Source organism: Nocardioides pymetrozini, assembly GCF_046058985.1.
Classification (GTDB): domain Bacteria; phylum Actinomycetota; class Actinomycetes; order Propionibacteriales; family Nocardioidaceae; genus Nocardioides.
The window spans coordinates 3,967,464-4,078,500 of the sequence record NZ_CP175556.1 but is presented as its reverse complement, the minus strand read 5'-3'; the positions used below and the strand labels follow the sequence as shown (position 1 = coordinate 4,078,500).

Genomic DNA, 111,037 nt, shown 5'->3' with positions numbered 1-111,037 from the left:
GCGGGTCGGCGATGCGTCCGACCACGGCGTGGAAGGTCGCGGCGAACCCGGTGAGCCGGCCGAGCGCCTCGACGATGGCCGCCCGGCCGCGCACCTCGACCGACGGGTCGAGCGCCGCCGGCGGGTCGGGCAGGTGCAGGAGAGCGTCCGCGGTGAACAGCGCGCCGACGGCGGCGAAGTCCCGGCCGTCGACGAGCAGTGCGTAGCGGTGGACCAGGTCGTCGAGGGCGATCCGGTCGTCGTTCGTCAGCGTCACGGCGCGAGCCTCGCACAGGCCTCCCGCCAACGGCCGAATTTGCCCTAGCGTTTGCTTGGTCAGTGGCCTACTATGACGATTCGGAATAGCCCGGAAGGTCATAGCGAGAGGCTCGGGTCCTCGTGTCGCTTCGACGCCGCGGGTCCCTGGGCCCGCCCACAGCCATCGATAGGAAATCTGGGATGAAGACACGTCTGTTCAAGGTGGTCGGGGGCCTCGCGGCCCTCGCGCTCGTCGCGACCGGATGCGCCGGCGAGGACGGCGGCAGCGGGAGCGACGACGAGTACCGGGTCCTCGTGCTCGGCGGCGTCTCCGCCGAGGGAGTGCTCGCCGACAACGCGTCGACGTCGGTGCTCTCGGCCAAGGCCGGCGCCGAGCTCGTCAACGAGTCCGGCGGCATCGACGGCCGCGAGGTCGTCCTCGAGGTCGTCGACGACCAGGCCGACCCGACCGTCGCCGTCACCAAGCTGCGCGAGGCGATCGCCAAGGACAAGCCCGACCTGGTCCTCAACTCCGGGCCCTCGACCGTCGCCGACGCCACCCTGCCGATCCTCAAGCAGAACAACATCCTGTCCTTCAACATCGGCCCCACCGAGACCTCCGCCGACCCGAAGGCCTTCCCGCTCAACTTCGACCTCTCGGCCAGCGCGCAGAACCAGCTCGACGCGTTCCCGCCGTACTTCGAGGAGAAGGGCTACGCGAAGGTCGGCATCCTGCACGGCTCCAGCTCCTACGGCGAGGTCTACGGTGCGGCCGCCGAGAAGACCTTCGACGACGCCGGCGTGGACGTCGTCGCCAACGAGGAGTACGACGTCGCGGCGCTCGACATGACCGCCCAGCTCGAGGCGATCCGTTCCAAGAGCCCCGATGCCCTCGTCCTCGACGCCTACGGCGCCCCGCTCGGCTATGTCCTCAAGGGCGTGGAGAAGCTCGGCTGGGACATCCCGATCATCGGCAACACCTCGGTCGCGGCCACCGGCCTGATCTCGACCGAGCCCCCGTCCGGCGTGCTCGGCACCCCGGCGGTGAAGAACCTCGTGATGCAGGTCTACACCAGCACGGCGCACGACCCCGACGCCACCGACGTCAACGACCTCGTCTCCCGGATGAAGGCCATCGACGAGATCAAGGCGACCCTGATCGTGGCCTACAACAACGACGCCCTGGCGCTGGTCCAGGCGGCGGCGGAGGAGGCCGGGTCGACCGACCCGAAGAAGATCGCCGACGCGCTCCTCGACCCCGAGGTCCTCGAGGCCGCCACCACCGCGGTCATCGGCACCTACCGGTTCTCGGAGGACTCGCACGCCGCCAACCCGGCGCCCGAGGAGTTCGCCTTCATCGCCCCGGGGCCGCTGCAGGACGGCCAGTTCCGCTAGGCAGCCGAGCTTCCGGCGGGGCGGGTCCTCCCGCCCCGCCGGTCCTCGACCTCCGACGAACCGAGGGAGCACCGTGACTCTGATCTGGGGTGGCCTCGCCCTGGGCGCGATCTACGCGATCGTGGCCATCGGCTACAACATCGTCTTCATCTCCTCGAAGACCTTCAACTTCGCCCACGCGCAGCTGACGATGGTGGGTGCCTTCGTCGCCTACACGGGGCTGGTGACCTGGGACCTCCCGACGCCGCTCGTGCTGGTCATGGCGGCTGCCGCCGTGGCCCTGATCGCCGCCGTCGAGGAGCGGATCGCGATCCGGCCCGTCGGCGACATGCACAACATCCTGGTCACGACGCTGGGTGCGTCGATCCTGCTCGACGGCGTCGCCCAGCTGACCTGGGGCAGCCAGCCGCTGACCGTCCCCTTCTTCGCCGGGGACGAGGCGATCACCCTCCTCGGCGGACGCGCCTACCCGGTCGAGCTCTTCCTGGTCGCGATCGCCGTCCTGCTGGTCGTGGGGCTGGGGATCTACGGGCGCCGCTCGCTCACCGGCCTCGCCCTGCTCGGCATGGCCGAGGACCGCGAGGCGGCGCTCCTGCGTGGTGTCAACGTGCGCCGCCTCGCGTTCTCCGCCTTCGTGGCCGCGGGTGCCCTCGCCGGCTTCGTGGGCCTGTTCGTCGGCTCCAAGACCTTCGCGGTCTCCACTCTCGGCGCGGCACTGGCCCTGAAGGGCTTCGTCGTGCTGGCCATCGGCGGCTTCGGCTCGATGCCCGGAACCCTCGTCGGCGGCGCGATGGTCGGCCTCGCCGAGGCGTACGCCTCGCGCTATCTCGGCGGCGAGTACGCGAACCTCGCGGTCTTCCTCATCCTGGTCACCATCTTGATGGTGCGTCCCGCCGGCCTCTTCGTCCGCACGAGGGAAAGGGTGGTCTGATGCCGCTCGCCACCGGGGCCGGCAGCCTCGCCGCCCGTCTCAACCGGGGACCGCTCTGGCTCGTCCCGCTCGCGCTGGGGATCGTGCTGATCCTCGTCCCGTTCTTCGACCTCGAGTACTCCATCGTCCGCCAGCTCCAGCTGGCGATGATCCTCTCGCTGCTGGTCAGCGGCCTCAACCTCAGCCTGGGCTACGCCGGCGAGCTGGCCCTGGGCCAGGTGGCGATGTACGCCGCCGGTGCCTACACCGCCGGCATGCTGTCCCAGCGCGGGCACACCGACATCCTGCTCCAGCTCGCCGCCGCCGGGTGCGCGGCGCTGCTGGTCGGCATCGTGACCGGCATCCCGGGTCTGCGCCTGGGCAGCTGGTCGCTGGCGATGACCTCCTTCTTCCTGGTGCTGCTGCTGCCCGACGTGCTCGCGATCTTCCGCGAGGACACCGGCGGCCGCAACGGCCTGACCGGCATCCTCTCGCCGACCCTCTTCGGCCGGATGCTGACGCCGGAGGACTACTTCATGGTGATCGCGGTCGTGACCGTCGCCTGGTTCGCCGTGATGCGCAACATCGCCGTGTCCCGGCACGGCACGGCCCTCCGGGTGCTCAAGAAGAGCCCGGTGCTGGCGGCCTCCATGGGCATCAACGTGTTCCGGCTGAAGCTGCTGGCCTACGCCCTGGGCGCGGTGCCCGCCGGCCTCGCCGGCGCGCTCTTCGCCAGTCTGGACCTCTACATCTCGCCCGAGGCGTTCTCCTTCACCGTCGCCACGACGATCCTGGCTTCCTCGGTGCTCGGCGGCTCGGCGAGCGTGTACGGCGCCGTGTTCGGCGCCTTCATCCTCCAGTTCGGCCTCAACCAGTCCACCGACTTCCAGAAGTACTCCCTCGTCGTCACCGGGGCCTTCCTCATCCTGGGCGGCGTGCTGCTGACCGGTGGTCTCTCCGGGCTGGCGCGCACGCTCTGGCGGCGGCTGACCGTCGCGGACCGGGTGGACGCCGCGGCCGACCGTCCGGGTGTTCCCGACGCGCTGTCCGAGGCGGTGCCCGCCGTGCCCGGCAAGGTGCTGCGGGTCGAGGGCGTCGCGAAGTCCTTCGGTGGCAACCAGGCCCTCAAGGGCGTCGACCTCACCGCGCAGCCCGGACGGGTCACGGCCCTGATCGGCCCCAACGGCTCCGGCAAGACCACGCTGCTCAACATGATCTGCGGCTTCTACCGCACCGACGCCGGCGTGATCGCACTCGACGACCAGCAGCTGCAGCGCAAGGGTCCCGACCGGGTCGCGCGCACCGGCGTCGCCCGCACCTTCCAGACGCCCAACATTCCCGAGGGCATCACGGTCCGCGAGGCCGTCATGGCCGGCCGGTACGCCGGGCACCGCGCCACCGTCCTCGAGGCCGTGCTGCGGCTGCCGCGCTACCGCCGGGTGCGGCGCGCCGACCTCGCCGAGGCCGACCGGGTGCTCGACCTCGTCGGCATCCGCCACCTCGAGGACGCCGAGGCCACCGCGCTTCCCCTCGGCCAGCGCCGCCTGCTCGAGGTCGCCCGCTGCCTGATCAGCAACCCCGGCGTGCTGTTGCTCGACGAGACCGCCTCCGGTCTCGACGAGGACGAGGTCGAGCGCCTCGCCGCGGTCATCCGGCGGGTGCGCGACGCCGGCGGGACCGTCGTACTGGTGGAGCACAACTTCCAGCTCGTGCTCTCCCTCGCCGATGAGATCGTCGCCCTCGCCCACGGCGAGCTAATGGCTCGGGGCACCCCCGAGGAGATCCAGAACGACGAGCGGGTGATGAGCGAGTATCTCGGCATCGACCCCGACGCTCCCTCGTCCCCGCATGTCGTGCTGGCCGATGTCGCGCCCGCGCAGGAAGGGATGGACCGATGAGCACCGACAGCCAGGGGAGCGCGCCGCTGCTCGAGGTCCGCGGACTCGGCACCGGCTACGGCGACCTGCGGGTCGTATGGGACGTGTCCTTCGACGTGCGAGCCGGTGAGATCACGGTCCTGCTGGGCCGCAACGGCGCGGGCAAGACCACGACGCTGCGTGCGATCAGCGGTCTGAACAAGGTCGTCGCGGGCGAGGTGCGCTACCAGGGTGCGTCGCTCGCGAAGGTGCCCGCCCACCAGCGGGTGCGGGACGGCATCGCCTACGTGCAGGAGGGCAAGCGGGTCTTCCACTCCCAGACGATCGAGCAGAACCTCCTGCTCGGCGGCTACACGCGCAGGCTGAAGCGGGCTGAGCTGCGCCGTGAGGCCGAGCGGATCTACGAGCTCTTCCCGATCCTGGCCGAGAAGCGGGCGCTGCCGGCGGCGAGCATGTCCGGAGGCCAGCAGCAGATGCTGGCGATCGGCCAGGCCCTGATGGCGCAGCCGCGGCTGCTCATGCTCGACGAGCCGTCCGGCGGCCTCGCCCCGGTCATCGTCAACGAGGTCATGGAGCGGGTGCACCAGCTCAAGGAGACCGGGATCGGGATCCTGCTGGTGGAGCAGGCCGTCGAGGCGTCCTTCGCCATCGCCGACCACGTGACCGTGCTCGACATGGGCCGGACCATGCTCTCCTCGCCCGCCAGCGAGGTCAGCGACATGACCCTGCTGCAGGACGCGTACTTCGGCCGCAGCTCGGGCTGAGTCCGGCGGACGGTGGGTGGGCGGGCAGCGCGCCGGGCTGGGTGGGTGGTCCGTCCGGGCGCCTCCGGTGCCTCCCGAGACGGCCCTCGCGGGTCGAAGCGAGGACCCCGCCGTCGGCGCCCCTCAGGCAGGCAACGCTGGTGTCGCACACCCGTCGACGGCACCCCGACATCGCCGCGAGGGCCGTCTCGTCCGGCGCCTGCGACGCCCGGACGGACCGCTCGTGCCGCGGCCCGGCGCGCTCCCCGCTGGGGTGCGGGGCAGATGCGCGGCATCGGTCAGGCCAGCCGGAGGACCGCACCTCGCTGGGGCGGCACCCACTGCGGGTAGAGGGTGCGGCTGGTGGTCCGGGCGGCGGCGAGCAGGAGGGGGCCGACGACGGGCAGGGGCAGGTGGCCCCGGCGGGCGACCGAGATCGCGGCCAGCGGCCGGTGGCCCCGCGGGCCCGGGACGGCCGTCGCCATCGACGTGATGCCGGTGCCGGGGAGCCCGTCGAGGATCGCGATCCCCTTGCGGCGGCGCACGGCGGCGAGCTCGTGGTGCAGGGGCGCGAGGCCGTCCGCGGTGCGGTCCGGACGGCCGACGAGGGTGTCGACCTGCTCGGGCGCGAGAACTGCGAGCATGGCGAGCCCGCTGACCGAGTCGGTGGCGATGATCCGGCCGCCGACCCGCGAGGGGATGGTGGTGGCGCGGGCGCCGCCCACCTTGTCGAGATAGTGCACGACCGGCCCGTCCAGCACCGAGAGGTGCACGACGGCGTCGGTGGCCAGCTGCAGGTCGTTGAGCGTGACCGAGGCGGCGGCGCGGAGGTCGAGATGCTCGGCGTCCGGGGTCGGGGCGCTGAGCCGCCGGCCGGGGGCGTAGCCGCGCCGGTCGTGGTGCACCCAGCCGAGGTCGCGCAGCGTCGTGAGCAGCCGGAAGACCGTCGTCCGTGGGAGCTCGGTGATCTCGGCGATGTCGTCGAGCCCGAGCGGGCCGGGTGCGTCGGCGAAGGCGTCGAGGATCAGGGTCGCCCGCTCGAGCACCCCCAGGCGGGTCGGTCGCTCGCTCATGCGCGGTGCTGCCGCAGCTCCTCGGGCGTGCGCCGCTCCGCGGCCGCCGCCGAGGTACTCCACGTCCGGGCCGCCTCGTCGAGCTCGGCCAGCATCAGGTCGGCGCGGTCGCGCTCGTCGGCGTAGTAGCGCTCGGACCAGCGCAGCACGAGCTCGGGGAAGGCCCAGCCCGGCTCGGCGCGCGCACCCTCGCGGTCGGCCTCGGCGCGCACCCGCATCCGCTCCGACTGGTCGCGGTGCTCCGTCAGCACCTCCCGCAGCCGCTCGGGGTCCGAGAGGTGGCCGAGCCACAGGCGCATCATCACGCCGTGCTTGAGCACGACCGGGTCGACGTGGTCGTCGGCGGCCCAGGCGCCCAGGGCGGCCCGGCCGGCGTCGCTGATCCGGTACATGCGCTTGCCGCGGACGTCGTCGCGGGTCTCGATCCGCGAGCTGGCGAGCCCGAGACTCTCCAGCCGGCGCAGCTCGCTGTAGATCTGGGAGAACGACGGTGCCCAGTAGAAGAAGCGCAGGCTCCAGTCGGCCCAGCGCTTCAGGTCGTAGCCCGAGAGCTCCTCGCCGAAGGAGAGCAGGCCCAGGACCGCCCAGCCCGTCGGTGGGAGCGAGGGCAGCTGGTCATCCGACGGCAGGTCGGTTCCCGGACGCGGCACCTCTCCATCCTAGCGCTTTCATGACGGATCGAACTATGTCGACTAGGCATAAACGAACCGATCGAGCGCTTGGTGGGCCACGGACTGATATGGCGCGTGACCTACCAACGAGTCACCGGCAGGGTGGGACACGTGCCCGCGACCCTCGCCGACCTCTGGTACGAACGCGCCCGCGTGCACGCGCGCGACCTGGCCGTCGACGACGGGACCGTGCGGCTGTCCTGGCAGGGGCTGCTGGAGGCCGCCGGCGCCGCAGCCGAGCGCCTGCGCGCCGTCGGCGCCGGACCGGGGGACGTCGTCGTCCTCCAGGCGCGGAACACGACGGCCTGGGTCGTGGTGGCCGGTGGTGTGCAGCTGCTCGGTGCGACCCTCGCGCCGCTCGGAGCCGAGGAGCCGGCGCCCGCCCGACGGGAGTACGCCGAGCGGCTCGGCGCCCGCGTCGTCGTCAGCGAGGCGCCCGCCGTCGGCGAGCTCCGCCTCGCGGCGGTGTGGGAGCCCGCGGACGACCGCGCCAGGAGTGCTCCGCCTCCGCCGCCCGCGCCGCGCCGCGGCCCGGCGGTGGTGCTCGGGACGTCGGGGACCGCGGGCCACCGGAGCACGGTCGCGATGGAGCACGGCGTCCTGCTCCGGCTGTACGCCGACGTCGCGGGCATGCTCGACGTCGACCACCGGGACCGGCTGCTGGGCGTGGTGCCGCTCGCGCACTCGTTCGGGTTCAACGGGCTGCTGGTGATCGCACTGCTCACGGGGGCGTCGCTGCGCCTGGTGCCGGACCGCGACCACCGCGCCCTGGCCGGCGTCGTCCGCGAGTCCGCCGCGACGATCGTGGCGGGGCCGCCCGCGCTCCTGCACGACCTCGTCGCCTCGGTCCGCGCCGGCGGTGACCTCGGCCCCCAGGTGCGCCTGTTCATGACCGGCGCGACCGAGATCCGGCCGGGGGCGCTGCTCCCGCTCGCGGCGGAGGCAGGCATCCCCCGGGTGTCCGCGGGCTACGGCCTCACCCAGACGTGCGGCACGGTCGCGATCTGCCCGGACATCGGGCGGACCCCCGACGGTGTGCACGGGCCGATGACCGTGGTGCCGGGTGTCGAGGTGCTCGTGACGGACGCCCTGGGCCGTCCCGCTCCGACCGGCGAGCGGGGAAGGGTGCTGACCCGCGGCTACCACGTCGCCGTACCGACGGACCGGGACGGCTGGCTGGCCACGGGCGACGAGGGGCACCTCCATCCGGACGGGAGCCTGTGCGTGACCGGTCGGGTCGACGACCAGCTCGTGGTGTCGGGCTTCAACGTCGACCCGGCGCGCGTCGAGCTGGCCCTGGAGCGCTCGGCGCAGGTCGCCCGCGCGGCCGTCGTCGGCGTACCGGACGAGCGTCGCGGGCACCGGCTGGTGGGCGTCGTGGTGCCGCGGGCCGAGCTCGAGGGGGCCGGTCGCGACGACGCCGCGGTGCTGGCCGAGGCCCGGGCCGTCCTGGCGGGCTACGAGGTGCCGGACAGCCTGGTCTGGGTGGACGCGCTCCCGCACACCACCACCGGCAAGCTCTCGCGCGCGGGGGTCCGGGCGTTGCTGGCCCGCCTGTCCACCGAGGCGCAGCGGTGAGGGACGCTACTGGGTGACGGTCCAGCCTCCGTCGACGGGCAGGAAGGTGCCGTTGACGTAGGACGCGCGGGGCGAGAGCAGGAACAGGATCGGCCAGGCCATCTCCTCCGGCCGGCCCATCCGCCCCAGCGGCACCCGCGCGAGGATGCGGTGGCCCATCTCCGACTCGGCGAAGCCGGCGAGCCGGGGGGTGTCGGTCATGCCGGGGCCGATCGCGTTGGCGCGCAGGCGGTCCGCGTGGTGGGCCGCCAGGTGCCGGACGTAGCCGACCACGGCTGCCTTGGACGCCGAGTACCAGTCGCTCTCGGTGCCGACCAGGTTGCCCGCGACCGAGGCGGTCGCGACCATCGCCGCCTCCGAGGGGGGACCGGCGTCGAGCCAGTCCTGGGTGAGCCCGCGGATGCTTCCGACACTGATCCGCACCGCCTCGTCGAAGGCGAGCGGGACCTGCGAGGACGGCCCGGCGTTGTTGACGAGATAGCGCGGGACGCCGCCGGTCGCGCGGCCCGTGTCGGCCAGAGCGGCCGCACGAGCGTCGGCGTCGGCCACGTCGCAGACGGCGGTGTGCAGGCGCTCGCGGCGGTCCGCCGGCACCTGCGCGGCGAGCTCCTCGAGGCCGGCCGGCTGGAGGTCCCAGGCGCTGACCCGCAGTCCGGCGCCGAGCGCGCCGAGGGCGACTGCCCGGCCGATGCCGCTGCCGGCGCCCGTGACGATCACGGCCTCGCCCTCGGTGAACCCCCAGGTGGTGTCTCCGGTCATCTGCTGTCCTCCTCAGACTCCGTAGCCGCCGTCGACGTCGAGCTTCTGGCCGGTGATGAACCCGGCCCGGTCGCTCGCGAGGAAGGCGACCGCCTCCGCGATGTCAGCCGCCGTGCCGAAGCGGCGGAGCGGGATGTTGGCGCGGGCGACGTCGAGTGCGCGGTCGTCGAGGTCGCCACTGGCGATCAGCCGCTCCGCCATCCCGTCGGTCAGCATCCCGGGGCCGACGCAGTTGACCCGCACGCCATAGCGGCCCTCCTCGGCGGCCAGGCCCCGCGCGAGCGCCTCCACCGCGGCCTTGGGCCCCGAGGAGAGGCCGTCGCGCACGGGGAAGCGAGCGGTGGCCGCGGTGGTGACGCACGTCAGTGAGCCGCCCGTCTCCCGGAGCGACGGCAGGACGGCATGGGCGAGGCTGAAGAAGGCGAGCACGTCCTGCTCGAGCTGACCGGCGAGCTGCTGGGGAGAGACGCGGGAGAGGTGGACCATCGGGACATGGGGCCCGGCGGCGTGGACCACCGTCCGCACCCGGCCGTGCTCGGACTCGAGGTCGGCGACCGCCGCGCGGACGGCGTCGCCGTCGGCCAGCTCGCAGGGCCGTGTGGCGAGGACGCCCGCTCCGAGCTCCTCGACGAGCGCGTCGGGGGGCGTACGGCGGTGCAGCAGGAGCAGGCGGGCGCCGTCCGCCGCCAGCCGGCGGCAGATCGCCGCGCCGAGGCCGCCGGTCGCGCCGGTGACGAGGGTGATGCCGTAGTCGCTCATCGGGCGGCCTCCGTGGGAGTGAGTCGGGCGCCGCGTGACCAGGCGTCGAGGTGCTGGCGCAGGAGCGGAGGGATCTCGACGGAGCCGAGCTCGGGGGAGACGGCGACGATCCGGATCCGGGCGCGGGCGACCACCCGCTCGTCGGCGGTGCGGACCATCCGGTGCCGCATCTCGAACGAGCGCCGCCCGACCGTGCCGAGCCGCAGCTCGATCCTGATCTCGTCGAAGAGGCCGACGGCCTCCAGGTAGTCGCACGCCGTGTGCGCCGTCACCGTCCAGAAGCCGTGGCGCTGCTGGAGCTGGTCCTGGCGCAGGTCGTTGAGCCAGAACCACTCGCTCTGCATGCGCTCCATCCAGGGAAACCATGCGCCGTAGTAGAGGATCCCGGCGGGATCCGTGTCGGCGTAGCCCAGCCGGAAGGTCGTCGCATGGAGCGCGGGACCCGGCCCGCCGTCCGCGACGCGTTCGTCGGTCGCCATGAAGTCAACCTAGCACTTGCTTGGTTGCGAGAACAGGGAGATGCCCAGGCGTGCTGCCGCGGACGGACCAGGTCTCAGCCGCGCCGGAGGTCGGTCTTCAGCACCTTGCCGCTGGCGTTGCGGGGCAGCGACTCCTCGAGCACGACATCGCGAGGCACCTTGAAGTTGGCGAGCCGCTCGCGCACCCAGGCGATGAGCTCGTCGGGGGTGGCCGACGAGCCGGGTCGCAGGACGACGTGCGCGGCCCCGACCGAGCCCATCCGGTCGTCCGGTACGCCGATCACCGCGCTCTCCATCACCGCCGGGTGGGTGGCCAGCACGTTCTCGACCTCGGCCGGATAGACGTTGAAGCCGCCGACGATGAACATGTCCTTGATCCGGTCGGTGATCTTCACGCAGCCGTGCTCGTCGAGCCGCCCGATGTCACCGGTGTGGAACCAGCCGTCGGCGTCGATCGCCTGCGCGGTGGCCTCGGGGTCCTCGAAGTAGCCGAGCATGACGTTCGCGCCGCGCAGCCAGATCTCCCCGTCGGTGCCGACCGGCACGTCCTCGCCGTCCTCGCCGACGATCCTGGCCTCGATGCCCGGCACCGGGGGTCCGGTGGTCTCCGCGATGTGCCGCGGGTCCTCCCCGTGCCGCGACGTCGTCGCGACGACGCACTCGGTGAGCCCGTAGGCCTGGTAGACCGTCTCGAAGCCGAGGACGTCGCGCATCTGCTCGAAGAGCGTCTCGGGGACCGATGCGGCGCCTGCGATCGAGAAGCGCAGGGAGGACAGGTCGAACTCGGTGCGGCGCGGGTGGTTGATGAGCGTGATGAAGATCGTGGGGGCGCCCGGGAGCACCGTGATCCGTGCGTCCTGCACGAGCTGCATGAGCGCCACCGGGTCGAAGGTGAGGACCGGGTAGATCGTCGTGCCGGCGGTCAGGGCGGCCAGCACGCCCGCCTTGTAGCCGAACCCGTGGAAGAAGGGGTTGACGATGGCGTACCGGTCGGCGGGGGAGAGCGACGCCCCGTCGGCCCACACGTCGGCGACGCCGATCGTCTGCGCGTGCGTGCTCATCACGCCCTTGGGGATGCCCGTCGTGCCGGAGGTGAAGAGGATGTCGCACACCGTGTCGGGGGTGACCTCTGCCGCGAGCCTCTCCACGTCGGCGGCCGGCACCCGCTCGCCGAGGGCGAGGAACTCGCCCCAGGGCAGCGTCCCCGGCCGTCCGGCCGAGCTCATGTCGACGAGCGTGCGCAGGTGCGGCAGTCCGGGTACGGCGGGTCCGGGCGCGCCCTCGCCGGCCTGCCGAAGCATCGTCGAGTAGTCCTGCGTCAGGAAGCCGTCGGAGAGCACGAGGACGACGGCGCGTGAGCGCTCCAGCACGACGCGGGCCTCGGCGCCGCGGTAGCGGGTGTTGAGCGGGACGACCGAGGCGCCGACGTACTGCGCTCCCAGCAGGGCGACGATGAACTCCGCGCGGTTGGGCGCCCAGATGGCGACCCGGTCGCCGGGCTCGACGCCGAGCGCCCGGTACGAGCGTGCCGCGGCGACCACGAGCTCACGCAGGCCGGCATAGGTGATGGTGCTGCTCCCGTCGACGATCGCCGGGTGGTCCCCGTGCGTCGCCGCCCCGTGGGCCAGGAGGGCGGGAATGGTCCGTGCTGCCATCAGACGAGACTCCTCGTGAGCAAGTGCTTGTTAGGTACTGTAGCCCTGGCCGGCGCTCGCGGAACGAGCGTGCGGAGGGGGGCTGCGGCTCGGTGCCGCACGTGGGAAAGGATCAGGTCATGGCGAGCAACAACGAGGCTACGGCGCGGGGCGCCCGTCGGCGAGGCAACGGCGCGGGCTCGACGCGCAGGGCCCAGCTGCTGGCGATCGCGGCGGAGATGTTCGCGACCCGCGGCTACTCGCAGACCACCGTGCGTGACATCGCCGACGAGGCGGGCATCCTCTCGGGCAGTCTCTACCACCACTTCGACTCCAAGGAGGCCATGCTCACCGAGATCCTCGGGGAGTTCATGGGCAACCTGCTGAGCGAGATCCGCGCGATCGCCCAGGCCGAGGAGAGCGCCCGGGCCGCGCTCGACGGCCTGGTCTACAACTCCTTCGAGACCATCCACAAGGTGCCCTACGCCGTGGCGCTCTACCAGAACGAGTCCGCCCTGCTGACCTCCACGCCGGAGTTCGCGTTCGTCACCAAGGCCAGCCTGGACGTCGAGAAGGTCTGGCTGGGCGTCCTCAAGGCCGGTGCCAAGGCCGGCGACTTCCGCCCGGACCTCGACCCCGGACTGACCTACCGCTTCATCCGTGACGCGATCTGGTCCACCGTGCGCTGGTACAACCCGCGCGGCCGGCTCCAGCACCGCACGGTGGCCGACCAGTATCTCGAGATGCTGCACGGCGGCCTGCTCGCCTGAGCCGGCCAGGCGCGTGCGGGCCGACGGGTCGCCGTTCAGCGCCGGACCTCCTTGTCGCGCAGTCCCGACGGGTCGAGGACCGTGCGGATCAGCTCGAGCTCGGGCTCGGTGGGCAGGCGGGTCGTGCCCGCGCCGCTGACGTCGATCGCGAACCCGGTGCTCGCGGCGAGCTCCTCGGGCGTCACGCCCGGGTGCAGGGAGCGGACCTTGAGCCGACCCGCGTCGTCGTAGTCCAGCACCGCCAGGTCGGTGACCACGACGCCGAGGTCGTGGAAGCGCAGCGCGCTGCCCTCGTGGGCGCGGGCGCGGTCGTTGCCCACCCCGGACACGACGTCGACCGACTCCACGAAGACACGGGCGCTGTGCCTGCTCACCCAGTAGTCGGTGCGGTGGTTGACCGTGTTGCCGGGCGCACCGCGGACGCCGATGAGCTGGCGGGTGGGGCGGCGCCAGTCGCCGATGGAGGAGATGTTCTGGTTGCCGAAGCGGTCGAGCTGGCTGGCGCCCATCATGCTGTGTCGGCGGCCGGTGGCGAGGATGTCGAAGACCCTCCGGAAGGGCGCCCAGGACTCGATCGTGCCGCCGGCGGAGGCGTTGCGGCCCAGCGGTGGCGGCTCGCTCATCAAGAAGCAGTCGCCGTCGGTGAGCACCAGGTCGGGCTCGAAGGTGAGCTTCGCCAGCCGCGCGCCGATGGTGGGCACGATGCCCACGGCGTGGGCCAGGACCTCGCCGGACCCGCGCCAGGCCTCGGCGCAGGCGACCACGCACACCTCCGCGCGGGTGACCTCGGCGCCGATGGGGGAGTCGGTGGCGCTCATCGGCCGTCCTCCTCGAGATAGCGCTGCTCGAAGGCCGCCCAGGCCTCGGGATCGCGGGCCGCCTCGGCGTACTCCCTCTGGAAGTCCTCGTCGCGCCCGTAGTCCGGCTCGCAGCTGGTGAAGTGCGCACCCCGCGGCGCCTCGACGACGCCGGAGACGAACATCCGGCTGACGAGCAGTGACTGCGCCGGTGCCTGCGCGGTGAGCTCCGCGGTCGGCACGATCCGCTCGACGCTCATGATGCAGCGGTCGGCGGCCATCGCATAGAGGTCGTCGAAGTACGGGTCCGGGCCGAGATACTGGCCGTTGCCGGCCGCGTCGCCGCGGTTGAGGTGGATCAGGGCGAGGTCCATCCGCACGCCCGGCACGGCGACGTAGACCTCGTCGTCGTACGGCGATGCGACCGTCCTGAGCTCCGGGTTCATGGTCAGGACGTCCGAGGCCAGGCCGGCACGGGTGGGCAGGAAGCTCAGCCGGCTGGCGCCCGCCCGCAGGGCCGCGACGAACATGCCCTCGTCGTACTCGGTGGTCGCCACGGCGCCGGCCTCCCGAGCGGCGCGGAAATGGGGGTCGAGAGGGATGCTGTCGAGTGAGACGAACCCGTAGACCAGGCGCTTGACCTTGCCGGCAGCACACAACAGGCCGACGTCCGGACCGCCGAAGGTGACGACGGTGAGGTCCGTCGCGTCACTGCGCAGCAGCTCGCGCACCAGGGCCATCGGCTTGCGCCGCGACCCCCAGCCGCCGATGCCGATGGTCATGCCCGACCGCACGTGACTCGCCACGTCGGACAGCGCCATGGTCTTGTCCGCCACCACATCCTCCATACCTAGCGCTTGCTTGGGAGCGACTGTACCCCGCGCGCTCCGCCGGTGCCACTGGGAGGGACTGCGCTTGCGGCCCGACGCGCCCGATGGTTGCATCGCGACAAGCAAACGCTTGGTCAAGGAGTGGCGATGGCAGGGCACGTGGCGGTGACGGGGGGCTCGAGCGGGATCGGAGCCGCGGTGGTCGACCGGCTCCGCGAGCGCGGCCACCCGGTGACGGTCTGGGACCTGGAGCCTCCGGCTCGCGCCGACGTCGGCCACGACCTGCTCGACGTGACGGATGCCGACGCTGTCGCGACGGCACTGAGCGAGGCCGAGGCGCGCGGCGGGGCGGTCCGCCACCTCGTGGCCAGCCACGGGATCCGCGGCGCCTTCGTCCCAGCCCTCGACCTCGACGTCGCCGGCGTCCGCCGGGTGCTCGACGTGCACGTCGTCGGCACCCTGCTCGTGGCCTCGGCGCTCACCCGCCGCCTGGTCGAGCTCGGTGACACCGACGGTGCCTCCGTGGTGACACTCGCCTCGACGACGGCGTACCGCGGCTGGTCCCACCAGTCCGACTACGGCGTCGCAAAGGCGGCCGTCCGCCAGCTGACCGAGAACCTCGCGGTGGAGTGGGCCCGGCTGGGCATCCGTGTCAACGCCGTCGCTCCGGGGCACACGCTCACGCCGATGGTGCGGGACATGGTCGACCACGGGTACGACGTCGGGCCGGTCGAGGCGCGCACACCGCTGGGCCGCCTCTGCACGCCGGAGGAGATGGCGCGCGAGATCGTGCACCTGCTGCTCGACGCCTCGTTCGTCACGGGTGTCTGCCTGCCCGTGGACGGCGGGTGGACGGCGGTCGGCAAGTGAGCATCCCGACGCGCCGTCTCGGCGACCGGGAGGTCTCGGCGATCGGCTTCGGCGCGATGACCCTCACGCAGACGCCCGACAGCGACCCCGAGCGCGGCCTCCGTGCGGTGCACGCTGCCCTCGACGCGGGCATCACCCTGTTCGACACCGCCGACGTCTACGGGCCCACCGGCTTCGACACCCCCGGGGGCTACGGAGTCAACGAGCGAGCGCTGATGGCGGCGCTGCGGTCGTGGGGCGGCCCGCTCGACGACGTCGTCGTGGCGACCAAGGGCGGTCACACCCGCGACGGGCTCACCTGGTGGATCGACGGCAGCCGCGACCACCTGCGGGCCGCCGCCCTGGCCTCCCGCGAGCGGCTCGGTCTCGACGCGATCCCCCTCTACCAGCACCACCGGCCCGACCCGCGCCGCCCCTATCGCGAGTCGATCGAGGCGTTGGGCGCCCTGGTGGAGGAGGGGATCGCGGCCCGGGTCGGCATCTCGAACGCCGACGTCGGCCAGATCCGGCTGGCCGCGTCGATCCTCGGCGACGCGCTGGTGTCGGTGCAGAACGAGTACTCCCCGATGAGGCGCGCCGCGGAGCCCGAGATCGACCTGTGCGCCGAGCTCGGACTCGCCTTCCTGTCGTGGGGTCCGCTGGGCGGCATGCGGGAGGCCAAGGCGCTGGGCGTCGCGGCCGGCGCCTTCGCCGAGGTGGCCGAGGAGCGCGGCGTCAGTCCGCAGCAGGTGGCGCTGGCCTGGCAGCTCGCCCGCTCGCCGTCGATCGTGCCCCTTCCCGGTGCGAGCCGCCCGGAGTCGGTCCTCGACTCCGTCCGCGCGGCGTCCCTGGTCCTGACGCCCGAGGAGCTCGTGCGCCTGTCGGGCACGGCGGGGCCTCAGTCGTGAGCCGGCGGCTCCACCAGCTCGACCCGGACCCGGTCGGGGTCGAGCACGTAGACGACGCGGTGACCGGCCATCGGCGCGCTCGACACGATCGGCTCCGACAGCGCGGTGACGCCCTGGGAACGGAGCCGTGCCAGCGTCGCGTCGAGGTCGGCGACCGTCACGGCGACATGCGCGGCCCCGACGTGGCCGTTGTCCGGTTCGAGCACCACGTCCGAGCCGCCGACGTACTGCAGCAGCTCGACCAGGGTGCCGGCGTCGCGGGCGCGTACGAACGCCTGGCGGACGACGATGCCCGGGTAGCCCGTGACCGCGTCGACGCGGGGGCCGCTGCGCTCGTACGGACCGAGGGTCTCGCCGCCGAGCAGGTCGGCGTAGAAGGCGAGGGACCGCTCCAGGTCGCTGACCGTGATGCCTACATGGTGGATCGACGTCACGCCGTTAACCTAGCAAGCGCTTGTTATCAAAGGAAGCACGAGGAGAACCGATGACCGACATCGCCGCCCGCCCGCTCGTCGACCTCACGGACAGGGTGGTCGTGGTCACCGGGGCCGGTCGCGGCCTCGGCGAGGCGCACGCCCGCACCCTCGCCCGAGCCGGAGCCACGGTCGTGCTGACCGACCTCGACGACACCGAGGTGTGCCGGATCGCCGCGGAGCTCGGTGAGGAGCACGCTGCCGCGGCGCTCGACGTGACCTCGGCAGACGCCTGGGCCCGGCTCGCAGCGCACGTCGTCGAGCGCTACGGCCGGGTCGACGGGCTCGTCAACAACGCCGGAAGGTGTGAGTACGCCTCCTTCCTCGAGACCTCCCCCGCTCTGTTCGAGGGCCACTTCCAGGTCAACGTCATGGGAGCCGTGCACGGCATGCAGGCGCTCGCACCGCACATGCCGCGGGGCAGTGCGATCGTCAACATCGCCTCCGTCGCGGGCCTCGGCGCGTGGCCCGGATCCAGCGCGTACGGCGCCTCCAAGTTCGCGCTGCGAGGGATGAGCCGCGCCGCGGCGCTCGACCTCGGGGCGCAGGGCATCCGGGTCAACTGCGTCCTTCCCGGGGCCGCCGACACCGCGATGCTCTCCGACGCCTCGCGCCAGGGAGGCGGCGTCGTCGGGAGCCTGCCCATCCCCCGGGCGGGACGACCGGAGGAGATCAGCGCGATGGTCGCCTTCTTGCTCAGCGACGCCGCCAGCTACTGCACGGCCCAGGACTTCGTGGTCGACGGCGGCATGAAGGCCTGAGCCGGTGCCCTTCTACGAGATCGACGGAGTCGTCCCGGTCTGCGACCCGACGAGCTACGTGCACCCGTCCGCCGACGTGATCGGCGACGTGATCATCGGGCCGGACTGCTACATCGGTCCCTCGGCGAGCCTGCGCGCCGACTTCGGCAGGATCCGGGTGGAGCGGGGCTCCAACGTCCAGGACTCCTGCACGGTGCACGTCTACCCCGGAGCCGACTGCGTCCTCGGCGAGGGCAGCCACGTGGGTCACGGTGCGATCCTGCACGGCTGCGTGCTGGAGCCGCGGGTGCTGGTCGGGATGGGCGCCGTCGTCATGGACGGCGCCCTCATCGGCACCGAATCCCTGGTCGGCGCCGGCAGCGTGGTGCGGGCGGGCTTCGTCGCGCCGCCGCGCTCCCTCGTGCTCGGCAGCCCGGCGCGCGTCGTACGCGAGCTCGACGCGGACCAGCTCGCCTGGAAGTCCAACGGGCCGGAGGTCTACCAGCAGCTGGCGCGGCGCAGCCTCGCGACCCTGCGCGAGGTGACGCCGCTGGCCGCCGAGGAGGAGGGACGGAGCCGGGTCAGCACCGACGCCTCCGTGAGCAGGCCGCTGCACGAGCTGCGTGCCGAGCGGAGGGCGCCGTGACGCCACGGCGCGAGCTCGCCCGAGCGGTGCGGCAGCTCGTCGCGGCCATGGCGCTGACCGATGTCGCTGATCCGGTGATGGAGCGAGCCGCGGCATCCGTGCGCGCGCTGAGCACCGCCCTGGGGGAGCGTCGGCTCGACGACATCCCGCGCACGCCGTACGACGAGGCAGTCGGCGCCACTCACTACGGCTGGCACCTCGACAACCCCGCTCTCCCCGGCCTGACGATGGTCTTCGAGGACGGACGGGCGAGCGCGGAGATCCCCGAGGGACTGGGGGCGGTGTACGCCGGTCCGCCCCACAAGCTGCACGGCGGGGTCGGCGCCCTGCTGCTCGACGTGGTGCTCTCCAGCCTGGTGCAGCACCACGGCATCCGGGCCGTCACCGCCTCGCTGACCCTCGACTACCGCGCGGCGACCGCCCTCGACGCGCCGCTGCGGATCACCGGCGAGATCGTCGCGCGGCGCGGCCGCAAGGTCGAGACCGCCGGCGCTCTGTGGTGCGGCGGCGTCGCGACGGTCGAGGCGCGGGGGCTCTTCGTCCAGGTCGGCTGAACCTCCTGCCGCGGCTGCGCTCCGGGAGCGGGGTGGGTGCGGGGCAGCTCGACCTCAGCTGTAACTAACTGTTCTTGCTACTACCGCACCCGTCTACGGGTCAGGGAGCGGCAAGAACAGTTAGTTACACGTGCCGCCGGCCCGCCGCACCCGCGCGCCGCCCTACTCCTCGCCCGCGTCGCGCTTGTTGGACGCGGCCATCGCGGCGGCGTCCAGGCCGGCGAGGGAGTCGACGGTGACCTCCGCGTTGTGGGCGTGCGCCGCGTGGTGGAGGCCGAAGACGGAGTCCATGCCGGCGCGCTGGCCCATCAGGTCCTCGGCCTGGTTGACCGCCTTCTTGGCCAGCGCGAGGCCGAGACGGGGCATCGCCGCGATCCGCCGAGCCATCGCGTCGACGGCGGCGTCGAGCTCGGGGCGCGGGACCACGTGGTTGACCATGCCGAGCTCGCGGGCGCGGTGGGCGTCGAAGCGGCCGGCGGTGAACAGCAGCTCCTTGGCGGCGCGGGGGTTCGTCACCCATGGATGCGCGAAGTACTCGACACCGGGGATGCCCATCTTGACCACGGGATCCTGGAAGAACGCGTCGTCGGCGGCGATGATGAAGTCGCACACCCAGGCGAGCATCAGCCCGCCGGCGACGCAGGCGCCCTGCACCTTCGCGATGAGCGGCTTCGGGATCTCGCGCCACCGCCGGCACATGCCGAGATAGACCTCGGACTCCCGGGCGAAGCGGGCGTCGACGCCCTCCGCCCCGACGTGGTCCCACCAGATCACGGCGCGGCGCTCGAAGGAGCGGTCGATGTCGCGCCCGGGTGTCCCGATGTCGTGGCCGCCGCAGAAGTGCGGGCCGTTGCCGCCGAGCACGATCACCTTGACCGCGTCGTCGTTCACCGCGTCGGTGAAGGCACGGTCGAGCGCATAGGTGACCTGCGAGTTCTGGGCGTTGGCGTACTCCGGCCGGTTGAGGGTCACGTATGCGACGCCCTCGCGGACGTCGTACGTCACGACGGGCTCGGAGCGGTCGATGTGGTCGGTCATGGTGCTCCCGGTGGTCGGCGTACAAACCTAGCGTTTGCTTGGTACGGTAGCAGGGTGACGACGCGAACGGACCCGGATCTGCCGACGACGAACGACGCCTCAGCCTGGGCCGGACGGTCTCTCGGCGAGCGCGAGGTCGGCTGGGACGAACGCGACGCGATCCTGTTCGCCCTCGCCGTCGGCGCTCGCCCCGACCAGCTCGAGCTGGTCTTCGAGCGCGACCTGCGGGTGCTGCCGACCTTCGCGCTGACGCTGGCCCAGTGGGCGCCGGACGTGCTGGGCTCCGCCGGCGCCTTCGACGTCGGCACGGCCCTGCACGGCTCACAGCGGCTCGAGGTGCTCGCGCCGCTCCCCGCGGCGGGGTCGACCGTTCTGGCCGCACGGGTCGGCGAGGTCTGGGACAAGGGCGCCGCCGCCGTCTTCGAGGTCGTCGTCGAGTGCCCGTACGTGCGTGCGACGTGGTCGATCTTCGCCCCGGGCCGCGGCGGCTTCGGCGGCCAGCGCGGACCCGGCCGGACGGCAGGCCCCGAGGGCGACCCGGCGGCCACGGTCGCAATGGACATCGCGGCCAACGCCGCGGCGCTCTACCGGCTCACGGGGGACCGCCATCACATCCACATCGACCCCGACGCCGCTGCGCGGATCGGCCAGCCCCGGCCGATCCTGCACGGCCTCGCCACCCTGTCCGCCGCCGTGCTCGCGGCGGCGTCCGCGCGGGGCGCCTCGCCGGCCGACCTGAGCCTGGTCGAAGGTCGCTTCAGCAGCCCGGTCTTCCCCGGTGAGCGCGTGCGGGTCCCCGTGTGGGACGACGGCTCGTTCCGGGTCGAGACCGAGCGCGGCGTCGCGATCGACGGCGCGCGGGCGCTCTTCGGCTGAGGCCCGCGCCCGGACCCCAGCCGACGAGCTCAGACGAGCTGGTCGAGAGCGATCTCGAAGGCGGTGGCCGCCACCGAGGTCGGGTACGGCGAGCGCGCGTGGCACTTCTCGAGCGCGCTGCGGATGGTCCGGGAGACGTCGCCGAACACGGCGTCGTCGGAGACCTCGGGGATGCCCTCCATGAGCAGCGTGAAGGTCCGGGCCATGCCGCAGTTGGCGATGAAGTCCGGGATGACCGCCACGTGCTGGTCGGCGAACTCGTAGGTCGGACCGTAGAAGATCTCCGGGTCCGCGAACGGGACGTTGGCCCCGGCGGAGATCACCTCGAGGCCGCCGGACACGAGCCGCTTGACGTGCTCCACGGTGACCAGCCGCGAGGCGGCGCAGGGCAGGAAGATCTCCGCGCCCATGTCCCAGATGGCGTCGTCGAGCTCGGCGAAGGGCACCAGGTCCTCCGCGCGCAGGGTGTTGCCCTCCTTGGCCAGGAACAGCGCACGGACCTCGTCGGCGCTGAGGCCGTCGGGTCGCATCAGCCCGCCGTCGCGGTCGATGATGCCGACGACACGGGCGCCCGCCTGCGCCAGGTAGTACGCCGCCGCGGACCCGACATTGCCCCAGCCCTGGACGATCACGCGCTTGCCCTCGAGACGCTGACCCTGGTCGGCGCCGTACGTCGCGTAGTAGTGCACCACCGACTCGGCGACGCCCCATCCGGTCACGAGGTCGGCGACGGTGTACTTGCGCTCCCGGTCCGGTGTGTAGCGCGGGTCCTCGACGACCTTGGAGACGCCGAGCCGCAGCATGCCCACGCGCTGCACGAGCTCGCGCTCGTCGGCGGCGAAGTGGCCGTTGACGATGCCCTCCTGCGGGTGCCACAGGCCGTAGCGCTCGGTGAGCGGGATGACGTCGTGCAGCTCGTCGACGTTGAGGTCGCCGCCGGTGCCGTAGTAGGTCTTGAGCAGCGGCGTCACCGCCTTGAACCAGCGGGCCAGGACGCCCTCCCGGCGCGGGTCGGTCGGGTCGAAGTCGATGCCCGACTTGGCCCCGCCGATCGCCGGCCCGGAGACGGTGAACTTGACCTCCATCGTCTTCGCGAGGGCCTCCACCTCGCTGCGGTCCAGACCGGCGCGCATCCGGGTGCCGCCGCCGGCCGCACCGCCGCGCAGCGAGTTGATGACCGCCCAGCCCTTCGCCTCGGTCTCGGCGTCGTGCCACTCGAAGACGATCTCCGGCGGCTTGGCCTCGAAGCGGCCCAGCAGGTCGAGCATGCCGCCGTCGCGGGTGCCGGTGGTGGTCATCAGAAGTTCCCCCGTCGTTCCTGCTCGCGCTCGATCGCCTCGAACAGCGCCTTGAAGTTGCCCTTGCCGAAGCCCAGCGAGCCGTGCCGCTCGATGAACTCGAAGAACACCGTGGGCCGGTCGCCCAGTGGCTTGGTGAAGATCTGCAGCAGGTAGCCGTCCTCGTCGCGGTCGACGAGGATCCCGCGCTTCTGCAGCTCCTCGACCGGCACCCGGACCTCGCCGATCCGCGCGCGCAGCTCGGGGTCCTCGTAGTACGAGGCCGGCGTCGCCAGGAACTCGATCCCCTCGGCACGCAGCGCGTCGACCGTGCGCAGGATGTCGTTGGTCGCCAGGGCGAGGTGCTGGGCGCCCGGGCCGTCGTAGAACTCGAGGTACTCGTCGATCTGCGACTTCTTCTTGGCGATCGCCGGCTCGTTGAGGGGGAACTTCACCCGGTGGTTGCCGTTCGCCACCACCTTCGACATCAGCGCCGAGTAGTCGGTGGCGATGTCGTCGCCGATGAACTCGGCCATGTTCGTGAAGCCCATGACCTTGCGGTAGAACTCCACCCAGTCGTCCATCCTGCCGAGCTCGACGTTGCCGACGATGTGGTCGAGCGCCTGGAACAGCCGCCGCGGCGCGCCCTCGCGCTTGACGAAGGTCGAGCTGCGGGCGACATAGCCGGGAAGGTAGGGACCGTCGTACCGGCTGCGGTCGACGAGCGTGTGGCGGGTGTCGCCGTACGTCGCGATCGCACCGACCCGCACCGTGCCGTGCTCGTCGCTCAGGTCGTGCGGCTCCTCGAGCACCGTGGCGCCGACGGAGCGGGCGTGCTCGATGCACTTGTCGACGTCGGGCACCTCGAGAGCGATGTCGACGATGCCGTCGCCGTGCTTGCGGTGGTGGTCGAGCAGCGGACTGCGCGGGTCGACGCCGCCCTTGATGACGAAGCGCACCGCCCCGCTCTTGAGGACGTACGCGGCGTGGTCGCGGTTGCCGGTCTCCGGACCCGAGTAGGCCACCAGCTCCATGCCGAAGGCGGAGATGAAGAAGTGGGCCGACTGCGCGGCGTTGCCGACCGCCCACACGGCGGCGTCCCAGCCGGTCACCGGGAACGGGTCCTCGCGGTCGTCGTACTCGACGAGGCCGACGAGCTGCTTGAGCGTGTCGAGGTCGAGCTCGGCGAGCCGCTCCTCGCTGGTCAGGGTCTCCTGGAGGGACATGCGAGGAGCACAGCAGGGTCGTCGACGACCCCACAACCTGTCCATCTCCAAGTAGTCAAGGAGGCAAGTCCTGACGCCTCGACCGCGTCGTTGATGGACAACCTGACTAGTCTGGACCTGTGCTTACGCTGGACCAGGTCGACCTCGCACTGCTGACCGCGCTCACCGAGCACCCGCGCGCCGGCGACCTGGAGCTGTCGCGTCGTACGAAGGTCGCCCGGGCGACGGTGCAGAGCCGGCTGCGCCGGATGACCGAGGCCGGGGTGATCGCCGACTGGGACCCGACCCTCGACGTCGCGGCGGCCGGGTTCGAGGTCCAGGCCTATGTCACGCTCGAGATCGCTCAGGGGGCGCTGGACGAGGTGGCGCGGGACCTGGAGGCGATCCCGCAGGTCCTCGAGGCCTATGTCACGACCGGCTCGTTCGACGTACTGTGCCGGGTGGCGACCCGCTCCCATCCCGAGCTGCAGGCGACCCTGGTCCGGATCGACCAGTCGTCGTCGGTCGTGCGCTCGACGAGCGTGATGGTCCTCTCCGTGCTGGTCCCGCCGCGTGTGCTGCCGCTCCTGGCCAGCGCCGAGCCGATGCCGAGCCGCCGGGCGCCGGCATACCGGGACTGACGCGCTCGGGCCCGGAGAGCTCGGTCCCCGGAAAAACTGGAAGCCGCCGCAGGCGTCTCGGGTCACCTGCGGCGGCGAGAGCAGCATGCCAGAGCCGCGCCGGCTTGTCAGCAGGTTGAGGTAAAAATGTCGCCGCGACGTTCAGAACCGGAAGCGCAGGGCCGAGGTGAAGTCCGCGCCGAGGTGGTTGACCAGCGAGGAGAGCTTCTTCTCCGGCACTGCCGTGCGCGAGGTGCCGACCGTGACGGCCACGATGTTGCCGTAGACGCGGGAGCTCCACGTGCCCTGGACGAACGGCGCGTGGATGCTGCCCGCGGGGAGGTCGAGGTCCTTCTCCTCGAGCGCGCCCTGGGCCGCCTTGGCGTGGCGCTCGGTGTCGAAGACCAAGAAGAGGTGGCTGAGGCGCACCTTGCCGCCGAGCGCGTCGAAGACCCACTGGGCGGCGTACTCGCAGCGCTGTGCGCTCAGCGCGCTGCCGGACTCGACGGGGGCGCAGCCGGCGTGGTCGACCGAGCGCACGAGGGTGGCATGGTGCTCCACGGTGCCGAGCCGGAAGTTCCAGTCGCCCGGGAGCTCGGCCACCCGGACGTCGTTGTGGATGTCGTCGGCGGTGTCGTCGCTCGGGGTGTACGGCGTCGACGGCCCCGAGCTGGGTGAGCCGGTCGGTGAGCCGGTCGGTGAGCCGCTCGAGGGCCCGGTCGTCGAGGGCGGGTCGGTCGCCCGGGTCGCCCCCTCGTCGTCGTCGGCGCCGCCGGCGAGGAGGAAGGCGCCCATGCCGACGCCCACGAGCACGAGCAGGGCGAGCGCCGCCCCGCCGACCATCAACGCGACGGTGGTGGCCCGGCCGCGCGGCGGAGGAGCGCCGTACGGCGAGGGAGGGCCCGGCGGCCCCCACCCGGACGGGGGCGCCGGCGGCGGAGGTGGCAGGCTCACGGCCGCCCTCCTACCCGCGCGGCCGCGTCCCAACCGGGTCCCCAGCGGCGCGGCCGGCCCGAATCGCCGGTTGAACGATCCAAACCGCGTCGATGTGCGTCAACGCGCAACGGGTGTCATGGTGACTGTCACGCGGACGACGGTGTCCACAGATCACACGATTCGAACCCCGGGAAAACCCGGGTGGGCTGTGGGGTAGCGTTCCCACACTGCTGACTTGGACCGAAAGGCTGGCGAAGCACATGGTTGATGTGGAGCGGACGCTCGACGAGGCGGGTCTCACCAACCCCCACGTCCGTGAGTACGTCGCACACTGGGCCAACATCACGGGGGCAGAGCGCATCGAGGTCGTGTCCGCGGCCGACGACGCGCGCCTGATCCAGGAGGCACTGGACGCGGGCGAGCTGCTCCCCGCCGGCGAGGGCCGCTACTACTCGCGGTCCTACTACAAGGACACCGCGCGCGCCGAGGAGCGCACCATCGTCGCGACCTCCGACGAGCGCGACAAGGGCATCTACAACAACTGGAAGCCCGCCGCGGAGATGAAGCCGAAGCTCGTCGAGCTGATGACCGGCGCGTCCGCGGGCAAGACGATGTACGTCATCCCCTATCTCATGTCGCCCAAGGGCTCGCCGGTGGAGAAGTTCGCCGCCGGTGTGGAGCTCACCGACAACCGCAACGTGGTGCTCCAGATGATCCGCATGGCGCGGGTCGGCGTGGAGTACATCAACGACCTCGGCGACTCCTTCGTCAAGGCCGTGCACGTCACCGGCGACCTGGAGAACCTCGGCCAGGGCACGCCCGACGACAAGCGCTACTTCGTGACCGTCGCCGACGAGCGCACGATCCTGCACTTCGGCTCGTCGTACGGCGGCAACGCGCTGCTCGGAAAGATCGCCCACGGCCTGCGCCAGGGCTCGTACGACGGCTGGAAGAACGGCTTCCTCGTCGAGCAGTTCATGCTCCTCGGCATCACCGACAAGCAGACCGGCAAGAAGTACAACATCTGCGGTGGCTTCCCGTCGGCCTCGGGCAAGACGAACCTCGCGATGACGCTGGCCCCCGATGCCCTCGGCGACCGCTACTACGTCGAGTTCTACGGCGACGACATCGCGTGGATCTGGGTCGGCGAGGACGGCAAGCTCTACGGGATGAACCCGGAGAACGGCGTCTTCGGTGTCGCGAAGGACACCAACGAGAAGACCAACCCGACCGCGATCGAGTCGATCGTCGACGGCACCGGCGCCATCTTCACCAACGTCGCCTACAACCCGAAGACCCAGGAGGTCTGGTGGGAGGGCAAGGGCGAGAAGCCCACCGACCTCGACGGCTGGGAGGACTGGAAGGGCGACGTCATCGCCGACCGGGACCCCGAGCACGCCGACGACCCGTGGGCGCACCCGAACAGCCGCTTCACCACCACGCTGGCGAACGTCCCGAACGTGGCCAAGGACTTCGAGGACCCGCAGGGCGTCGAGATCCACGGCATCATCTTCGGTGGCCGCACCCGTGACCGCGAGCCGCTGATCCGCGCGATCACCGACATCGCCGAGGGTGTGTACGACGGCCTCACCCTGGGCGCCGAGGCGACCGCGGCCGCCGACGGCCTCGAGGGCGTCCTGCGCTACGACCCGATGTCGATGCGCCCGTTCATGTCGTACAGCGAGGCCGACTACGCCGCGCACTGGCTCGAGGTCATCGGCCGGGCGGAGAAGAAGCCGGTCTTCGCGCACGTCAACTGGTTCCAGCGCGGCGAGGACGGCCGCTTCCTGTGGCCCGGCTACCGCGAGAACCTGCGCCCGCTGGTGTGGCTGATGCAGTTCCAGAACGGCGAGGTCCAGGGCGTGCAGACCCCGGTCGGCGTCATCCCGGCCCGCGAGGAGCTCAACCTCGACGGCTGCGACGAGCAGACCCTTGCCGACCTCGACCGGGTCCTCACCATCGACATCGAGCGCTGGCAGCAGGAGATGGGCCACCGCGAGAAGCACCTCGCGCAGTTCGACGGCCTGCCCGAGGAGATCTGGGAGGCGCACCGCCGCGTCGCCAAGGCCCTCGACGAGGCCTGATCCCAGCTCGACGTAACGCGAACCCCCGGCTCGGTGAGCCGGGGGTTCGCGGTTTGTGGCCGGCGCGAGTTTCACCGGCCGGCCGGTGAAACTCACGCTTGGACGAAGAAGGATCATCGTCCAAGCGTGAGTTTCTTCGTCCCAGTTCGCGTTATGTCGCCCAGTCCAGGAGAACGTCGAGCGCGCGGAGCGGGTCCACCGGGCGCGGGGTGAGGGGCTCGGTCGCGCGCCGGCTGGCCAGGGCGGCCAGGCCGTGCACGCCCGACCACAGGGCCAGGCACTGCGCGGGCGTCGCTCGGCGGCCAGTCGACCGGGTCAGGGCGGTGCAGAGGTCGGCGAACCAGCGGCCGGTGATCTCGCGCAGGCTCCCGCCGGCCCCCTCGAGCAGGTCGTGCCGGCCGAGCAGGGTGAACATCTCGGGGCGCTCCCGCGCGAACGCGACGTACGCGCGCGCCGCGCGCCGGACGTCGCCGGCCGCGAGCGCGGGCCCGATCGTGGCGTCGAGGTCCTCCAGCCCGCTGCGGGCGATCGCCGCCAGCAGGGCCCGGTACGTCGGGAAGTAGCGGCGCGGAGCCCCGTGGGAGACGCCGGCGGCGCACGCGATCGAGCGCAGCGAGATGCCGTCCAGGCCGTGCGCCTCGAGCAGCTCGGTCCCGGTGGTGACGAGGCGGTCGCGGCTGTTCACCTAGACATTGTCTATCTCTGCGCGGCACACTGCGAGTAGACATTGTCTACGCGCAGGATTGGAAGGAGGCGGCGATGTGGTTCTGGCTGTTGCGACGGGTGCTGCTGGGGCCCTGGGTCCGGTGGTACACCCGGCCCCGGGTGACCGGCCTCGACCGGCTCCCGGCCGACGGGCCGGTGGTCGTCGCGGCCAACCACCGCGCCGAGATCGACTCGCTCGTCCTCTCCCTGGTGCTCCCGCGGCAGCCCCGCTTCCTCGCCAAGGCGGAGTACTACCACGGCACCGGGGTCCGGGGGCGGCTCGAGCGGTGGCTGTGCTCGGTGACCGGACAGATCCCCGTCGACCGTGACGGGGGCGAGCGCGCGGGCGCGTCCCTGCGCGCCGCGGAGACGCTGCTGCGGAGCGGTGGCGTCTGGGCGATCTACCCGGAGGGCACCCGCTCCCCGGACGGGCGGCTGCACCGGGGGCACACCGGCGTGGTCCGCGTGGCGCGGGCGGTGCCCGACGCCGTGGTGGTGCCGGTCGGCCTGCTCGGCACCGAGGAGGTCGACCCGCCGCGAGGGCCCGGCCGCCGCCGGTGGCGCCGCGGCCGGGTCGCGGTCGCCATCGGCGAGCCGGTCGACGTACGCCGTGGCGACGTGCGTGCCGCCACCGACGAGCTGATGGCCGCCATCGGCGCGCTGACCGGCCAGCGGCCGCTCGACCACTACCCGGGGCGACGGGCGGCATGATGTCCGCATGCGTGCTGTCGTGTGCCACCAGGCCGAGCTCACCGTCGAGGACCTCCCCGACCTGACGCCCGAGCGCGGGCAGGTCCTGATCGACGTGGAGCGCTGCGGCATCTGCGGCTCCGACCTGCACGCCCGGCTGCACTGCGACGAGACCGCCGCGGACGTCGCCGAGCTCGGCTACGACCACTTCATGCGCTCGAGCGACCGGGTGGTGATGGGCCACGAGTTCGTCGGGACGATCGCCGACTACGGTCCGCGCACGCGCAAGCAGCTCCCGGTCGGCACCCGCGTCGTGGCGCTGCCCGTGCTGCGCTCGGGCGGCTCGGTGCACCTGACCGGTCTGAGCCCGCTCGCGTCCGGCGGGTACGCCGAGCAGGTGCTCGCCATCCCCTCGATGACGATGCGCGTCCCCGACGGGCTCGACGCCGAGGGCGCCGCTCTCACGGAGCCGATGGCGGTCGCGCTGCACGCCGTACGCCGCGGCGAGGTCGGGGCGAGGGACACCGCCGTGGTGATCGGCTGCGGACCGATCGGGCTCGCCGTGATCGCGATGCTGAAGGCCACCGGGGTGCGACAGGTCATCGCCAGCGACTTCTCGGCGGGGCGGCGGGCGCTCGCCGAGCGGATGGGTGCCGATGTCGTGGTGGATCCGGCGGAGGCGTCGCCGTGGGCGAGCTTCGCCGACTCGAAGCGCTATCTCACCGAGGCGATCGCCCTCGCCGAGCTCGGCATCGACGCGATGGACAAGCTGCGGGCCGTGCCGCTGCTGCCGTGGGCCCACGTCATGCGGGCCGCCGAGAAGGCCGGCGCCACCCCGCGAGGGCCGGTCGTGTTCGAGTGCGTCGGCGTCCCCGGGATGATCGAGCACGTGGTCGCGAACGCGCCGCTCCTCTCACGCGTGGTCGTCGTCGGCGTGTGCATGGGCGAGGACTCCTTCCGTCCCTCGATGGCGATCAACAAGGAGATCGACCTGCGCTTCGCCTTCGCCTACGACCCCAGCGAGTTCCACCAGACCCTGCAGTGGATCGCGTCGGGCAAGGTCGACGTGCGCCCGCTGGTCACCGGCACCGTGCCGCTCGACGGCGTCGCGGCGGCCTTCGAGGATCTCGGCGACCCCGAGCGGCACGCGAAGATCCTGGTGGACCCGAGCGCGTGAGCGCCGGCCCCCGGCGCACCCTGGATCAGGCGGCCGGGCGAAGGCGCCGAGCTGGGCGACGACATAGCGCGACGAGAGACCCAGCGCGGCGAACATGATCGCGCTGAACACCCCGAGCAGAGTCCAGATCTGCGGGTCGTCCACCAGGTCTACCCCTTTAGTCTGCAACGGGGCCCGTGATCGTGCCACCGGCCGGCCCGCGGGGCCAGCCCGTGCTCGCGGCCTGTGGGCGAGCGGGCGACGCCGGCTCAGCCGCGCGCGATCGCGCGGCCGGCCGCCCGGCCCGAGAAGATGCACCCGCCCAGGAAGGTCCCCTCCAGCGCGTTGTACCCGTGCACGCCGCCTCCGCCGAAGCCCGCGACCTCGCCGGCGGCGTACAGGCCCGGGATCACGGCTCCGCTCGCGTCGACGGCGCGAGAGTCGAGGTCGGTGGCGATCCCGCCGAGCGTCTTGCGGGTGAGGATGTTGAGGCGTACGGCGATGAGCGGGCCGTGCGCGGGATCGAGGATCCGGTGCGGCTTGGCGACGCGGATCAGCCGGTCGGTGCGCGAGCGGCGGGCGTTCGCGATCGCCATCAGCTGGAAGTCCTTGCTGAAGGCGTTGTCCAGCTCGGCGTCGCGGGCCTCGATCTGCCGGCGCAGCACCGACGCGTCGAGGTGGGGGCCGCGGGCGGGCGCGTCGCCGTCGACGATCGTGTTCATGCCGTCGACCAGGGCCTCGAGGGTGTCGGCGACCACGAAGTCGAGGCCGTCGGTCTTGAACTTCTCGACCGGCGCCGGCGCACCCTTGGCGAGGCGCGCGCGCAACATCACCTTGAGGTCCTTGCCGGTGATGTCGGGGTTCTGCTCGGAGCCGGAGAGGGCGAACTCCTTCTCGACGATCGACTGGGTCAGGACGAACCAGGTGTAGTCGTAGCCGGTCGCACCGATGGTCGCGAGCGTGCCCAGGCTGTCGAAGCCCGGGTAGTTGGGGGCAGGCAGCCGCCGTCCGGTCGCGTCGAACCACAGCGACGACGGGCCCGGGATGATCCGGATCGCATGGTCGGGCCACACCGGGTCCCAGTTGTGGATGCCCTCGGTGTAGTGCCACATCCGGTCGGGGTTGACCAGCCGCGCCCCGGCCGCCTCGGCGATCGCGAGGCCGCGCCCGTCGACGTACGCCGGCACGCCGCTGATCATGTGCCTCGGTGCGGGGCCCAGCCGCTCGGTGGGCCAGTTGGCGCGGATCATGGCGTGGTTGTGGCCGATGCCCCCCGTCGTGACGACGACCGCCGGGGCGAGCAGCTCGAAGTCCTCGAGCTCGGTCCGGCCGGAGGCGAAGCCCCGCTCCGTCACGCTCGGTTCGAGGACCGCTCCCCGGACGCCCCGCACTGCTCCGTCGCCGTCGCGGACCAGTGCGTCGACGCGGTGGCGGAAGGCGAAGCGGACCAGGCCTGCCTCCTCGGCGGCGAGCACCGGCTCGAGGAAGACCCGCACCACCTCGGGGCCCGTGCCCCAGGTCAGGTGGAAGCGGGGCACCGAGTTCCCGTGCCCCGCCGCGTCGCCGCGACCGCGCTCCGCCCAGCCGACGAAGGGCAGCACCCTGAGGCCGAGCTCGCGCAGGTAGGCGCGCTTCTCCGTGGCCGCGAAGCGCACATAGGCCTCGGCCCATCTCCGGGCCCAGTGGTCCTCGCCGGGCGTGCCGTCGGCGCCGGCCTCGGTGCGGTCGAAGCCCGCGGAGCCCTGCCAGTCCTGCCAGGCCAGGTCGAAGGAGTCCTTGATCCCCATGCGGCGCTGCTCGGGAGAGTCGACGAGGAAGAGCCCGCCCAGCGACCAGAACGCCTGGCCGCCGAGGTTGGCGCGGTTCTCCTGGTCGAGCACGAGCACCCGCTTGCCGGCCCGGCTCGCCTCGTACGTCGCGACCAGGCCCGCCAGGCCCGCTCCGACCACGATCGCGTCCGGCTCGAACCCCTGTACGTCCCGCTCCGCTCGCTGGCTCACGCGGGGAGCCTGCCACACCGGCGTCGTGAGGTGGTCCCCGCCACACTTCCTTGCCACTGGCAAGGAACCAGTTCTAGTTTCCGGGGGTGCCCCCCGAGAGCGACCAGGTCGCGCGCTTCGCCCGCTTCGCCGTACGCCGGGCCGGGTGGGTCGTGCTCGCCTGGCTCGCCCTGACCGCGGTCATGAACGTCGCGGTCCCGCAGCTGGAGGAGATCGCCGGGCGCGACTCCTCGCCGATGGTGCCGACGGACGCGCCGTCGATGCGCGCGGTCGAGCTGATGAACGAGGAGTTCGGCAGCGGCGACGCCGAGAGCTTCATCGTCGTGGCGATGGAGCGCCGCGGCGGTCTGACCAAGGCCGACCGGCGCTACGCCGAGGCGCTGGTCACCGACCTGGCGCAGGACCGCGACGACGTGACCTTCGTGCAGGACGTGCGGGACCCGGCGCTGCGGCGGGCACTGACCAGCGAGGACGGCCAGGCCCGGTACGTGCTCGTCGGCATCACCGGCGCGACCGGTGCCCCGTCCTCGCTGCGGCAGGTGGCCGCCGTCCGCGAGATCGTCGGGGCGCGGGCTCCCGAGGGGCTCACGGTCGAGGTCACCGGCCCCACCGCGACCGTCGTCGACCTCGCGACCGAGACCGAGCACAGCGTCGTGCGGATCACCGTCGTGACGATCGGACTGATCGCGCTCATCCTGCTGCTGATCTACCGCTCCCTGGCGATCCCGCTGCTCATCCTCGCGGTGGTCGGCCTCGGCCTCGCGCTCGGTCGTGCCGCCGTCGCGTGGTGCGGACTGCAGGACTTCTTCGCCGTCTCCACCTTCAGCGGCTCCTTCCTCACCGCGATCGTCCTCGGCGCCGGCACCGACTACGCCGTCTTCCTCGTCGCGCGCTACCACGAGCAGCGGCGGCTAGGGGTCGACCCGGCCCGGGCGGCCGCCGTGGCGGCGAGCCGCGTCGGGGGCGTCATCGCCGGCTCCGCGGTGACGGTCGTGCTGGCCACGCTGTCGATGGCGGTCGCGGACCTGGGCTTCTTCAACACCACCGGTCCGGCCGTGGCGGTCAGCATCGCGGTCAACCTGTTCGTCAGCCTCACCCTGACGCCGGCTCTGCTCGCCCTCGCCGGACGTCGCGGCTGGGCGGAGCCGAGGGCGTCGAAGGCCGCTGGTGTCTGGCAGCGGGTCGCCGACGTCGTCGCCGCGCATCCGGTACGAATGCTCACCGCCTCGCTCGTGCCGCTGGCGCTGCTGGCGGCGCTGTTCCCCCTGACCGACCTGTCGTACGACGTCCGCGAGCCCCTCCCCGAGGATGCGGAGAGCAACCGGGGCTATGCCCTGCTCGCGCGGCACTTCCCCGCCAACGAGGTGCTGCCGGACTACGTGCTGGTCCGCGCCGACCACGACCTGCGCACGAGCAAGGACCTCGCCGTCCTCGAGCGTGCCGCGGCCGCGCTGGCGCAGCACGACGAGGTCGCGATGGTGCGCGGTGTCACCCGGCCGCTCGGCGTACCGATCACCGAGGCGTCGCTCGCCCACCAGGCCGGTCTGGTCGGCGACGAGCTGGGGAAGGCGCGGGGCGAGGTCGCCGCCGGTGCCGACGGCGCCGCACAGCTCGCCGACGGGGCAGGCCGCCTCGACGAGGGGGCCGGGCAGCTCGCCGAGGGTGCCGACCAGGCCGTCGACGGCGCAGGCCGGATCGCGGACTCCACTCGGCGGCTGAGCACGGGCATGACCCGGCTGCTCGACGGCGCGGACGCCGCGATCTCGGGCACGGGTGACCTGAGGGAGGGGGCGACCGGCCTCGCCGACGGGCTGGCCGCGGCGGCCGACCAGGTGCAGCTCGCCGTGGACGGCCTGGCGCTGGTCCACGACGCGCTCACCACCAAGAGCCTCACCTGCGGGCTCGACCCGGCCTGCCGCCAGGCCCGCGCCGGGCTCAAGCGGATCTGGGAGGCCGAGCGCGACCAGCTGCTGCCGGGCCTCCGGCAGGCGGCGGCCGGAGCCCGCGCCCTGGCGACGGGGACCGGCGAGCTCGAGGGCGGGCTCCGGGAGCTGCGCGCGGGCCTCGCGAAGGCCCGCGAGGGCAGCACCCGGCTCGCCGCGGGCCAGCGGGTCTTCGCCGACCGGCTCGGCGAGCTCTCCACCGGGGCCGACGAGCTGGCGAGCGGGGTCGGGCGGCTGCGGGGCGGCACCGAGGAGGTCGCCACGTCGCTGCCCGAGCTCGAGAACGGCCTGGAGGCCGCGGCTCGGCATCTGCTCGAGACGCGCGACGCCGCCGGCGACCCGGTCAGCGGTGGCTTCTACCTGCCGCCGACGGCCCTGCAGGGCCGCGACTTCGCCGCCGCGATGCGCCTCTACCTGTCCCCGGACGGACGGACCGCGCGCCTCGCCGTCCTGGGCTCGACCGACGCCTTCGGTCCGGCGGCCTCGGACCGCGTGGACGAGCTGCGCGCGATCGTGGAGACGTCGTTCAACGACACCGTGCTCGACGACGCCGAGGTGCTGACGACGGGGATGGCCAGCACCAACGCCGACCTGCGCCGCTACTCGATGTCCGATCTCGAGGTGATCGCCGGCTTCGCGCTCGTCGCGGTCTTCCTCGTCCTGCTCCTGCTGCTGCGCAGCGTGGTCGCCGCCTTCGCACTGATGGCGACCGTCGTCCTCTCCTATGCCGCCGCGATCGGGCTGTCGGTCCTCGTGTGGCAGTACGGGCTCGGCGTCCAGCTGGACTGGACCGTCGCCGCGGTGGCGTTCGTGGTGCTGGTCGCCGTCGGCGCGGACTACAACCTGCTGCTCACCAAGCGGATGCACGAGGAGGCGCCGGACGGCTCGGCCGCCGGCATCGCCCGCGCTACTGCCGCGACCGGCGGGGTGATCACCTCGGCCGGCGTGATCTTCGCGGTCAGCATGATGGCGCTGATGGCCGGACGGGTCACCACGATCGGGCAGGTCGGCTTCACCATCGCGGTCGGCCTGCTGCTCGACACCTTCGTCGTGCGCTCCCTGCTGGTCCCGGCGCTCGCCACCGTGCTCGGCCGGCGGCTGTGGTGGCCGCAGCGGGCGGGTCGGGGGCACGCCGGGGATGCGGCAGGATCGGCGCCATGAGGAACGCCGACCTGCGCCACCGGCTGCTCCGCGCGGCCGAGCAGGAGATCGCGGCCTGCGGCCCCGCCAAGGCCAGCCTGCGCGCCATCGCCCGCCGCGTGGGGGTCTCGCACCAGGCCACCGCCCACCACTTCGACGACCGCGCCGGTCTCTTCACCGCCCTCGCGGTGGAGGGCTTCGACCTGCTCCTGGCCCGCACCCGCGCGGCGGTGGCCAGCGCCCCGGTTGCGGGCGGCCAGCAGGTGACCGCGGCCGGCGTCGCGTACGTCGAGTTCGCCGCGCGACAGCCGACGATGTTCGACGTGATGTTCCGCCCCGAGCTGCTCCACCCCGACGACCCCGCGCTGGCGGAGGCCCGGCTGGCCCACCGCGACCTGATGCTCGACCTCGTGCGCGCCGCGCAGGCCACGGGCTGGGCCGCCTCCGTCCCCACGGAGGAGCTGGTCACGATCGGCTGGGCCACCGTCCACGGGCTCGCCGTGCTCCAGCGCGACGCCCAGCTGACCGCGGTGCCGACCCAGGCCGATGTCGACCCCGCCAAGCTGCTCGTGGTGATCGGCCGGGCGCTGGACGCGCTGGTGTGAGCAGGGTGCGGACTACCTGACCCCTGCCCGCATCACCGCCAGCCGCGTCGGCTCCCCCCGCCCCCGCAGCGTCGCCTCGCCGTGCGGCGTCCAGTGTCCGGCCTCGGGCTCGCCGGCGGCGACGACGGAGTCCCATGCGGCGAGCACCCGGCCGGGCGCCTCCTTGGCGAGGTCGGTGAGCCGGGCGGCGCTGTTCACGGCGTCGCCGATCACGGTGTACTCGAAGCGCTGCTCGTGTCCGACGTTGCCCGCGACCACCTGGCCGGTGGCGACGCCGATCCCCGCCCCGACCTCGGGGACCTCGACGGCCAGCCGGGTCGCCATCGCGCGGGCCGCCGCCAGGGCGGCCGCCGCGTGGTCCGCGAGCTCCACCGGGGCGCCGAAGACCGCGAGCACGGCGTCGCCGATGAACTTGTTCACCAACCCGTGGTGCCGGTCGACCTCGTCCACCACGACGCCGAAGAAGCGGTTGAGGACCGCTACGACCTCGGTCGGCCCGTGCTCGGTCGCGTACGTCGTCGAGCCCACCAGGTCCACGAAGAGCACCGAGCACACGCGGGTCTCTCCGCCGAGCTCGATCTCGCCGGCCCCGATGGCGGCTGCCGCGGCGGCGACCTCGTGGCCGACGTGCCGGCCGAACAGGTCCCGGATCTGCTCGCGCTCGCGCAGTCCCTGCACCATCGCGTTGAAGCCGCTCTGCAGCTGGCCGAGCTCGGTGCCGTCGTACACGACGACGTCGGCGTCCAGCCGTCCGCTCTCCACCTCCTGCATCGCGTCGCGCACCGAGAGCAGCGGCGCGACGACGGAGCGGGCGTTGAGGTCGGTCAGGAGGAAGCCGAACACCAGCACGATGCCGCACACGATGATCGTCACGACGGCGAGCTGCTCCAGCGTCGCGTCCGAGCCGGCGGGCGTGAGCGCGAGGATCGCCGCGATGAGCAGGCCGACCATCGGCGCGGCCGTGCCCAGGGTCCAGAAGATCGCCATCCGCGGGCCGACGCCGACGCCGCGGACCCGCTGGCTCACCTTCGTGTCGGCGAGAGCCCGGGCCGCGATCGGGCGCAGCGTGAACTCGGTCAGCAGGTAGGCGATGCCGGAGACGACCACGGCGCCGATGCCGACCGTCAGCGCGGTCCCGACGGCCCGGGACGGCTGTAGCACGACCGTCAGCACCGTGAACAGGATCGTCCCGACCAGCCAGATCGAGAACTGCGCGGAGGTCAGGGTGAGCGGCACCCGCAGGGCACGGGCGCGCTGGCTGTGGTCGGGATCCACCTCCGGCTGGGTGGCCCACCGCAGCGCCCGCAGCGAGGACGTCGTGCCCCAGATCGCCCCGACGACCGCCGCCACGAACACGTAGGTGGGGATGGCGATGGCCAGCGCCAGCATCATCGAGCGGTTGGGCGAGGGGGACGGGATAGCCCAGGTGTTGATCACGAAGACGACGAGCGCGCCGACCAGGTTCGTCGTCACCAGCATGACGGTCAGCAGGACCTGGATCCGGATCCGCAGCTGGCGCGGACCCTGGTGGCGCGGGCCGAGGAGCCGCGACCCGAACGGGCTGCGGCCCGGGGCGGTCCTGCGCGGCATGTCCGAAGCCTAGAGCGTGCGTTGGCCCGACCTGCTTGGATCGACCCATGAGCCCAGCCCCCGTCTTCTCGGCCGAGGAGATCGCCGAGGCGTACGCCGCCTTCCACGAGCAGGTCGCCGGCTTCGCGGCGAGCGGGGAATGGCACGGCTACGCCGACCTCTTCACCCCGGACGCGGAGTACGTCGAGCACGCCATGGGCACCTTCCGCGGGCGCGAGGAGATCCGCGCCTGGTCGGTGCGGACCATGACGTCGTACCCCGGCCGGGTGATGCCCGGCTTCCCGGTCTCTTGGCAGGTCGTCGACGCCGGGCAGAACCGGCTCGTCTGCGAGGTGCTCAACCCGATGCCCGACCCCGGGGACGGCACCGAGCTCTGCGAGCCCAACATCACGATCATGACCTACGCCGGCGACGGCCTCTTCTCCCGCGAGGAGGACGTCTACAACCCGCTGCGCTTCCACGCGATGGCGCAGACCTGGGCGCGGATCGCGGTGGAGCACGGCAATGCCGACCCCGACGTCGTCGCCTGGCTGGAGAAGTGGGGCGCGCGATGACCGGCGCCGCGAAGCGGGTCGTCCTGGAGGTCCTCGGCTGGGTGCTGCTGCTGGCGGGGATCGCCGCGATGGTGCTGCCCGGCCCCGGCCTCCTGCTGATCGCGGGAGGCCTGGCGGTGCTCTCCCAGCAGTACACCTGGGCGGAGCGGCTGCTCGAGCCCGTCCTGCTGCGCGCGCTGCGAGCCGCCGCGGAGGGCGTGGAGACGTGGCCCCGGATCGTGATGTCGACGCTGGGCGGCCTGGTCCTCGGCGGTCTCGGCGTGCTGTGGATCGTCGGCCCCGACGTCCCGTCGTGGTGGCCCGTGGCGGACAAGTGGTGGCTCTTCGGAGGCCCCTGGACCGGGGTGACCCTGTTGGTCTCCTGCGTCATCGCGCTCGTCCTGATCGTGTACTCCTACCGGCGCTTCCACGGGAACCCCGACGCCGTCGCCGCGCTCGAGGGGAAGATCGACGAGGCCGACGAGGAGGCGCACGACCAGCGCGAGCGGATGCGTCACCGCCGCGAGCGCGAGGAGGAGGACAGGTGAGCGCGACGCCCACCCCCGACCCTGACGACCCGCGCTCGATGCGCGAGCGGATGGACGCCGGCGACCTCTATCTCGCCGACGACCCGGAGCTGGTGGACGCCTACGTCCGGGCCCAGGAGCTCACCCAGGCCTACAACGCGACCGGCGTGCGCGAGCGCGAGCGCCGTACGGCGATCCTGGGCGAGCTGCTCGGCGCGGTCGGCGAGGACACCGCGATCCGTCCGCCCCTCCACGTGGACTACGGCTCGCGGATCCGGATCGGTGCCCGCGGCTTCGCGAACTTCGGGCTCGTCGCTCTCGACGTCGCCCCGATCACCATCGGCGACGACGTGCAGATCGGACCGAACGTGCAGCTCCTCACGCCGCTGCACCCGCTGGAGGCGGGCCTGCGGCGGGACAAGTGGGAGAACGCCCTGCCGATCGCCATCGGCGACAACGTCTGGCTCGGCGGCGGGGTCGTGGTCTGTCCCGGCGTCACGATCGGTGCGAACACCGTCGTCGGCGCCGGGTCGGTGGTCACCCGCGACCTGCCCGCCGGCGTGCTGGCCGTCGGCAACCCGGCGCGGGTGGTGCGCGAGCTCCCGGCATGAGCCACGCGGACACCGCGCTCCTCGCCGCCCTGGCCCGGCGCCGTGCGACGGGGAGCAGGCCGGGGCAGCGCGACGACGGCTGCCGGATCGCCCTCGCCATCGAGGGCGGTGGCAGCAGGGCGGCCTACTCGGCGGGCATGGCCCTCGCCCTCGACGAGGCCGGGCTGACCGACTCCTTCGACGACATCTACGGAACCTCGGGCGGCGCCCTCAACGGGGCGTGGCTGCTCAGCGGCGAGGCGCGGCGCTGGATCCGCAGCTGGGCCTGGCCGGAGGTGGCCGCGGCCGGCGTCACCGACCCCCGTCGCCTCCTGCGCGGCGGCCCGCTGGTCGACCTCGGCCGGCTGGTCCACCACGTCTACGAGGCGATCACGCCGATGGACTTCGCCGCCATCCTGGCCAACCCGATCGGCTTCCACCCCATCGCGACCGATGCCCGCACGGGCAGGCCCGCCGACCTCGCGCCGTACATCACCGACCGGCTGTCCCTGCAGACCTCGCTGCGCGCGAGCGCCTGCATGCCGCTGCTCGCCGGCCGGCCGGTGCGCCTCGGCGGCCGGACCTTCGTGGACGGCGGGCTCTCCGAGGGCGTCCCCTTCCGTACGGCGCTCGCGGACGGCGCCACGCACGTGCTCGTCCTGCGCACCCGGCGTGCCGACCAGCGCGCCGCGCCGCCCTCGCGCTTCGAGCGGCTCGCGCTGGCGCCGTACTTCCTGCGTCACGGCCGTCTGGCGGGACGTGCGCACGTCGAGCGCCACCGGACCTACGCCGCCGATGACCTGCTCCTGGCGGAGAGCAGCCGCGCCGACGTGCCGACCCTGGTCGAGGTCCGTCCGCCACCGGGCTCGCCCGACGTCGCCCGGCTCGGCGCCGAACTCGCCGACATCGACCGCGCGATCGACCAGGGGCGGGCCGCGATGGCTGCGCTTCTCGACCAGGCCGGCAGCGGCTAGCGGACGCGGCCGCCCGGCACCGCGACGGCGACCAGTCCCGCGGCCGCCGCGCAGATCGCGGCGTTCACCGCCAGCGCGGTCGAGACGCCGTGCATCACCTGCGCGGTGGTCGCGGCACCCGACGCCGTGACGATCGCCGACATCACGGGTGTCCCGAGGGTGATCCCGACCTGCTGGCTCATCGTGGCCAGCCCGGTCGCCAGGCCCTGCTCGCCGTCGGGGAGGCCCGAGGTCGCGGTCACCATGAAGCCGACGATCGCCACCAGGTTCGCGACGCCCCCGACGAAGGTGGCGGCGAGGAGGACGACCAGCCACGCCCACGCGTCGCCGAGGAGCACCAGCGGCGCCGTCGCGGCCGCCTGGACGAGGAGGCCGGACACGATGGCCCGCTTGCCGCCGACGCGCCCGATGACGCGCGGTGCGACCAGGCCTCCGACGACGGTGCCGGCGCCCAGCACGGCGAAGGTGAGCCCCGCCTGGAGGGGCGTGAAGCCGCGGACGCTCTGGAGGTAGATCGTCAGCAGGAAGACCACCGAGGTCTCGGTGGCGAACGCGACGACGCCCGCGAGGTTGCCCCACCCGGTGGTGCGGCGGCGGAGCACCCCGAGCGGCACCAGCGGCTCGGCCACGGCGCGCTCGGTGGCGAGGAAGACGAGTGTCATCGCGGCGGCGAAGAGCAGGGCGCCCCAGCTGCGCACGTCGCCCCACGAGCGCTCCCCGGCCTGGGTCAGCCCGTAGACGCCGGCGGTCAGCGCGAGCGTGACGGTCACCGCGCCGGGGACGTCGAGCCGAGGCCGGCGCTCGGCCCGGGTCTCGGCCAGGACCCGGGGACCGACGGCCAGCACCGCGACCGCCACGATCACGTTGACGAAGAACGCCCAGCGCCAGCTGACCAGGTCGGTGAGCAGGCCGCCGAGGACCGCGCCGGTCGTGAACCCGGCGGCCATCAGCGCACCGTTGAGCCCGAGCGCCCGCTCCCGGAGCGGCCCCTCGGGGAACGAGGTCGTCAGCAGGGACAGGGCCGCGGGGGTGACGGCGGCCGTGGCGACGCCCTGCGCGACCCGGGCGAGGAGGAGCAGTCCGGGGTCGTCGGCGAGACCGCCGACCAGCGAGGCCACGCCGAGGAGCGCGATCCCGAGGAGGAACTGGCGGCGCCGCCCGTACAGGTCCGCGCAGCGTCCGAAGAGCAGGGTCAGGCCCGCCGCGCACACGGCGAAGGCCGTCGCGATCCACTGCAGGTCCGCCAGTGCGAAGCCGACCTCGCGGCCGATGCGCGGCAGCGCGACGTTGAGGATCGAGAAGTCCACCGCGAGGGTGAAGCTGGCCGTCAGGAGGACGACGAGCGCGACGCGGTCGCGGGTGCCGAGGGTGCTCGCGGTCGCGGGCCGTTGGGTCACCGGGACAGGGGATGGCGTGGTCATGGCGACCACCCTCGAGCGCCGTACGGCGAGCAGCCAGCACCCGCCTCGTGGTACCCCTGACAGGGGCACCCACGGGCGTGCCGGGTCCGGCACACTGGACCGGTGCCTCCTTCCCGCCCGCAGGTCCGCGCCGCCAACGAGCTCGGCGACTTCCTGCGCAGCCGCCGGGACGCCGTCACGCCCGAGGCGGCGGGGATCCGGACGTGGGGGACACGCCGCGTGCCGGGGCTGCGGCGCGAGGAGCTGGCGCAGCTCGCCGGGATCTCGGTCAACTACTACACCCGCCTGGAGCAGGGGCAGTCCGCGAACGCGAGCGACGCGATCATCGAGGCGCTCGCCCGCGCCCTGGACCTCGACGACGCCGAGCGGGTGCACCTCTTCGAGCTGGCCCGCCCCACGCCGGCCACCCGGCGCCGGGCCGCGCGCGCCGAGACCGCGAACCCGGGAGCGGTCGCCCTGCTGGCCTCGATGGAGGCCGTGCCCGCCCTGCTGCTGGGCCGCCGCAACGACATCCTGGCGTGGAACCCCCTCGGCCGGGCGCTCCTGGCGGGCCACCTCCCAGCGGCGGCTCCCGCGGACCCCGCGAGCCGGCCCAACCTGATGCGCCTGCTGTTCCTGGACCCGCACACCCGTGAGCTCCACCGGGACTGGTCCGAGGAGGCCGGGCTCGCCGTCGCCTCGCTGCGCTACGTCGCCGCGCAGTACCCGGACGACCGGCTCCTCGCCGAGCTGGTGGGCGAGCTGTCGATGAACAGTCCCGAGTTCGCCCGGCTGTGGGCCCGGCACGACGTGCGGCTGTGCTCGAGCGGCACCAAGCGCCTGCACCACCCGCAGGTGGGCGACCTCGACCTGCACTACGAGGCGCTGCACCTGCCCGACAGCGACGGACAGCGACTGCTCACCCACACCGCCGCCCCGGGCACGGCCTCGGCCGACGCGCTCGCGCTGCTCCGCTGAGGCGTCCGGGCCGATCGCGGCGCGGACGTGCCGGACCCAACCACTAGCCTCGGCCCCGATGGCTCTTCACCTCCACCGCGCCGCGCGGACCGACCTGCTCGCCGACGAGCTCGGCGCGCAGCTCGCCAGTCCGTTGGCCGACCCCTTCGCCAGCGAGGTCGTGGTCGTGCCGGCGAAGGGGGTCGAGCGATGGCTCAGCCAGCGGCTGTCCCACCGCCTGGGGACGGGCCCGGCCGGCGGTGACGGCGTGTGCGCCGGCGTCGACTTCCGCTCGCCGTGGTCGCTCTTCGCCGAGGTCGTCGGCACCCGCGACGAGGACCCGTGGGCGCCGGAGGCGCTCGTGTGGCCACTGCTGCGGACGGTCGACGAGAGCCTCGACGAGCCGTGGGCCCGCCCCCTCGCCCGGCACATCGGGCACGGTCTCGACGACGAGGGCTCCGACGGGGAGGAGGCGGACCTTCGGCGGGGCCGGCGCTTCGCCCTCGCCCAGCGTCTCGCGCGCCTGTTCGCGTCGTACGCCGTGCAGCGGCCCTCGCTGCTGGAGGACTGGGCGGACGGCGTCCGCGTGGACGGTCGCGACACCGACGGCTGCGGGCGAGGGCTGCCCGACGACCTGCTGTGGCAGCCCGAGCTGTGGCGGCGCCTGGCTGGCCGGGTCGACGCGCCCGCGCCGCACCGGCGCCACGCCGCCACGCTGGAGCGGCTGCACGGGTCCCCGGAGGACTTCGACCTGCCGGACCGGCTCTCCCTGTTCGGCCACACCCGCCTTCCGGTCACCGAGGTGACCCTGCTGCGTGCGCTCGGCGAGCACCGCGAGGTGCACCTGTGGCTTCCGCACCCCTCCCCGTCGCTGTGGGACGCCCTCAGCGAGCGGGTCGCCGACGGCCCGGTCCCGCGGGCGTCCGACCGCTCCCACGATGCGGCCGCGCACCCGCTGCTGGCGACCCTCGGGCGCGACGTCCGCGAGCTGCAGCGGACCCTGGCCGCGGTCGACCTGCTGGACGAGCCGCTCCCTCTGCCGGCCCCGTCCGCGCGCGGGTCGCTGCTGGGCTGGCTGCAGCAGGACCTCCGGGCCAACCGCCTCGGCGACGCCGCGGCCCGCGTCTGGGACCCGGCGCAGGACCGCTCGGTCCAGGTCCACGCCTGTCACGGCGCGGCGCGCCAGGTGGACGTGCTGCGTGAGGTGCTGCTCGGGCTGCTCGAGGACGACCCGACCCTCGAGCCGCGCGACGTGCTCGTGCTCTGCCCCGACATCGAGGCCTATGCGCCCTTGGTGGCCGCCGGGTTCGGCCTCGGCGACCTGGGCGGCGACGGCGCTCCCGCGGCCGACGACCGTCACCCGGCCCATCGCCTCCGGGTGCGGCTGGCCGACCGGGCGCTCGACCGCACCAACCCGCTGCTGGCGGTGGCCGCGCGGCTGCTCGACCTCGCCGGCGGGCGCGCGGGCGTCGGCGACGTCCTCGACCTCGCCCACCTCGAGCCGGTCCGGCGTCGCTTCGGCCTGCGGGACGACGACCTCCAGCTGATCGGCGACTGGGCCCGCGAGGCCGGGATCCGGTGGGGCTTCGACGAGGAGCACCGTGCCGACTACGGCCTGCAGGCCTATCCCGCCAACACCTGGCAGTTCGGCCTCGACCGGCTGCTGGCCGGCGTCGCCATGTCCGAGGACGCCGGCAGCTGGCTGGACCGCACCCTGCCCCTCGACGACGTCGGCAGCGGCGAGATCGACCTCGCCGGACGGCTCGCCGAGCTCGTCCACCGGCTGCGGACGGCGACCGACCAGCTGACCGGCGTGCACCCTCTCGAGCACTGGCTGCGGGTGATCCACGCCGGTGTCACCGAGCTCACCGCGGTGCCGAGCACCGAGGCCTGGCAGACCGGCCAGGTCCAGCGCGAGCTCGCCAAGGTCGCCCAGGCCGCCGGTCGCGGCGACGACCCGCTCCGGCTCCCCGACGTGCGCGCGATGCTGTCCGACCGGCTCGCCGGACGTCCCACCCGGGCCAACTTCCGCACCGGCACGCTCACCGTCTGCACGATGGTCCCCATGCGCTCGGTGCCCCACCGCGTCGTGGCGCTGGTCGGGCTCGACGACGGCGTGTTCCCGCGGGTGGGCGTGACCGACGGCGACGACGTGCTGGCCCGGGACCCGATGACCGGCGAGCGCGACCTGCGCAGCGAGGACCGTCAGCTCTTCCTCGACGCCCTGCTCGCCGCCACCGAGACCCTCGTCGTCACCTACACCGGGGCCAACGAGTACAGCGGCCAGCCGCGGCCGCCGGCCTCTCCGCTGGGCGAGCTCCTCGACGCCCTCGACCGCACCGCCACGACCGCCGACGGCGGCAGCGTCGCCGACGCGGTCGTCGTACGGCACCCGCTGCAGCCGTTCGACCGCCGCAACGTGACGCCCGGCGCGCTGGTGCCGGATCGCCCCTTCAGCTTCGACCGCAGCGCCCTCGCCGGAGCCCGCGCCGCGGCCGGGCCGCGGACCGAGCCGCCCGCGCTCCTGGCCGCGCCGCTGCCCACCACTCCGGGCGCCGACGTGTCGCTGGACGACCTGCTGGCCTTCTGGCGCTCGCCGGTCCGCGCCTTCTTCCGCGACCGTCTCGACCTGGCACTGCCGCGCGACGAGGAGCCCCTGTCCGACGGCCTGCCGGTCGAGCTCGACAGCCTCGCGCAGTGGTCCGTCGGGGACCGCGTGCTGCGCGACCTGGTCGCCGGCATGGATCCGGACCAGGCCCGCCAGCAGGAGTGGCGGCGCGGCGTGCTGCCGCCCGGGTGGCTCGGCTGGCGGATCCTCCGCGACATCGTCACCCGCGCCCAACCGATCGCGGACGAGGCACGGCGCCTGCGGACCCGCCCGCCGGAGGCCGTCGACATCGACGTCGACCTCGGCGGCGGACGCCGGCTGCGCGGCACCGTCCCCGAGGTGTACGGCGACCGCCTGGTCCCGGTCACCTACAGCCGGCTGGGGGCCAGCCATCGGCTCCAGACCTGGCTGCTCCTGACGGCTCTCGCGGCTCACGACCCCGACCGCGCGTGGACGGCGCGGGCGCTGGGGCGGCCGACCAACAGCCGCTCCCACACCCTGTTCGCGCAGTCCCAGCTCGGTCCGCTCGACCACACCGCCCGCGACGTGCTGGCCGACCTCGTCGCACTGCGCGACCGGGGCCTGTGCGCTCCCCTGCCCCTACCGCTCAAGTCCTCGCTGGCCTACGCGCGGATGCGCCGCACCCGGGCCAGTGAGGAGGAGGCACTGAAGAAGGCCGGCTGGGACTGGCAGGACGGCCGGTTCCCGGGCGAGTGCTCCGACGTCGAGCAGGTCCGCGCGTGGGGGCCGGGCGCACCGCTCCCCGGGCTCGAGGAGCCGCCCGGGCCGGGGGAGGAGCACCCGGACGAGCCGACCCGGTTCGGCGCGCTGGCGCTGCGGGTGTGGACGCCGCTGATCCTCGCCGAGCAGGGGAGCTGGTGAGCTCGTGATGGAGCCCTTCGACCTCACCGGGCCGCTGCCGACGGGCACCACCCTGCTCGAGGCCAGCGCGGGCACGGGGAAGACGTTCACCGTCGGGGCTCTCGTCACCCGCTACGTCGCCGAGGGTGTCGCCGAGCTCGACGAGATGCTCGTCATCACCTTCGGCCGCGCCGCCAGCCAGGAGCTGCGGGAGCGGGTGCGCGGCCAGCTCGTCGAGGCCGAGCGCGCCCTTGCCGACCCGGAGTCCGCCGACCGCGACAACGCGCTGCTCGCCCACCTGCTCGCCGAGCCCGACGAGCGGGCCGGGCGCCACCGCCGGGTGCGGGACGCGCTGGCCTCCTTCGACGCCGCGACCATCGCCACCACCCACCAGTTCTGCCAGCTCGTGCTCCGCTCGCTCGGCGTCGCCGGCGACACCGACGCCGGCGCCACCCTGGTGGAGTCGCTCGACGAGCTCGTCGTCGAGACCGTGGACGACCTCTACCTCCAGCGCTTCGGCGGCAGCCGGGAGAGCCCCCCGTTCGGCCGGGACGCCGCGCTCGCCCTGGCGCGCACCGCCGTCGGGGATCCGCAGGCCCGACTCGCGGAGCCCGGTCCGGAGGCCACCCCGGACGCCGTCGCCCGCATCGAGTTCGCCGGAGCCGTGCGCGCCGAGGTCGAGCGCCGGAAGCGCCGCCTGGGCGTGCTGTCGTACGACGACCTGCTCAGCCGGCTCTCCGCCGCCCTCGCCGACGAGCAGGCCCCCGCGCGCAGCCGGATGCGGCAACGCTGGCGGATCGTGCTCGTCGACGAGTTCCAGGACACCGATCCGGTCCAGTGGGAGGTGCTCGACCGCGCCTTCTCCGGACATGCGGCGATGGTCCTCATCGGCGATCCCAAGCAGGCGATCTACGGCTTCCGCGGCGGCGACGTCGTCACCTATCTCGCGGCCGCCCGCAAGGCCACGACCCGCGCCACGCTCGGCACCAACTGGCGCAGCGACGACGCGCTCGTCCGCCGGCTGCTGGTGCCCCTCGAGGGAGCCGCGCTGGGCGACCCGGAGATCGTCGTACGACCGGTGGCGGCGCGCCACCCGGGCTCCCGCCTCCAGGGAGCTCCGGTCGCCGCGCCCTTCCGCGTCCGCCGGGTGCCGCGGACCGGCTTCTCCCTGACCAAGGCGGGCCTCATCACGGCCAAGGACGCCCGCGCCTTCATCGCCGACGACTGCGCCGCCGACATCGCGGCGCTGTTGGCGGCCCGCCCCCGCTGGGACGGCGCCGAGCTGAAGGCCGGCCAGGTCGCGGTCATCGTGGCCATCCGCGACCACGGCCTGCTCGTCCAGCGCGCGCTCCAGGCCCGCGGCGTGCCCGCTGTCATGGCCGGCGGCGGCGACGTCTTCCTCACGCCCGCGGGCGAGGAATGGCTGACGCTGCTCGCCGCGCTGGAGTCACCGCACCGCTCCGGCCTGGTCCGCGCCGCGGCGCTGACCAGCTTCTTCGGGCACACCGTGGCGGACCTCGACGGGGAGGGGGAGCGGCTGACCGCGCGGGTGGCCGACGTCCTGCGCGGCTGGGCGCTGCTGCTGCGCGGGCGTGGCGTCGCGGCGCTGGTGGAGGCCGCCGAGGAGCGTGGGCTGACGCCGCGTCTGCTGGGCCGCGCCGACGGCGAGCGTCTGCTGACCGACCTGCGCCATCTCGGCCAGCTGCTCCACGAGGTCTCGGTCCGCGAGGAGCTCGGCCTGACCGCGCTGCTCGAGTGGTTCCGCGACGAGCGCCGCCGCACCGGCGCCAGCGAGCGGCCACGCCGGCTCGACTCCGACGCGGCCGCCGTGCAGATCGTCACCGTGCACGGGAGCAAGGGCCTGGAGTACCCCGTCACCTATCTCCCCTTCGCCTACCAGCACTTCAGCTTCCCGGTGGACGTCGCGCGCTTCCACGACGAGCGGGGTCGACGCACCCTCGACGTCGCCGGTGCCGGGGCGACCTGGGCCGGCCACGTCCGCCGGCACGAGGCGGAGGAGCTCGGGGAGGAGCTGCGCGACCTCTACGTCGCCCTCACCCGCGCCCAGTCCCAGGTCGTGACGTGGTGGGCGCCCACCACCACGACGCGCACGGGCGGGCTGCACCGGCTGCTCTTCGGCCGCCAGCCCGGCGTCGCGGAGGTTCCGCCCGAGATCGACGTGCGCGAGGACGCCTACGCCGCGCGGGTGCTCGGGCTGATCGAGCAGCTCGGCGGACCCGTGGCCGAGGTCGCGGAGATCGCCGACGCCACGACGTCGGCCGACGCGCAGGAGCCCGGCGTCCTCCAGGCGCGCCGCTTCGACCGCGTCGTCGACACGCAGTGGCGGCGCACCTCGTACTCGGGGCTGATCCGGGTCGAGGAGGAGGCGCCCGGCGTAGGGAGCGAGCCGGAGACCGTCGGCCGCGACGACGAGCCCGACGCCGAGGAGGAGCCGGTGCCGCTCGAGGAGCCGAGCGTGCCGGACGGGCTCGTCTCGCCGATGGCCGAGCTCCCCGCCGGTGCGACCTTCGGCTCGCTGGTGCATGCGGTGCTGGAGCATGCCGACCCCGAGGCTTCGGACCTGGCGGCCGAGCTGGAGCGGCACGTGGCCGAGCAGCTGCGCTGGTGGTACGTCCCCGCCGAGCCCGCTGCGGTCGCGGCCGCGCTCGTCCCCGTGCTGCACACCCCGCTCGGTCCGCTGGCGCCCGGGCTGAGCCTCGCCGACATCCCGCTGCGCGAGCGGCTGCGTGAGCTGGACTTCGAGCTGCCGCTGGCCGGAGGCGACGTTGCCGCGCCCCCGGAGGGCGCCGAGCCGCGGCTGCGGGAGATGGCGCCACTGCTCCGTCACCACCTCCCCGCCGACGACCCGCTGCTGCCGTACGCCGACCGCCTCGAGCAGCCCCTCCTGGGTGACCAGGCACTGCGCGGCTACCTCTCCGGCTCCATCGACGTGGTCCTGCGCGTGCCCGGGCCGGAGGGTGTCCCGCGCTTCCTCGTCGTCGACTACAAGACCAACCGTCTGGGCGCGCCCGGCACCCCCGGCACGGTGGCCGACTACGACCGCGCGGGACTCGTCGAGGCGATGCTGCACTCGCACTACCCGCTGCAGGCGCTGCTCTACTCCGTGGTGGTCCACCGCTACCTGCGGTGGCGGCTGCCCGACTACGACCCGCAGCGCCATCTCGGCGGCGTCCTCTATCTCTACCTCCGGGGCATGGCCGGTCCGGAGACGCCGGTGACCGACGGCAACCCGGCCGGCGTGTTCTCGTGGCAGCCGCCGGCCGCGCTGGTCACCGCACTGTCCGAGCTGCTCGACGGAGGGGGGCGCCGGTGATCGAGCCCTGGGAGAGCGACGACCCCGCCGACGCCCGCCTGGCCCGCGGCGCGGAGGGGCTGCTCGCGACCTTCAACGCGGCGGGGGTGCTGACCGCGGCCGACGTCCATGTGGCGACGCGGACCGCCGCGCTCGCCGGCGAGACCGACGACGAGGTGCGCCTGGCCGTCGCGCTCGCCGTACGCGCGGCGCGGCACGGCTCGGTGTGCATGGACCCGGCGAGCCTGCGCGCGGGTGGCGAGGGTGACGGACCGGAGCTTCCGTGGCCGGGTGAGGGCTGGCTGGAGCGGGTCGCGGCCAGCCCGCTGGCCGCGCAGTCCGTGGTGCGCGTCGACGGCGGGATGGTCTACCTCGACCGCTACTGGCGCGAGGAGCAGCAGGTCCACGACGACCTCGTGGCGCGGCTGGACGGTCCGTCCCCCGAGGTCCCCGACCCCGCCGCGCTCGAGGCGACCGCGGCGCGGCTCTTCCCCGGCGAGGGGTACGCCGAGCAGCGGGCCGCCGCGCTCGCGGCGGCCCGGCAGCGCACGACCGTCCTCACCGGCGGACCGGGCACCGGGAAGACGACCACCGTCGCCGGCCTGCTGGCCCTGCTCACCCACCAGCGCGGGCCGCTCCGCATCGCGCTCACCGCGCCGACCGGGAAGGCCGCCGCTCGGCTCCAGGAGGCGGTCGAGGACGTGCAGCGGGCCGACAGGTTCACCGACGACGACCGCTCCCGCCTCGCGGGCCTCACTGCCTCGACCCTGCACCGCCTGCTGGGCTGGCGCCCCGGCTCGCGGAACCGCTTCCGCCACCACCGCGGCAACCGGCTGCCGCACGACGTGATCGTCGTCGACGAGACCTCCATGGTGTCGCTGACGATGATGGCCCGGCTGCTCGAGGCCGTGCGGCCGGAGACGACGCTGGTCCTGGTGGGCGACCCCGACCAGCTGGCGTCGGTCGAGGCGGGCGCCGTCCTCGCCGACCTGGTCGCGGGACTGGCGCGTCGCACGCCGAGCGCCGTGGCCTCGTTGACAACGACCCACCGCTTCGGCAGCGGCATCGGCGAGCTGGCCCAGGCGCTGCGGGGAGCCCGGCCCGACGACGTCCTCGCTCAGCTGAGGTCCGGTCGCCCCGACGTCCGGCTGGCCGATCCGGCCGACCCGGTGGCGTTGACCCGCCTGCGCGAGCGGCTCACCGCGCACGCCGTCGCCGTCCGCGGCGCTGCGACCGGGCGCGACCCGGCGCGCGCCGTCGCCGTCGCCGAAGAGCACCGGCTGCTCTGCGCCCACCGCGAGGGACCGTGGGGCGTCGAGCACTGGAACCGTCAGGTGGAGCGCTGGCTCGGCGACGCGGTCGGCTCGCCGCTCGGGACCGCCTGGGGCCAGGAGTGGTACGCCGGCAGGCCGGTGCTCGTCACGGCCAACGACTACGGCCTCGGGCTCTTCAACGGCGACACCGGCGTCACGGTCCTCGACCCGGACGTCGATCCGGAGGACCCCGGGCCCGGCTCCGGCCCGCGGCTGCGGGTGGTGATGGCCGACGGCGCCCTGACCCGGTTCGCGCCGTCCCGGCTCGGCGACATCGCGACCCTGCACGCGATGACGGTGCACAAGAGCCAGGGCAGCCAGGCCGATGAGGTGACGGTCCTGCTGCCGGAGCCGGACTCGCCACTGCTCACTCGCGAGCTCTTCTACACCGCCGTCACCCGGGCCCGCGAGAGCCTGCTGGTGGTGGGCTCGGAGGCTGCCGTGCGCGCGGCGGTGACGACGACCGCGCAGCGCGCCACCGGCCTGCGCCGGCGCCTCGCCCCCGACGCGGACTGAGGCCGGGGCGGTCCCGAGCGGACCGCGCGCTCCGCGCCCAAGCGGTGGGCCCGCAACCGTGGCGAAATGTCATCGGGCTAGTGTCGAGACCATGCCGTTCCTGCTCCGCGTGCTGCTGCCCGACGTCCCCGGTTCGCTGGGTCGCGTCGCGACGGCCATCGGTATGGCGGGCGGCGACATCGAGGCGATCGAGATCGTCGAGAAGCGCGACGACGGCACGGCGGTCGACGACGTGCTCCTCGAGATCGACCAGGGCATGATGCCCGACTCCGTGGTCTCGGCCTGCAACGCGCTCGACGGCGTCGAGGTGCTCTGGATCAGCCGCTACCCGGCCGGCGGGAACCTCGTGATGGACCTCGAGGCGGTCGAGGAGCTGACCGCCTCGCCGGGCGGCGCCTTCGACAAGCTCATCGACCTGCTGCCCGCCACCTTCCGGGTGGACTGGGCCGCGCGGGTGCACCGCGCCAAGGGCGTCGTCTATGGCACCAGCGCGGCCCCCGACGACGTCGAGTTCGTCGAGATCGAGGCGCCCACCCGGCTCGAGGTGCCCGAGGACGACATCACCCTGTTCGCCGCTGCCCGCCTCGACGGCAACGAGATCGTCGTGATCGGCCGTCGCGGCGGCCCCGAGTTCGCGGACTCCGAGATCGCCCGGCTCGGCCACCTCTGCGGCCTCGCCGTCACCATCGCCAACACCTGACCGCGAGGTGTGAGCTGTGGGGCCCCGAGGTGTGAGTTGTGGGGCCCCGAGGTGTGGGTGGTGGGGCTCAGGCGTCGGCGGGCTCCAGGAGGAAGACGGGGATCTCCCGGTCCGTCTTCTCCTGGTACGACGCATAGGTCGGCCAGGTCGCGACCGCGTGGTCCCACCACTCCTGGCGCTCCTCGCCCTCGGCGAGTCGGACGGTGTACGGCTTCGGCTCGGGGCCGTCCTGCAGGTCGACGAGCGGATGGGCGAGGAAGTTGGCGTACCAGCTCGGGTTGTCCGGCGCGCCGCCCTTGGAGGCGATGGCGGCGTACACGCCGTCCTTCTCGACGCGCATGACGGGGTTCTTGCGCAGCTTGCCGGACTTGGCACCGACCGAGGTGATCACCACGATGGGGTACTTGCTGCCTTGGAGCGTGTTGGCCTCGCGGCCCCCCGACGCCTCGTACGCCGCGACCTGGTCGCGGACCCACTTCTGGCTGCTGGGCTCGTACTCACCTTGAAGGGTCATGTCCTTCTCAAGGCCGGGCTCGGGTGCCCCTATTCCAGCGCGCCGTCCACGGCCCGCTCGATCGACGCCTTGGTGCGCGCGCCGGCGAGCTGCAGCAGGGGCGAGCCGTCGCGGAACAGGATCATCGTCGGCAGCCCGAGCACGCGGTGCTCCGCGGCGCGTAGTGGCTCGAGGTCCTGGTTGATGCGCACGACCCGCAGCGTGTCGCCGCGCTCCTCGTCGAGCCGCTCCAGCACCGGCGCGAGCTGCCGGCACGGGCCGCACCACTCCGCCCACCACTCGACGAGCACGGGTACGTCGGATCCGAGCACCTCGCGCTCGAAGTCGGCGTCGGTGATCTCCTGCAGGGTCATGGCTCCTCCTGGGGTCGGTAGCTCTCGGCGTCGTCGAGGAGCCCGGACAGCTCGCCGCGCAGCCGGCTGAGCTCCTCGATGCGTCGGTCGATCTCGGCGATCCGCAGCCGGTAGGCGTCCAGCGAGGCGGGACACACGTCGGCGCGGTCGTTGCCCGCGCGCAGGCACTCGACGAACGGCACGGTCTCGTCGGCGGTCAGGCCGAGGGAGAGCAGCGCCCGGATCTCGCGTACGACGAGTACGTCGGCGTCGTCGTACTCCCGGTAGCCGTTGGCGGCCCGGGCCGGTGCGAGCAGGCCGCGCGACTCGTAGTAGCGCACCGCCTTCACACTCGCGCCCGCGCGCTCGGCGAGGTCCTTGATCAGCACGTACCGACGGTAGAGCCTGCCCCCAGGGGCAAGGTCAAGCCCGGTGGCCGGGAGGGACTAGCGTTCGGCCCATGAGTGCGATCGAGGGCGTGAGCGAGACGTTCGACGCGAGCCAGTGGGACGTCGTCCCCGGCTTCGAGGACCTGACCGACCTGACCTACCACCGCGCGAAGGCCCACGGCACGGTCCGGATCGCGTTCGACCGACCCGACGTCCTCAACGCCTTCCGGCCGCACACCGTCGACGAGCTCCTGCGCACGCTGGAGCACGCCCGGCAGTCGGCCGACGTGGGATGCGTCCTGCTGACCGGCAACGGTCCGAGCGCGAAGAACGGCAAGTGGGCGTTCTGCACGGGCGGCGACCAGCGCATCCGCGGCAGGGCGGGCTACCAGTACGAGGACGTCGCGGCAGGCTCCACCGACACCGGGGCCGAGGAGCCGAGCCCGATCGACAAGGCCAAGCTCGCCCGCCTGCACATCCTCGAGTGCCAGCGCCTGATCCGGTTCATGCCGAAGATCGTCATCTGCGTCGTCCCCGGCTGGGCGGCGGGTGGCGGGCACAGCCTCTTCGTCACGTGCGACCTGGCCCTCGCCTCCACCGAGCACGCCCGCTTCAAGCAGACTGACGCGGACGTCGGCTCCTTCGACGGCGGCTACGGCTCGGCGTACCTCGCCCGCCAGGTCGGCCAGAAGTTCGCCCGCGAGATCTTCTTCCTCGGCCAGGAGTACTCCGCCGAGGACGCCGTCCGCATGGGCGCCGCCAACCGCGCGGTCCCGCACGCCGAGCTCGAGGCCACCGCCCTCGAATGGGGCCGTCTGATCAACGGCAAGAGCCCCACCGCCCAGCGGATGCTCAAGTACTCCTTCAACCTGCTCGACGACGGCCTCGTCGGCCAGCAGCTGTTCGCCGGCGAGACCACCCGGTTGGCCTACATGACCGACGAGGCACAGGAGGGACGCGACCAGTTCCTCGAGAAGCGGGACCCGGACTGGTCGCCGTACCCCTGGTACTACTGATCTGGCGCGTTTGCGCAGGTCAGGGGCCTGTTATGGCCGAGTGCGTGGCAGATGCGTGGCAAGCAGTTTGGATGCCTTCAACGACATCCTGAGGGGCGGCTGCGGTACTCCCGACGGGGGCTTCGACTTCCGATGGCTGAACTCGCAGCGCTCGCGGGAAGCGCTCGGATGGCCGGCGACGATCCACTGGCTCGAGGACACCATCGCGCGGTGTCATCCCTCGAACGTCCCGAGGCTGACAGCCGAGCTGGAAGCGGCAAGGAGGGTCGAGGGAACCACGCTCTTCGACTGGCTCGTTGAGATCATCGAGCGCCATGGACCCGGCGGGTCGGAGGCCGAGGACAACGTGGTCCTGCGGCTGCTCTGAGGGCGCACGTCGCCGGTCGAGCGTAGACTCAACACATGTCTATGAGCGAGTCGGAGGCCTTCGAGGCGGGGATGTCTCTGCCCGCTGACGCGCGTCGGCGCCTGGCACTTCGGTTGCTCGAATCGGTGGACCCTGGCGAGGCCTTCGACCAAGCAGCGGAGGCATGGCTGCGCACCGAAGCGGCTGCGGCGTACGACGCCCTCAAGGCTGACCCGTCCCGAGCGATCCCGGCTGAGGATGTTCGGGCCCGCTTCGAGGCCAAGTGGGCCGCCCGTTCGTGACGGGCCGGATCAACCTCACTCCGGAAGCCGAACGGCAACTCAACGAGATCGACGACTGGATCGCCAAGAACGCGACCGCTGAGATTGCTCGGCGCTTCGTCTCGGCGATCCTCGAGCACATCGACGGGCTTCTGGAGTTCCCGCTCTCCGGTCGTCCGCGCGACGACGTACGGCCGGGGATGCGGACGACCACCTACAAGAAGCGGACGCTCGTCGCCTACGAGGTAGACGAGTCGTCTGGCGAGATCGTGGTCAACGTCGTCGGCGTGTTCCACGGCGGCCAGAACTGGGAGGCCGCGCTCAGCGCCGATCACGATTCGAAAGAGGGCTGACAACGTGGCCCGGCGCGTGGCAAAAACGTGGCAGGAGAGTCGTCAGAGCCCGTCGACGACCAACGCCGTCAACCACGTTTCCGCAGGTCAGCCGCATAGTGCCGTCATCGACCACGTGCAGCCACTGAGCGTGCCGCGCTTCCCCTGGTACTACTGAGCCCCGCCGCCCCTGTGGAGGGGGTGCGCGCCGGCCGGCTTGCATCGGGCACGGTGGCGCGATGGAACCGGCCGAGGCCCTGGCGACGCTCGGGGGCGTTGCCTCTCGCACGCCGCCTGGTCGCGCTGACCTCGCGGCGCCGGGTCGACCGCGCCGAGAGGTCCGGGACGATCGTGCGTGCGGGGCGCAGTCGCTATCGCCTGCCGGAGCTGGAGCGGGACCTTCGCCGGGCGGTGGAGCTGGGCGGTCGGGTGGCGGTGCTGAGCGCCGCGGTCGCCCACCGGTGGGAGGTGCCGGCGCCGCCCGCACGGCCCTGGGTGATGTTCGACCACCGCTCGCGCGGCGCGACGGCGACGGATGTCGAGCGGGTGTGGGGTGACCTGCGCGACGAGTCCGGCCTCGTCACCTCCCAGCGGCGCACGGTGGTGGACTGTGCGCGGCGGCTGCCCTTCGACCTGGCGCTGTGCGTCGCGGACTCGGCGCTGCGTCACGGGATGGACGCCGACACCTTCGTCGCGGATGTGCACACCGTCCGGGGCAAGGGGGCCGCACAGGCGCGAGAGATCGCAGGTCTCGCGTCGCCGCTGGCGATCAACCCCTTCGAGAGCCGCCGGGGTGGGTCCTGGACTGTCTGCGGCGGTGGGCAGGAGGGAAGGGAAAGGCAGGGCGACCGGCCGGATCGAGGGGCGCGGGGTGACTGCATCCCTGCGCCGGGGTACGCCGACGGCTCAGTCGAGCACGACCACCAGGTCACCGCCCTCGACCGACTGGGTGCCGGCGATGGCGAGGCGCTTCACGACGCCCGCGACCGGGGCGGTGATCGAGGCCTCCATCTTCATCGCCTCGATGGTCGCGACGGTGTCGCCCGCGGCGACCTCGTCGCCCTCCGCGAGGACGACGGTGACGACGCCCTGGAAGGGCGCGGCGACGTGGCCGGGCTGCGCGGGGTCGGCCTTCTCGGCTGCGGCGACCTCGGCGGACACCGACCGGTCGCGCACCGAGATGGGCCGGATCTGGCCGTTGAGCCGTGCCAGCACGGTGCGGTAGCCGCGCTCGTCGGGCTCGCTGATCGCCTCGAGCTCGACCAGCAGCCGCTTGCCCTCGTCGATGTCGACCGCGTGCTCGGTCTCGGGCTGCAGGCCGTACAGGAACTCCGCCGTCGGTACGACGGACAGGTCGCCCCACTTCGCCCGTGCCTCCGCGAACTCCCGGGTCGGGCCCGGGAAGAGCAGCCGGTTGAGCGTCTCTCGGCGCCCGGACGAGCCCGCGGCCAGGGCGGCCTCGTCCTCGGCCGAGAGGGTCTCGGCGGGCGGGGTCCAGGACCGGCCCTCGATGGCCTTGCTGCGGAAGGGCTCGGGCCAGCCGCCCGGCGGGTCGCCGAGCTCGCCGTGCAGGAAGCCGATGACCGACGCCGGGATGTCGTACGACGACGGGTCGGCCGCGAACGCCGCCGGGTCGGCCCCCGCGGCGACCAGCGCCAGGGCGAGGTCGCCGATCACCTTCGAGGACGGGGTCACCTTGGGTACGCGGCCGAGGATGTCGTTGGCGGCGGCGTACATGTCCTCGACCTGCTCGAACTTCTCGCCGAGGCCGAGTGCGATGGCCTGCTGGCGCAGGTTCGAGAGCTGGCCGCCGGGGATCTCGTGGCGGTACACGCGCCCGGTGGGGGCGGGGAGTCCCGACTCGAACGGTGCGTAGAGCCGGCGGACCGCCTCCCAGTAGGGCTCCAGCGCGTTGACGGCCGAGAGCGAGAGGCCGGTCGAGCGCTCCGCGTGGTCGGTGGCAGCGACCAGCGAGGAGAGCGGCGGCTGCGAGGTGGTGCCGGCCATGGAGGCGGTGGCCGCGTCGACGGCGTCCACGCCGGCGGCGATCGCAGCGGTGAGGGTGGCGAGCTGGCCGCCCGCGGTGTCATGGGTGTGCAGGTGCACGGGCAGGTCGAAGCGCTCCCGCAGCGCCGTCACGAGGGCGTGGGCCGCGGGCGCCCGCAGGAGTCCCGCCATGTCCTTGATCGCGAGCACGTGCGCCCCGGCGTCGACGATCCGCTCGGCTAGGCGCAGGTAGTAGTCGAGCGTGTACAGCTCCTCCGCGGGCGAGGAGAGGTCGCCGGTGTAGCACAGCGCGACCTCGGCGACAGCGGTCCCGGTGGCCCGGACCGCGTCGATGGCCGGGCGCATCTGCTCGACGTCGTTGAGCGCGTCGAAGATGCGGAAGACGTCGATCCCGGTCGCGGCCGCCTCCTCGACGAAGGCATCGGTGACGGCAGTCGGGTAGGGGGTGTAGCCGACCGTGTTGCGTCCGCGCAGGAGCATCTGGAGGCAGATGTTGGGCACGGCCTCGCGCAGCCGCGCCAGCCGGTCCCACGGGTCCTCGCTGAGGAAGCGCAGCGCCACGTCGTACGTCGCACCGCCCCAGCACTCGAGCGACCACAGCTGCGGCGTCATCCGCGCGACGTGGCCGGCGACGCCGAGCAGGTCGTGGGTGCGCACCCGGGTCGCGAGCAGCGACTGGTGGGCGTCACGGAACGTCGTGTCGGTCACGGCGACCGGCGCCTGCGCGCGCAGCTCCGCGGCGAACCGCTCGGGGCCGAGCTCGCGCAGGCGCTGCCGCGACCCGTCCGGGGCCGGCGCGGCCAGGTCCACCTCGGGCAGCTTGGCAATCGGCGCGACCGAGACCGGTACGACGCCGTGGGGCTGGTTGACGGTGACGTCGGCCAGGTAGGTGAGCAGCCGGGTGCCGCGGTCGCCCGACGCGCGCGCGGTGAGCAGCTGGGGGTGGGTCTCGATGAAGCTGGTCGTCACGGCGCCGGAGGCCGCGTTCGCGAAGTCGGGGTCGTCCAGCAGGGCCTGCAGGAAGGGGATGTTCGTTGCGACGCCGCGGATCCGGAACTCCGCGACCGCGCGCCGCGCCCGCGCCACGGCGTCCTCGAACGTGCGCCCGCGGCAGGTCAGCTTGGCGAGCATCGAGTCGAAGTGCGGGCTGACCTCGGCGCCGGTGAAGGTCGTCCCGCCGTCGATGCGGACGCCGGCCCCGCCCGGGGAGCGGTACGCCGTGATGGTGCCCGTGTCCGGGCGGAAGCCGTTCGCGGGGTCCTCGGTGGTGATCCGGCACTGCAGGGCGGCCCCGCGCAGGCGCACCGCGTCCTGGGTCAGCCCGAGGTCGGCCAGCGTCTCGCCGGAGGCGATCCGCAGCTGGGCCTGGACCAGGTCGACGTCGGTCACCTCCTCGGTGACCGTGTGCTCGACCTGGATCCGCGGGTTCATCTCGATGAAGACGTAGCTGCCGGAGGGGTCGAGGAGGAACTCCACGGTGCCGGCGCACGAGTAGCCGATCTCGCGGGCGAAGCGCACGGCGTCCGCGCAGATCCGCTCCCGCAGGTCGGGGTCGAGGCCCGGCGCCGGCGCGATCTCGACGACCTTCTGGTGGCGGCGCTGCACGGAGCAGTCGCGCTCGAAGAGGTGGATCACCTCGCCGCTGCCGTCGGCGAGGATCTGCACCTCGATGTGCCGGGGGTCCACGACGGCCTGCTCGATGAACACGGTCGGGTCGCCGAAGGCGCCCTCGGCCTCGCGCATGCAGGTCTCGATCGCCTCGCGCAGCTGGGACCGGTCGTCGACCCGGCGCATGCCGCGCCCGCCGCCACCCGCGACGGCCTTGACGAAGAGCGGTGCCGGGATCGACTCGGCCGCGGCCACCAGCGCCTCGACGTCCGTCGACGGCTCGACCGACGCCAGGGTGGGCACCCCGGCGGCCTTCGCCGCCGCGATCGCGCGCGCCTTGTTGCCGGTGAGCGTCAGCACCTCCGCGGACGGGCCGACGAAGGTGATGCCCGCGGCGGCGCAGGCCTCGGCGAGCGCGGGGTTCTCCGACAGGAATCCGTAGCCGGGGTAGATGGCGTCGGCGCCCGCGGCGACCGCCGCGGCGACAATCGCGTCGGGGTCGAGATAGGTGCGCACCGGGTGCCCGCGCTCCCCGATCTCGTAGGCCTCGTCCGCCTTCAGCCGGTGCTCGGACCCCCGGTCCTCGTAGGGGAAGACGGCGACCGTGCCCGCGCCGAGCTCGTAGGCGGCCCGGAAGGCCCGGATCGCGATCTCGCCACGGTTGGCGACCAGAACCTTCGAGAACATCGGCACTCCTGCGGGTCAGCGGGCGGCGTTCACTGTGTCATTCTCTGTACCACTGTCACAGCGCCAGTCGGCGTACGTCGGCGGCGAGGTGAGCGAGATGGGCGGTGAAGCGTGCCGCCAGCGCTCCGTCGATGACCCGGTGGTCGTAGGACAGGCACAGCGGCAGCATCAGGCGCGGCACGAAGGACTCGCCGTCCCACACCGGCGACGTCTTCGAGCGTACGACGCCCAGGATGGCCACCTCGGGCGCATTGACGATCGGCGTGAACGCGGTGCCTCCGATCCCGCCGAGGCTGCTGATGGTGAACGTCGCCCCCTGCAGGTCGGCGCCGGTCAGCTTGGCGTCGCGGGCCCGTGCGGACAGGTCGGCCAGCTCGCGGCTGATCTCGAGGATGCCCTTGCGGTCGACCTCGCGCACGACCGGCACGACCAGCCCGTCGGGGGTGTCCACGGCGACGCCGATGTTGACGTAGTCCTTGAGCACGAGCTCCTCGCCCGACAGCGAGCTGTTGACCTCGGGATGCTTGCGAAGCGTCGCGGCGGCGGCCTTGAGGAGGAAGCTGAGCAGGGTGACCCGGTAGCCGTCGGCCTTCGCGGCCTCGTCGAGCTCGCGTCGGTAGGCGTCGAGGTCGGTGATGTCGGCCTCGTCGCAGTGGGTCACATGGGGGACGTTGAGCCAGGACCGCTGCAGGTGCGGGCCGGAGATCCTCTTGATCCGCGACAGCGGGACCCTGCGGACGGGGCCGAACTTCGCGAAGTCGACCTCGGGGACGGGCGGGATTCCCGCGCCTGCGGGGGAGCCGCTGGTAGCAGGTGCGACGCCGCGGTCGTAGTGGGTCAGCAGGTCCTGCTTGGTGACGCGGCCCTTCACCCCGCTGCCCGAGACGGCGGCCAGGTCCACGTCGAGCTCGCGGGCGAGGCGGCGGACGAGAGGGGTCGCGCGGAGGCCGTCGCGGCCGGCGGTCACCGTCCCCTCGGCCGCCTCGGGTACGACGACCGGCGCGACCGGCTGCGCGAGCGGCTGCGGGGCCGGCTGCGCGACCGGGGCTGCCGGCGCGGCGGGCTCCGGGACCGGCGCCGGCTCCGCGGGCGGTGCGGCCTCCTCGGCCGCGGTCTCGGCGACCGCGATCACGCTGCCCTGGCTGACCTTGTCGCCCACCGCGACGGAGACGGAGACGATCGTCCCGTCGACGGGCGAGGGCACCTCCATCGTCGCCTTGTCCGTCTCCAGGGTGATGAGCGGGTCCTCGGCGCGCACGACGCTGCCCGGGGCGACGAGCACCTCGATGACGGGTACGTCGGAGAAGTCGCCGATGTCGGGAACGCGAATGTCGATGCCGTTGTCCACAGTTGCCGTCCTCATGCGTGGGCCGGGTCGGCCCGGTCGGGGTCGATGCCGTACTTCTCGATCGCCTCGGCGACCACCTCGGGGGCGACAGTGCCCGCCTCTGCCAGGCGGCGCAGGGCCGTCACCGCGATGAAGTGCCGGTCCACCTCGAAGTGGCGGCGCAGGTTGCGGCGGTAGTCGGAGCGGCCGTAGCCGTCGGTGCCGAGGGCGGTGTAGCTGCCCGGCACGAAGGCGCGGATCTGGTCCGCGTAGGACTTCATGTAGTCCGTGGCGGCGACCACCGGCGCGGTGCGCCCGGCCAGCAGCTCGGTGACATAGGGCGTCCGCGGCTCCTCGAGCGGGTGCAGCGTGTTCCACCGCTCGACGGCGAGGCCGTCGCGGCGCAGCTCGGTGAAGCTCGGCACGCTCCACACGTCTGCCTTCACCTTGAAGTCCTTCGCCAGCAGGTCGGCCGCGGCGAGCACCTCGCGCAGGATGGTGCCCGAGCCGAGCAGGTCGACCTTCGCGGCACCGCGTCCGCTACCCGGTCGCAGCAGGTACATCCCCCGGACGATGCCCTCGGCGGCGCCCTCCGGCATGGGCGGGTGCTCGTAGTTCTCGTTCATCAGCGTCAGGTAGTAGAAGACGTCCTCCTGCTCGGCGTACATCCGGCGCAGGCCGTCGGCGACGATGACCGCCAGCTCATAGGCATAGGTCGGGTCGTAGGCGACGCAGTTGGGGATGGTGGCCGCCTGCAGGTGGCTGTGCCCGTCCTCGTGCTGGAGGCCCTCGCCGTTCAGCGTGGTCCGTCCCGCGGTGCCGCCGAGGAGGAAGCCGCGGGCGCGCATGTCGCCGGCGGCCCAGGCGAGGTCGCCGATCCGCTGGAAGCCGAACATCGAGTAGTAGATGTAGAACGGGATCATCGGGGTGTCGCTGCTGGAGTACGACGTGGCGGCGGCGATCCACGACGACATGGCGCCGGCCTCGTTGATGCCCTCTTGGAGGATCTGGCCGCTGGCGTCCTCCTTGTAGAACATCAGCTGGTCGGCGTCCTCGGGCGTGTAGAGCTGGCCGCTCTGCGAGAAGATCCCGACCTGGCGGAACAGGCCCTCCATCCCGAACGTGCGGGCCTCGTCCGGGACGATGGGCACCACCCGCCGGCCGACCTCGGGGTCGCGCAGCAGCTTGGTGAGGATCTGGACGAAGGCCATCGTCGTGGACAGGGAGCGGCCGTTCGAGCCGGCGGTCTGCGCGGCGAACGCCTCGATGCCGGGCACGGCCAGCGGGCTCGACGTACGACGCCGCTGCGGGAGATAGCCGCCGAGCTCGCGCCGCCGCGCGTGGAGGTAGTCGTGCTCCGGCGTGCCAGGAGCGAAGGACACATAGGGCAGGTCGAGGAGCTGCTCGTCGCCGACCGGGACCTGGAAGCGGTCCCGGAAGGCCCGCAGCGCCGGCTCGGCGACCTTCTTCGCCTGGTGGCTGATGTTCTGCGCCTCCCCGGCCGCGCCGAGGCCGTAGCCCTTGACGGTCTTGGCCAGGACCACGGTCGGCGTCCCGGTGTGCGCGTGGGCCGCGGCGTACGCGGCGTACACCTTCTGCGGGTCGTGGCCGCCGCGGGTCAGCCGCCAGATCTCGTCGTCGCTCCAGCCGGCGACCATCTGCGCGAGCTCGGGGTCGACGCCGAAGAAGTGCTCGCGCACGTAGGCGCCGTCCTTGGACTTGAAGGTCTGGTACTCCCCGTCGACGCACTCCATCATCCGGCGCTTGAGGGCGCCGGTGGTGTCCTTGGCGAGCAGCTCGTCCCAGGTGGAGCCCCAGATCAGCTTGATGACGTTCCAGCCGGCGCCGCGGAAGACGCCCTCGAGCTCCTGGATGATCTTGCCGTTGCCGCGCACCGGGCCGTCGAGGCGCTGGAGGTTGCAGTTCACGACGAAGACCAGGTTGTCGAGCTTCTCCCGCGCCGCCATCGAGATCGCACCGAGCGACTCGGGCTCGTCGGTCTCGCCGTCGCCCAGGAACGCCCACACCTTGCGGCCGGCGGTGTCCGCGAGCCCGCGCGCGTGGAGGTACTTGAGGAAGCGCGCCTGGTAGATCGCCATCAGCGGCCCGAGGCCCATGGACACCGTCGGGAACTGCCAGAAGTCGGGCATCAGCCAGGGGTGCGGGTACGACGACAGCCCCGATCCGGCAGCGCCACCGGTCTCCTGGCGGAAGCTGTCGAGCTGGGCCTCCGTGAGCCGGCCCTCGAGGAAGGCGCGGGCGTAGATGCCGGGGGAGAGGTGGCCCTGCACGTAGACGAGGTCACCGCCGTGGCTCTCCGACGGGGCGTGCCAGAAGTGCTGGAAGCCGACGTCGTACAGCGTGGCGGCGGACTGGAAGCTGGAGAGGTGGCCGCCGAGCTCGGTGGAGTCCTTGTTGGCGCGCAACACCATCGCCAGGGCGTTCCACCGGATCGCGGAGCGGATCCGGTGCTCGATCTCGCGGTCGCCCGGATGGGCCGGCTCGTCGTCGACGGCGACCGTGTTGACGTAGGGCGTGGTCGCGACGAACGGCACCCGGGCGCCGAGGCGCTGCGCCTCCTCCATCACCTGGTCCAGGAGATACCTCGTGCGGGCCTCGCCCTCGAACTCCAGGACGGCCGCGAGCGCGTCGCGCCACTCCTGGGTCTCGGCGGGGTCGATGTCGGTCATCGCAGGGGTCCCTCGGGTCGGCGGTGATGGGCGTCACCATCCTGCGTGCCGAGCCGGCCATGCGTCTAATGCCTACTTCAAGGACAAATTATGCATCAGACACATGGATGCGCCGGCTCGCGCGGAGCGCGTGCTCACGGAAGTGCGCCGATGCGGGCGGGAGGGTTCGCTCGCGCACCCAGGCCAGCCCGATCTCGCGCGAGGCGCGCACGTCGGTGACCCGCAGCGACGGCGCGGCCGGGGCGGCGCCGCCGCGGGGCTCGGGCAGGAGGGCGACGCCGAGGCCGGCGGAGACCAGCCCGCGCAGGGTCTCGACCTCCTCGCCCTCGAAGCCGATCCGGGGTGCGAAGCCGACCTCCGCGCACAGCTCCTCGGTCACCGCGCGCAGGCTGAACCCGGTCTTGAGCACGATGAACTGCTCGTCCGCCACGTCGCCGAGCCGCGCCGTACGGCGGGCGGCGAGCCGGTGGTCCGGAGGCACGGCGAGACGCAGCGGCTCCAGGAACAGGCGCCGGCTCTCCAGCGACGCCATCCGGGGGCGGTCGCCGGTGATCGCGAGGTCGACCGCACCGTGCAGCAGGTCGTCGACCAGGCCGGCGTCGCCGTGCTGGCGCAGGTCGAAGCGGACCTGGGGACGCTCCGCCCGGAAGCCGCGGATCAGCTCGGGCACCAGCCACGTGCCCAGGGTGTGCAGGAAGGCCACCGGCACGAAGCCGCCGCCGGGCGCGGTGAGGTCCTGCACCGAGCGGACGCCCCGCTCGTAGGCGTCGAGGGTCTCGCGGGCGTGCTCGACCAGCTCCCGGCCGGCCGGCGTCAGCACCAGGCCCCGCCCGACCCGCTGGAAGAGCGCGGTGCCGACCTCGCGCTCCAGCCGCGCCAGGGCGCGCGAGACCGCGGGCTGGGTGCGGTGGACCTGCTCGGCCGTCTCGGTCACGGTGTGCCCGTCGGCCACCGCGAGGAATGCGCGGATCGTGTCCAGCTCCATGGGGGCGATGCTCTCAGTGCATGGGTCTCAGTGCACGGTCCGCTCGCCGACCAGCTCGCGCAGCACCGCCGCACGCAGCGCGTCGAGCCGCGATCCGACGCCGGTGGCGCGCTCGGCCAGGTCGGCCCCGGCCGCCCTGCGGTCGGCCGGGTCCAGGGCGAGGAGGTCCAGGACGTCGGACGGGTCCCAGCGGTCGTAGGCGATGCACTGGAAGCGGGCGCCGGCCCTCGTGCGCCGCTGGGAGATCCCCACGACCTTGCGCCCCGCGAGGAGGACCTCGCCCGGACCGAGGGCGGCGAAGCAGACGAGCCGCCCCCAGGGAGTCTGCTCGAGGCCGCCGCGGTAGAGCTCCGCGTCCAGGTCGAGGGCCGCGAGGGCCCGCTGCCACGCCTCGCCGAGCCAATACGTCGCCTGGCGCACGTCGTCGCTCCAGCGAGTGTCGCCGCGCGGCACGACGACGTCCAGCCACACCGACCGGGCCGGGTCGACGTACACCGCGCCACCGCCGCTGCGGCGCCGGACGACGGCGACGCCCGCGGCGGCCGTGGCCTCCGCGTCCGCGACGGTGTGGTCCTGGGCGCTGCCGAGGACCAGGGCCCGGTGCGACGGCTCGAAGGACCAGACCTCCGCCTCCGGGAGGTCCTCCGGGATGGCGCGCGCGTGGAAGTCGGCGACCGACCCGGTGACCTCGCGGAGCTGCACGAGCGACGATTCTGCCGGATCCCGTGGACGGGTGACGGCGGTCACCCGGCCGACGGGTAGCCTCCGCTCGTGCCCCAGATCGTCGTCCTGACCGGTGCCGGCATCTCCGCCGAGAGCGGCGTGCCGACCTTCCGCGACGCCGACGGTCTCTGGGAGGGGCACCGGGTCGAGGACGTCGCGACGCCGGAGGGCTTCGAGCGGGACCGCGCCACGGTGCAGCGCTTCTACGACGAGCGCCGGGCCGCGCTGGCGACGGTCGAGCCGAACGCCGCGCACCGCGCCCTCGCCGAGCTCGAGGAGACCTTGGGCACCGGTCTGCTCGTCGTCACCCAGAACATCGACGACCTCCACGAGCGCGCCGGCTCGCGCAACGTGGTCCACATGCACGGCGAGCTGCTGAAGGCGCTGTGCCGCGCGTGTGGGGAGACCTGTCCCTGGAGCGGCACGCTCGTCGACGAGCCGGCCTGCCCGGGCTGCGGCGTCCACGACCTGCGTCCCGACGTGGTGTGGTTCGGCGAGGTGCCCTACGAGATGGACCGGATCGCCGAGGCGCTCTCGGAGGCCAGCCTCTTCGTCTCGGTCGGCACGTCGGGCGCGGTCTACCCCGCGGCCGGGTTCGTCCAGCACGCGCGCCGGCATGGCGCGCGCACCCTCGAGCTCAACCTCGAGCCCAGCGAGGGCAGCCACTTCTTCCACGAGTCCCGGCAGGGTCGGGCCGGCGACCTGGTGCCGGCCTGGGCCCGCGAGGTGCTCTGGACCTGACCGCGACCCGGCGCGAGAAGGCACCCGGAGTACGCCGACCCGGCGCGAAGTCGCAGGTCGAGTGCCATCTTCTGCCGGGTCGACGCGCGGGGAGCGTCAGCTGGTGACGGGTCGGGCCAGCTCCTCGTCGAGGATGGCCGTCAGCCGCTCACGCTCCTCGCCGAGGCCGAGGGGCCCGAGCCAGTCGAGGATCGTGGCCCGGAAGAGCTGGCCGGAGGCGATGACCCGGGGATCGCAGTGGCCGGTCGACTCCAAGGTGACCACGCCGTAGAGCGCCGACCACGAGCGCATGTAGACCCAGAGCAGGCCCCGCTCCTCCGCGGGGATGTGGTCGGCCTTGGCGGGGATCAGGGGCTCGAGGACCGCCTCGCGGATGACCGGGTCGAGCTCGTCGAGCGCCGGGTAGGGGAAGCGGTAGCGCTCCCAGATCTGCCAGAGCAGGTCGGTGAAGTAGTGGCCGGAGGTCGACACCGTCAGCAGCTCGCGGCGCTCGGTGTCGGCCTCGGCGATCGGGTTCGCGAAGACGAGGGCGAACTCGCGCGGCTTCGTCAGCGCCCAGTGCCGGAAGCGCGCGCACGCGACGGTCAGCCGGGCCGCGGGGTCGTCCTCGGGGAAGCGGGCCGCCGCCTCCGCCCAGGTCGCCGTGGCGGCCTTGTCGAGCTCGAAGGCCACCAGGTCGACGAGCTGCTGGTAGTTGGAGACGTAGCGGTAGAGCGCGGGAGCCGTCATGCCCATCCCCGCGGCGACGGCGCGTAGGGAGAGGTCGGCCCCCTCGTCCAGCAGCCGGGCGGCGACGGCGACGATCTCGTCGTACGTCGCCTCGCGCTGGCGCTCCCGTCGGGTGGGCACACGCAGGTGGGGCACGGGACTCCTCGAGATCGACTGACGAACGCTTGACGCGCGCAGTTTACACCGTTTACCGTTAACGGTGTTCACGAAACTGACTGAGGTTCACCAACACCTCCGGAAGGACCGATCATGATCGAGCGATGGGGCGCTCTCGTCGTGCGCCGAGCCGTGGCCGTGCTGCTCGTGGGGCTCGGCCTCACCGGACTCGCCGCCGTCGCCGGCCTCGGCCTGGAGGACAAGCTCTCGGCCGGCGGCTTCGACGACCCGGGCACCGAGTCGGCCCGCGAGCTCGCGCTCGAGCGGGAGACCTTCGGCAACCGCTCGATCGACGCGATCGTGATCTTCTCCAGCGACGACCGGGCCGTCGCGGACGAGGACTTCCGTGCCGAGGTCGAGCGCACGGTCGCGGCGATCCCGGACGACAGCGTGGTCTCCGTCGTCACCTGGTACGACGCGCAGGACCCCGCGATGGTCAGCGAGGACGGGCACGCGACGGCCGTCTACGTCTCCCTGGCGGGCGAGAGCCAGAACGACTTCATCGACTCCTTCGACGCGATGCGGCCCGAGGTCGAGGAGAGCTCCCTCGACACCGCCTTCGCCGGCCCCTACGCGGTCTACACCGACGTCAACGAGGAGACGAAGGCCGACCTGCTGCGCGCCGAGATCGTCTCGCTTCCCGTCGTGCTGATCCTCTCGCTCGTCATCTTCCGCAGCGTCGTGGCCGCGCTGATGCCCGTCCTGGTCGGCCTGGTCGCCGTGCTGGGGGCGCGGGCGACCATCGCGGGGCTCAACGAGCTCGTCGACGTCTCGATCTTCGCGCCCAACATCATCACCCTCCTCGGACTGGGCCTGGCGATCGACTACGCCCTCTTCGTGGTCTCCCGCTTCCGCGAGGAGATCGCCCGCGACCCCGCCGACCCCCGTCGCGCCGTGGTGCGCACGATGGCGACCGCCGGACGCACCGTCGCCTTCTCGGCGCTCACCGTCGCGGCCGCGATGAGCTCGCTCCTGGTCTTCCCGCAGACCTTCCTCAAGTCCATCGGGTACGGCGGCATCGCGGCCGTGCTCATCGCGATGGTCGCCGCCCTGACCCTTCTCCCCGCGACGCTGGCGCTGCTCGGCACGCGCATCGACGCGGTCCGCATCCCCTTCCTGCAGCGCGCGACCCCGGTCGAGAGCGACCACGGCGCATGGGCGCGCCTGGCCCGGGCCGTGATGCGGCGGCCCGTGGTCGTCGCGACCGGCGTGGTCGTCCTCCTGCTGGCCGTCGCCTCCCCGTTCCTCGGGGTGAGGTGGGGCAGCGTGGACTACCGCGTGCTCCCGTCCGACACCCCGTCGCACCAGGCCTCGGAGGTCCTCAACACCGAGTTCGGTCCCGAGCGCTCGACCGCCAACGTCCTGGTGACGGGGGCGGACGAGGCCGGCGTGGCGTCGTACACGGCGGACCTGGCGGACGTCGAGGGCGTGGTCGACGTGCGACCGGTCGCGAGCGAGGGCGACACGACGCTGCTGCGCGCGGCGTGGGAGGGCAACAGCCAGACCGACGCGTCCCAGCAGATGGTCCGCGACCTGAGAGCCGTCGCCGCCCCGGACGGTGCGGAGGCGCTCGTCGGTGGCCTGACGGCGGACACGGTCGACCTCGCGGGCTCGGTCAGGGACCACCTGCCCGTGATGGGCCTGATCGTCGTGGGCGTGATGCTCCTGCTGCTCTTCCTCGCGTTCGGCTCGGTGGTCCTCCCGCTCAAGGCGGTGCTGATGAACGCCCTGTCCATCACGGCGTCGTTCGGGGTGGTGACGTGGATCTTCAGCGACGGCCATCTGTCCGGCCTGCTGGGCTTCACCCCGCAGGGCTTCCTCGACCTGACCAACCCGATCGTGATGCTGGCCGTCCTCTTCGGGCTGTCGATGGACTACGAGGTCTTCCTGCTCTCGCGGGTCCGCGAGCAGTGGGACGCCACGGGCGACAACGACCTCGCGGTCCAGACGGGCGTGCAGAAGACCGGCCGGATCATCACCAGCGCGGCCCTGCTGCTCGCCGTCGTCATCGGTGCGTTCAGCCTCAGCGGCGTGGTGTTCATGAAGATGCTCGGGATCGGGATGCTGGTGGCGATCCTCGTCGACGCGACCGTCGTCCGGGCGCTGCTGGTGCCGGCGACGATGAAGCTGCTCGGCCGCTGGAACTGGTGGGCGCCCGCTCCGCTCGCCCGGTGGTGGACGCGGTACGGCTTCCGCGAGGGGCACGACGCCCCCGATGCGCCGCCGGACCGCGTCCTGGCCGGTCGCTGACCGGCCCGGGGGGTCAGGCGTTCTCCTTCTTGAACACCGACGTCCCCCACCACACCGCGAGACCGAAGAGGACCACGGTCCAGCCGACGCCCCACAGCATGGAGCCGTCGAAGTCGCCGAAGAAGGCGGCGCGGACGGCGTCGACCACGTGCCGGATCGGCATGAAGTCGCTGAGCCGCTCCAGCCAGCCGGCGCCGAAGCTCATCGGGAGCAGGATGCCGCTGAGCAGCAGCACCGGCATCATCACGACGTTGATCACCGGCGCCATGACGTCCTCGCTCTTCGTGGTGAGGGCGAGAGCGTTGGACGCGGCGGCGCAGGCGCCGCCGAGCATCAGGGTGAGGACGACGCCGACGACGATGCCGCCGAACGTCGCGTCCATGCCCATGACCAGGCCGAGCCCGACCAGGATCACCGCCTGGACGAAGAGCTGCAGCAGGTCGCGGTAGAGCCGGCCGAAGAGCAGCGCCGAGCGGTGTGCCGGCGTCACCCGCTCGGCCTCGATGACGCCCTCGCGCCACTCGCCGATGAGCGAGAACCCGGCGAAGAACGCCCCGAAGATGCCGAGCTGGACCAGCATGCCGGGCACGAACCAGGTGTACTTGTTGCCGCCGAGCTGGGCGATGACCGGCTCCAGGAGCGGCCCGAAGAGCAGCAGGTAGAGCACCGGCTGCAGCATGCCGATGATCACCCACGCGGGGTTGCGCAGGTTCATCCGCAGCTGGCGGTTGAAGACGATCCAGGACTCGCGGAGGAAGGTGTTCACGCGCGGGCTCCTTCGGTGGGGGCGTCGGCCTCTGCCTCGACCGCAGCGCCGTCCGCCGCCTCCGCGGCGGCCTCGGCGTCGCGCAGGGAGCGGCCGGTCAGGGTGAGGAAGACGTCGTCGAGGGTGGGGCGGACGACCTCGATGGACTCCAGGCCGACGCCCGAGCTCTCCAGGTCGCGGAGGAGTCCGGGGACCGCCTTGCCGGCGCGTGCGACGCGGCCGCGCACGTGGCGGTCCTCGACCTCGACGTCGGCACAGAGCGAGCCGAGCTTCTCACGGGCGATGGCGACCTGCTCGTCCGTGGCCACCTCGAGGTCCACGAGGTCGCCGGCGACGGCCGCCTTGAGGTTGTCGGCGGTGTCGCTGGCCACGATCTCGCCCTTGTCGATGATGACGATCCGGTCGGCGAGGGCGTCGGCCTCGTCGAGATAGTGCGTGGTGAGGAAGACGGTCGCGCCCTCCTTCGCCCGCAGGTCCGCGATGTGGTGCCACAGGTTGATCCGCGCCTGCGGGTCGAGGCCGGTGGTCGGCTCGTCGAGGAAGACGAGGGACGGCGAGTGGATGAGCGCCATCGCGATGTCGAGGCGTCGCTTCTGGCCGCCGGACATGTTCTTGGGCATCCGCCGCCACAGGCCGTCGAGCTGCAGCTTGTCGAAGAGCTCCTGGCCCTTGGCCACGGCCGCCTTCTTCGACATCCCGTAGAGCATCCCGTGGTCGACCACCTCGTCGCCGGCGTAGGCGCCGGAGAAGGTCGAGCCGACCTGCGAGCAGTAGCCGATGCTGCGCCGCACGTCGACGGCCTGGGTCGCGACGTCGTAGCCGGCGACCGTGGCGGTGCCGGCGGTCGGCTTGAGCAGCGTGGTGAGCATCCGCAGCGTCGTGGTCTTCCCGGCCCCGTTGGGCCCCAGGAAGCCGACGACCTCGCCCTCGGCGACGTCGAGGTCGACGCCGCGCACGGCGTGCACCTCCTTGCGCTGCTTGCCCTGTCCGCTGTGGAAGGTCTGCACGAGTCCTCGTGCACGGATCATGGTGGAGTCCCCTCGTAGTCAAGGTTGAACAATCCGAGTATTCAAACTTGAATACCGACTGTCAAATGGCCGTCCCCCGCAAGGACGACGGGACCACCCGTCCCGGGCCGAGCGCAAGCGGTTAACGGCGCCGGGTCCCGCGCGGCGCGACGCCATGGCGCGCCCCCCGCGGGTGTCTCAGCGCTCGAGCAGGGCGCGATAGCGCTCGCGGTCGGCGTTCATCTGCCAGCCCGGGTCGTCCGCGGGGGGCGTCCACGTGGAGGCGTCGAGGGCGAGCCGCCCGGCCTTGAGCTCCTCGATGGTCTCCCGCAGCCAGGCCAGCTCGGCCACGGCCAGGTCGAGCCACAGCACCACCGTCCGCAGGGCGTGCGGGGGCGCCTGCGCCGCGTCCGGGGGCGTCGCGAGCCGGGCCACGAGCTCCTCGAGCGCCACCCGGCGTCGTACCAGCGAGCGCAGCGCGTGCTCCGGGGGCACCAGCGGAAGCAGCCCGAAGGCGGCACTGAAGCCCTTGCGATCCACGACGCTGACCTCCTCGAGCCCGGCGGTGACCAGCCGCTCGAGCTCGTCCCGGCCCGCGCGGGTCACCTCGTAGACCGCGACCTCGCGCCCACCGTCCTCGAGGTCGTGGCGGACGAGGAAGCCCTGGCGCGTCAGCGTCGCCAGGCCGTTGTAGATCGAGCCGGGGTTGAGGTTGGCCCAGTCGTCGACGCTCCAGGACAGCAGCTCGCGCCGGATCTGGTAGCCGTTGACGGGCTCGAACAGCGCCACGGCACCCAGCAGCAGCATCCGGGTGTCGTGGGCGGCCATGGGGCCGAGTCTAGGAGCGGGAATGGCGTACGGCGCGGGGCGGTTGCGGCTGGACGTGACCCTGCCCGCCACCGCCCCGATCAGCCGAGCGAGCGTCGGGCTGCGCAGCGAGCGGGGGCCGGTCCTCGGCGCCGTCATGCTGAGCACCGCCCTGGTCGCCATCGACACGACGATCCTGGCCACCGCCGTGCCCGCGATCGTCGAGGACCTCGGCGGCTTCACCCAGTTCCCCTGGCTGTTCTCGACCTACCTCCTCGCCCAGGCCGTGACCACCCCGATCTACGGCAAGCTCGCGGACGTCTTCGGTCGCAAGCCGCTCATGCTGCTCGGGATCGGCCTGTTCGTGCTCGGCTCCGTGCTGTGCGCCGTGGCGTGGAGCATGACCGCCCTCATCGTGTTCCGCGCGGTGCAGGGCCTCGGCGCCGGAGCGATCCAGCCGGCCGGCATGACGATCATGGGTGACATCTACTCCGTCGCCGAGCGCGCGGTCGCGCAGAGCTACGTGGCGGGCGTGTGGGCGACCTCGGCCGTCGTCGGTCCGACGCTCGGTGGGCTCTTCTCCGAGCACGCGTCGTGGCGCTGGATCTTCTGGATCAACCTCCCGCTCGGCCTGGTCGCGGCCTTCGTCCTGCACCGGCGCTTCGACGAGTCCTCCGCCGGGCTGGCGCGCGGGCAGCGCCGTCCCGTCGACGTGCCCGGAGCCCTCCTGCTCGCCGTCGCCGCCGGCCTGCTCCTCCTCGGGCTGCTCGAGGGCGGCATCCGCTGGCCGTGGTTCTCGCCGGTGGGGGTCGGCATCTTCGCATTGGCCGCCGTGCTCCTCGCGGCCTTCGTGCTGGTCGAGCGCCGCGCGCCCGACCCCGTCCTCCCGCTGTGGGTGGTGCACCACCGCGTCCTGGGCTCGTCCCTCATCGGCGCCTTCGTGGTCGGCACGGTGATGCTCGGCGTGACGTCGTACGTGCCGGTCTACGCGCAACAGGTCCTCGGCGCCGGCGCCGTCACCGCCGGCCTCGCCGTCGCGGCGCTTGCCATCGGGTGGCCGATCGCGGCGAGCACCGCCGGGCGCTTCTACGTCCGCGGCAGCTACCGCGGCTGCCTCCTCGCCGGCGCCGCGTTCGGCCTGCTGGGCGCCGGGATCGTCGCGACGGCCGGCCCGGACAGCCCGGTGTGGGTGCTCGCGCTCGGCTGCCTGGTGCTCGGCCTGGGCCTGGGCTATGTCGCGAGCCCGGGCATCGTCGCCGCGCAGGCCGCGGTCACCTGGCGCGATCGCGGCGTCGCGACCGGCAGCAACATGTTCGCGCGCTCGGTCGGCAGCGCCGTGGGCGTCGCCGTCTTCGGCGCCATCGCCAACGGCGTCGTGGCCAGCCGCCTCGGTGGGGGCGAGCGGGCCGGCGACGTGGAGCTCGAGGCCCTCCCCGCGGCGGTGCTCGACCCGGCCCTGCACGCCGTCTTCCTCGCCGTCCTCGCCGCCGCGCTCGGCCTGGTGGTGGCGGGGCTGCTCATGCCGAAGCGGGTCGTGCCCGCCGGCGAGGACCCCGCCTGAGGCCTGCGCGGCGCGGGCCGGTGACCAACGATCCGGGCGGACTCGTTGTGCGCGGGGACAAGGACCGCGGATGTGACTCGCGAGTAGAGTCGCCCTCATGAAGCGTGAGATCTACGACGAGGACCACGAGGCCTTCCGTGCCTCCGTCAAGGAGTTCGTCGACCGGTCGGTCCTGCCGCACACCGAGGAGCACATCGCCAACAAGGCGCTGCCGCGCGAGTTCTGGCTCGAGGCCGGCAAGCAGGGCCTGCTCGGCCTGTGCATCCCGGAGGAGTACGGCGGCTCGGACGCCGGCGACTTCCGGTTCAACGCCGTGCTCCAGGAGGAGCTCGCGAAGGTCGGTGCGGCGTACCCGACCTGTCACGGCATCCACGCCGACATCACCGCGCCCTACATCGTCGAGCTCGGCACCGAGGAGCAGAAGCAGCGCTGGCTCCCGGGCGTCGCGTCAGGGGAGATCCTGCTCGGCATCGGCATGACCGAGCCGTCCGGCGGCTCCGATCTCGCCGCGCTCAAGACCACTGCCGTGCGCGACGGCGACTCCTGGGTGATCAACGGCTCGAAGACCTTCATCACCAACGGCTACTCCGGCGACCTCTTCGTCACCGCCGTGCGCACCGACCCGGAGAAGGGCCCGAAGGGCATCACCCTCTTCGGCATCGAGGCGACCGCGGAGGGGTTCTCGCGCGGTCGCAAGCTCGACAAGGTCGGCATGGAGGAGTCCGACACCGCCGAGCTGTTCTTCGAGAACGTCCGCGTCACCGACGCCGAGATCATCGGCGAGCTCAACATGGGCTTCATCCACATGATGCAGAAGCTGCCCCAGGAGCGGCTCGCCTGCGCCGTCGCCAATGTCGCGCACGCCAAGCAGATCCTGCTCGAGACCATCGAGTACGCCAAGGAGCGCCACGCCTTCGGCGCCCCCATCGGCACCTTCCAGCACAACAAGTTCCTGCTGGCCGACCTGGTCACCCGGATCGAGGCGGCCGAGGCGTACATCGACAAGTGCGTGCTCAACCACTCGCAGAAGACGCTCACGGCGATCGACGCCGCCAAGGCCAAGTGGTACTCCTCGCAGGTGCAGTCCGAGGTCCTCGACCACTGCGTCCAGATCCACGGCGGCTATGGCTTCATGAACGAGTACCGCGTCGCCCGTGCCTGGCGCGACGCCCGGGTCACCAAGATCTGGGCCGGCTCGAACGAGATCATGAAGGAGCTGATCGGGCGCGACCTGGGGCTGTGATCGCGCGGCCGGTCTCCGGTCGGGGATGATGGTCTCGTGGTGGATGCGGAGACGGCAGCGGAGGCGATCGGACCCCACGAGGACGAGCCCCACGAGCGCACCTTCAACGACCGGCTCAACTGGCTGCGCGCCGGCGTGCTCGGCGCCAACGACGGCATCGTCTCCACGGCGGGCATCGTGCTGGGCGTCGCCGGTGCGACCAGTGACCGCAGCGCCATCATGGTCGCCGGCATCGCGGGCCTCGCCGCGGGCGCGATGAGCATGGCGGCGGGGGAGTACGTCTCGGTCAGCACCCAGCGCGACTCCGAGGAGGCGCTGCTCGCCAAGGAGCGCCGTGAGCTGCGCGAGGACCCCGAGGACGAGCTCGCCGAGCTGGCCGGCCTGTACGTCGACAAGGGCCTCGACCCCGACCTCGCGCTGCAGGTGGCTCGGCAGCTCACCGAGAACGACGCCCTCGCGGCGCACGCCGAGGTCGAGCTGGGCATCGACCCCGACGACCTGACCAGCCCGTGGAACGCCGCGCTCGCCTCGATGCTGTCGTTCACGCTCGGCGCGCTGCTGCCCCTGCTGACCATCGTCCTCGTCGCCGCCGACGCGCGGGTCCCGGTCACCGTGGTCGCCGTCGTGGTGGCGCTGGTGCTCACCGGCTGGCTCAGCGCCCGCTTCGGCTACGGCTCGCCGACCCGCGCCGTGCTGCGCAACGTGGTGGGCGGCCTGCTGGCGATGGCGGTCACCCACGGCATCGGCCAGCTGGTCGGCACGCAGGTCTGATGCGCGTCTTCGCCGCCGTCGTCCCGCCCCCGCAGGCGATCGAGCACCTCGACGCCTTCCTCGAGCCGCGCCGGGGGGCCGCCGCCTTCCGGTGGACTCGACCCGAGCAGATGCACCTCACTCTGGCGTTCATGGCCGCGGCCCCGGAGCTCCGCGTCGACGCGTACGTCGACCGCCTGGCCGAGTCGCTCGACGACCTCGCTCCCGCCGAGCTGTCCCTGGCCGGGCCCGTGGTCTTCCCCCAGGTCACCGAGGCCCGGGTCCTCGCCACCGGGGTCACCGGGGCGACCGACCTGCTCGAGCGGCTCTCCGTCCGCGCTCGCAACGCCGCGGTCGCCTGCGGCATCGAGGTGGACGGCCAGCGCTTCCGGCCCCACGTCACGATCGCCCGCACCGGGGGCCACCCGACCGAGATGACCAGCTGGGTGCGGCTGCTGGAGACCTACGCCGGCCCGGCCTGGCCGCTGCGAGCCGTGGAGGTGGTCGCCTCCCACCTCGGCGAGGGCCCGCGCCGCACGCCTCGCTACGAGACGCTGGCCGAGATCGTCCTCTGAGGACGGCGAAGGGCCGGTCCCGTGGAGGACCGGCCCTTCGTCGTACCGCTGGGGATCGCGGGGTCAGTTGAGGTGGTGCACGATCTCCTCGACCTTGACCTTCGCGTCGCCGAACAGCATCTGGCTGTTCTCACGGAAGAACAGCGGGTTCTGGACCCCTGCATAGCCGGCGGCCATGGAGCGCTTGAAGACGATGACGTCCTTGGCGTTCCAGACCTCGAGCACCGGCATGCCGGCGATCGGGGAGGAGGGGTCCTCCGACGCGGCCGGGTTGACCGTGTCGTTGGCACCGATGACGAGGACGACGTCGGTGTCGGCGAAGTCGTCGTTGATCTCGTCCATCTCGAGCACGATGTCGTAGGGCAGCTTGGCCTCGGCGAGAAGCACGTTCATGTGGCCCGGGAGGCGCCCGGCGACGGGGTGGATGCCGAAGCGGACGTCGACGCCCTTGGCCCGCAGCTTCGCGGTCAGGTCGGCGACCGGGTACTGCGCCTGCGCCACGGCCATGCCGTAGCCCGGCGTGATCACCACCGACGAGGCGCCGGCGAGGAGCTCGGCGACGGCGTCGGCCTGGATCTCGCGGTGCTCGCCGTAGTCCTTGTCGTCGCCCGCGGGGGCCTCGATGCCGAAGCCGCCGGCGATCACGGAGATGAACGAGCGGTTCATCGCCTTGCACATGATGTACGACAGGTAGGCACCGGAGGAGCCGACGAGCGCGCCGGTCACGATCAGCAGGTCGTTGCCGAGCAGGAAGCCCGAGGCCGCCGCGGCCCAGCCGGAGTACGAGTTCAGCATCGAGACCACGACGGGCATGTCGCCGCCGCCGATCGAGGCGACGAGGTGCCAGCCCAGCGCCAGCGCGAGGACCGTGAGGACGCCCAGCAGGATGTCCGCCGACGTGTTGTCGTGGGTGTCGAGGGAGACGTAGATCGCGGTCAGGATCGCGAACAGCACCAGCGAGCCGACGTTGATGAGGTTCTTGCCCGGCAGCATGAGCGGGGCGGACTTCATCTTCGCCGACAGCTTCAGGTTGGCGACGATCGAGCCCGTGAAGGTGACCGCACCGATGAAGATGCCGATCGCGACCTCGGCCTCGTGGATGTTGACGAGGCTGGGCATCGAGTCGTGCGAGCCCAGGATGTGCCCGTTCCACCCGATGAGGACGGCGGCCAGACCGACGAACGAGTGCAGGGCCGCGATGAGCTCGGGCATGCCGGTCATCTCGACGATCTTCGCGCGCCACAGGCCGATCACGGCCCCGACGGCGATCGCGGCGATCATGAGGACGATGACGAGCGCCCGGTCGTCGACGTACTCGCTGACGTCGATGACGCCGGCCACCGTGGCGACGAGCGCGACGGCCATGCCGACGATGCCGAAGGTCAGGCCGCTGCGGGCCGACTCGTGCCGGGACAGGCCCGCCAGCGAGAGGATGAACAGCAGGGCGGCGACGATGTACGCCGCACCGGTGATGGAGGTGATGTCCATGGATCAGGCTCCCTTGCTGAACATCGCGAGCATGCGGCGTGTCACCGCGAACCCGCCGAACACGTTGATCGAGGCCAGCAGGATCGCGAGCGCGGACATGGCCAGCACCAGCTTGTCGTCGGTCGCGACCTGGACGAGCGCGCCGACCACCACGACGCCGGAGATGGCGTTGGTGACCGACATCAGCGGCGTGTGCAGCGCGTGCGCGACCTTGCCGATGACGTAGTAGCCGATCACGATCGACAGCATCAGCACGGTGAAGTGGCGCCGCAGCTCGTCGGTCGGGGCGAGGGCGTTGACGAGCCAGAACAGCCCGATCGCGCCCAGCACCAGGCCGACCTTCGCGCCCGCGGACAGGGGCTTCTTGGGCTCCTGGGCCGCCGCGGCCGCGGCGGCCGGGGCCGCGGCGGGGGCGGCCGAGACCTGCACCGCCGGGGGCGGCCACGTCGACTCGCCGTCGCGCACCACGGTGATGCCACGCTGGACGACGTCGTCGAAGTCCAGCGTGAGGTTGCCGTCCTTCTCCGGGGTCAGCAGCTTGAGCAGGTTGACGATGTTGGTGCCGTACAGCTGCGAGGTCTGTGCGGCGAGGCGGCCCGCGAGGTCGGTGTAGCCCAGGATGGTCACGCCGTTCTCGGTGACGACCTTCTGGTCGGCGACGGTGCCGGCGGCGTTGCCGCCGTTGGCCGCCGCCATGTCGACGATCACCGAGCCGTTGCGCATGCCGGCGATGGTCTCGGCGGTGATCAGCGAGGGGGCGGGACGTCCCGGGATCAGCGCGGTGGTGATGACGATGTCGGCGGCGCGGGCCTCCTCGTCGTACATCGCCGCGGTGGCGGCGACCTGCTCGGCGGTCATCTCCTTGGCGTAGCCGTCGGAGGAGACCTCCGCCTCGAACTCGACGTGGACGAACTGCGCGCCCATCGACTCGACCTGCTCGGCGACCTCGGGTCGCACGTCGAACGCGCGCACCACGGCGCCCATGGCCGAGGCCGCGCCGATCGCGGCGAGTCCGGCGACGCCGGCGCCCACGACGAAGACCCGGGCCGGGGGGATCTTGCCGGCGGCGGTGACCTGGCCGGTGAACATCCGGCCGAACTCGTGGGCGGCCTCCACGACCGCGCGGTAGCCCGCGACGTTGGCCATCGAGGACAGCACGTCCATCGACTGCGCGCGGGAGATCCGCGGGACCGCGTCCATGGCCAGCGCGGTGACGCCCTGGGCCTGGAACCGCTCCAACAGCTCGGGGCTGCGGCCCGGCGCCATCATCGAGATGATCGTGGCGCCCTTGCGGAGCCGGCCGATCTCCTCGTCGGTGGGGGCGTTGACCTTGACGACGACGTCGGCGGCCCACACCTCCTGCGTCGTGCCGACCCGCACACCGGCCTCGGTGAACGCGCTGTCGGGCTGGTCGGCGAGCTCGCCGGCGCCCGACTCGACGATCACGTCGTAGCCGAGGTTGGTCAGTTGGGTTACGGTCTTAGCGGTCGCCGCGACCAGGGTTTCGCCCTGTTTCGACTCGCGCGGGATGCCGATGAGCATCGAGCCTCCAGCCATTCTGTGAATACAGCGCTGGTCAAACTACACAGACCTCACCCCCTCACGGGGGCCGTCTTACGTGTGACGTACATCTAGGGGATGCACGTTGCACTCAGCGGTACAGAGGTGGTTCAGCCCGCCGCGATGCCGTACATGCGGTCGCCCGCGTCGCCGAGCCCGGGCACGATGTAGCCCTTCTCGTTGAGGCGCTCGTCCATGGCGGCGGTGACGATCGTGACCGGGATCCGGAGGTCGCCGAGCTCCTCCTCGAGCCGCGCGCAGCCCTCCGGAGCGGCGAGGAGACAGACGGCCGTGATGTGGTCGGCGCCCCGGTCGACGAGGAAGCGGATCGCCGCGGCCAGGGTGCCGCCGGTCGCGAGCATCGGGTCGACGACATAGCACTGGCGCCCCGACAGGTCCTCGGGGAGCCGCTCGGCGTACGTCGTCGCCTCGAGGGTCTCCTCGTTGCGGACCATGCCGAGGAAGCCGACCTCGGCGGTGGGGAGCAGCCGGACCATGCCGTCGAGCATGCCGAGGCCCGCTCGCAGGATGGGGACGACGAGCGGGCGCGGCGTCGCGAGCCGGGTGCCGGTCGTCGGGGCGACCGGCGTCTCGATGTCGGCCGGCTCGACCCGGACGTCCCGGGTGGCCTCGTAGGCCAGCAGGGTCACCAGCTCGTCGGCCAGCGACCGGAAGGTCGGCGAGTCGGTCTCCTTGTTGCGGAGCACGGTCAGCTTGTGGGCGACGAGGGGGTGATCCACGACCAGGAGACGCATGACGCTGACACTAGTGGGTGCGCCGCGAATTCCTCTGGCCCTGTGCCCCATCCCGTGTCACGCTTGATGACATGACCGCCAGCGGCACGGCCATGGAATCCGTCGACTTCGCCCTCGCCGCCTACCGCGAGGAGGGCGTGTGGCAGGTCGCCGAGCTGACGCACGACCACGCCACCGACGTCGAGACCCTCGCTGCGGCGCTGCGGCGGTTCCCGGGTGACGGGGGTGCCGTCGGGCTGGTGGCGGTCGAGGAGGACTTCTTCGTCGTCGTCCGGGTCGCCGGCCCCCGGACCCGGGTGATGCTCTCCGACATCACTGCCGCGACCGAGTGGGAGCTCGCCGCCACCGTGGTCGAGCACCTCGGCCTGCCGCCGGTCGACGACGAGGACGACCCCGAGCCGGCCGGTGACCTCGAGCTGCTCAGCGACCTGGGCGTCGACGCCATGGACCTCGCCGCGATCCTCGACGACGACGAGCTCTATCCCGACGAGATGCTCTCCGAGATCGCGCGCGGACTCGGCTTCGGCGACCTCTTCGACGACGCCGTCGGCCTCACCTCGGCGTGAGGGCCCGCTGGGAGGGGCCGATGCGGGCGGCGCTCGCGGAGGCCGAGGCGGCGCTGGGCACCGGCGACGTCCCCATCGGCGCCGTCGTCGTCGACGCCGACGGGATCGTGCTCGGCGCCGGCCGCAACGTCCGCGAGCGCGACGCCGACCCGACCGGGCACGCCGAGGTGGTCGCGCTGCGCGCCGCGGCGGCTGCACGGGGGGAGTGGCGGCTCTCCGGCTGCACGCTGGTGGTGACCCTCGAGCCGTGCACGATGTGCGCCGGCGCAGCGGTCCTCTCCCGCGTCGACCGCGTCGTCTTCGGCGCCTACGACGACAAGGCCGGGGCCGTGGGCTCGCTGTGGGACGTCGTCCGGGACCGCCGCCTCAACCACCGCCCCGAGGTGGTCGCCGGCGTCCTGGCGGCCGACGCTGCCGCGCTCCTCGACGGCTTCTTCACCCAGCAGCGCTCCGGTTGAGTCGTCAGTTCTGACCCGTCGAGTCGTCGGTTGTGACCGGCCGAGTCGTCAGTTCCGTCCCGGCCGAGAGCTCCTCGTCGCTCAGCAGCCGGGAGCGGATGAGGAAGCGGACGCCGTACGGCGCCTCCAGGGAGAAGCCCGCGCCCCGGCCGGGCACCACGTCGATGGTGAGGTGGGTGTGGGACCAGTAGGCGAACTGCGCCTTGGACATCCACACGGGCACCGCCCGGTCGAGACCGATGTCGAGGTCGCCGAGGTGGACGTCGGCGTCGCCGAGGAGGAAGTCGCCGTCGGGATAGCACATCGGCGCCGACCCGTCGCAGCACCCGCCGGACTGGTGGAACATGACCGGGCCGTGGGCCTCGGTGAGGCGGCGGAGCAGCTCCGCCGCCTCACCGGTCACGGCGACCCGGTCGAGGGTCGCGTCCGTCATCGGCTCAGAAGAAGCCGAGGGCGTCGGGGCTGTACGACACCAGCAGGTTCTTCGTCTGCTGGTAGTGGTCGAGCATCATCTTGTGGGTCTCGCGACCGATGCCGGACTGCTTGTAGCCGCCGAACGCCGCGTGCGCCGGGTAGGCGTGGTAGCAGTTCGTCCAGACCCGACCGGCCTGGATCTCCTTGCCGGCGCGGAAGGCCTGGGAGCCGTCCCGGGACCACACGCCCGCGCCGAGCCCGTACAGGGTGTCGTTGGCGATCTTGAGAGCGTCGGCCTCCTCGTCGAACCCGGTGAGAGAGACGACGGGCCCGAAGATCTCCTCCTGGAAGATCCGCATCGAGTTGTCGCCCTCGAAGACCGTCGGGGTCACGTAGTAGCCCTCGGCCAGGTCGCCTTCGAGGACGTTGCGCTCGCCGCCGGTGAGCAGCTTCGCACCCTCCTCCTTGCCGATCTCGATGTAGGACAGGATCTTCTCGAGCTGGTCGTTCGACGCCTGGGCGCCGATCATCGTGGTGTCGTCGAGCGGGTTGCCCTGCTTGATCTGCTCCACCCGCGCGACGGCGTCGTGCACGAAGTCGGAGTAGATGCTGCGCTGCACCAGGGCCCGGGACGGGCAGGTGCAGACCTCGCCCTGGTTGAGCGCGAACATCGCGAACCCCTCGAGCGCCTTGTCGTAGAAGGCGTCACGCTGGTCGGCGATCGACTCGAAGAAGATGTTCGGGCTCTTGCCGCCCAGCTCCAGGGTCACCGGGATGATGTTCTGGCTGGCGTACTGCATGATCAGGCGGCCGGTGGTGGTCTCGCCGGTGAAGGCGACCTTCGCGACCCGCGGCGAGGAGGCCAGCGGCTTTCCGGCCTCGACACCGAAGCCGTTGACGACGTTCAGTACGCCGGCCGGCAGCAGGTCGCCGACCAGCTCGACCAGCTTGAGGATCGACCACGGAGTCTGCTCGGCGGGCTTGAGGACCACGGCGTTGCCGGCCGCGAGGGCGGGGGCGAGCTTCCAGACCGCCATCAGGATGGGGAAGTTCCAGGGGATGATCTGGCCGACGACGCCCAGCGGCTCGTGGAAGTGGTAGGCGACGGTGTTCTCGTCGATCTCCCCGATCGTGCCCTCCTGGGCGCGTAGGACGCCGGCGAAGTAGCGGAAGTGGTCGATCGCCAGGGGGATGTCGGCGGCGAGCGTCTCCCGGACGGGCTTGCCGTTCTCCCAGGTCTCCGCCACCGCGATGGCGGTCAGGTTCGCCTCCATCACCTCCGCGATGCGCAGCAGGATGTTGGCCCGCTCCGTCGTGGAGGTCCTGCCCCACGACGGAGCGGCGGCGTGGGCGGCGTCGAGGGCGGCCTCGATGTCCTCCTCGGTGCCGCGGGCGATCTCGGTGAACGCCTTGCCGTTGACCGGCGAGACGTTCTCGAAGTAGGCGCCCTTGATCGGGGCGACCCACTGGCCGCCGATGTAGTGGCCGTAGCGGCTCTCGACGGTGACCAGCGAGTCGGGCTGTCCGGGTGCTGCGTAGACGGTCATGTCTGCTCCAAAGCGGGTGGGTCGTGGATGCCGCGGTGTGACGGCGGTCACGACGCTAGGGAGCGGGACGTTGCAGCCTCGTTGCGCGCGGAGCCGGCTCAGGCGAGCTCGGCGTCGAGCCGGGCGATCTGTCCGTCGACCAGCGCGCGCATCGGCGAGGCCGCCGGTACGACGGCACGCTGGGCGAGCCACATGTCGTAGTCGTCGCGCCCCCAGCCGGAGCGGGTCCAGGCCGACATGAGGTCCGGCTCCCGTGAGCGCAGGAGTGCCTGGCGCAGCGACGCGGCCAGGCCCTCGCGCATCCGGACGACCCCGGGCGCGGCGGAGCGCGGCAGCACCGGGCCGGCGTACCCCCGCATGGCGCTGCGCAGGTCCCCGGCGGCGAGCTGCGCCTCCACGGCGAGCCAGTCCCCGACGACCGGTGCGGCGAGCCGGTAGGGCCGGGAGGCCAGCAGCTCGTCGCCGAGCAGGCCGCGGAGCCGGTTGAGCTCGGCGCGCAGGGTCGAGGAGCCGCCGTCCTCCTCGTAGAGCAGCACGGCCAGCTCGTCACCGGTCAGCCCCGCCGGGGACGAGGCGAGCAGCGCGACGATCTCGCTGTGCCGGCGCGAGAGGCGCAGCCGGTGGAGCCGGCCGCGTCCGTCGTCGACGCACACCAGCGCCTCGTCGTGCCCCAGGAGCTCGAGGACGAGCCGGAGGCCGGTGCCGCGGTCCGGCCGACTCGGCGGCGGAGCATGGCGGGCGAGCTCGGCCTCGGCGAGCCGGGCCGCGGCGCGCACCATCGCCATCGTCTGCGGTACGACGAGCGCGTCGCCGCCGGTCACGTCGAGGACGCCCAGCAGCCGGTTGGTGCCGGGGTCGTGGATGGGCGTGGCGGCGCAGCTCCACGCCCGGACCGCCGAGCGGAAGTGCTCACCGCGGGTGATGACCGCGTCGCGGCCGGTGGCCAGCGCGAGGCCGGGCGCGTTGGTGCCCGCCAACCGCTCGTCCCAGTTGCTGCCCTCCACGAACCCGATCCGCTCCGCCTCGCGCAGCCGCTCGGGAGTGCCGCAGACCCAGAGCAGCGTGCCCTCCGCGTCGGCCAGTGCCATCAGTGCGCCGCAGTCGCGCACCTCCTGACCGAGCACGTCGTCGAGCAACGGGAAGACCCGGGCGAGGGGATGCGCCTCGCGCTGGCCGCGCAGGTCCGGCGCGTCCAGCGCGATCGGGGCCTCCTGCTGGGTGACGTCCACGCCCGCGGCGGCGGAGCGCTCCCAGGACGCGGCGACCTCCGCGCGCATGCCCCGCGCGCGGGCCTCGGGTGTCATCAGGGCAGTGGCCACGGCATCTCTCCCATGTGACGAGCGTCTCTGGTCTCGACGATGACGCACAGAGGTTGCAAGGAGGTTGCATCGCCGACGCCCGGGGGCGGGCGCGGGCGATTTCGAGCCCGCGTCGCGGCTCCGGTAGTGTCTCCCGCGGTGACGTGTCCGAGCGGCCTAAGGAGAACGCCTCGAAAGCGTTTGTGGGCGCGAGTCCACCGAGGGTTCAAATCCCTCCGTCACCGCCACGGATGTCGAGGCATCCGCAGGATCCGGGCCCACGGATGTGGGTCCGGATCCTGTCATTTGGCGCGCCGACCCACGCCGGGCGCGATCAGGCAGATCCGGGCGTGTCCGCCGGGCCCAAGCACACGGCGACCAGCTCACCGGCGATCTCGCCGCTGAACACGGCCCAGCCGCGGTCGAAGGTGACCAGCTCGACCACGCCCGCGGGCGTGCGCACGATCGCGTTGCTCGGGATGACGTCGCGGTCGAAGCCGGTGAACGAGCAGCGGTTGAGCTGCATCATCGCGTCGAGCGGACCCGAGGACATCCCGATCTGCCGTGAGGTCTCGGGCGAGCGCGGCGGTGCGGAGGTGCCGACCGCGCCGAAGCCCACGAGCAGGGTGAGCGCGGCGATCGTGGTCGCCGTACGCACGGCGTGGACGGCCACTCGCGGCCAGGCCGGAGACGCGACGGAGTCCAACACGTCGCCCCCTTTGCCATCCGCTGGTGCGCCCGGAACCGGGCCTTCCCCACTGCCGATCTCAACGACCCGAGGCGGTCCGGGTCACGACCGCGTGACGCGGCAGACAAGTCCGCACGGCAGGATGACCACATGAGCACCCCCGCGACGTGGTTCGACGCACCGGCCGACGCGGCCGCCCGGCTCGAGAGCGCCGGCTATCTCGCGGACGCCGCGACCGCGACCACCACCTACCTGGCCGGGGCGCTGGAGAAGCCGCTGCTCCTCGAGGGTCCCGCGGGAGTCGGCAAGACCGAGCTGGCCAAGGCCGTCTCGCGCGCGACGGGCGCCGAGCTGGTGCGCCTGCAGTGCTACGAGGGGCTCGACGAGGCCCGCGCACTGTACGAGTGGAACTACAAGAAGCAGCTGCTGCGGATCCAGGCGGCCAACGCCGCAGGGGGTGGACAGGACTGGAACGCCACCCACGACGACATCTTCACGGAGGAGTTCCTGCTCACCCGGCCGCTTCTGACCGCCATCCGGCGCGAGCAGCCGACGGTGCTGCTCATCGACGAGGTCGACAAGACCGACATCGAGGTGGAGGGCCTGCTGCTGGAGGTGCTCAGCGACTTCCAGGTCACCATCCCCGAGCTGGGCACGGTCGCGGCGACCCGGCGCCCGTTCGTCGTCCTGACGTCCAACGCGAGCCGGGAGCTGTCCGAGGCGGTCAAGCGCCGCTGCCTGTACCTGCACATCGACTACCCCGACGCGGCGCGGGAGCGGCAGATCCTGCAGCAGCAGGTGCCCGGGCTCGACGACCGGATCGCCGAGCAGCTGGTGACGACCGTGGGCCGGCTGCGCGAGCTGGAGCTCAAGAAGGCGCCGTCGATCGCCGAGTCCGTCGACTGGGCCCGGACGCTGATCGCGCTCGAGATCCGCGACCTCGACGCGAAGGCGATCGGGGACACCCTCGGCGCCGTTCTCAAGCACCAGTCCGACCACGAGCGGGCGGTCAAGGAGCTGAAGCTGGCGAGGTCCTGACCGTGGACGCCGACCGGTCCGGGCTCCTCGACCGCCACCTCGCGTTCGTGGAGGCGCTGCGGGGCGCGGGGCTGTCCGTGTCGCTCGCCGAGGACCTCGACTCGTTGGCCGCGCTCGGTGCGGTGCGCTGGGGCGACCGGGCGACGGTCCGCGACGCCTTCGCGGCCACCATGGTCAAGAAGCAGGCGCAGCGGACGACGTTCGACGCACTCTTCGACGTCTACTTCCCGGCGATGGTGGGAGACGGCGCCGCAGGCGCGAGCGAGGACGAGGCAGGCGAGTACGGCGAGGGGCCCGTGCGCGACAACGCCGCCGCGCTCGCCGACTTCCGCGACCGGCTGGCCGAGGCGCTCCAGGCCGACCTGCCGGACGAGTCCGAGCTGCGCCGGATGGCCGCCGAGATGGTCGGCGTCTTCGGGGCGATGCCGGGGCGCGGACCGGGGCTGTCGTCGTGGTCGGCGTACACCGCGCTGCAGCGGGTCGCTCCCCAGGAGCTGGTCGACCGGCTGGTCGCGGGCCTGATGGGGGAGAGCGCCGACGAGGCTGCCGCCGAGGACGCCCGCCGTCGGGCGAACCGCCGGATCGGCTCGTTCACGGCCATGGTCGAGGACGACGCCCGCCGCCGCATCGCCGAGGAGAAGGGTCCCGACCACGTCGCCGAGGTGGCGGTGCGGCCGAGCATCGACAAGCTGGCCTTCATGGCCGCGCGGCGGACGGACCTCGAGGAGATGCGCAAGGAGATCTTCCCCCTCGCGCGCCGGCTCGCCACCCGGCTGGCCAAGGAGCAGCACTCCCGGCACGCGCGGACGGCGCCGCTCGACTTCCGTCGTACGGTCCGCGCCTCGATCGCCACCGGCGGCGTGCCGATCACGACCCACCACCGGCCCAAGCGTCCCCACCGCACCGACCTGGTCGTGCTGTGCGACGTGAGCGGCTCGGTGGCGAACTTCGCGCAGTTCACGCTGCTGTTCGTGTTCGCGCTGCGCGAGGTCTTCCAGAGCATGCGCGCGTTCACCTTCATCGACCACGTGCACGAGGTCACCGGCCACTTCCGCCCGGGCGCCGACCCCGTGGACGTCCTCAGCGAGCTCGCCGCCGCGACCTCGCACGCGGCGCTGTGGGGGCGCACCAACTACGGCCGGGCGTTCACCAAGTTCGAGGAGGCCCACCTCGACGCGCTCACCCCGAAGACCACGCTGCTCATCCTCGGCGACGCGCGCTCGAACTACAGCGACCTCCACGAGGACAGTCTCCGGCGGCTCGCCGGCTCGGTGAAGCGGGCCTTCTGGCTCAACCCCGAGCACGAGCGGAACTGGGGCACCGGCGACAGCGCCGCCCCGGCGTACGGCGAGATCGTGCGGATGATCGAGTGCCGGAACCTGACGCAGCTCAGTGAGTTCGTGCACGACCTCGCGTGGTGAAGCGACTGAAACGCCGCTGAAGCGGTGATTCATGCAGCCGCCCTCAGGCGCTGAACTCGAGCGCCTCGTCCTCCACCGGCTTGCGGAACACCAGCAGGTCCTTGAAGTAGTTCATCTTCAGCCGCCACGGGAAGACGGCGCCCTGCTTCGGCAGCGAGTCGATCGAGCGCAGCACGTAGCCGGCCTCGAAGTCGAGGAAGGGCTCCTCGGCGACAGACGGGTCGCGGCGGGGCACGACCGTCCGCGCCCCGGTGCGGTCCATCCGCTCCAGCAGCTTGACGACGTACTCGCACACGAGGTCGGCCTTGAGCGTCCACGAGGCGTTCGTGTACCCGACGATGAACGCGAAGTTCGGGATCCCGCTGAGCATCAGGCCCTTGTACGCCATGGTCTCGGCGGGCTTGATGTCGTGCCCGTCGACCGCGAGGGTGGCGCCGCCGAACATCTGCAGGTTCAGGCCGGTGGCGGTGATGATGATGTCCGCCTCCAGCTCCTTGCCGGACTTCAGCCGGATGCCCTGCGGCGTGAACCGGTCGATGTGGTCGGTGACGATGTCCACCGTGTGCTGGCGCAGCGCCTTGAACAGGTCGCCGCGCGGCACGACGCAGAGCCGCTGGTCCCACGGCTGGTACGGCGGGGTGAAGTGCTCGTCGTAGGAGACGTCCTTCGGCAGCTGGCGCTCGGACATCTTGCGGATCAGCGCCCGGGCCTCGCGCGGCCGGGCCCGGCAGAACTCGTAGAAGCCGATCGTCATCGCGAGATAGCGACCGCGCACCAGCTTGCCGGCGATCTTGTCCGGCAGGGTCTGCAGCAGCCGGTACGAGATGGGGTCGGTGAGCGGCTGGCTGACGATGTACGTCGGCGTCCGCTGCAGCATCGTGACGTGCCCGGCGCCCGAGTCGGCGAGCGAGGGGATCAGCGTGACAGCGGTCGCGCCGGAGCCGATCACGACGATCCGCTTGCCCTGGTAGTCCAGGTCCTCGGGCCAGTGCTGGGGGTGGATCACCTGGCCGCGGAAGTCCTCGACACCCGCGAAGGCCGGGGTGAAGCCCTCGTCGTAGCGGTAGTAGCCCGAGGTCGACCACAGGAAGCTCGCGGTGAGCTCGAGCCGCTCGCCGGTGTCGGTGCGCTCGACGGTGACCGTCCAGCGGGCGTCCTCGGTCGAGAAGTCCGCGTGCAGCACCTTGTGGTGGTAGCGGATGTGCTGGTCGATGCCGTTCTCGCGCGCCGCCTCCTGCAGATAGGCCCGGATGTCGGCGCCGTCGGCGATCGCCTTCTTGCCCTTCCACGGCTTCCAACCGAAGCCGAGGGTGTACATGTCCGAGTCGGAGCGGATGCCGGGATAGCGGAACAGGTCCCACGTCCCGCCGAGTGCGTCGCGCATCTCGAGCACGGCATACGTCTTGGACGGGAACGCCTTGCTCACGTGGTACGCCGCGTCGATGCCGGACAGTCCGGCGCCGACGATGAGCACGTCGAGGTGCGTGGAGGAGTCGCTCATTCAGGCTTCCTTGAGGTTGAGGAGCTGCTCGACCGGGAGGTCGGGCACCTCGATCTTGCGGGAGGCTGCGAGACCCTCGATCTGCAGCCAGGTCACGTCGGCGAGCAGCCGGGTGAACTCAGGGGCGGGCGGTCGGAGCTCCTCGCGCGAGCTCCAGCTCCGCACGGCGGCCATCACACCGCCGACGAGGAGGAAGACGTAGGGGGTCAGGGCGTCGCGGTCGTCGTCGTCCACCTCGGCGTCGAGCAGCGCGAGGAAGCCGCCGATGACCAGCTCGATCTGCTCGGCGATCTGGCCGATCGCGTCGTCGAGCGGCTTGGAGGAGGCGCCGGCGATGTCGCGCTCGGCGAAGCGCATGAGGGCGACGTTCTCCGCGCCCCAGCCGACGTAGGCGTCGATGACCCGGTGGACGATCTCTCGGGGCGTGCCCTCGAGCGTCACCGCCGCGAGGAGCAGCTCACCGGCGCGGCTGCAGATCTCCTGCTGGATCGCGACGTCGAGGTCCGTGCGGTCCTCGAAGTAGCGGTACAGGACGGTGCGGTGCACCGAGGCCTCGTCGGCGATCTGCTGCACGCTCAGCTCGGCGCCGGGCGCGAGGTCGCGGGCGAGCACGGTGAGGGCGGCGTCGATCACGGCCTGGCGCCGGTCGGCGTTGTGCTGCTGCCAGCGCCGCTTGCGGCCGTCCGGTTGGTCCTTGCGCGCCGTCCCCATGGCGACACCTCCTCGCATCACGACGCCGTCACGACGTGAGCGACACGGTACGCCGAAGCAGGCCGCGCCGCCGGGCCGTGGCGGGCGGGGTGGCGACGGTGCGCTGCTCGGCGAGGTCGGTGATCTTGGCGCGGGAGCGGCCCGCCCGGGTGCCACGCTCGCGCTCTGCGGCGTCGAGGCGCTGCCAGGCCGCGAGGTCGGCGGCGTGGGGGTGGCGCGCGGCGACGAGGCGCGCGACGGCCTCCGCCGAGCCGACTGGTGCGGGCAGGCCGGCGTCGAGGTCGTCGAGGATCGTGTCGACCGTCTCCTGGGCGTCGGTCTTGTTGGTGCCGATGAAGCCGACGGGGCCGCGCTTGATCCACCCGACGACGTACAGCCCGGGCTCGACCCGACCACGGTCGTTCGGGACCGTGGCGGACCACTCGTCGAAGGGCAGCCCCTCGACCGGGGTGCCGCGATGGCCCACGGAGCGCACGACCAGCCCGGTCTCGATGACGTGGGTCTCGCCCGTGGCCTCGGCGCGCACCCGGGTCACGTCGCCGGGTGCCGCCGGGTCGGGGACGAGCCGGTTGCGGGTGACCCGGACGCCGGTGACTCGGCCGTCGGCGCCCAGCACCTCGACCGGCGAGGCGGTGAAGGTGAGGACGATCCGCCGCCTCGTCGAGGCGGGGTCGACGGGGCGCTCAGCGATCTCGCGCAGCAGCGCGCTGCGCTGGTCGTCGCCCGCCAGGAGCTCCGGGTTCGCGTCGACGAGGACGTCGACGTCGTCGAGCGCGGCCAGGCCGATCAGCTCGGGGACCGTGAACGCCGCCTGGGCGGGGCCGCGGCGGCCGAGCACGACGACCTCACGGAGGCTGCTCGCGCGCAGCGCATCGAGCGGGCCCGGCGCCAGGTCGGTGCGCTCGAGGACCTCCACGGGACGGGCGAGGATCCGGGCCACGTCGAGCGCCACGTTGCCGTTCCCGACGACGACGGCACGACCCGAGGGGTTGGACACCGCCCCCAGCGGCACGTCGAGGCCCTGTTGCTCCGGGTGGCCGTTGTACCAGCCGACGAGGGCGGTTGCGGGCACCGAGCCGGCGAGATCCTCCCCGGGGATGCGGAGGCTCCGGTCGGCGGACGCGCCGACGGCGTACACGACCGCGTCGTAGTGGGCGCGGAGGTCCGCGAGCGTCACGCCGCCCGCCGCACCGACCTCCACGTCCAGGAAGTAGCGGAAGCGCGGCTGGCGCTCGATCGCCTCGAACAGCCGGGTCACCAGCTTGGTCGACGCATGGTCGGGAGCGACGCCGTGGCGGACCAGGCCGTACGGCGTGCGGAGCCGGTCGTAGACGTCGACCCCGTCGACCTCGGGGTGCTTGAGCAGCTCGTCGGCCGTGTAGAGACCGGCCGGGCCGGCTCCGACGACCGCGACCCGGAACGGGCCCGGACGGGTGAGCCGCCGCTGCTGCGGGACCAGCGCCACCGGGGTGCGGTCGGCGTGGGGGAAGGCGTCGTAGTAGGACGCGTTGAGCTCGACGAAGGGCAGCTGCTTGGTCGTCAGCGCGGCGTCCGGCACCATCGCGCCCACGGGGCAGGCGGTGGCGCAGGCACCGCAGCCGACGCAGGAGCTGGCGTCGACGTACACCATCTCGGTGGTGCCGAAGCCGGGCTCGCCCGGAGCGGGATGGATGCAGTTGACCGGGCAGGCGACGACGCACGAGGCGTCGGCGCAGCAGGACTGCGTGACGACGTAGGCCATGGGCGCGGTGGGCCGGGGCCCGGTCAGACCGCTGCCGACTTGGGCTCGCTGCGGAAGCGCGACGGCTGGCCGTCGATCCCCAGCGCGCGCCACACGAGGCGGGAGGCGCGGTTCATCAGGCCGAGCTCCTCGGCGAGCATCCGCACGTCGCCGAAGGTGTCGCGCAGCAGCTTCTGCGACTTCGGGGACCTCCAGTAGACCTCGCGCATCACGGACTTCGGGATGCCGAGGTCCTTCTGCATCTGCCTGGTCGGCTTCATGATCACGTCGCACAGCACGCGCATGATGACGGGATAGGCCAGCGAGAGGCCGAAGCGCTGGAGGCGTCCGTAGTCCTTGGAGCGCTCGACCAGGTAGGTGTGCGCGAAGCCGATGTGGCGTGCCTCCTCGGCGACGTGGATCTGCATCACGCGCTCCACGATCGGGTGCAGCTGGTGGCCCGAGCGGAGGACCGACTTCTGCAGGTAGTCGATCGGCTCCTCGCCGGCCAGGATGCCGAAGAAGAAGATGTTCGGGAGGGGACCGCCGGCCAGGCAGAGGAAGGGCGCGATCTTGATGAACCAGCCCGGACCGCCCTTCACGTCCACGCCGATCCGGTTCACGCCCTCCTGGAACATCTGGGTGTGGTGGCACTCCTCGGTGACCTCGTGCGTGGAGTAGCGGAACTCGGCGCGGTTGTTCCCCATCGGGATGAGGTGGCTCATGATCCCGCCGATGAGCACCTGCTCGAACTGCAGGCCGACCTTCATGATGTTCGCGAGCCGGTACTGGCCGATCTCGATCTGCCGCTCGAGGGGCAGCGACCGGTACCACTCCGTGCCGCCGAGCGAGTCGATCTCCGGGAGCACCCAGCGCGGGTCGTTCGGGACGACCTCGAACTCCGGGCTGTCCCACGCGATGTCGAGGAAGGCGTCGAAGTGCTGGTGGACCGAGGCCTCGGAGAGCACCCGCAGGGTCTCCTGGTAGCTCAGGCCCTCCAGGTCGCTCGGAAGGGGAGTGTCGATCGGGGCGTCGGCGGTCGCGGTCATGGTTCCTCGGTCCGTTCTCTTCGTCGAAAGCGGGAGCATGCACGTTGTTAGCGCAACAACATGTTGCATACATTGACCGGGGTTTTGTCAAGGAGATCGGCCGGAAAGGGTCTGATCGGCCCAGGCCCGGCCGCTCCGATGTGACGGGGATCGCTCACCCCCGGCGGACCTCGTCCCGGCTGGGGTGAGGCGCAGGGCGGTGGCCCTGGGTCAGTGGTCGGCGCTCGGGCGCAGGTAGCCCTGCTCGCGCCAGGCCGCCAGCGCGGCCACCAGGTCCGGGTGGTCGCAGCGGTCCGCCGCCCGTCCGCCCGCGACGAGCGGGGGCAGGTCGGCCTCCGCGGCCGCGTCGTACACGACCGTGAGGCGGTTGGGCGCACTCGCGTTGATCAGCGAGCCGAGCAGGGCGACAGGGTCGTTGCGATCCTCCAGGGAGAGCACGCGGACCTCGGGAGGCGGCACGCCGAGCTGGGTCGTCGGGGCGGCCGCCGTGACGACCTGGTCGACGACGAAGCCCGGCAGGTCGTCGTGGCTGGCGACCTCCAACGCGACGGCGCCCCCGCTGCCCCGTCCCACCAGGAGGACCCGGGCGGGGCCGTCCCCGGCGCCGCGCTCGGTGCCCCTCTCGGAGTCGGCCGCCGCGGCGAGGGCGCGCACGACCGCGGTCGCCTCGCTCGAGGGGTCGCCGGAGACGAGCCGCAGCCGCCCGCCGGCGGGCGTCGGGACGGCCCCGCCGGGAAGGAGGGCGACCAGCCGTCCCGGCGCCGCGCGCAGGATCCGGACCGGGCCGCCGTCGTCGCACCGGTCGAGCTCGGCCATCAGGTCGCCGAGGCCGGTGGGCGCCCGGTCCGGGTCGTCGACCGTGGAGGCCGGATCGGTGCCGACGCGGACGCCGCTGGGGTCGGTCTCGGCGAGGCCGACCGCGACGTCGCGCAGCGCGGCGGCCCACCCGTCGGCCAGCGGCGCGACGCCGAGGGCGCGCAGGCCGCCGCTCCGGGCGGAGGGCTCGGTGTCGCCGGCCAGCGCGCCGCGGGCGAGCAGGCCCCGCATCTGCAGGCTGTCGACCAGCCCGCCGCCGGTGGTGACGTGCTCCATGAGCTCGGGGTTCGCCTCGGCGAGCTCGCCGAGGTACGCAGCGACGCCGTCACGGTCGAGCGCGTCGGTCTCGATCAGCCCGGCGGCGACGATCGCGCCCCCGAGGCTGACCTCCGGGGCGAGGTAGCCGATCGCCCGGCCCGCGATGGACCCCAGCGTCTGGTACGCCGCCGCCTGCAGCTCGTCGATCCATCGGTAGGTCATCACCGTTGCGCGCAGCACCAGCGCGTCGGCGTCCAGCTCGACGGAGCGGCCGAGCAGGCTCCCCTCGCCGGTGGTCGCCGCCAGGATCTCCTCCTCCGCATCGGCCCACGTCGCGGGCGAGAGCTCGGCGGAGTCGGTCACCTCGGGATCGGCCAGGACGTCGTGGCCGAGCTCGGACCACGCGCGCATCTGTGCGCCAGCGTCCTCGAACAGGTCGGCCAGACGCAGCATCTGCTCGTACCTGTCGGCGAGGTCGGCCGCCTCGACCGACCTCGGGCCCGGCCCGCTCCCGGAGCCCGTCGAAGGCCTCATCGCGCGGTCTCGCCGAGCAGGGGCGCGAGGACGGCCCCGAGCTCGCTCGGGGCGACGGCGCGGATCTCCAGGCGCAGGACCCCGTCGACCTGGTGAGGGCGCAGCGCCCGCCACCCGTCGGCCAGGAGGGTCCAGGACACGACGCCGGCAGTGTCCACCTCGGTCGCCGACACGTCGGCGACGAGGGCCCGCAGCCTGCCCCGGGCCTCCGTCGCGAGGGCAGCCAGCAGGCCCGCCACGGCGCGCTCCTCCAGGGGCCCGGCCGCGTCGCGCACGGCACCGCGGTGGCGAGCCGCCAGCACCGGGAGCAGGTCGCCGCGGCCCGAGCCGCTCGCCTCGGCCGCGGCGTCGGCGAGCTCGAAGGGCAGGTCGACGTACGCCGGCACGGAGGACGCGCCCGCCGGGATCGCCTCGGACACCGCGGCCACCCGGGCGAGCTCACCGGCCCAGGCGTCCGTGCCGAACCACGCGAGCTCGTAGACGACGCCGTCCACGGTGGACAGCGACGCGACCGCGCCGCCGCCCTGGCGCTGCCAGACCTTCGCCTGCACGCCGCCCATCGCGACATCGACGTCGAGTGCGAAGCGCGGCGCGGCGAGCAGGCCGATGGCGCCCGCGAGACCGGCCTCGAGGGCGCCCGTGGTGACGAGGCCGCGCCGCGCCAGGGAGTCGGCGGGGTCGGGCAGCGCCGCGGCCGCGGCACGGAACGCCCGGTCGTCCACCGCGGCGGGGCTCCGGCCGAGGCGCGCCTGCATCGCGTCCCCGGCGGCGGGCGGTGCGACCTCGAACGGCAGGGGGGCGCCACCGGCGAGACGGGCGGCATGCTGCAGCTCGGCGAGGGTCAGCCCGATCCGGCGAGGAGCCGCGGCGAGGGCGCCTCCGTCGGGTGGTGGCGCCGGGGCGGCGGCCGGCGCGGCCGGAGCGAGCCCCCCGGTCCGGCTGGTCCGGCTGGTCCGGCCGGACCGGCTGGTCCCGGTGAACGAGGTCAGGTCGACGGTGGGCACGGGCGGGTCACCGCTCCAGGCCGGGCACCTCCACCGTGAGCCAGTCGCGGTGGCCCTCCGGCGGCGGGGTGAAGGCGGCGAGCGCCTCGTCGAGCGGGTCCGGCGCGACCGCGGGGCCGGCGCCGGGCTCGTCGGGGGTGGGGAGGACGGCGATCCGGGCCCGGGCGTCGGCCACCAGCGTCGTGACCCGCGCCCGCGTCGCGGCGATCTCGTCGCGGATCTCGTCGACGCGGGCGGCATGGGTGCGCAGCGCGTCCGCCGCGCCGACGTGACGCTCGGCGGCGACCCGGAGATGGTGGGCGCGCTCGGTCACCCGCTCGCGCAGGGCGTCGGCCGCCCGACCGGTCCAGCCGAGACCCTCGACGCGCGCGACCAGCTCGTCGGCGAGAGCGCGCACGTCGGCACCCTGGTCCCTGAGCTGGCGGGCACGACGCCGGATGGTCTCGCTGTCGCCGTACATGGGACGCGCCCTTCCCGCTCCGGCCTCCGTCAAACCTGGCCGCCCCCGCGCAGGCTGCCGTCGAGCCGGTCGAGTGCGGTGACGATGTCCTCGGCGCTGCCGGCGAAGCTGAACCGCAGGAACCTGCCGCCGTCGACGGTGTCGAAGTCGATCCCCGTCGCCACCGCGACACCGGTGCGCGCGAGCAGCTCGCGGCAGAAGGCCATCGAGTCGTCGGTCAGGTGACCGACGTCGGCGTAGGCGTAGAACGCGCCTTCCGCCGGTGCGAGACGGGTGATCCCCAGGCGCTGCAGGCCGTCGAGCAGGAGCGAGCGGTTGTGGGCGTAGCGCCCGACGTGGCCGTCCAGCTCCGCGTACGCCGCGTCCTCGAAGGCCCCGAGGGCCGCGTGCTGCGCGAGGACCGGCGGGCAGATCGAGAAGTTGCCCGTCAGTACGTCGACCGGCCGGCGCAGACGCTCCGGCGCCAGCATCCAGCCCAGCCGCCATCCGGTCATGGAGAAGTACTTCGAGAACGAGCCGAACACGACCGCCTCCCGGGAGGTCTCCCAGGCGCAGCCGGGCCGGGAGCCGGCGTACTGGATGCCGTGGTAGATCTCGTCCGAGACCAGCTGGACGCGGTTGTCCTCGCACCAGCGCGCGATCGCGGCCAGCTCCTCCGGAAGCAGCATGGTGCCCGTCGGGTTCGCCGGGCTCGCGACGACCACGCCGTTGAGCGGAGCGCGTGCGTGGGCCTCGGCCAGCTGCTCGACCGTCGGCTGGAAGCGCGTGTCCGGGCCGGTCGCGATCTCGACGACCTCGCATCCCAGGGCTGCCAGCACGTTGCGGTAGCAGGGATAGCCCGGCCGGGCGATCGCCACCCGCGCGCCGGCGTCGAAGGCGGCCAGGAAGGCCAGCAGGAAGCCGCCGCTCGACCCCGTGGTCACCACCACGTCCTCGGCCTCGACGCTGACGCCGTAGGTGCGCCGGTAGTGGCCCGCGATCGCGGTCCGCAGCTCGACGATGCCGGTCGCGGTGGTGTAGCCGAGCGGGTCGCCGCTCTCGAGCAGCCGGACCGCCGCCGCGGTCACCGTCGCCGGCGCGCCCGTGCTCGGCTGGCCCGCGACGAGGTTGACCAGGTCGCCGTGGGTGCGCTGGCGCTCGGCCGCCGCCGCCAGGAGGTCCATGACGTGGAAGGGCGGCACGTTCGCCCGGGTGGCGGCGGTGAGGCGGTCGGTCACGATCCGACCCTACGGGTGCGCTTGGACGACAGAACTCACGCTGGGACGAAGAAGCTTCATCGTCCCAGCGACAGTTTCACCGGCTGGCCGGTGAAACTGTCGCGGCGTGCCGTCCCGCCCGCCGCCCGAAGAACGACCCCTCGCCCAGCTGGGTGCCCGAGCAGTAGCCCGCGCCGTCCTGGGCGATGTTCGCGGCGCACGCCCCGGCGGCGTACAGGCCCGGGACCACGGAGCCGTCGGCGCGGCGGACCTCGCCGTCGACGGTCGTGGCCATGCCGCCGATGGTGAAGCCGGCGTAGAGCGCCACGCCGAGGGAGAGGTCGAGGACCGCCCAGGGAGCGGCGGTCTGCGGCGCGACCCAGTCGGGGTGCTTGTGCAGCTCGGGGTCCTCGCCGCGGGCGGCGTTCTCGTTGTAGCGGGTCACCGTCTCCACGAGCGCCCCGGCGGGCATCCCGAGCCCCGCCTCCATCTCCTCGAGCGTCTCGAAGCCGTCCTTGAGGGGCACCAGCGGCATGTGGTCCTCGCCGAGGTGCTCGCTGTCGACGATGAGGTAGGCGACGGCGTCGGGCTGCTGCAGCACGTGGTACGACGTCCGCGCGTGGTAGCTGTCCTCGGCGACGAAGCGCCGCCCCTCCTTGTTGACGATGATCCCCTTGCACCGCGAGGACGGCGGGTAGAAGGGCGCCGTGATGAAGGGCTCCTCCATGTTCTCCAGCGCCGCCCCGACGGACTCGCCGAGGCGGATCCCCAGCCCGTCGTCGTACGTCGAGCCGAGGGTGAACAGCTTCGAGCCCAGCGCCGGGGTGTAGCGGGCGACCATGTCGGCGTTCATCACGAAGCCGCCGGCCGCGATCACGACGCCGTCGGCGGCCACCACGCCGGTGCGGTCGAAGGACTTCCAGGCCAGGCCGACCACCCGGCCGGTGGTGGCGGCGTGGGCGGGGTCGCCGTCGACGACGAGGTTCGTGGCACCGGTCTCGTAGCGCACCTCCACGCCGGCTTTCTCCACCTCCGTGCGGAGGAGGTCCATGACGATCTTGGTGCCCTCGGTGTCGCCCGGGACCGGCACCTTGTGGCCGCGCGGCGCCGGCGGGACCTGCTCGCGGAAGGGCCAGACCTTCTCGTTGCCCGTGAACATGAGCCCCTCGGTGCCGGGCTGGATCACGGCCTTGCCGGGGAAGTACGAGCGCTCGAACGCGAAGCCGAGGTCCTCGAGCCACTCGAAGTGGGCCACGGACCCCTCGCAGTAGGCGCGGATCTTCTCCTCGTCGGGGTTCTTGGTGCTGGCCATCAGGTACCCGACCATCGCCTCGACGGAGTCGTCGTGCCCCGTCGCGCGCTGCACCGCCGTACCGCCGCCCAGGTAGAAGTGGCCCCCCGACATCGACGACGTGCCGCCGTGGACCGCGGCCTTCTCCAGCAGGAGCACGCGGGCTCCGGCGCGGGCGGCCTCGAGCGCCGCGCAGCCGCCGGCGATGCCGAACCCGACGACGACGACGTCGAAGTGCTCGGTGCCGTCCGCCAGCACGCTGGCGGGGAGGGCCTCGGGGACGGCCAGACCGGCGGGGACGTCGTTCGTCGGGGAGGGCACGGGTGAAATCTAGAACATGTTCTACCGATAGACTAGGCCCCCGCCACCCGACGAGAGCCGAGTGACCTCTGTGACCTTCGACGTCCACCAGCTCGACACGTTCCTGCTGATCGGCGCCGGGGTCACCTTCCTCGCCGTACTGGCCGTGCGGATGTCCTCCGGGGTCGGCCTTCCCAGCCTCCTCGTCTACCTCCTCATGGGCGTCGCCCTCGGCGAGGCCGGGCTCGGCATCGCCTTCGAGGACGCCCAGCTGGCGCACGCGATCGGCTTCGGCGCGCTCGCCATCATCCTCGCCGAGGGCGGCCTGACGACGACCTGGCACGACGTCCGGCCGGCGATGCGGATGGGCGTGTCCCTGGCGACGGTCGGGGTGGTCGTCTCGATCGCGATCGTCGCCGTCGGCGCGCACTTCCTGCTCGGGCTGTCCTGGGAGCTGTCGATCCTCCTCGGCGCCGTCTGCTCGCCGACCGACGCCGCTGCGGTGTTCTCGGTGCTGCGCGTCGTCCCGCTGCCGAAGCGGATCACCGGCACCCTGGAGGCCGAGTCCGGGCTCAACGACGCACCGACCGTCGTCCTCGTCACCCTCGTCTCCTCCGGCGCCGTGGGCGAGCACGGCCTGCTCGGCACGACCGGCATCGTCCTCTACGAGCTCGTCGCCGGCGTCGGCTTCGGTCTCGCGGCGGGGTTCGGCGGGGCGTGGGTGATGCGCCGCGTCGCGCTGCCCTCGTCGGGTCTCTACCCGATCGCGGTGCTCTGCCTGACGCTGATCGGCTACGGCACCGCCGCCGCCGTCCACGCCAGCGGCTTCGCCGCGGTCTACGTCGCCGCGCTCGTGCTCGGCAACGCCGACCTGCCGCACCGCGCGACCACGCGCTCGTTCGTCGAGGGCCTGGCCTGGCTGGCCCAGATCGGGCTCTTCGTCATGCTCGGCCTGCTCCTCTCGCCGGGCCGGCTGTCGTGGGAGACCGTCGCCATGGCCGTCGTGGCAGGGACGGTCCTCACCTTCGTCGCACGCCCGCTCTCGGTGCTCGCGAGTGCCGTCGTCCGGCCGATGAGACTGCCCGAGCTCGCGTTCCTGTCGTGGGCGGGCCTGCGCGGAGCGGTCCCCATCGTGCTGGCGACGATCCCACTCGCCGAGGGTGTCGAGGGCGCGAGCCGGCTGTTCGACATCGTGTTCGTGCTGGTCGTCCTCGACACCGTGATCACCGCGCCGTCTCTGCCGCTGACCGCCCGGCTGCTGCGCGTCGCGCGGCGCTCCGAGCCGCGCGGCATCCAGGTCGAGGCCGCGCCCCTGGACCGGGTCGCCGCCGACCTGCTGCAGGTCACCATCAGCCCGGTCTCGCGACTGCACGGCGTGGAGGTCGGCGAGCTGCGCCTGCCCGTGGGCGCCAACGTCTCGATGATCGTGCGGGACGGCGAGACGATGGTGCCGGAGCGGCGTACCGTCCTGCGCCACGGCGACGACCTGATCGTCGTCACCCCGCGCCGGCTGCGCGAGGCCACCGAGCAGCGGCTGCGGCAGGTCAGCCTGCGGGGACGGCTCGCCCACTGGCTCGAAGACTGAGCCGCGCGCCGAGCCGCGGGACGCCGGTCAGGCCGCGTCGTCCGGCTGGCTGCTCAGCGGCGGGGTGCACACGGTGGCGTCCTTGCGCGCGGTCACCGTCGGGTGCCCCTCGACGACGCCCCGGAACCGCTTGCCGACCACGATGGTGACGCCCGGGTAGCCCGAGGGCTGGTCGACGATCTCGACGTCGTCGCCGAGGTACGACGCCAGGAGCACGGCAGCCGGGTCGTCGGGGTCGTCCGACCACACCTGCGCGGCCACCGGGCCGCCGGTGTCGGGCGCGTTCCCGGTCTCGCCCGCCGCGAACCCGAAGCTGGCCAGCCGGTCCATCGTCTTGCCGGCGAGCCCGTTCGCGCCGCCGCCGTTGAGGACGGTCACCATCACCTGAGGCGGCGCGACGTCGTCCCCCTTCGGGATCAGCGTGTCCGTGCAGGGCGCCGGCTCCACCTTCTCCGGGAAGGGCTCGGTGACGCGGGACCAGCCCCAGGCCGCGCTGGCGACGAACACCACCGCCAGCACTCCGAGCGTGACCGCCGAGCGGCTGCCCGCCTTGACGTCGAGGCCTTCCACCGGGCTCAGCCCTCCATCCGGATCACGCGCGCGTGCAGGACGTGCCGCTGCTGCAGCGCAGCCCGCAGCGCGCGGTGCAGCCCGTCCTCGAGGTAGTAGTCGCCGCGCCACAGCACGACGTGGGCGAACAGGTCGCCGAAGAACGTGGAGTCCTCGTCGAGCAGGGAGGTCAGCTGGAGGGTGTCCTTGGTCGTGACGAGCTGGTCGAGCCGGACCTGGCGCGGGGGCACGGCAGCCCACCCCTTGGAGGTGAGGCCGTGGTCGGGGTAGGGACGCCCGACCCCCACACGCTTGAAGATCACGGCTTCGGAGTCTACGGGGGGCTCCGGTGGGTGCATCCATCGCGGCGGTGGGGTGGGCGCGGGGATGTGCGGGGGATGTGCGGGGGCGGCGGATTCACCACGGGATGTAGCCGAGTCCTCGCTTCCCGGGTGGAACTCCGCTACAGATGCTCGGATTCGTCTACATCCCGTGGTGAATCCGCCCCCGCACAGGCTGAACCCGACCCCGCCCGCCGCCTAGAGTTCGAGCATGACCCAGGAGCAGACGCCCACTCCCGACGCAGCGGCCGAGACGCCGGCCCCCGCAGCCCCCGCGGCCCCCGCGGCGACCGCCGCGACCGCGCCCCCGCCCAGCGCCCTCGAGGAGGCCATCGCCCCCGGGTACGCCTTCGAGGGTCCGGCGCTGGAGCTCGGCGGGCTGATGGCGGGGCCCGACCAGCTGACCGGCAGCACCATCCGGATCCCGCTCGCGATGCTCAGCCGGCACGGGCTCGTCGCGGGTGCGACCGGCACGGGCAAGACCAAGACCCTCCAGCTGCTGGCCGAGCAGCTCAGCGCGGCCGGCGTACCGGTGTTCGCGGCCGACATCAAGGGCGACCTGTCCGGCATCGCGACCGCGGGGGAGTCCAGCGACAAGCTCCTGGCGCGGACCAGGTCCGTCGGACAGGAGTGGACCGCGACCGCCTTCCCGGTCGAGTACTACGCACTGGGCGGAGAGGGCACCGGCGTGCCGATCCGGGTCACGGTGTCGTCCTTCGGCCCGATCCTGCTGAGCCGCGTCCTCGGGCTCAACGACACCCAGGAGTCGAGTCTCGGCCTGGTCTTCCACTACGCCGACAAGCAGGGACTGCCGCTCCTCGACCTGCAGGACCTGAGGGCCGTCGTCCAGCATCTGACCAGCGACGAGGGCAAGGCGGACCTCAAGGAGCTCGGCGGGCTGTCCTCCGCGACGGCCGGGGTCATCCTGCGCGAGCTGATCACCTTCGCCGACCAGGGCGCGGAGGCCTTCTTCGGCGAGCCCGAGTTCGACTCCGCCGACCTGCTCCAGCAGGCACCCGACGGCCGCGGCCTGGTCAGCCTCGTCGAGCTGCCGAACCTGCAGGACCGCCCGGCCATCTTCTCGACCTTCCTGATGTGGCTGCTGGCCGACCTGTTCCACGACCTGCCCGAGGTCGGCGACGTCGACCGGCCCAAGCTCGTGTTCTTCTTCGACGAGGCGCACCTGCTGTTCAAGGACGCCTCGAAGCCCTTCCTCGAGCAGATCGCGCAGACGGTCCGGCTGATCCGGTCCAAGGGCGTGGGCGTCTTCTTCGTGACGCAGAGCCCGACCGACGTCCCCGACGACGTGCTCGCCCAGCTCGGCTCGCGCATCCAGCACCAGCTCCGTGCGCACACGCCCAACGACGCCAAGGCGCTCAAGGCGACCGTCGACACCTACCCCACCAGTGCGTACGACGACCTCGGCGAGGTCATCACGACCCTCGGCATCGGCGAGGCGATCGTCACCGTGATGGGGGAGAGGGGCGCCCCGACGCCGGTCGCGTGGACCCGCCTGCGGGCGCCGGAGTCGCTGATGGCGCCGTCCAGCCCGGAGTCGATGGCGGCCACGGTCGAGGCCAGCCCGCGGCGGGCGAAGTACGCCGAGGTGGTCGACCGCGAGTCGGCCCGCGAGATCCTCGCCAAGAAGCTCGAGGACGGCGCGAAGGCCGAGGCCGAGGAGAAGGCCGCCCAGGCCGACGGGAAGGCCGACGGGAGGGCCGACGGGAGGGCCGCCTCGAAGGAGCGGCCCGCGGCGAAGCCGCGGAAGGAGGAGGGCAGCGCCGCCGGCGAGATCGTCAAGGACGTGGTGCGGTCCTCGGCGTTCCGGCAGTTCATGCGCACCGCGGCCGCCGAGATCGCTCGGGGGATGTTCGGCACCGCGCGCCGGCGACGCTAGGTCCTGCGGCTCCTCAGGCGGTCCAGCGGATGGCGTCGTCGACGAAGTCGGCGAGCGGGTGCACGCCGCGCAGGTCGCTGCGGACGTCCATCAGGCGCGAGAGGCCGTGGGCGTGGCGGTCGCGGAGCGCGGCGCGCCGGGCGAGCGAGCGGTCCACGGGGTCGAGGTCGTCGACGGGCTCGAGGTGACGCCCTGCGGTCTGGGTCTCAGGAGAGGTCGTCTGCTTCATGCGTCCAGCCTGCGGGGCACAGGTTTCGGAGATCGGGCGCGACGGTTACGAGTCGGTGACCCGGGCTGTGATGCCGGCGACATCCCCCGAGATCTCGGGGTCTCCGGCCCGCCCGGGCTCAGGCGCCGTCGAAGCCGTTGAGCACGAGGAAGAACGCAGCCATGCCGACCAGCGCGGCCAGCAGGCCGATCCCCGCGCCGGTCAGCATCGCGCGCCGCGCGGCGGGATCGCGACCGAGGAGGGCGCGACCGAGGCCGGCGCCGACCGCGGTGGTCAGCAGGACCTGGACCGGCAGGACCAGGTCCTCGCCGGTCTCGCTGCCGTCGAGAAGGGACGCGGCGACGGGCAGCGCGAGGACGCCGACGACCAGCAGGGCGATGGAGAGCAGCAGGATCCGCACCGCGTCAGGATGACAGCACGTCGTACGCCTCGACCATCGCCGGGCCGTACCAGGTGAGCAGCCGTCCCGAGACCAGCCGGGTCGGCACCCGGCGGAAGGCCTCCGGGCCGTCCTCGGGGGTGAACGCATAGGGCTCGTCCGGCAGCAGCACGAGGTCGAGGGCCGGCGTGTCCAGCTCGGCGAGGTCCACGGTGGGATAGCGGTCCGGACCGTGGTCGTAGGCGTTGGCCCAGCCCAGCCGTCGCAGCAGGTCACCGGTGTAGGTGCGGGGCCCCACGACCATCCACGGGTCCCGCCACACCGGTACGGCGACCCGCCCGCGCGCCGCCGGCTCCGGCCGCTCCCAGCGGGCCCGGGCCTCCCGCAGCCAGGGCGGCGCGGCGAGGCCCAGCGCCTCGTCGTAGAGGCGGGTCAGGGAGCCGAGCGCCTGCGGCACCGTCTCGATCGCGGTCACCCAGACGGGGACGCCGGCCTCGCGGAGCCGTCGGACGTCGAGCTCGCGGTTCTCCTCCTGGTTGGCGACCACGAGATCCGGCTGCAGGCTCCGGAGGGCGCCGAGGTCGGGGTTCTTGGTGCCGCGGACCCGGGTGACCGCGAGGCCCGCCGGGTGGGTGCACCAGTCGGTCGCACCGACGAGGCGCTCCGGCACGTCGGTCGCCAGCGCCTCGGTGATCGAGGGGACCAGGGACACGATCCGGCGCACCGGGCCGGCCAGAGCGACCTCGCCGCCGAGGTCGTCCACGGTGCTGCTGCTCACGGCGCCACGGTAGCCCGCCGCGATGGCTCCCCCTGACCAGGCGTCGACTTGGTGATGGTCCCTTCGGGCCAGCCTGGTCGGGCCGTCGCCCCTAGCCAGTAACACGTTCCATGCGCCAGTATCGTCCCGACCTCGCGGTCCGGCCGACATGGGAGCCGGCTGGCGCCGACCGGACCGCATGCGGGGGGAGAGAAAGGTCGACCATGCTCCGATTCCGACTTCTGTGCGCCCTGGGGGCGGCGACGGCCGCGGTCGCGGCCCTCGCGCCGGTGACCGCGGGACCGACGGCTGCCGCGCCGACGACGGCCGCGGCGGCTTTCTCGAAGACCGCCTGCGGGGGCGAGCGCCCCGCCAAGCCGGGCGGCGGACGCTACACCTGCTCCTTCGAGGACGAGTTCAACGGCTCGGCGCTCGACCGCTCGAAGTGGGTCGTCCAGGACACCGCGGTGACGGGCATCAGCGCGCTCGGCTCCGGCTGCTACGTCGACGACCCCGACAACATCCGGGTCGGCTCGGGCCAGCTCTTCCTCACCGCGCGCAAGGAGGACGCGGTCTTCACCTGCACGAGCCCCTACGGCTCGTACAACACCGACCGCACGGCGGCGACCATCGGCAGCTACGGGCTGTTCACGCAGACCTACGGCCGCTTCGAGTTCCGCGCGAAGCTCCCCAACACCACCATCCAGGGCATCCACTCCGCCCTGTGGCTCTACCCGCAGAAGCACACCTACGGCGGCTGGCCGCACTCGGGCGAGATCGACGTCGCGGAGTGGTTCAGCGGCGCGCCGAAGAACGTCTACCCCTCGGTCCACTACGCGGGCGAGAACACGGCGCTGAGCACCGGCTACAACTGCCCCGTGGCAGGCTCCGGCACCCAGTTCCACCGGTACGCCGTCGAGTGGACGCCCACGTCGATGCGCTTCCTGTACGACAACCGTGTCTGCTTCACGCACTCGTGGACGCCGGCGTCGCCGCTCGTGGCCCCGCAGCCGTTCGACCAGCCGTTCTACGTCGTGCTCACCCAGGTCTTCGGCGGCCGCTGGAACGCGATCACGCCGGAGACGCCCACCTCGGCCACGATGGCCGTGGACTGGGTCCGCGTCTGGAAGTGAGCCCCGTGCGGCTCGGCTGAGCCCCGCCTGCCGCCGCCCGGGCGTGCCGGCGGGCTCAGCGCAGGGCGAGGCAGCCGGAGGTGACCGGCTCCCACTCGATCGCGGCGTGCTCGGCGATGCGCTTGTCGAGCCCGACGGCGATGTCCTCGGGCCAGGGCGCCGTCTTCCGGTCGGCGATCCGGACGCAGAGGAAGATCTCCTCGAAGTAGCAGGCGACCCGCTGGTTGGTGTCGTCGAGGATGTGGACCAGTGCATGCGCGGCGCGCTCGGAGCGGCCGAGCAGGCGCACCCGCACCGACATCTGGTCCCCGGTCCGCAGCTCGTGCAGGTAGGTCAGGTGGTGCTCGGCGGACAGGCAGGCGAAGCCGCTGAGCATCGGCCAGTTGAACGGGATGCCGATGTCGTAGAGCGACTCGTCGAGGCCCTCGCTGCCGATGCCGAGATAGTGCCGGACGTTGAGGAAGCCGTTGCTGTCCTCGAAGGCGCTGGGGACCGGCTGCACCGCGAACGCGGGCAGGGAGACGAGCTGGTCGTAGGTCGGCTGCGTGCTCATGCACCGGACCCTAGCGAGTCGGGCTCCGGATTGGGCGGGCCCGTGGCCCCGGCGTATCCTGGCGGTGCAGATCCACAGCGTGTATCTACCTCGCGCCGGGCTCGCCCGGCGGTCCAAGGCGGCACCCGACCCCTTGGACGAAGGACATGCCTGATCACTCCCGGAGCCACGCGCCGTCGCTGATGCGCGCCACCGGCACGTCGTACTTCCCGATCGCGCTCGTCGCGCGACTGCCCTACGCGATGATGGTCGTCGGGGTGCTCACCCTGGTGGTCGCCGGCAGGGGCTCCCTGGCCTTCGGCGGGCTCAACTCCGCCGTGGTCGGCCTCGGCGCGGCGAGCGTCGGCCCCCTCCTCGGGGCGGCGGCGGACCGGCTCGGCCAGCGGCGGGTGCTGCTGGCCAGCGGCGTCGTCTCCACCACCGCGCTCGGGCTGATGGCGTGGGTCGTCTACAGCCCCCTGCCCGCGGTCGCCGTGCTGGTCGTGGCGTTCCTCGTGGGCGCGAGCGCCCCGCAGGTCGCCCCGCTGTCGCGCAGCCGCCTGGTCCAGGTCATCGGCGCCCGGATCGCTCCCAGCCGCCGCTCGCGCACCTTCGACGCGACGATGGCCTACGAGTCGGCGGCCGACGAGATCGTCTTCATCGTCGGCCCGTTCGTGGTCGGCCTCCTCGCGACGGCGCTCGACCCGTGGGCGCCGGTCGCCGGGGCGGCGGTGCTCACCTTGGTGTTCGTGACCGCCTTCGCCCTGCACCCGTCGGCGCGGGCCGCGGCGGGAAGCGACGAGCGTGCCGTCCCGCCCGCGCCGGCACGCGAGATCGCCCGGCCGGCGCTGGTGGCCGTGATGGTGGGCATCCTCGGCGTCGGGCTCTTCTTCGGCTCGATGCTGACGTCGCTCACGTCCTTCATGGCCGACCACGGGCACGCAGCGAGCGCCGGCCTCGTGTACGGCGTGATGGGCATCGGCTCCGCCGCGCTGGCCCTCGGCGTGGCCCTCTTCCCCTCGTCGTTCTCCTTGCGCGCCCGGTGGCTGGCCTTCGGTGCGACCATGCTCGTCGGCGCCGCCCTGCTGCCCTTCGTGTCCTCGGTCGCCGCGATGTGCGCGGTGCTGCTGCTCGTCGGCTGCGGCATCGGGCCGACCATGGTGACCCAGTACAGCCTCGGCGCCCTGCGCAGCCCGGCCGGTCGCTCCGCCACCGTGATGACGATCCTCGGCTCGGCCGTGATCGTCGGTCAGTCGCTCGCCTCGGCGGTCACCGGGGTGCTGGCCGACCGGGTCGGGACCTCCGCCGCCCTCCTCATGCCGCTCGCCGCGGCGCTCGTGGTGGTCCTCGCCGGCGTCGCTAACGCGCTGCTGACGCCGGGGCCGGAGAGTCTCCCCGGTCGGTCGGCCGCCCCAGCGCAGCGAGCGCGCCCGCGGTCAGGCACACCCCTGCCATCGTGAGCGCCGTCGCCCGCAGCGCGGTCCCGTCCGCCCCGAAGACGTCGAGCAGGGCGACGGTCAGCGCCGATCCCACCGAGAACCCGAGATAGCGCAGCAGCTGGTTGAACGCCATCGCGCCGGCGGTCTCGTCGGCGCTCACGCGGGGGACGATGAGCATCGCCATCGACGAGAAGGTCAGGCCGCCGCCCAGACCGCCGACCGCCATGGCCGCGAACGCCTGCGCCAGGGTCTCGTGCCACGCGGCGAGCATCAGGAGCGACCCGCCGAACACGATGCAGCCGGACGGCAGCAGGAGCCGCGCCGCGCCGCGCTGCGCCAGGGCCAGCGCGAGCCGGTTCGCGGCGATGCCCGCCACGGCGTACGGGACCAGGGCGAGGCCGCTGGCCGCCAGGCCCGCGTCGAGGCCGTAGCCCGCCGACCCGTCGGCCTGGACCAGGACCACCACCAGGGTGAACAGGCCGTACAGGCTGATGCTCACGGCCACGGTCACCGCGTGGGGTGCCAGGATGCCGGGACGACGCGCGAGCCGGAGGTCGACCAGCGTCGGGCGGCCGCGCCGGTCGCGGAGGAGACTCCACCAGACCCAGGCCGCGACGAGGAGGACCCCTCCGGCTCCGGCGAGCACGGTCGCCGGATGCGTCCACCCCCATCGATCGCCCTGGCTCACCGCCAGCAGGAAGCCGAGTGTCCCGGTGCACAGCAGGACGGCGCCCGCGCCGTCGACCGGCTGCGGCGTACCGTCCGCGGCGGCCGGGAGGTGGCGCAGCGCGAGGACGGTCGCGGTGGCCACGAGGGCGGCTCCGAAGGCGTAGGCGCCCGCGATGCCGGCGTGCTCGGCGACGAACGAGGACGCCGGATAGCCGAGGCCGGCACCGCTGACGGTCGCCACGGACAGCAGCGAGAGTCGCGCGAGCAGCTCCTCGCCGGACCACAGGTCGCGGGCCGCAGCGAACGCCAGGGGCGCGAGTGCCATGCCCACTCCCTGCAGGGCGCGCCCCGCGATCATCGGCCCGACGCCCAGGGGCAGGGCGCTGAGGACGGTCCCGGCGAGGACCACCCCGAGACCGCCGAGCAGGACCGGTCGGCGAAGCGCGCCGGTCCCGAGGCGGCCCAGGACCGGCGTGACGACGGCGCCGGACAGCAGCGCCGCGGTGAGCACCCACTGCGCGGTGGCGAGCGGGATGCCCTGCTCCGCCGCGATCGTCGGGACCAGCGGTGCGCCGAGGCTGCTGACGACGCCGGTCACGACCGTGATCGCCGTCAGGGTCGCGAACTGCGCGCCGCTTCCCTGCTCGGACGACGTGGACGGCACACCCGATGGTCTCAGCCGGATACTCGGGCGGCGTTGCCGACTTCCACCGGGCGGGACGGCGCTCAGCCGCGCCGGGCGTCGGCCGCCCGTCGTTCCAGCAGGATCCGCTCGCCCGCGTTGCGGGTACGGCGAGCCGCCTCCTCGAACGCCGCGGCCGCCTCCGCGTGCCGCCCTGCGCGGCCGAGCAGGTCACCGCGGACGCTCGGCACGAGCGGGGAGTCGCGCAGCGCGTCGGCCGGAAGCGCCTCCAGCACCGCCAGTCCCGCCGCGGGGCCGGTGGCGCGGCCGTGGGCGACCGCCCGGTTGACCTCGACGACCGGCCCGGGCGCGGCATCGGCCAGCACGTCGTACAGGCGTGCGATCCGCCGCCAGTCGGTGGCCTCCGCCGTCTCGGCCCGTGCGTGCTCGGCGGCGATCGCGGCCTGGAGGTAGTAGCGACCGACCGGGACGCCGCGGGCCGCGATCTCCTCGGCTCGACGCAGGGCCGTCAGGCCGCGACGGACCAGGAGCCGGTCCCACCGACTCCGGTCCTGGTCGTCGAGCAGCACCGGCGCGCCGTCGGCGTCGGTGCGGGCGGGCAGGCGCGAGCCCTGCAGCTCGAGCAGCGCCTGGAGGCCGTGCACCTCCGGCTCGCCGGGCGCGAGGTCCGCGAGCAGCCGTGCGAGCCGGATCGCCTCGGCCGCCAGGTCGGGCCGGGTCCAGTCGTCACCGGCCGTGGCGACGTAGCCCTCGGTGAAGACGAGGTAGACGACCGCCATCACGTCGTCGAGCCGGCGGGTGCGCTCGGGCCCGGTCGGCAGCTCCAGCTCGGCGCCCGCCTCCGCGAGGGTCCGCTTGGCGCGGGAGATCCGCTGACCCATCGTGGCGCTCGGGACGAGGAAGCCGCGGGCTATCTCGTCGGTGGTCAGCCCGCCGACCAGGCGCAGCGTCAGCGCGGCGCGGGACTCGGGCGTGAGCGCCGGGTGGCAGCACAGGAAGATCAGCCGCAGGACGTCGTCCTCGATGTGGTCGACCTGGGAGTCCAGGTCCGGCATGGCGCTCACCTCCTCCGCCGTCCCGGCGGCATGGCCGATCTCCTCGGTCTTGCGGCGCAGGGTCGCGGCGCGGCGGATCTGGTCGATCCCGCGGCGCTTCGCGGTGGTCATCAGCCACGCGCCCGGGTTGTCCGGGACGCCCCGGTCGGGCCACTGCTCGAGGGCGGCGACCAGCGCGTCCTGGGCGAGGTCCTCGGCCAGGTCGACGTCCCGCGTCATCCGGACCAGCGCACCGACCAGCCGGGCCGACTCGTCCCGCCACGTGGCGGTGATCGCGTCGGCGGTGGTGGCGTCGGCCATGCGGCCAGCCTAGGGCCGGCCGCACGGCGACGCGTGCGGGTCAGGCGTCCGCTGCCGCCGGCGGCTCGTCGGGCACCTGGCGGAGGGTCGCCACCATCGAGCACTCGGGCCAGTGCTTCGCGTGCAGGTCGGCGAACTCCTGCTGCCCGGCGATCGCCTCCTCGAGGCTGTCGTACTGCAGCAGCGCCCAGCCGCCCACGGCCTCCCGCGCCTCGGCGTACGGCCCGTCGACCCGGGTGACCTCGCCCTTGCGGACCACGAAGTTCACCGCGTCGTCGAGGCCGAAGAGGCCGCCACCGTCGAGGAAGTGGCCCTGCTGAGCCTGCTCGCCGATATAGGCGTCCATCGCGTCGAACAGCGCCTGCGGCGGGTTGCCCTGTCCCTCTTCCATCCGCACGAATCCCATGAAACGCGGCATGTCGATCAGTCCTTCGTCAGTCGTAGGTGGGTGTTGACGAACCTACGTCGAACGGCGCCGTGTGCTTTCGACATCGGCTGGAAGTTCTTTTTCCTCGCCGGTGTCAGGGCTGGGGGTGGGGGGAGCCCGGGCCGGCGCGGGCTGCTGTAACTACCTGTTCGTGCGTCCTCCTGACCCGTAGACGGGTGCGGTAGTGGCACGAACAGGTAGTTACAGCTGCGGCGGCCGCCTCACACGTTGCGCCGGTACTGCCCGCCCACCTCGAAGAACGCCTCGGTCACCTGGCCGAGCGAGCACACCCGGGCGGCGTCCATGAGGACGGCGAAGATGTTCTCGCCGTTCGTGGCCGCCTCCTTGAGCCGGGCGATGGCCGCGGCGGCCTCGTCGGCGTGGCGGGCCTGGAAGTCGCGCACCCGCGCGAGCTGGGAGTCCTTCTCCTCCGAGGTGGCGCGCGCGAGCTCGATCTCGTCGGGCGTGCCGTCGCCGCTCTCCGGCGCCCGGAAGGTGTTGACGCCGATGATCGGCAGCGAGCCGTCGTGCTTCTTGTGCTCGTAGAGCATCGACTCGTCCTGGATCCGACCGCGCTGGTAGCCGGTCTCCATCGCGCCGAGGACGCCGCCGCGCTCGGAGATCCGGTCGAACTCGGTGAGCACGGCCTCCTCGACGAGGTCGGTGAGCTGGTCGACGACGTACGAGCCCTGGAGCGGGTTCTCGTTCGCGGCCAGGCCCCACTCCCGGTTGATGATCAGCTGGATCGCGAGCGCCCGGCGCACGGACTCGGCCGACGGCGTCGTCACCGCCTCGTCGTAGGCGTTGGTGTGCAGCGAGTTGGCGTTGTCGTAGATCGCGATGAGCGCCTGGAGGGTGGTGCGGATGTCGTTGAAGTCCATCTCCTGCGCGTGCAGGGAGCGGCCCGACGTCTGCACGTGGTACTTCAGCTTCTGGGAGCGCTCGTTGGCGCCGTAGCGGTCGCGCATCGCGATCGCCCAGATCCGCCGGGCGACCCGGCCGATGACGGTGTACTCCGGATCCATCCCGTTGGAGAAGAAGAACGACAGGTTCGGTGCGAAGTCGTCGATGTCCATCCCGCGCGCGAGATACGACTCGACGTAGGTGAAGCCGTTCGCCAGGGTGAACGCGAGCTGGCTGATGGGGTTCGCTCCGGCCTCGGCGATGTGGTAGCCGGAGATGGACACCGAGTAGAAGTTGCGGACCTGCTGCTGGATGAACCACTCCTGGATGTCGGCCATGCAGCGCAGCGAGAACTCGGTGGAGAACAGGCAGGTGTTCTGGCCCTGGTCCTCCTTGAGGATGTCCGCCTGGACGGTGCCGCGCACCGTCTTGATCGCCTCGTACGGGTCGAGGCCGCGCTCGCGGGCCTGGTCCATCGCGGTGTTGAGGTAGAAGGCCAGCACCGTCGGGGCCGGTCCGTTGATCGTCATCGAGACCGAGGTCGTCGGCGAGAGCAGGTCGAAGCCGTCGTAGAGCGCCTTCATGTCCTCCAGCGTCGCGACGGAGACACCCGACGTGCCGACCTTGCCGTAGATGTCCGGACGCTCGTCGGGGTCGCGGCCGTAGAGGGTTACCGAGTCGAACGCCGTCGAGAGGCGGGTCGCGGGCTGTCCCTCGGAGAGCAGCTTGAACCGCTTGTTGGTCCGGAACGGGTCGCCCTCGCCGGCGAACATGCGCGCCGGGTCCTCGTCGGCCCGCTTGAAGGGGAAGACCCCGGCGGTGAAGGGGAAGTGCCCCGGCAGGTTCTCCCGACGCCAGAAGCGGACCAGCTCGCCGTGGTCCTCGAAGCGGGGTACGGCGACGCGCGGCACCCGGTTGCCCGCGAGGGACTCGCGCCCCCGGGTCGCGGTGTCCTCGTCGTACGACGCCACGGTGGCCGGCCACGCGACGAGCTGCTCGCGCACGTCGAGCGGCAGGTCGTCGTTGGCGCGGGCCGCAGCCGCGGCGAGGTCCTCGATCACGCCGACCTGCTCGGCGAGCTCGTCGGCGACGGCGGTGAACCGCTGGGCGCGGCGTGCCTTCTCGACGAGCACCTCGGTCTCGGCGTGGTAGCCGCGCACGGTCTCGGCGATCTCGGCGAGATAGCGCACCCGGTCGGCGGGCAGCACGGTCTGGATCCGGGTCGAGCGCTTGCCCTCGACGGGGGCGAGCAGGCCGTCGCCGACGGCGAGTCCCTTCCCGGCGAGGAGGCCACGCAGGTACTGGTAGAGGGCCGTCACGCCGTCGTCGTCGAAGGTCGCCGCCGAGGTGCCGAAGACCGGCATGTCGGAGGGCTGCTGACCGAACGCCTCGCGGTTGCGGACCATCTGGCGCCCGACGTCGCGCAGCGCGTCCTCGGCGCCGCGCCGCTCGAACTTGTTGATCG

At 72.8% G+C, this 111,037-nt stretch carries 101 protein-coding genes and 1 tRNA gene (2 of these 102 only partly in view); 46 read left to right on the top strand and 56 right to left on the bottom strand.

The window, feature by feature from the left end; genetic code table 11:
- Positions 1–256: the 5' portion of a nuclear transport factor 2 family protein gene (locus ACJ5H2_RS19930; protein WP_408897179.1), read on the bottom strand. The gene continues 212 nt to the left of window position 1, outside the view; the window shows 256 of its 468 coding nt (coding positions 1–256); the start codon lies at positions 254–256; its stop codon lies beyond the left edge, outside the window.
- A gap of 182 nt (positions 257–438) precedes the next feature.
- Here ACJ5H2_RS19930 and ACJ5H2_RS19925 point away from each other — a divergent pair, with 182 nt between their 5' ends.
- The 4 genes from ACJ5H2_RS19925 to ACJ5H2_RS19910 all read left to right on the top strand — a co-directional run bounded on the left by ACJ5H2_RS19925 (position 439) and on the right by ACJ5H2_RS19910 (position 5,183).
- A complete protein-coding gene (locus tag ACJ5H2_RS19925; RefSeq protein ID WP_408897178.1) occupies positions 439–1,632 on the top strand; it encodes an ABC transporter substrate-binding protein in 1,194 nt (397 codons plus the stop codon).
- Between the two features lie 73 nt (positions 1,633–1,705).
- Positions 1,706–2,563 carry a branched-chain amino acid ABC transporter permease gene (locus tag ACJ5H2_RS19920; RefSeq protein WP_408897177.1) on the top strand — a complete coding sequence of 286 codons (858 nt, stop codon included), beginning with the start codon at positions 1,706–1,708 and terminating at the stop codon, positions 2,561–2,563.
- Positions 2,563–4,440: an ABC transporter permease subunit gene (locus ACJ5H2_RS19915; RefSeq protein ID WP_408897176.1), complete on the top strand. Its 1,878-nt coding sequence runs from the start codon at positions 2,563–2,565 to the stop codon at positions 4,438–4,440. Before ACJ5H2_RS19920 ends, ACJ5H2_RS19915 begins: the two co-directional genes overlap by 1 nt.
- The gene (locus ACJ5H2_RS19910) at positions 4,437–5,183 is read left to right on the top strand and encodes an ABC transporter ATP-binding protein (RefSeq protein ID WP_408897175.1); all 747 of its coding nucleotides are present in this window, start codon (positions 4,437–4,439) and stop codon (positions 5,181–5,183) included. Before ACJ5H2_RS19915 ends, ACJ5H2_RS19910 begins: the two co-directional genes overlap by 4 nt.
- A gap of 278 nt (positions 5,184–5,461) precedes the next feature.
- On the opposite strand, the gene ACJ5H2_RS19905 is transcribed toward ACJ5H2_RS19910, so the two are convergent.
- Both ACJ5H2_RS19905 and ACJ5H2_RS19900 read right to left on the bottom strand, forming a co-directional pair.
- Positions 5,462–6,235 carry an IclR family transcriptional regulator gene (locus ACJ5H2_RS19905; protein ID WP_408897174.1) on the bottom strand — a complete coding sequence of 258 codons (774 nt, stop codon included), beginning with the start codon at positions 6,233–6,235 and terminating at the stop codon, positions 5,462–5,464.
- The gene (locus tag ACJ5H2_RS19900; protein WP_408897173.1) at positions 6,232–6,885 is read right to left on the bottom strand and encodes a helix-turn-helix transcriptional regulator; all 654 of its coding nucleotides are present in this window, start codon (positions 6,883–6,885) and stop codon (positions 6,232–6,234) included. The genes ACJ5H2_RS19905 and ACJ5H2_RS19900 overlap by 4 nt, the downstream gene beginning before the upstream one ends.
- A gap of 132 nt (positions 6,886–7,017) precedes the next feature.
- On the opposite strand from ACJ5H2_RS19900, the gene ACJ5H2_RS19895 reads away from it, so the two are divergent.
- Complete coding sequence (locus ACJ5H2_RS19895; protein ID WP_408897172.1) at positions 7,018–8,484, top strand: class I adenylate-forming enzyme family protein; 1,467 nt, start codon at positions 7,018–7,020, stop codon at positions 8,482–8,484.
- 6 nt (positions 8,485–8,490) lie between these two features.
- Here ACJ5H2_RS19895 and ACJ5H2_RS19890 read toward each other — a convergent pair whose 3' ends face one another.
- From ACJ5H2_RS19890 to ACJ5H2_RS19875, 4 genes are all read right to left on the bottom strand, one after another.
- Positions 8,491–9,243, bottom strand: a complete 753-nt coding sequence (locus tag ACJ5H2_RS19890) for an SDR family NAD(P)-dependent oxidoreductase (protein WP_408897171.1) — start codon at positions 9,241–9,243, stop codon at positions 8,491–8,493.
- 12 nt (positions 9,244–9,255) lie between these two features.
- The gene (locus tag ACJ5H2_RS19885) at positions 9,256–10,002 is read right to left on the bottom strand and encodes an SDR family NAD(P)-dependent oxidoreductase (protein ID WP_408897170.1); all 747 of its coding nucleotides are present in this window, start codon (positions 10,000–10,002) and stop codon (positions 9,256–9,258) included.
- On the bottom strand, positions 9,999–10,481 hold the full coding sequence (locus ACJ5H2_RS19880) for an acyl-CoA thioesterase (RefSeq protein WP_408897169.1): 483 nt from the start codon (positions 10,479–10,481) through the stop codon (positions 9,999–10,001). The genes ACJ5H2_RS19885 and ACJ5H2_RS19880 overlap by 4 nt, the downstream gene beginning before the upstream one ends.
- 74 nt (positions 10,482–10,555) lie before the next feature.
- Complete coding sequence (locus ACJ5H2_RS19875; RefSeq protein WP_408897168.1) at positions 10,556–12,136, bottom strand: FadD3 family acyl-CoA ligase; 1,581 nt, start codon at positions 12,134–12,136, stop codon at positions 10,556–10,558.
- Between the two features lie 119 nt (positions 12,137–12,255).
- Between ACJ5H2_RS19875 and ACJ5H2_RS19870 the strand changes: the two genes are divergently transcribed.
- On the top strand, positions 12,256–12,885 hold the full coding sequence (locus ACJ5H2_RS19870) for a TetR/AcrR family transcriptional regulator (protein WP_408897167.1): 630 nt from the start codon (positions 12,256–12,258) through the stop codon (positions 12,883–12,885).
- Positions 12,886–12,920: 35 nt separating this feature from the next.
- Here the strand turns inward: ACJ5H2_RS19870 and ACJ5H2_RS19865 are convergent, their stop codons facing one another.
- Together ACJ5H2_RS19865 and ACJ5H2_RS19860 are read right to left on the bottom strand one after the other, a co-directional pair.
- Entirely contained in the window at positions 12,921–13,703 is a 783-nt protein-coding gene (locus ACJ5H2_RS19865) for a CoA-transferase subunit beta (RefSeq protein ID WP_408897166.1), read from the bottom strand.
- Positions 13,700–14,518 (bottom strand): CoA transferase subunit A, encoded by an 819-nt coding sequence (locus ACJ5H2_RS19860; protein ID WP_408897165.1) that lies wholly within the window; start codon positions 14,516–14,518, stop codon positions 13,700–13,702. The genes ACJ5H2_RS19865 and ACJ5H2_RS19860 overlap by 4 nt, the downstream gene beginning before the upstream one ends.
- A gap of 141 nt (positions 14,519–14,659) precedes the next feature.
- On the opposite strand from ACJ5H2_RS19860, the gene ACJ5H2_RS19855 reads away from it, so the two are divergent.
- Positions 14,660–15,382 (top strand): SDR family NAD(P)-dependent oxidoreductase, encoded by a 723-nt coding sequence (locus ACJ5H2_RS19855; protein WP_408897164.1) that lies wholly within the window; start codon positions 14,660–14,662, stop codon positions 15,380–15,382.
- On the top strand, positions 15,379–16,269 hold the full coding sequence (locus ACJ5H2_RS19850; RefSeq protein WP_408897163.1) for an aldo/keto reductase: 891 nt from the start codon (positions 15,379–15,381) through the stop codon (positions 16,267–16,269). The genes ACJ5H2_RS19855 and ACJ5H2_RS19850 overlap by 4 nt, the downstream gene beginning before the upstream one ends.
- Here the strand turns inward: ACJ5H2_RS19850 and ACJ5H2_RS19845 are convergent.
- Positions 16,260–16,703, bottom strand: a complete 444-nt coding sequence (locus tag ACJ5H2_RS19845) for a VOC family protein (protein ID WP_408897162.1) — start codon at positions 16,701–16,703, stop codon at positions 16,260–16,262. The two genes, ACJ5H2_RS19850 and ACJ5H2_RS19845, sit on opposite strands and share 10 nt — an antisense overlap.
- A gap of 50 nt (positions 16,704–16,753) precedes the next feature.
- On the opposite strand from ACJ5H2_RS19845, the gene ACJ5H2_RS19840 reads away from it, so the two are divergent.
- The 3 genes from ACJ5H2_RS19840 to ACJ5H2_RS19830 are packed head-to-tail and all read left to right on the top strand — an operon-like array spanning position 16,754 to position 18,682.
- Complete coding sequence (locus ACJ5H2_RS19840) at positions 16,754–17,503, top strand: SDR family NAD(P)-dependent oxidoreductase (protein ID WP_408897161.1); 750 nt, start codon at positions 16,754–16,756, stop codon at positions 17,501–17,503.
- 4 nt (positions 17,504–17,507) lie between these two features.
- Positions 17,508–18,128, top strand: coding sequence for a gamma carbonic anhydrase family protein (locus tag ACJ5H2_RS19835; RefSeq protein WP_408897160.1), 621 nt, complete (start codon positions 17,508–17,510; stop codon positions 18,126–18,128).
- Positions 18,125–18,682: a hotdog domain-containing protein gene (locus ACJ5H2_RS19830; RefSeq protein WP_408897159.1), complete on the top strand. Its 558-nt coding sequence runs from the start codon at positions 18,125–18,127 to the stop codon at positions 18,680–18,682. The genes ACJ5H2_RS19835 and ACJ5H2_RS19830 overlap by 4 nt, the downstream gene beginning before the upstream one ends.
- Positions 18,683–18,844: 162 nt before the next feature.
- Here the strand turns inward: ACJ5H2_RS19830 and ACJ5H2_RS19825 are convergent, their stop codons facing one another.
- Positions 18,845–19,720 (bottom strand): enoyl-CoA hydratase, encoded by an 876-nt coding sequence (locus ACJ5H2_RS19825; RefSeq protein WP_408897158.1) that lies wholly within the window; start codon positions 19,718–19,720, stop codon positions 18,845–18,847.
- Between the two features lie 54 nt (positions 19,721–19,774).
- Here ACJ5H2_RS19825 and ACJ5H2_RS19820 point away from each other — a divergent pair, with 54 nt between their 5' ends.
- The gene (locus tag ACJ5H2_RS19820) at positions 19,775–20,596 is read left to right on the top strand and encodes a MaoC/PaaZ C-terminal domain-containing protein (RefSeq protein WP_408897157.1); all 822 of its coding nucleotides are present in this window, start codon (positions 19,775–19,777) and stop codon (positions 20,594–20,596) included.
- A 29-nt stretch (positions 20,597–20,625) separates the two neighbouring features.
- Here ACJ5H2_RS19820 and ACJ5H2_RS19815 read toward each other — a convergent pair whose 3' ends face one another.
- The gene (locus ACJ5H2_RS19815; RefSeq protein WP_408897156.1) at positions 20,626–21,894 is read right to left on the bottom strand and encodes a Glu/Leu/Phe/Val dehydrogenase dimerization domain-containing protein; all 1,269 of its coding nucleotides are present in this window, start codon (positions 21,892–21,894) and stop codon (positions 20,626–20,628) included.
- Positions 21,894–23,099 carry a 4-hydroxyphenylpyruvate dioxygenase gene (gene hppD / locus ACJ5H2_RS19810; protein WP_408897155.1) on the bottom strand — a complete coding sequence of 402 codons (1,206 nt, stop codon included), beginning with the start codon at positions 23,097–23,099 and terminating at the stop codon, positions 21,894–21,896. The genes ACJ5H2_RS19815 and hppD overlap by 1 nt, the downstream gene beginning before the upstream one ends.
- Positions 23,100–23,218: 119 nt before the next feature.
- On the opposite strand from hppD, the gene ACJ5H2_RS19805 reads away from it, so the two are divergent.
- A complete protein-coding gene (locus tag ACJ5H2_RS19805; protein ID WP_408897154.1) occupies positions 23,219–23,719 on the top strand; it encodes an Lrp/AsnC family transcriptional regulator in 501 nt (166 codons plus the stop codon).
- A 141-nt stretch (positions 23,720–23,860) separates the two neighbouring features.
- Here ACJ5H2_RS19805 and ACJ5H2_RS19800 read toward each other — a convergent pair whose 3' ends face one another.
- Positions 23,861–24,652: a hypothetical protein gene (locus tag ACJ5H2_RS19800; RefSeq protein WP_408897153.1), complete on the bottom strand. Its 792-nt coding sequence runs from the start codon at positions 24,650–24,652 to the stop codon at positions 23,861–23,863.
- A gap of 242 nt (positions 24,653–24,894) precedes the next feature.
- Here ACJ5H2_RS19800 and ACJ5H2_RS19795 point away from each other — a divergent pair, with 242 nt between their 5' ends.
- Complete coding sequence (locus tag ACJ5H2_RS19795) at positions 24,895–26,718, top strand: phosphoenolpyruvate carboxykinase (GTP) (RefSeq protein ID WP_408897152.1); 1,824 nt, start codon at positions 24,895–24,897, stop codon at positions 26,716–26,718.
- A 151-nt stretch (positions 26,719–26,869) separates the two neighbouring features.
- Here the strand turns inward: ACJ5H2_RS19795 and ACJ5H2_RS19790 are convergent, their stop codons facing one another.
- Positions 26,870–27,403, bottom strand: a complete 534-nt coding sequence (locus tag ACJ5H2_RS19790; protein ID WP_408897151.1) for a TetR/AcrR family transcriptional regulator — start codon at positions 27,401–27,403, stop codon at positions 26,870–26,872.
- A 74-nt stretch (positions 27,404–27,477) separates the two neighbouring features.
- Here ACJ5H2_RS19790 and ACJ5H2_RS19785 point away from each other — a divergent pair, with 74 nt between their 5' ends.
- On the top strand, positions 27,478–28,134 hold the full coding sequence (locus ACJ5H2_RS19785; RefSeq protein ID WP_408897150.1) for a lysophospholipid acyltransferase family protein: 657 nt from the start codon (positions 27,478–27,480) through the stop codon (positions 28,132–28,134).
- Between the two features lie 7 nt (positions 28,135–28,141).
- A complete protein-coding gene (locus ACJ5H2_RS19780) occupies positions 28,142–29,290 on the top strand; it encodes a zinc-binding dehydrogenase (protein WP_408897149.1) in 1,149 nt (382 codons plus the stop codon).
- Positions 29,291–29,538: 248 nt separating this feature from the next.
- Here ACJ5H2_RS19780 and ACJ5H2_RS19775 read toward each other — a convergent pair whose 3' ends face one another.
- Complete coding sequence (locus tag ACJ5H2_RS19775; RefSeq protein ID WP_408897148.1) at positions 29,539–31,269, bottom strand: FAD-binding dehydrogenase; 1,731 nt, start codon at positions 31,267–31,269, stop codon at positions 29,539–29,541.
- Positions 31,270–31,355: 86 nt separating this feature from the next.
- On the opposite strand from ACJ5H2_RS19775, the gene ACJ5H2_RS19770 reads away from it, so the two are divergent.
- Entirely contained in the window at positions 31,356–34,373 is a 3,018-nt protein-coding gene (locus ACJ5H2_RS19770) for an MMPL family transporter (RefSeq protein WP_408897147.1), read from the top strand.
- The gene (locus ACJ5H2_RS19765) at positions 34,370–34,957 is read left to right on the top strand and encodes a TetR/AcrR family transcriptional regulator (RefSeq protein WP_408897146.1); all 588 of its coding nucleotides are present in this window, start codon (positions 34,370–34,372) and stop codon (positions 34,955–34,957) included. The genes ACJ5H2_RS19770 and ACJ5H2_RS19765 overlap by 4 nt, the downstream gene beginning before the upstream one ends.
- Positions 34,958–34,969: 12 nt before the next feature.
- On the opposite strand, the gene ACJ5H2_RS19760 is transcribed toward ACJ5H2_RS19765, so the two are convergent.
- Positions 34,970–36,547 (bottom strand): adenylate/guanylate cyclase domain-containing protein, encoded by a 1,578-nt coding sequence (locus ACJ5H2_RS19760; protein ID WP_408897145.1) that lies wholly within the window; start codon positions 36,545–36,547, stop codon positions 34,970–34,972.
- A gap of 47 nt (positions 36,548–36,594) precedes the next feature.
- On the opposite strand from ACJ5H2_RS19760, the gene ACJ5H2_RS19755 reads away from it, so the two are divergent.
- Genes ACJ5H2_RS19755 through ACJ5H2_RS19740 form a run of 4 tightly spaced genes read left to right on the top strand, consistent with a single transcriptional unit; the run spans position 36,595 to position 39,171 of the window.
- Positions 36,595–37,101 carry a nuclear transport factor 2 family protein gene (locus ACJ5H2_RS19755; protein WP_408897144.1) on the top strand — a complete coding sequence of 169 codons (507 nt, stop codon included), beginning with the start codon at positions 36,595–36,597 and terminating at the stop codon, positions 37,099–37,101.
- The gene (locus tag ACJ5H2_RS19750; protein WP_408897143.1) at positions 37,098–37,628 is read left to right on the top strand and encodes a PGPGW domain-containing protein; all 531 of its coding nucleotides are present in this window, start codon (positions 37,098–37,100) and stop codon (positions 37,626–37,628) included. The genes ACJ5H2_RS19755 and ACJ5H2_RS19750 overlap by 4 nt, the downstream gene beginning before the upstream one ends.
- Positions 37,625–38,218, top strand: coding sequence for a sugar O-acetyltransferase (locus ACJ5H2_RS19745; protein WP_408897142.1), 594 nt, complete (start codon positions 37,625–37,627; stop codon positions 38,216–38,218). The genes ACJ5H2_RS19750 and ACJ5H2_RS19745 overlap by 4 nt, the downstream gene beginning before the upstream one ends.
- Positions 38,215–39,171 carry a patatin family protein gene (locus ACJ5H2_RS19740; protein WP_408897141.1) on the top strand — a complete coding sequence of 319 codons (957 nt, stop codon included), beginning with the start codon at positions 38,215–38,217 and terminating at the stop codon, positions 39,169–39,171. Before ACJ5H2_RS19745 ends, ACJ5H2_RS19740 begins: the two co-directional genes overlap by 4 nt.
- On the opposite strand, the gene ACJ5H2_RS19735 is transcribed toward ACJ5H2_RS19740, so the two are convergent.
- The gene (locus ACJ5H2_RS19735; RefSeq protein ID WP_408897140.1) at positions 39,168–40,568 is read right to left on the bottom strand and encodes an MFS transporter; all 1,401 of its coding nucleotides are present in this window, start codon (positions 40,566–40,568) and stop codon (positions 39,168–39,170) included. The genes ACJ5H2_RS19740 and ACJ5H2_RS19735 overlap by 4 nt on opposite strands.
- 126 nt (positions 40,569–40,694) lie before the next feature.
- Between ACJ5H2_RS19735 and ACJ5H2_RS19730 the strand changes: the two genes are divergently transcribed.
- The 5 genes from ACJ5H2_RS19730 to ACJ5H2_RS19710 all read left to right on the top strand — a co-directional run bounded on the left by ACJ5H2_RS19730 (position 40,695) and on the right by ACJ5H2_RS19710 (position 50,839).
- Positions 40,695–41,549: a helix-turn-helix transcriptional regulator gene (locus ACJ5H2_RS19730; protein ID WP_408897139.1), complete on the top strand. Its 855-nt coding sequence runs from the start codon at positions 40,695–40,697 to the stop codon at positions 41,547–41,549.
- Between the two features lie 58 nt (positions 41,550–41,607).
- Complete coding sequence (gene recC, locus ACJ5H2_RS19725; protein ID WP_408897138.1) at positions 41,608–45,018, top strand: exodeoxyribonuclease V subunit gamma; 3,411 nt, start codon at positions 41,608–41,610, stop codon at positions 45,016–45,018.
- 7 nt (positions 45,019–45,025) lie between these two features.
- Positions 45,026–48,331 carry a UvrD-helicase domain-containing protein gene (locus ACJ5H2_RS19720; protein ID WP_408897137.1) on the top strand — a complete coding sequence of 1,102 codons (3,306 nt, stop codon included), beginning with the start codon at positions 45,026–45,028 and terminating at the stop codon, positions 48,329–48,331.
- A complete protein-coding gene (gene recD / locus ACJ5H2_RS19715) occupies positions 48,328–50,139 on the top strand; it encodes an exodeoxyribonuclease V subunit alpha (protein WP_408897136.1) in 1,812 nt (603 codons plus the stop codon). The genes ACJ5H2_RS19720 and recD overlap by 4 nt, the downstream gene beginning before the upstream one ends.
- A gap of 91 nt (positions 50,140–50,230) precedes the next feature.
- The gene (locus tag ACJ5H2_RS19710) at positions 50,231–50,839 is read left to right on the top strand and encodes an ACT domain-containing protein (RefSeq protein WP_408897135.1); all 609 of its coding nucleotides are present in this window, start codon (positions 50,231–50,233) and stop codon (positions 50,837–50,839) included.
- Positions 50,840–50,906: 67 nt separating this feature from the next.
- Here the strand turns inward: ACJ5H2_RS19710 and ACJ5H2_RS19705 are convergent, their stop codons facing one another.
- From ACJ5H2_RS19705 to ACJ5H2_RS19695, 3 genes are read right to left on the bottom strand one after another with little or no spacing between them, the layout of a single operon-like run.
- Positions 50,907–51,353, bottom strand: coding sequence for a nitroreductase family deazaflavin-dependent oxidoreductase (locus ACJ5H2_RS19705; RefSeq protein ID WP_408897134.1), 447 nt, complete (start codon positions 51,351–51,353; stop codon positions 50,907–50,909).
- Positions 51,354–51,382: 29 nt separating this feature from the next.
- Positions 51,383–51,706 (bottom strand): thioredoxin family protein, encoded by a 324-nt coding sequence (locus tag ACJ5H2_RS19700; RefSeq protein WP_408897133.1) that lies wholly within the window; start codon positions 51,704–51,706, stop codon positions 51,383–51,385.
- A complete protein-coding gene (locus ACJ5H2_RS19695) occupies positions 51,703–52,074 on the bottom strand; it encodes a MerR family transcriptional regulator (protein WP_408897132.1) in 372 nt (123 codons plus the stop codon). Before ACJ5H2_RS19695 ends, ACJ5H2_RS19700 begins: the two co-directional genes overlap by 4 nt.
- Positions 52,075–52,145: 71 nt before the next feature.
- Here ACJ5H2_RS19695 and ACJ5H2_RS19690 point away from each other — a divergent pair, with 71 nt between their 5' ends.
- From ACJ5H2_RS19690 to ACJ5H2_RS19675, 4 genes are read left to right on the top strand one after another with little or no spacing between them, the layout of a single operon-like run.
- The gene (locus ACJ5H2_RS19690; RefSeq protein WP_408897131.1) at positions 52,146–53,090 is read left to right on the top strand and encodes a 1,4-dihydroxy-2-naphthoyl-CoA synthase; all 945 of its coding nucleotides are present in this window, start codon (positions 52,146–52,148) and stop codon (positions 53,088–53,090) included.
- A gap of 55 nt (positions 53,091–53,145) precedes the next feature.
- Positions 53,146–53,457, top strand: a complete 312-nt coding sequence (locus ACJ5H2_RS19685) for a hypothetical protein (protein WP_408897130.1) — start codon at positions 53,146–53,148, stop codon at positions 53,455–53,457.
- A gap of 35 nt (positions 53,458–53,492) precedes the next feature.
- Positions 53,493–53,738: an addiction module protein gene (locus tag ACJ5H2_RS19680; protein WP_408897129.1), complete on the top strand. Its 246-nt coding sequence runs from the start codon at positions 53,493–53,495 to the stop codon at positions 53,736–53,738.
- A complete protein-coding gene (locus tag ACJ5H2_RS19675; RefSeq protein ID WP_408897128.1) occupies positions 53,720–54,070 on the top strand; it encodes a type II toxin-antitoxin system RelE/ParE family toxin in 351 nt (116 codons plus the stop codon). The genes ACJ5H2_RS19680 and ACJ5H2_RS19675 overlap by 19 nt, the downstream gene beginning before the upstream one ends.
- A gap of 885 nt (positions 54,071–54,955) precedes the next feature.
- Here the strand turns inward: ACJ5H2_RS19675 and ACJ5H2_RS19670 are convergent.
- From ACJ5H2_RS19670 to ACJ5H2_RS19650, 5 genes are all read right to left on the bottom strand, one after another.
- On the bottom strand, positions 54,956–58,351 hold the full coding sequence (locus ACJ5H2_RS19670; RefSeq protein ID WP_408897127.1) for a pyruvate carboxylase: 3,396 nt from the start codon (positions 58,349–58,351) through the stop codon (positions 54,956–54,958).
- 55 nt (positions 58,352–58,406) lie between these two features.
- On the bottom strand, positions 58,407–59,699 hold the full coding sequence (locus ACJ5H2_RS19665; RefSeq protein WP_408897126.1) for a 2-oxo acid dehydrogenase subunit E2: 1,293 nt from the start codon (positions 59,697–59,699) through the stop codon (positions 58,407–58,409).
- 11 nt (positions 59,700–59,710) lie between these two features.
- The gene (gene aceE, locus ACJ5H2_RS19660) at positions 59,711–62,368 is read right to left on the bottom strand and encodes a pyruvate dehydrogenase (acetyl-transferring), homodimeric type (RefSeq protein ID WP_408897125.1); all 2,658 of its coding nucleotides are present in this window, start codon (positions 62,366–62,368) and stop codon (positions 59,711–59,713) included.
- 88 nt (positions 62,369–62,456) lie between these two features.
- Positions 62,457–63,353, bottom strand: a complete 897-nt coding sequence (locus ACJ5H2_RS19655) for a LysR family transcriptional regulator (RefSeq protein ID WP_408897124.1) — start codon at positions 63,351–63,353, stop codon at positions 62,457–62,459.
- A gap of 27 nt (positions 63,354–63,380) precedes the next feature.
- Positions 63,381–64,055 carry a lipoyl protein ligase domain-containing protein gene (locus tag ACJ5H2_RS19650; protein ID WP_408897123.1) on the bottom strand — a complete coding sequence of 225 codons (675 nt, stop codon included), beginning with the start codon at positions 64,053–64,055 and terminating at the stop codon, positions 63,381–63,383.
- A gap of 69 nt (positions 64,056–64,124) precedes the next feature.
- Between ACJ5H2_RS19650 and ACJ5H2_RS19645 the strand changes: the two genes are divergently transcribed.
- The gene (locus ACJ5H2_RS19645) at positions 64,125–64,817 is read left to right on the top strand and encodes an NAD-dependent deacylase (RefSeq protein ID WP_408897122.1); all 693 of its coding nucleotides are present in this window, start codon (positions 64,125–64,127) and stop codon (positions 64,815–64,817) included.
- A gap of 96 nt (positions 64,818–64,913) precedes the next feature.
- Here the strand turns inward: ACJ5H2_RS19645 and ACJ5H2_RS19640 are convergent, their stop codons facing one another.
- Entirely contained in the window at positions 64,914–65,681 is a 768-nt protein-coding gene (locus ACJ5H2_RS19640; RefSeq protein ID WP_408897121.1) for a TetR/AcrR family transcriptional regulator, read from the bottom strand.
- Positions 65,682–65,795: 114 nt separating this feature from the next.
- Between ACJ5H2_RS19640 and ACJ5H2_RS19635 the strand changes: the two genes are divergently transcribed.
- On the top strand, positions 65,796–67,952 hold the full coding sequence (locus tag ACJ5H2_RS19635) for an MMPL family transporter (protein ID WP_408897120.1): 2,157 nt from the start codon (positions 65,796–65,798) through the stop codon (positions 67,950–67,952).
- Positions 67,953–67,965: 13 nt separating this feature from the next.
- Here ACJ5H2_RS19635 and ACJ5H2_RS19630 read toward each other — a convergent pair whose 3' ends face one another.
- From ACJ5H2_RS19630 to ACJ5H2_RS19620, 3 genes are all read right to left on the bottom strand, one after another.
- Positions 67,966–68,718: an ABC transporter permease gene (locus tag ACJ5H2_RS19630; RefSeq protein WP_203048718.1), complete on the bottom strand. Its 753-nt coding sequence runs from the start codon at positions 68,716–68,718 to the stop codon at positions 67,966–67,968.
- Positions 68,715–69,746 carry an ATP-binding cassette domain-containing protein gene (locus tag ACJ5H2_RS19625; protein WP_408897119.1) on the bottom strand — a complete coding sequence of 344 codons (1,032 nt, stop codon included), beginning with the start codon at positions 69,744–69,746 and terminating at the stop codon, positions 68,715–68,717. Before ACJ5H2_RS19625 ends, ACJ5H2_RS19630 begins: the two co-directional genes overlap by 4 nt.
- Positions 69,747–69,923: 177 nt before the next feature.
- A complete protein-coding gene (locus ACJ5H2_RS19620; protein ID WP_408897118.1) occupies positions 69,924–70,553 on the bottom strand; it encodes a PadR family transcriptional regulator in 630 nt (209 codons plus the stop codon).
- 22 nt (positions 70,554–70,575) lie between these two features.
- On the opposite strand from ACJ5H2_RS19620, the gene ACJ5H2_RS19615 reads away from it, so the two are divergent.
- From ACJ5H2_RS19615 to thpR, 4 genes are all read left to right on the top strand, one after another.
- On the top strand, positions 70,576–72,093 hold the full coding sequence (locus ACJ5H2_RS19615; RefSeq protein WP_408897117.1) for an MDR family MFS transporter: 1,518 nt from the start codon (positions 70,576–70,578) through the stop codon (positions 72,091–72,093).
- A gap of 97 nt (positions 72,094–72,190) precedes the next feature.
- A complete protein-coding gene (locus tag ACJ5H2_RS19610) occupies positions 72,191–73,336 on the top strand; it encodes an acyl-CoA dehydrogenase family protein (protein WP_408897116.1) in 1,146 nt (381 codons plus the stop codon).
- 36 nt (positions 73,337–73,372) lie between these two features.
- The gene (locus ACJ5H2_RS19605) at positions 73,373–74,107 is read left to right on the top strand and encodes a VIT family protein (protein WP_408897115.1); all 735 of its coding nucleotides are present in this window, start codon (positions 73,373–73,375) and stop codon (positions 74,105–74,107) included.
- Positions 74,107–74,661, top strand: coding sequence for an RNA 2',3'-cyclic phosphodiesterase (thpR, locus tag ACJ5H2_RS19600; protein WP_408897114.1), 555 nt, complete (start codon positions 74,107–74,109; stop codon positions 74,659–74,661). The genes ACJ5H2_RS19605 and thpR overlap by 1 nt, the downstream gene beginning before the upstream one ends.
- 63 nt (positions 74,662–74,724) lie before the next feature.
- Here thpR and pntB read toward each other — a convergent pair whose 3' ends face one another.
- The 3 genes from pntB to upp all read right to left on the bottom strand — a co-directional run bounded on the left by pntB (position 74,725) and on the right by upp (position 78,464).
- Entirely contained in the window at positions 74,725–76,149 is a 1,425-nt protein-coding gene (gene pntB / locus ACJ5H2_RS19595) for a Re/Si-specific NAD(P)(+) transhydrogenase subunit beta (RefSeq protein ID WP_408897113.1), read from the bottom strand.
- 3 nt (positions 76,150–76,152) lie between these two features.
- Positions 76,153–77,691 (bottom strand): Re/Si-specific NAD(P)(+) transhydrogenase subunit alpha, encoded by a 1,539-nt coding sequence (locus ACJ5H2_RS19590; protein ID WP_408899654.1) that lies wholly within the window; start codon positions 77,689–77,691, stop codon positions 76,153–76,155.
- A gap of 128 nt (positions 77,692–77,819) precedes the next feature.
- Positions 77,820–78,464: a uracil phosphoribosyltransferase gene (gene upp / locus ACJ5H2_RS19585; RefSeq protein WP_408897112.1), complete on the bottom strand. Its 645-nt coding sequence runs from the start codon at positions 78,462–78,464 to the stop codon at positions 77,820–77,822.
- Positions 78,465–78,535: 71 nt separating this feature from the next.
- Here upp and ACJ5H2_RS19580 point away from each other — a divergent pair, with 71 nt between their 5' ends.
- Complete coding sequence (locus ACJ5H2_RS19580; protein ID WP_408897111.1) at positions 78,536–79,030, top strand: tRNA adenosine deaminase-associated protein; 495 nt, start codon at positions 78,536–78,538, stop codon at positions 79,028–79,030.
- Positions 79,031–79,050: 20 nt separating this feature from the next.
- Positions 79,051–79,488, top strand: coding sequence for a nucleoside deaminase (locus ACJ5H2_RS19575; RefSeq protein ID WP_408897110.1), 438 nt, complete (start codon positions 79,051–79,053; stop codon positions 79,486–79,488).
- Positions 79,489–79,492: 4 nt separating this feature from the next.
- Here the strand turns inward: ACJ5H2_RS19575 and ACJ5H2_RS19570 are convergent, their stop codons facing one another.
- From ACJ5H2_RS19570 to ACJ5H2_RS19560, 3 genes are all read right to left on the bottom strand, one after another.
- Positions 79,493–79,921 carry a DUF779 domain-containing protein gene (locus ACJ5H2_RS19570; RefSeq protein WP_408897109.1) on the bottom strand — a complete coding sequence of 143 codons (429 nt, stop codon included), beginning with the start codon at positions 79,919–79,921 and terminating at the stop codon, positions 79,493–79,495.
- A 4-nt stretch (positions 79,922–79,925) separates the two neighbouring features.
- Complete coding sequence (locus tag ACJ5H2_RS19565) at positions 79,926–81,449, bottom strand: aldehyde dehydrogenase family protein (protein ID WP_408897108.1); 1,524 nt, start codon at positions 81,447–81,449, stop codon at positions 79,926–79,928.
- A 98-nt stretch (positions 81,450–81,547) separates the two neighbouring features.
- Complete coding sequence (locus ACJ5H2_RS19560) at positions 81,548–82,768, bottom strand: GAF domain-containing protein (protein ID WP_408897107.1); 1,221 nt, start codon at positions 82,766–82,768, stop codon at positions 81,548–81,550.
- A gap of 137 nt (positions 82,769–82,905) precedes the next feature.
- Here ACJ5H2_RS19560 and ACJ5H2_RS19555 point away from each other — a divergent pair.
- A tRNA-Ser gene (locus ACJ5H2_RS19555) sits at positions 82,906–82,995 on the top strand.
- 86 nt (positions 82,996–83,081) lie between these two features.
- On the opposite strand, the gene ACJ5H2_RS19550 is transcribed toward ACJ5H2_RS19555, so the two are convergent.
- Complete coding sequence (locus ACJ5H2_RS19550; RefSeq protein WP_408897106.1) at positions 83,082–83,456, bottom strand: hypothetical protein; 375 nt, start codon at positions 83,454–83,456, stop codon at positions 83,082–83,084.
- A 129-nt stretch (positions 83,457–83,585) separates the two neighbouring features.
- On the opposite strand from ACJ5H2_RS19550, the gene ACJ5H2_RS19545 reads away from it, so the two are divergent.
- Together ACJ5H2_RS19545 and ACJ5H2_RS19540 are read left to right on the top strand one after the other, a co-directional pair.
- Entirely contained in the window at positions 83,586–84,473 is an 888-nt protein-coding gene (locus tag ACJ5H2_RS19545) for an AAA family ATPase (RefSeq protein ID WP_408897105.1), read from the top strand.
- Between the two features lie 2 nt (positions 84,474–84,475).
- Positions 84,476–85,894, top strand: coding sequence for a VWA domain-containing protein (locus tag ACJ5H2_RS19540; RefSeq protein WP_408897104.1), 1,419 nt, complete (start codon positions 84,476–84,478; stop codon positions 85,892–85,894).
- Between the two features lie 43 nt (positions 85,895–85,937).
- Here ACJ5H2_RS19540 and ACJ5H2_RS19535 read toward each other — a convergent pair whose 3' ends face one another.
- From ACJ5H2_RS19535 to ACJ5H2_RS19495, 9 genes are all read right to left on the bottom strand, one after another.
- Positions 85,938–87,395, bottom strand: a complete 1,458-nt coding sequence (locus ACJ5H2_RS19535) for a flavin-containing monooxygenase (RefSeq protein WP_408897103.1) — start codon at positions 87,393–87,395, stop codon at positions 85,938–85,940.
- Positions 87,396–88,106 (bottom strand): TetR/AcrR family transcriptional regulator, encoded by a 711-nt coding sequence (locus ACJ5H2_RS19530; RefSeq protein ID WP_408897102.1) that lies wholly within the window; start codon positions 88,104–88,106, stop codon positions 87,396–87,398.
- Between the two features lie 28 nt (positions 88,107–88,134).
- On the bottom strand, positions 88,135–89,847 hold the full coding sequence (locus tag ACJ5H2_RS19525; protein ID WP_408897101.1) for an FAD-dependent oxidoreductase: 1,713 nt from the start codon (positions 89,845–89,847) through the stop codon (positions 88,135–88,137).
- A gap of 23 nt (positions 89,848–89,870) precedes the next feature.
- Positions 89,871–90,875, bottom strand: coding sequence for an AurF N-oxygenase family protein (locus ACJ5H2_RS19520; protein ID WP_408897100.1), 1,005 nt, complete (start codon positions 90,873–90,875; stop codon positions 89,871–89,873).
- Between the two features lie 210 nt (positions 90,876–91,085).
- Positions 91,086–92,483: a hypothetical protein gene (locus ACJ5H2_RS19515; RefSeq protein ID WP_408897099.1), complete on the bottom strand. Its 1,398-nt coding sequence runs from the start codon at positions 92,481–92,483 to the stop codon at positions 91,086–91,088.
- Positions 92,480–93,487 (bottom strand): hypothetical protein, encoded by a 1,008-nt coding sequence (locus tag ACJ5H2_RS19510; RefSeq protein ID WP_408897098.1) that lies wholly within the window; start codon positions 93,485–93,487, stop codon positions 92,480–92,482. The genes ACJ5H2_RS19515 and ACJ5H2_RS19510 overlap by 4 nt, the downstream gene beginning before the upstream one ends.
- 7 nt (positions 93,488–93,494) lie before the next feature.
- Positions 93,495–93,947: a WXG100 family type VII secretion target gene (locus tag ACJ5H2_RS19505; RefSeq protein WP_408897097.1), complete on the bottom strand. Its 453-nt coding sequence runs from the start codon at positions 93,945–93,947 to the stop codon at positions 93,495–93,497.
- 29 nt (positions 93,948–93,976) lie between these two features.
- Entirely contained in the window at positions 93,977–95,164 is a 1,188-nt protein-coding gene (locus tag ACJ5H2_RS19500) for a pyridoxal phosphate-dependent aminotransferase (RefSeq protein WP_408897096.1), read from the bottom strand.
- Positions 95,165–95,240: 76 nt separating this feature from the next.
- Positions 95,241–96,755 carry an FAD-binding protein gene (locus ACJ5H2_RS19495; protein ID WP_408897095.1) on the bottom strand — a complete coding sequence of 505 codons (1,515 nt, stop codon included), beginning with the start codon at positions 96,753–96,755 and terminating at the stop codon, positions 95,241–95,243.
- 61 nt (positions 96,756–96,816) lie between these two features.
- Here ACJ5H2_RS19495 and ACJ5H2_RS19490 point away from each other — a divergent pair, with 61 nt between their 5' ends.
- Complete coding sequence (locus ACJ5H2_RS19490; RefSeq protein ID WP_408897094.1) at positions 96,817–98,319, top strand: potassium/proton antiporter; 1,503 nt, start codon at positions 96,817–96,819, stop codon at positions 98,317–98,319.
- A gap of 27 nt (positions 98,320–98,346) precedes the next feature.
- Here the strand turns inward: ACJ5H2_RS19490 and ACJ5H2_RS19485 are convergent, their stop codons facing one another.
- Both ACJ5H2_RS19485 and ACJ5H2_RS19480 read right to left on the bottom strand, forming a co-directional pair.
- Positions 98,347–98,889, bottom strand: a complete 543-nt coding sequence (locus ACJ5H2_RS19485; protein WP_408897093.1) for a LytR C-terminal domain-containing protein — start codon at positions 98,887–98,889, stop codon at positions 98,347–98,349.
- 5 nt (positions 98,890–98,894) lie between these two features.
- A complete protein-coding gene (locus ACJ5H2_RS19480) occupies positions 98,895–99,191 on the bottom strand; it encodes a type II toxin-antitoxin system VapB family antitoxin (RefSeq protein ID WP_408897092.1) in 297 nt (98 codons plus the stop codon).
- Between the two features lie 229 nt (positions 99,192–99,420).
- On the opposite strand from ACJ5H2_RS19480, the gene ACJ5H2_RS19475 reads away from it, so the two are divergent.
- Positions 99,421–101,106, top strand: coding sequence for a helicase HerA-like domain-containing protein (locus ACJ5H2_RS19475; RefSeq protein ID WP_408897091.1), 1,686 nt, complete (start codon positions 99,421–99,423; stop codon positions 101,104–101,106).
- A gap of 13 nt (positions 101,107–101,119) precedes the next feature.
- Here the strand turns inward: ACJ5H2_RS19475 and ACJ5H2_RS19470 are convergent, their stop codons facing one another.
- The 3 genes from ACJ5H2_RS19470 to ACJ5H2_RS19460 all read right to left on the bottom strand — a co-directional run bounded on the left by ACJ5H2_RS19470 (position 101,120) and on the right by ACJ5H2_RS19460 (position 102,492).
- Positions 101,120–101,335, bottom strand: coding sequence for a hypothetical protein (locus tag ACJ5H2_RS19470; protein ID WP_408897090.1), 216 nt, complete (start codon positions 101,333–101,335; stop codon positions 101,120–101,122).
- Positions 101,336–101,453: 118 nt separating this feature from the next.
- The gene (locus ACJ5H2_RS19465; RefSeq protein ID WP_408897089.1) at positions 101,454–101,735 is read right to left on the bottom strand and encodes a hypothetical protein; all 282 of its coding nucleotides are present in this window, start codon (positions 101,733–101,735) and stop codon (positions 101,454–101,456) included.
- A 4-nt stretch (positions 101,736–101,739) separates the two neighbouring features.
- Positions 101,740–102,492 (bottom strand): helical backbone metal receptor, encoded by a 753-nt coding sequence (locus tag ACJ5H2_RS19460; protein ID WP_408897088.1) that lies wholly within the window; start codon positions 102,490–102,492, stop codon positions 101,740–101,742.
- A gap of 203 nt (positions 102,493–102,695) precedes the next feature.
- On the opposite strand from ACJ5H2_RS19460, the gene ACJ5H2_RS19455 reads away from it, so the two are divergent.
- Entirely contained in the window at positions 102,696–103,604 is a 909-nt protein-coding gene (locus ACJ5H2_RS19455; protein ID WP_408897087.1) for a family 16 glycosylhydrolase, read from the top strand.
- Between the two features lie 55 nt (positions 103,605–103,659).
- Here the strand turns inward: ACJ5H2_RS19455 and ACJ5H2_RS19450 are convergent, their stop codons facing one another.
- Positions 103,660–104,157, bottom strand: coding sequence for a thioesterase family protein (locus ACJ5H2_RS19450; RefSeq protein WP_408897086.1), 498 nt, complete (start codon positions 104,155–104,157; stop codon positions 103,660–103,662).
- A 146-nt stretch (positions 104,158–104,303) separates the two neighbouring features.
- Here ACJ5H2_RS19450 and ACJ5H2_RS19445 point away from each other — a divergent pair, with 146 nt between their 5' ends.
- Positions 104,304–105,596 carry an MFS transporter gene (locus tag ACJ5H2_RS19445; RefSeq protein ID WP_408897085.1) on the top strand — a complete coding sequence of 431 codons (1,293 nt, stop codon included), beginning with the start codon at positions 104,304–104,306 and terminating at the stop codon, positions 105,594–105,596.
- On the opposite strand, the gene ACJ5H2_RS19440 is transcribed toward ACJ5H2_RS19445, so the two are convergent.
- From ACJ5H2_RS19440 to icmF, 4 genes are all read right to left on the bottom strand, one after another.
- Entirely contained in the window at positions 105,496–106,908 is a 1,413-nt protein-coding gene (locus ACJ5H2_RS19440) for an MFS transporter (RefSeq protein ID WP_408897084.1), read from the bottom strand. The genes ACJ5H2_RS19445 and ACJ5H2_RS19440 overlap by 101 nt on opposite strands.
- 62 nt (positions 106,909–106,970) lie before the next feature.
- A complete protein-coding gene (locus ACJ5H2_RS19435; RefSeq protein WP_408897083.1) occupies positions 106,971–108,242 on the bottom strand; it encodes an RNA polymerase sigma factor in 1,272 nt (423 codons plus the stop codon).
- Between the two features lie 40 nt (positions 108,243–108,282).
- Entirely contained in the window at positions 108,283–108,633 is a 351-nt protein-coding gene (locus ACJ5H2_RS19430; RefSeq protein ID WP_408897082.1) for a YciI family protein, read from the bottom strand.
- 257 nt (positions 108,634–108,890) lie between these two features.
- Positions 108,891–111,037 carry the 3' portion of a fused isobutyryl-CoA mutase/GTPase IcmF gene (gene icmF / locus ACJ5H2_RS19425; protein ID WP_408897081.1) on the bottom strand. The gene runs 1,036 nt beyond the window's last position, so the window shows 2,147 of its 3,183 coding nt (coding positions 1,037–3,183); its start codon lies off the right edge, out of view; its stop codon occupies positions 108,891–108,893.

What these genes read in the sequence shown, in the direction of transcription:
- ACJ5H2_RS19925 (WP_408897178.1), top strand. Translation starts at nt 439, where the DNA reads ATGAAGACACGTCTGTTCAAGGTGGTCGGGGGCCTCGCGGCCCTCGCG.
- ACJ5H2_RS19915 (WP_408897176.1), top strand. Translation starts at nt 2,563, where the DNA reads ATGCCGCTCGCCACCGGGGCCGGCAGCCTCGCCGCCCGTCTCAACCGG.
- ACJ5H2_RS19910 (WP_408897175.1), top strand. Translation starts at nt 4,437, where the DNA reads ATGAGCACCGACAGCCAGGGGAGCGCGCCGCTGCTCGAGGTCCGCGGA.
- ACJ5H2_RS19905 (WP_408897174.1), bottom strand. Translation starts at nt 6,235, where the DNA reads ATGAGCGAGCGACCGACCCGCCTGGGGGTGCTCGAGCGGGCGACCCTG.
- ACJ5H2_RS19890 (WP_408897171.1), bottom strand. Translation starts at nt 9,243, where the DNA reads ATGACCGGAGACACCACCTGGGGGTTCACCGAGGGCGAGGCCGTGATC.
- ACJ5H2_RS19885 (WP_408897170.1), bottom strand. Translation starts at nt 10,002, where the DNA reads ATGAGCGACTACGGCATCACCCTCGTCACCGGCGCGACCGGCGGCCTC.
- ACJ5H2_RS19880 (WP_408897169.1), bottom strand. Translation starts at nt 10,481, where the DNA reads ATGGCGACCGACGAACGCGTCGCGGACGGCGGGCCGGGTCCCGCGCTC.
- ACJ5H2_RS19875 (WP_408897168.1), bottom strand. Translation starts at nt 12,136, where the DNA reads ATGGCAGCACGGACCATTCCCGCCCTCCTGGCCCACGGGGCGGCGACG.
- ACJ5H2_RS19870 (WP_408897167.1), top strand. Translation starts at nt 12,256, where the DNA reads ATGGCGAGCAACAACGAGGCTACGGCGCGGGGCGCCCGTCGGCGAGGC.
- ACJ5H2_RS19865 (WP_408897166.1), bottom strand. Translation starts at nt 13,703, where the DNA reads ATGAGCGCCACCGACTCCCCCATCGGCGCCGAGGTCACCCGCGCGGAG.
- ACJ5H2_RS19855 (WP_408897164.1), top strand. Translation starts at nt 14,660, where the DNA reads ATGGCAGGGCACGTGGCGGTGACGGGGGGCTCGAGCGGGATCGGAGCC.
- ACJ5H2_RS19840 (WP_408897161.1), top strand. Translation starts at nt 16,754, where the DNA reads ATGACCGACATCGCCGCCCGCCCGCTCGTCGACCTCACGGACAGGGTG.
- ACJ5H2_RS19825 (WP_408897158.1), bottom strand. Translation starts at nt 19,720, where the DNA reads ATGACCGACCACATCGACCGCTCCGAGCCCGTCGTGACGTACGACGTC.
- ACJ5H2_RS19815 (WP_408897156.1), bottom strand. Translation starts at nt 21,894, where the DNA reads ATGACCACCACCGGCACCCGCGACGGCGGCATGCTCGACCTGCTGGGC.
- hppD (WP_408897155.1), bottom strand. Translation starts at nt 23,099, where the DNA reads ATGTCCCTCCAGGAGACCCTGACCAGCGAGGAGCGGCTCGCCGAGCTC.
- ACJ5H2_RS19795 (WP_408897152.1), top strand. Translation starts at nt 24,895, where the DNA reads ATGGTTGATGTGGAGCGGACGCTCGACGAGGCGGGTCTCACCAACCCC.
- ACJ5H2_RS19785 (WP_408897150.1), top strand. Translation starts at nt 27,478, where the DNA reads ATGTGGTTCTGGCTGTTGCGACGGGTGCTGCTGGGGCCCTGGGTCCGG.
- ACJ5H2_RS19780 (WP_408897149.1), top strand. Translation starts at nt 28,142, where the DNA reads ATGCGTGCTGTCGTGTGCCACCAGGCCGAGCTCACCGTCGAGGACCTC.
- ACJ5H2_RS19765 (WP_408897146.1), top strand. Translation starts at nt 34,370, where the DNA reads ATGAGGAACGCCGACCTGCGCCACCGGCTGCTCCGCGCGGCCGAGCAG.
- ACJ5H2_RS19760 (WP_408897145.1), bottom strand. Translation starts at nt 36,547, where the DNA reads ATGCCGCGCAGGACCGCCCCGGGCCGCAGCCCGTTCGGGTCGCGGCTC.
- ACJ5H2_RS19755 (WP_408897144.1), top strand. Translation starts at nt 36,595, where the DNA reads ATGAGCCCAGCCCCCGTCTTCTCGGCCGAGGAGATCGCCGAGGCGTAC.
- ACJ5H2_RS19750 (WP_408897143.1), top strand. Translation starts at nt 37,098, where the DNA reads ATGACCGGCGCCGCGAAGCGGGTCGTCCTGGAGGTCCTCGGCTGGGTG.
- ACJ5H2_RS19740 (WP_408897141.1), top strand. Translation starts at nt 38,215, where the DNA reads ATGAGCCACGCGGACACCGCGCTCCTCGCCGCCCTGGCCCGGCGCCGT.
- recC (WP_408897138.1), top strand. Translation starts at nt 41,608, where the DNA reads ATGGCTCTTCACCTCCACCGCGCCGCGCGGACCGACCTGCTCGCCGAC.
- ACJ5H2_RS19720 (WP_408897137.1), top strand. Translation starts at nt 45,026, where the DNA reads ATGGAGCCCTTCGACCTCACCGGGCCGCTGCCGACGGGCACCACCCTG.
- ACJ5H2_RS19710 (WP_408897135.1), top strand. Translation starts at nt 50,231, where the DNA reads ATGCCGTTCCTGCTCCGCGTGCTGCTGCCCGACGTCCCCGGTTCGCTG.
- ACJ5H2_RS19705 (WP_408897134.1), bottom strand. Translation starts at nt 51,353, where the DNA reads ATGACCCTTCAAGGTGAGTACGAGCCCAGCAGCCAGAAGTGGGTCCGC.
- ACJ5H2_RS19700 (WP_408897133.1), bottom strand. Translation starts at nt 51,706, where the DNA reads ATGACCCTGCAGGAGATCACCGACGCCGACTTCGAGCGCGAGGTGCTC.
- ACJ5H2_RS19690 (WP_408897131.1), top strand. Translation starts at nt 52,146, where the DNA reads ATGAGTGCGATCGAGGGCGTGAGCGAGACGTTCGACGCGAGCCAGTGG.
- ACJ5H2_RS19680 (WP_408897129.1), top strand. Translation starts at nt 53,493, where the DNA reads ATGTCTATGAGCGAGTCGGAGGCCTTCGAGGCGGGGATGTCTCTGCCC.
- ACJ5H2_RS19670 (WP_408897127.1), bottom strand. Translation starts at nt 58,351, where the DNA reads ATGTTCTCGAAGGTTCTGGTCGCCAACCGTGGCGAGATCGCGATCCGG.
- aceE (WP_408897125.1), bottom strand. Translation starts at nt 62,368, where the DNA reads ATGACCGACATCGACCCCGCCGAGACCCAGGAGTGGCGCGACGCGCTC.
- ACJ5H2_RS19655 (WP_408897124.1), bottom strand. Translation starts at nt 63,353, where the DNA reads ATGGAGCTGGACACGATCCGCGCATTCCTCGCGGTGGCCGACGGGCAC.
- ACJ5H2_RS19635 (WP_408897120.1), top strand. Translation starts at nt 65,796, where the DNA reads ATGATCGAGCGATGGGGCGCTCTCGTCGTGCGCCGAGCCGTGGCCGTG.
- ACJ5H2_RS19625 (WP_408897119.1), bottom strand. Translation starts at nt 69,746, where the DNA reads ATGATCCGTGCACGAGGACTCGTGCAGACCTTCCACAGCGGACAGGGC.
- ACJ5H2_RS19620 (WP_408897118.1), bottom strand. Translation starts at nt 70,553, where the DNA reads ATGGCCGCCCACGACACCCGGATGCTGCTGCTGGGTGCCGTGGCGCTG.
- ACJ5H2_RS19615 (WP_408897117.1), top strand. Translation starts at nt 70,576, where the DNA reads ATGGCGTACGGCGCGGGGCGGTTGCGGCTGGACGTGACCCTGCCCGCC.
- ACJ5H2_RS19610 (WP_408897116.1), top strand. Translation starts at nt 72,191, where the DNA reads ATGAAGCGTGAGATCTACGACGAGGACCACGAGGCCTTCCGTGCCTCC.
- thpR (WP_408897114.1), top strand. Translation starts at nt 74,107, where the DNA reads ATGCGCGTCTTCGCCGCCGTCGTCCCGCCCCCGCAGGCGATCGAGCAC.
- pntB (WP_408897113.1), bottom strand. Translation starts at nt 76,149, where the DNA reads ATGGACATCACCTCCATCACCGGTGCGGCGTACATCGTCGCCGCCCTG.
- ACJ5H2_RS19590 (WP_408899654.1), bottom strand. Translation starts at nt 77,691, where the DNA reads ATGCTCATCGGCATCCCGCGCGAGTCGAAACAGGGCGAAACCCTGGTC.
- upp (WP_408897112.1), bottom strand. Translation starts at nt 78,464, where the DNA reads ATGCGTCTCCTGGTCGTGGATCACCCCCTCGTCGCCCACAAGCTGACC.
- ACJ5H2_RS19580 (WP_408897111.1), top strand. Translation starts at nt 78,536, where the DNA reads ATGACCGCCAGCGGCACGGCCATGGAATCCGTCGACTTCGCCCTCGCC.
- ACJ5H2_RS19575 (WP_408897110.1), top strand. Translation starts at nt 79,051, where the DNA reads ATGCGGGCGGCGCTCGCGGAGGCCGAGGCGGCGCTGGGCACCGGCGAC.
- ACJ5H2_RS19570 (WP_408897109.1), bottom strand. Translation starts at nt 79,921, where the DNA reads ATGACGGACGCGACCCTCGACCGGGTCGCCGTGACCGGTGAGGCGGCG.
- ACJ5H2_RS19565 (WP_408897108.1), bottom strand. Translation starts at nt 81,449, where the DNA reads ATGACCGTCTACGCAGCACCCGGACAGCCCGACTCGCTGGTCACCGTC.
- ACJ5H2_RS19545 (WP_408897105.1), top strand. Translation starts at nt 83,586, where the DNA reads ATGAGCACCCCCGCGACGTGGTTCGACGCACCGGCCGACGCGGCCGCC.
- ACJ5H2_RS19535 (WP_408897103.1), bottom strand. Translation starts at nt 87,395, where the DNA reads ATGAGCGACTCCTCCACGCACCTCGACGTGCTCATCGTCGGCGCCGGA.
- ACJ5H2_RS19530 (WP_408897102.1), bottom strand. Translation starts at nt 88,106, where the DNA reads ATGGGGACGGCGCGCAAGGACCAACCGGACGGCCGCAAGCGGCGCTGG.
- ACJ5H2_RS19525 (WP_408897101.1), bottom strand. Translation starts at nt 89,847, where the DNA reads ATGGCCTACGTCGTCACGCAGTCCTGCTGCGCCGACGCCTCGTGCGTC.
- ACJ5H2_RS19520 (WP_408897100.1), bottom strand. Translation starts at nt 90,875, where the DNA reads ATGACCGCGACCGCCGACGCCCCGATCGACACTCCCCTTCCGAGCGAC.
- ACJ5H2_RS19515 (WP_408897099.1), bottom strand. Translation starts at nt 92,483, where the DNA reads ATGAGGCCTTCGACGGGCTCCGGGAGCGGGCCGGGCCCGAGGTCGGTC.
- ACJ5H2_RS19505 (WP_408897097.1), bottom strand. Translation starts at nt 93,947, where the DNA reads ATGTACGGCGACAGCGAGACCATCCGGCGTCGTGCCCGCCAGCTCAGG.
- ACJ5H2_RS19475 (WP_408897091.1), top strand. Translation starts at nt 99,421, where the DNA reads ATGACCCAGGAGCAGACGCCCACTCCCGACGCAGCGGCCGAGACGCCG.
- ACJ5H2_RS19470 (WP_408897090.1), bottom strand. Translation starts at nt 101,335, where the DNA reads ATGAAGCAGACGACCTCTCCTGAGACCCAGACCGCAGGGCGTCACCTC.
- ACJ5H2_RS19455 (WP_408897087.1), top strand. Translation starts at nt 102,696, where the DNA reads ATGCTCCGATTCCGACTTCTGTGCGCCCTGGGGGCGGCGACGGCCGCG.
- ACJ5H2_RS19450 (WP_408897086.1), bottom strand. Translation starts at nt 104,157, where the DNA reads ATGAGCACGCAGCCGACCTACGACCAGCTCGTCTCCCTGCCCGCGTTC.
- ACJ5H2_RS19445 (WP_408897085.1), top strand. Translation starts at nt 104,304, where the DNA reads ATGCCTGATCACTCCCGGAGCCACGCGCCGTCGCTGATGCGCGCCACC.
- ACJ5H2_RS19435 (WP_408897083.1), bottom strand. Translation starts at nt 108,242, where the DNA reads ATGGCCGACGCCACCACCGCCGACGCGATCACCGCCACGTGGCGGGAC.
- ACJ5H2_RS19430 (WP_408897082.1), bottom strand. Translation starts at nt 108,633, where the DNA reads ATGGAAGAGGGACAGGGCAACCCGCCGCAGGCGCTGTTCGACGCGATG.